This window comes from Veillonella rodentium, assembly GCF_900187285.1.
GTDB lineage: Bacteria > Bacillota > Negativicutes > Veillonellales > Veillonellaceae > Veillonella > Veillonella rodentium.
Genome location: NZ_LT906470.1, coordinates 697,501 through 812,843, shown reverse-complemented (window position 1 = coordinate 812,843; position 115,343 = coordinate 697,501). Strand labels below are relative to the sequence as shown.

Annotated in this window: 107 protein-coding genes, 1 tRNA gene and 2 rRNA genes (2 of these 110 only partly in view); 10 read left to right on the top strand and 100 right to left on the bottom strand. The window is 42.6% G+C overall.

Going from position 1 to position 115,343, the window contains the following annotated elements; all coding sequences use genetic code 11:
- The 18 genes from uvrB to CKV62_RS03515 all read right to left on the bottom strand — a co-directional run.
- Positions 1-231, bottom strand: the 5' end (the start) of a protein-coding gene (uvrB, locus tag CKV62_RS03600; protein WP_095065728.1) for an excinuclease ABC subunit UvrB. It extends 1,941 nt beyond the left edge of the window; only the first 231 of its 2,172 coding nucleotides appear in the window; its start codon is at positions 229-231; the stop codon falls past the left edge of the window.
- A complete protein-coding gene (locus CKV62_RS03595) occupies positions 231-527 on the bottom strand; it encodes a hypothetical protein (protein ID WP_231968366.1) in 297 nt (98 codons plus the stop codon). The genes uvrB and CKV62_RS03595 overlap by 1 nt, the downstream gene beginning before the upstream one ends.
- 76 nt (positions 528-603) lie before the next feature.
- Positions 604-1,539 (bottom strand): signal recognition particle-docking protein FtsY, encoded by a 936-nt coding sequence (gene ftsY, locus CKV62_RS03590; protein ID WP_038114599.1) that lies wholly within the window; start codon positions 1,537-1,539, stop codon positions 604-606.
- Positions 1,539-5,093 (bottom strand): chromosome segregation protein SMC, encoded by a 3,555-nt coding sequence (gene smc, locus CKV62_RS03585; RefSeq protein ID WP_095065726.1) that lies wholly within the window; start codon positions 5,091-5,093, stop codon positions 1,539-1,541. Before smc ends, ftsY begins: the two co-directional genes overlap by 1 nt.
- A 45-nt stretch (positions 5,094-5,138) precedes the next feature.
- Positions 5,139-6,173: an elongator complex protein 3 gene (locus tag CKV62_RS03580; protein WP_095065725.1), complete on the bottom strand. Its 1,035-nt coding sequence runs from the start codon at positions 6,171-6,173 to the stop codon at positions 5,139-5,141.
- A gap of 130 nt (positions 6,174-6,303) precedes the next feature.
- Positions 6,304-7,041: a ribonuclease III gene (gene rnc / locus CKV62_RS03575; RefSeq protein WP_095065724.1), complete on the bottom strand. Its 738-nt coding sequence runs from the start codon at positions 7,039-7,041 to the stop codon at positions 6,304-6,306.
- On the bottom strand, positions 7,041-8,285 hold the full coding sequence (gene fabF / locus CKV62_RS03570; protein WP_038114592.1) for a beta-ketoacyl-ACP synthase II: 1,245 nt from the start codon (positions 8,283-8,285) through the stop codon (positions 7,041-7,043). The genes rnc and fabF overlap by 1 nt, the downstream gene beginning before the upstream one ends.
- A 36-nt stretch (positions 8,286-8,321) precedes the next feature.
- Positions 8,322-9,278, bottom strand: a complete 957-nt coding sequence (locus CKV62_RS03565) for an NAD(P)H-dependent flavin oxidoreductase (protein WP_054673151.1) — start codon at positions 9,276-9,278, stop codon at positions 8,322-8,324.
- Positions 9,279-9,355: 77 nt separating this feature from the next.
- Positions 9,356-9,586: an acyl carrier protein gene (locus CKV62_RS03560; RefSeq protein ID WP_005376767.1), complete on the bottom strand. Its 231-nt coding sequence runs from the start codon at positions 9,584-9,586 to the stop codon at positions 9,356-9,358.
- 51 nt (positions 9,587-9,637) lie between these two features.
- A complete protein-coding gene (gene fabG / locus CKV62_RS03555; protein WP_095065723.1) occupies positions 9,638-10,381 on the bottom strand; it encodes a 3-oxoacyl-[acyl-carrier-protein] reductase in 744 nt (247 codons plus the stop codon).
- A 1-nt stretch (position 10,382) separates the two neighbouring features.
- A complete protein-coding gene (gene fabD, locus CKV62_RS03550; RefSeq protein ID WP_095065722.1) occupies positions 10,383-11,324 on the bottom strand; it encodes an ACP S-malonyltransferase in 942 nt (313 codons plus the stop codon).
- 10 nt (positions 11,325-11,334) lie between these two features.
- Positions 11,335-12,279 carry an enoyl-[acyl-carrier-protein] reductase FabK gene (gene fabK, locus CKV62_RS03545; RefSeq protein WP_095065721.1) on the bottom strand — a complete coding sequence of 315 codons (945 nt, stop codon included), beginning with the start codon at positions 12,277-12,279 and terminating at the stop codon, positions 11,335-11,337.
- Positions 12,280-12,294: 15 nt separating this feature from the next.
- Positions 12,295-13,290: a beta-ketoacyl-ACP synthase III gene (locus tag CKV62_RS03540; RefSeq protein WP_095065720.1), complete on the bottom strand. Its 996-nt coding sequence runs from the start codon at positions 13,288-13,290 to the stop codon at positions 12,295-12,297.
- Positions 13,274-14,302, bottom strand: a complete 1,029-nt coding sequence (gene plsX, locus CKV62_RS03535; protein ID WP_095065719.1) for a phosphate acyltransferase PlsX — start codon at positions 14,300-14,302, stop codon at positions 13,274-13,276. Before plsX ends, CKV62_RS03540 begins: the two co-directional genes overlap by 17 nt.
- A 3-nt stretch (positions 14,303-14,305) precedes the next feature.
- Entirely contained in the window at positions 14,306-14,869 is a 564-nt protein-coding gene (fapR, locus tag CKV62_RS03530; protein ID WP_095065718.1) for a transcription factor FapR, read from the bottom strand.
- A gap of 228 nt (positions 14,870-15,097) precedes the next feature.
- Positions 15,098-15,274 carry a 50S ribosomal protein L32 gene (gene rpmF / locus CKV62_RS03525; RefSeq protein ID WP_038114566.1) on the bottom strand — a complete coding sequence of 59 codons (177 nt, stop codon included), beginning with the start codon at positions 15,272-15,274 and terminating at the stop codon, positions 15,098-15,100.
- Positions 15,275-15,299: 25 nt separating this feature from the next.
- On the bottom strand, positions 15,300-15,812 hold the full coding sequence (locus tag CKV62_RS03520) for a YceD family protein (RefSeq protein WP_095065717.1): 513 nt from the start codon (positions 15,810-15,812) through the stop codon (positions 15,300-15,302).
- A gap of 101 nt (positions 15,813-15,913) precedes the next feature.
- Positions 15,914-16,048 carry a rubredoxin gene (locus CKV62_RS03515; RefSeq protein WP_004693422.1) on the bottom strand — a complete coding sequence of 45 codons (135 nt, stop codon included), beginning with the start codon at positions 16,046-16,048 and terminating at the stop codon, positions 15,914-15,916.
- 386 nt (positions 16,049-16,434) lie between these two features.
- Here CKV62_RS03515 and CKV62_RS03510 point away from each other — a divergent pair, with 386 nt between their 5' ends.
- Both CKV62_RS03510 and CKV62_RS03505 read left to right on the top strand, forming a co-directional pair.
- Positions 16,435-17,388, top strand: coding sequence for a nitronate monooxygenase (locus CKV62_RS03510; RefSeq protein WP_095065716.1), 954 nt, complete (start codon positions 16,435-16,437; stop codon positions 17,386-17,388).
- A gap of 21 nt (positions 17,389-17,409) precedes the next feature.
- Complete coding sequence (locus tag CKV62_RS03505; protein WP_095065715.1) at positions 17,410-17,958, top strand: gamma carbonic anhydrase family protein; 549 nt, start codon at positions 17,410-17,412, stop codon at positions 17,956-17,958.
- Positions 17,959-18,124: 166 nt separating this feature from the next.
- Here the strand turns inward: CKV62_RS03505 and CKV62_RS03500 are convergent, their stop codons facing one another.
- From CKV62_RS03500 to CKV62_RS03215, 58 genes are all read right to left on the bottom strand, one after another.
- Positions 18,125-19,360 (bottom strand): chloride channel protein, encoded by a 1,236-nt coding sequence (locus CKV62_RS03500; RefSeq protein WP_095065714.1) that lies wholly within the window; start codon positions 19,358-19,360, stop codon positions 18,125-18,127.
- A 2-nt stretch (positions 19,361-19,362) separates the two neighbouring features.
- Positions 19,363-19,860 (bottom strand): anaerobic ribonucleoside-triphosphate reductase activating protein, encoded by a 498-nt coding sequence (nrdG, locus tag CKV62_RS03495; protein WP_095065713.1) that lies wholly within the window; start codon positions 19,858-19,860, stop codon positions 19,363-19,365.
- A 293-nt stretch (positions 19,861-20,153) separates the two neighbouring features.
- Entirely contained in the window at positions 20,154-22,304 is a 2,151-nt protein-coding gene (nrdD, locus tag CKV62_RS03490) for an anaerobic ribonucleoside-triphosphate reductase (RefSeq protein WP_095065712.1), read from the bottom strand.
- A 228-nt stretch (positions 22,305-22,532) separates the two neighbouring features.
- On the bottom strand, positions 22,533-23,345 hold the full coding sequence (locus CKV62_RS03485; RefSeq protein ID WP_231968363.1) for a CpsB/CapC family capsule biosynthesis tyrosine phosphatase: 813 nt from the start codon (positions 23,343-23,345) through the stop codon (positions 22,533-22,535).
- A gap of 203 nt (positions 23,346-23,548) precedes the next feature.
- On the bottom strand, positions 23,549-24,001 hold the full coding sequence (locus tag CKV62_RS03480) for a VanZ family protein (protein WP_095065710.1): 453 nt from the start codon (positions 23,999-24,001) through the stop codon (positions 23,549-23,551).
- A 36-nt stretch (positions 24,002-24,037) separates the two neighbouring features.
- Entirely contained in the window at positions 24,038-25,204 is a 1,167-nt protein-coding gene (locus tag CKV62_RS03475) for a nucleotide sugar dehydrogenase (RefSeq protein WP_095065709.1), read from the bottom strand.
- Entirely contained in the window at positions 25,205-26,302 is a 1,098-nt protein-coding gene (locus CKV62_RS03470; RefSeq protein WP_095065708.1) for an NAD-dependent epimerase/dehydratase family protein, read from the bottom strand.
- A gap of 27 nt (positions 26,303-26,329) precedes the next feature.
- Positions 26,330-27,781 (bottom strand): lipopolysaccharide biosynthesis protein, encoded by a 1,452-nt coding sequence (locus CKV62_RS03465; protein ID WP_095065707.1) that lies wholly within the window; start codon positions 27,779-27,781, stop codon positions 26,330-26,332.
- Positions 27,781-28,920 (bottom strand): CapA family protein, encoded by a 1,140-nt coding sequence (locus tag CKV62_RS03460; RefSeq protein ID WP_095065706.1) that lies wholly within the window; start codon positions 28,918-28,920, stop codon positions 27,781-27,783. Before CKV62_RS03460 ends, CKV62_RS03465 begins: the two co-directional genes overlap by 1 nt.
- Positions 28,898-29,830 carry an ATP-grasp fold amidoligase family protein gene (locus CKV62_RS03455; RefSeq protein WP_095065705.1) on the bottom strand — a complete coding sequence of 311 codons (933 nt, stop codon included), beginning with the start codon at positions 29,828-29,830 and terminating at the stop codon, positions 28,898-28,900. The genes CKV62_RS03460 and CKV62_RS03455 overlap by 23 nt, the downstream gene beginning before the upstream one ends.
- A complete protein-coding gene (locus tag CKV62_RS03450) occupies positions 29,817-31,049 on the bottom strand; it encodes an O-antigen ligase family protein (RefSeq protein WP_095065704.1) in 1,233 nt (410 codons plus the stop codon). The genes CKV62_RS03455 and CKV62_RS03450 overlap by 14 nt, the downstream gene beginning before the upstream one ends.
- 19 nt (positions 31,050-31,068) lie before the next feature.
- On the bottom strand, positions 31,069-32,136 hold the full coding sequence (locus CKV62_RS03445) for a glycosyltransferase (protein ID WP_095065703.1): 1,068 nt from the start codon (positions 32,134-32,136) through the stop codon (positions 31,069-31,071).
- Complete coding sequence (locus CKV62_RS03440) at positions 32,133-33,182, bottom strand: NAD-dependent epimerase/dehydratase family protein (RefSeq protein WP_095065702.1); 1,050 nt, start codon at positions 33,180-33,182, stop codon at positions 32,133-32,135. The genes CKV62_RS03445 and CKV62_RS03440 overlap by 4 nt, the downstream gene beginning before the upstream one ends.
- Positions 33,175-33,900: an IspD/TarI family cytidylyltransferase gene (locus CKV62_RS03435; RefSeq protein WP_095065701.1), complete on the bottom strand. Its 726-nt coding sequence runs from the start codon at positions 33,898-33,900 to the stop codon at positions 33,175-33,177. Before CKV62_RS03435 ends, CKV62_RS03440 begins: the two co-directional genes overlap by 8 nt.
- 9 nt (positions 33,901-33,909) lie before the next feature.
- Positions 33,910-34,776, bottom strand: a complete 867-nt coding sequence (locus CKV62_RS03430; protein ID WP_095065700.1) for a LicD family protein — start codon at positions 34,774-34,776, stop codon at positions 33,910-33,912.
- Positions 34,777-34,787: 11 nt separating this feature from the next.
- Complete coding sequence (locus CKV62_RS03425; RefSeq protein WP_095065699.1) at positions 34,788-35,474, bottom strand: sugar transferase; 687 nt, start codon at positions 35,472-35,474, stop codon at positions 34,788-34,790.
- Positions 35,468-36,667, bottom strand: a complete 1,200-nt coding sequence (locus CKV62_RS03420) for a DegT/DnrJ/EryC1/StrS family aminotransferase (protein ID WP_095065698.1) — start codon at positions 36,665-36,667, stop codon at positions 35,468-35,470. Before CKV62_RS03420 ends, CKV62_RS03425 begins: the two co-directional genes overlap by 7 nt.
- Before the next feature lie 38 nt (positions 36,668-36,705).
- Positions 36,706-37,317, bottom strand: a complete 612-nt coding sequence (locus tag CKV62_RS03415) for a CpsD/CapB family tyrosine-protein kinase (RefSeq protein WP_095065697.1) — start codon at positions 37,315-37,317, stop codon at positions 36,706-36,708.
- A 1-nt stretch (position 37,318) separates the two neighbouring features.
- A complete protein-coding gene (locus CKV62_RS03410) occupies positions 37,319-38,773 on the bottom strand; it encodes a GumC family protein (protein ID WP_095065696.1) in 1,455 nt (484 codons plus the stop codon).
- Positions 38,774-38,926: 153 nt separating this feature from the next.
- Complete coding sequence (locus tag CKV62_RS03405; protein WP_095065695.1) at positions 38,927-40,753, bottom strand: polysaccharide biosynthesis protein; 1,827 nt, start codon at positions 40,751-40,753, stop codon at positions 38,927-38,929.
- 40 nt (positions 40,754-40,793) lie between these two features.
- Positions 40,794-41,543, bottom strand: a complete 750-nt coding sequence (locus CKV62_RS03400; RefSeq protein WP_095065694.1) for a polysaccharide biosynthesis/export family protein — start codon at positions 41,541-41,543, stop codon at positions 40,794-40,796.
- 414 nt (positions 41,544-41,957) lie between these two features.
- Entirely contained in the window at positions 41,958-42,668 is a 711-nt protein-coding gene (locus CKV62_RS03395; RefSeq protein ID WP_095065693.1) for an ABC transporter ATP-binding protein, read from the bottom strand.
- Between the two features lies 1 nt (position 42,669).
- The gene (locus CKV62_RS03390) at positions 42,670-43,428 is read right to left on the bottom strand and encodes an ABC transporter ATP-binding protein (protein WP_095065692.1); all 759 of its coding nucleotides are present in this window, start codon (positions 43,426-43,428) and stop codon (positions 42,670-42,672) included.
- 11 nt (positions 43,429-43,439) lie between these two features.
- Positions 43,440-44,450, bottom strand: a complete 1,011-nt coding sequence (locus tag CKV62_RS03385) for a branched-chain amino acid ABC transporter permease (RefSeq protein WP_095065691.1) — start codon at positions 44,448-44,450, stop codon at positions 43,440-43,442.
- Positions 44,450-45,331 (bottom strand): branched-chain amino acid ABC transporter permease, encoded by an 882-nt coding sequence (locus CKV62_RS03380; RefSeq protein WP_095065690.1) that lies wholly within the window; start codon positions 45,329-45,331, stop codon positions 44,450-44,452. The genes CKV62_RS03385 and CKV62_RS03380 overlap by 1 nt, the downstream gene beginning before the upstream one ends.
- Before the next feature lie 14 nt (positions 45,332-45,345).
- Positions 45,346-46,494, bottom strand: coding sequence for an ABC transporter substrate-binding protein (locus tag CKV62_RS03375; RefSeq protein WP_095065689.1), 1,149 nt, complete (start codon positions 46,492-46,494; stop codon positions 45,346-45,348).
- A gap of 122 nt (positions 46,495-46,616) precedes the next feature.
- Complete coding sequence (locus CKV62_RS03370) at positions 46,617-48,527, bottom strand: ABC-F family ATP-binding cassette domain-containing protein (RefSeq protein ID WP_095065688.1); 1,911 nt, start codon at positions 48,525-48,527, stop codon at positions 46,617-46,619.
- Between the two features lie 27 nt (positions 48,528-48,554).
- On the bottom strand, positions 48,555-49,736 hold the full coding sequence (locus CKV62_RS03365) for a type II secretion system protein GspD (RefSeq protein WP_095066698.1): 1,182 nt from the start codon (positions 49,734-49,736) through the stop codon (positions 48,555-48,557).
- A 77-nt stretch (positions 49,737-49,813) separates the two neighbouring features.
- A complete protein-coding gene (locus CKV62_RS03360; RefSeq protein ID WP_095065687.1) occupies positions 49,814-50,629 on the bottom strand; it encodes a hypothetical protein in 816 nt (271 codons plus the stop codon).
- 121 nt (positions 50,630-50,750) lie between these two features.
- Entirely contained in the window at positions 50,751-51,740 is a 990-nt protein-coding gene (gene galE, locus CKV62_RS03355) for a UDP-glucose 4-epimerase GalE (RefSeq protein ID WP_095065686.1), read from the bottom strand.
- A 12-nt stretch (positions 51,741-51,752) separates the two neighbouring features.
- Positions 51,753-53,186: a glucose-6-phosphate isomerase gene (locus CKV62_RS03350; protein ID WP_095065685.1), complete on the bottom strand. Its 1,434-nt coding sequence runs from the start codon at positions 53,184-53,186 to the stop codon at positions 51,753-51,755.
- A gap of 83 nt (positions 53,187-53,269) precedes the next feature.
- Positions 53,270-53,548: a DUF1294 domain-containing protein gene (locus CKV62_RS03345; RefSeq protein ID WP_095065684.1), complete on the bottom strand. Its 279-nt coding sequence runs from the start codon at positions 53,546-53,548 to the stop codon at positions 53,270-53,272.
- Between the two features lie 19 nt (positions 53,549-53,567).
- On the bottom strand, positions 53,568-54,497 hold the full coding sequence (locus CKV62_RS03340; protein ID WP_095065683.1) for an NAD-dependent epimerase/dehydratase family protein: 930 nt from the start codon (positions 54,495-54,497) through the stop codon (positions 53,568-53,570).
- Between the two features lie 22 nt (positions 54,498-54,519).
- Positions 54,520-55,119, bottom strand: a complete 600-nt coding sequence (locus CKV62_RS03335; protein ID WP_095065682.1) for a ribonuclease H1 domain-containing protein — start codon at positions 55,117-55,119, stop codon at positions 54,520-54,522.
- Positions 55,120-55,128: 9 nt separating this feature from the next.
- Entirely contained in the window at positions 55,129-55,620 is a 492-nt protein-coding gene (gene ybaK, locus CKV62_RS03330; RefSeq protein WP_095065681.1) for a Cys-tRNA(Pro) deacylase, read from the bottom strand.
- A 50-nt stretch (positions 55,621-55,670) separates the two neighbouring features.
- Complete coding sequence (locus CKV62_RS03325; protein WP_095065680.1) at positions 55,671-56,669, bottom strand: nucleoid-associated protein; 999 nt, start codon at positions 56,667-56,669, stop codon at positions 55,671-55,673.
- A gap of 16 nt (positions 56,670-56,685) precedes the next feature.
- Positions 56,686-57,975, bottom strand: a complete 1,290-nt coding sequence (locus CKV62_RS03320; protein WP_095065679.1) for an AMP-binding protein — start codon at positions 57,973-57,975, stop codon at positions 56,686-56,688.
- A 1-nt stretch (position 57,976) separates the two neighbouring features.
- On the bottom strand, positions 57,977-59,083 hold the full coding sequence (locus CKV62_RS03315; RefSeq protein WP_095065678.1) for an acetyl-CoA C-acyltransferase: 1,107 nt from the start codon (positions 59,081-59,083) through the stop codon (positions 57,977-57,979).
- 90 nt (positions 59,084-59,173) lie between these two features.
- On the bottom strand, positions 59,174-59,686 hold the full coding sequence (locus tag CKV62_RS03310) for a biotin transporter BioY (protein ID WP_095065677.1): 513 nt from the start codon (positions 59,684-59,686) through the stop codon (positions 59,174-59,176).
- A gap of 10 nt (positions 59,687-59,696) precedes the next feature.
- Positions 59,697-60,206: a hypothetical protein gene (locus CKV62_RS03305; protein WP_157728913.1), complete on the bottom strand. Its 510-nt coding sequence runs from the start codon at positions 60,204-60,206 to the stop codon at positions 59,697-59,699.
- Positions 60,207-60,428: 222 nt separating this feature from the next.
- Positions 60,429-61,289 carry a UTP--glucose-1-phosphate uridylyltransferase GalU gene (galU, locus tag CKV62_RS03300; RefSeq protein WP_095065675.1) on the bottom strand — a complete coding sequence of 287 codons (861 nt, stop codon included), beginning with the start codon at positions 61,287-61,289 and terminating at the stop codon, positions 60,429-60,431.
- A gap of 13 nt (positions 61,290-61,302) precedes the next feature.
- Positions 61,303-62,856, bottom strand: coding sequence for an LptA/OstA family protein (locus CKV62_RS03295; RefSeq protein ID WP_095065674.1), 1,554 nt, complete (start codon positions 62,854-62,856; stop codon positions 61,303-61,305).
- 29 nt (positions 62,857-62,885) lie between these two features.
- A complete protein-coding gene (locus CKV62_RS03290; RefSeq protein WP_095065673.1) occupies positions 62,886-64,013 on the bottom strand; it encodes a hypothetical protein in 1,128 nt (375 codons plus the stop codon).
- A gap of 110 nt (positions 64,014-64,123) precedes the next feature.
- Positions 64,124-64,570 carry a hypothetical protein gene (locus CKV62_RS03285; protein ID WP_038114468.1) on the bottom strand — a complete coding sequence of 149 codons (447 nt, stop codon included), beginning with the start codon at positions 64,568-64,570 and terminating at the stop codon, positions 64,124-64,126.
- A 237-nt stretch (positions 64,571-64,807) separates the two neighbouring features.
- Positions 64,808-65,815, bottom strand: a complete 1,008-nt coding sequence (hypE, locus tag CKV62_RS03280) for a hydrogenase expression/formation protein HypE (RefSeq protein WP_095065672.1) — start codon at positions 65,813-65,815, stop codon at positions 64,808-64,810.
- Between the two features lies 1 nt (position 65,816).
- A complete protein-coding gene (hypD, locus tag CKV62_RS03275; RefSeq protein WP_095065671.1) occupies positions 65,817-66,935 on the bottom strand; it encodes a hydrogenase formation protein HypD in 1,119 nt (372 codons plus the stop codon).
- Entirely contained in the window at positions 66,895-67,146 is a 252-nt protein-coding gene (locus CKV62_RS03270; protein ID WP_038114462.1) for a HypC/HybG/HupF family hydrogenase formation chaperone, read from the bottom strand. The genes hypD and CKV62_RS03270 overlap by 41 nt, the downstream gene beginning before the upstream one ends.
- Before the next feature lie 109 nt (positions 67,147-67,255).
- Complete coding sequence (gene hypF / locus CKV62_RS03265; protein WP_095065670.1) at positions 67,256-69,547, bottom strand: carbamoyltransferase HypF; 2,292 nt, start codon at positions 69,545-69,547, stop codon at positions 67,256-67,258.
- A gap of 46 nt (positions 69,548-69,593) precedes the next feature.
- Positions 69,594-71,003, bottom strand: coding sequence for a thioether cross-link-forming SCIFF peptide maturase (scfB, locus tag CKV62_RS03260; RefSeq protein WP_095065669.1), 1,410 nt, complete (start codon positions 71,001-71,003; stop codon positions 69,594-69,596).
- 221 nt (positions 71,004-71,224) lie between these two features.
- Entirely contained in the window at positions 71,225-71,368 is a 144-nt protein-coding gene (gene scfA / locus CKV62_RS03255; protein ID WP_009353042.1) for a six-cysteine ranthipeptide SCIFF, read from the bottom strand.
- Positions 71,369-71,435: 67 nt separating this feature from the next.
- Positions 71,436-72,173: an ECF transporter S component gene (locus tag CKV62_RS03250; protein ID WP_095065668.1), complete on the bottom strand. Its 738-nt coding sequence runs from the start codon at positions 72,171-72,173 to the stop codon at positions 71,436-71,438.
- 49 nt (positions 72,174-72,222) lie between these two features.
- A complete protein-coding gene (locus CKV62_RS03245) occupies positions 72,223-73,065 on the bottom strand; it encodes a hypothetical protein (protein ID WP_095065667.1) in 843 nt (280 codons plus the stop codon).
- Positions 73,058-73,462 (bottom strand): hypothetical protein, encoded by a 405-nt coding sequence (locus CKV62_RS03240; protein WP_095065666.1) that lies wholly within the window; start codon positions 73,460-73,462, stop codon positions 73,058-73,060. Before CKV62_RS03240 ends, CKV62_RS03245 begins: the two co-directional genes overlap by 8 nt.
- 120 nt (positions 73,463-73,582) lie before the next feature.
- Complete coding sequence (locus tag CKV62_RS03235) at positions 73,583-75,721, bottom strand: heavy metal translocating P-type ATPase (RefSeq protein ID WP_095065665.1); 2,139 nt, start codon at positions 75,719-75,721, stop codon at positions 73,583-73,585.
- Between the two features lie 16 nt (positions 75,722-75,737).
- A complete protein-coding gene (locus tag CKV62_RS03230; RefSeq protein WP_038114449.1) occupies positions 75,738-76,001 on the bottom strand; it encodes a DUF6110 family protein in 264 nt (87 codons plus the stop codon).
- 109 nt (positions 76,002-76,110) lie between these two features.
- Positions 76,111-76,305, bottom strand: coding sequence for a FeoB-associated Cys-rich membrane protein (locus tag CKV62_RS03225; protein ID WP_095065664.1), 195 nt, complete (start codon positions 76,303-76,305; stop codon positions 76,111-76,113).
- A 230-nt stretch (positions 76,306-76,535) separates the two neighbouring features.
- Positions 76,536-78,905 carry a ferrous iron transport protein B gene (gene feoB, locus CKV62_RS03220; protein ID WP_095065663.1) on the bottom strand — a complete coding sequence of 790 codons (2,370 nt, stop codon included), beginning with the start codon at positions 78,903-78,905 and terminating at the stop codon, positions 76,536-76,538.
- Between the two features lie 9 nt (positions 78,906-78,914).
- Positions 78,915-79,148, bottom strand: a complete 234-nt coding sequence (locus CKV62_RS03215) for a FeoA family protein (protein WP_038114441.1) — start codon at positions 79,146-79,148, stop codon at positions 78,915-78,917.
- A gap of 436 nt (positions 79,149-79,584) precedes the next feature.
- Here CKV62_RS03215 and CKV62_RS03210 point away from each other — a divergent pair, with 436 nt between their 5' ends.
- Positions 79,585-80,883, top strand: coding sequence for a DEAD/DEAH box helicase (locus CKV62_RS03210; RefSeq protein WP_095065662.1), 1,299 nt, complete (start codon positions 79,585-79,587; stop codon positions 80,881-80,883).
- Positions 80,884-81,044: 161 nt separating this feature from the next.
- Here the strand turns inward: CKV62_RS03210 and CKV62_RS03205 are convergent, their stop codons facing one another.
- Positions 81,045-83,357: a DNA topoisomerase 3 gene (locus CKV62_RS03205; protein WP_095065661.1), complete on the bottom strand. Its 2,313-nt coding sequence runs from the start codon at positions 83,355-83,357 to the stop codon at positions 81,045-81,047.
- Between the two features lie 177 nt (positions 83,358-83,534).
- Between CKV62_RS03205 and CKV62_RS03200 the strand changes: the two genes are divergently transcribed.
- The gene (locus CKV62_RS03200) at positions 83,535-85,130 is read left to right on the top strand and encodes a peptide chain release factor 3 (protein WP_095065660.1); all 1,596 of its coding nucleotides are present in this window, start codon (positions 83,535-83,537) and stop codon (positions 85,128-85,130) included.
- A 381-nt stretch (positions 85,131-85,511) separates the two neighbouring features.
- A complete protein-coding gene (locus CKV62_RS03195) occupies positions 85,512-86,759 on the top strand; it encodes a sodium/glutamate symporter (RefSeq protein WP_095065659.1) in 1,248 nt (415 codons plus the stop codon).
- A gap of 177 nt (positions 86,760-86,936) precedes the next feature.
- Here CKV62_RS03195 and rsmA read toward each other — a convergent pair whose 3' ends face one another.
- Both rsmA and rnmV read right to left on the bottom strand, forming a co-directional pair.
- Positions 86,937-87,785 (bottom strand): 16S rRNA (adenine(1518)-N(6)/adenine(1519)-N(6))-dimethyltransferase RsmA, encoded by an 849-nt coding sequence (gene rsmA, locus CKV62_RS03190; protein ID WP_095065658.1) that lies wholly within the window; start codon positions 87,783-87,785, stop codon positions 86,937-86,939.
- Positions 87,786-87,796: 11 nt separating this feature from the next.
- Positions 87,797-88,327 (bottom strand): ribonuclease M5, encoded by a 531-nt coding sequence (gene rnmV, locus CKV62_RS03185; protein WP_095065657.1) that lies wholly within the window; start codon positions 88,325-88,327, stop codon positions 87,797-87,799.
- A gap of 105 nt (positions 88,328-88,432) precedes the next feature.
- On the opposite strand from rnmV, the gene CKV62_RS03180 reads away from it, so the two are divergent.
- From CKV62_RS03180 to msrB, 3 genes are all read left to right on the top strand, one after another.
- Positions 88,433-89,374 carry a LysR family transcriptional regulator gene (locus tag CKV62_RS03180; protein ID WP_095065656.1) on the top strand — a complete coding sequence of 314 codons (942 nt, stop codon included), beginning with the start codon at positions 88,433-88,435 and terminating at the stop codon, positions 89,372-89,374.
- A gap of 119 nt (positions 89,375-89,493) precedes the next feature.
- Entirely contained in the window at positions 89,494-90,615 is a 1,122-nt protein-coding gene (locus CKV62_RS03175; protein ID WP_095065655.1) for a 5-methyltetrahydropteroyltriglutamate--homocysteine S-methyltransferase, read from the top strand.
- A 1-nt stretch (position 90,616) separates the two neighbouring features.
- Positions 90,617-91,549, top strand: a complete 933-nt coding sequence (msrB, locus tag CKV62_RS03170) for a peptide-methionine (R)-S-oxide reductase MsrB (protein ID WP_095065654.1) — start codon at positions 90,617-90,619, stop codon at positions 91,547-91,549.
- 59 nt (positions 91,550-91,608) lie between these two features.
- Here msrB and CKV62_RS03165 read toward each other — a convergent pair whose 3' ends face one another.
- The 19 genes from CKV62_RS03165 to nhaA (CKV62_RS03075) all read right to left on the bottom strand — a co-directional run bounded on the left by CKV62_RS03165 (position 91,609) and on the right by nhaA (CKV62_RS03075) (position 114,335).
- Entirely contained in the window at positions 91,609-92,586 is a 978-nt protein-coding gene (locus CKV62_RS03165; protein ID WP_095065653.1) for a 3D domain-containing protein, read from the bottom strand.
- A gap of 427 nt (positions 92,587-93,013) precedes the next feature.
- On the bottom strand, positions 93,014-95,131 hold the full coding sequence (gene ppk1, locus CKV62_RS03160; RefSeq protein ID WP_095065652.1) for a polyphosphate kinase 1: 2,118 nt from the start codon (positions 95,129-95,131) through the stop codon (positions 93,014-93,016).
- Positions 95,121-96,686 (bottom strand): Ppx/GppA phosphatase family protein, encoded by a 1,566-nt coding sequence (locus tag CKV62_RS03155; protein WP_095065651.1) that lies wholly within the window; start codon positions 96,684-96,686, stop codon positions 95,121-95,123. The genes ppk1 and CKV62_RS03155 overlap by 11 nt, the downstream gene beginning before the upstream one ends.
- Positions 96,687-96,694: 8 nt before the next feature.
- On the bottom strand, positions 96,695-98,233 hold the full coding sequence (locus CKV62_RS03150; RefSeq protein WP_095065650.1) for a Ppx/GppA phosphatase family protein: 1,539 nt from the start codon (positions 98,231-98,233) through the stop codon (positions 96,695-96,697).
- 182 nt (positions 98,234-98,415) lie between these two features.
- Positions 98,416-99,186, bottom strand: coding sequence for a TatD family hydrolase (locus CKV62_RS03145; RefSeq protein ID WP_095065649.1), 771 nt, complete (start codon positions 99,184-99,186; stop codon positions 98,416-98,418).
- Complete coding sequence (gene metG, locus CKV62_RS03140; protein WP_095065648.1) at positions 99,186-101,132, bottom strand: methionine--tRNA ligase; 1,947 nt, start codon at positions 101,130-101,132, stop codon at positions 99,186-99,188. The genes CKV62_RS03145 and metG overlap by 1 nt, the downstream gene beginning before the upstream one ends.
- A gap of 35 nt (positions 101,133-101,167) precedes the next feature.
- Complete coding sequence (gene rsmI / locus CKV62_RS03135; RefSeq protein ID WP_095065647.1) at positions 101,168-102,016, bottom strand: 16S rRNA (cytidine(1402)-2'-O)-methyltransferase; 849 nt, start codon at positions 102,014-102,016, stop codon at positions 101,168-101,170.
- Positions 102,006-102,731: a tRNA1(Val) (adenine(37)-N6)-methyltransferase gene (locus tag CKV62_RS03130; protein ID WP_095065646.1), complete on the bottom strand. Its 726-nt coding sequence runs from the start codon at positions 102,729-102,731 to the stop codon at positions 102,006-102,008. The genes rsmI and CKV62_RS03130 overlap by 11 nt, the downstream gene beginning before the upstream one ends.
- Positions 102,724-103,569, bottom strand: a complete 846-nt coding sequence (locus CKV62_RS03125; RefSeq protein ID WP_095065645.1) for a PSP1 domain-containing protein — start codon at positions 103,567-103,569, stop codon at positions 102,724-102,726. Before CKV62_RS03125 ends, CKV62_RS03130 begins: the two co-directional genes overlap by 8 nt.
- Positions 103,570-104,610, bottom strand: coding sequence for a hypothetical protein (locus tag CKV62_RS03120; RefSeq protein ID WP_095065644.1), 1,041 nt, complete (start codon positions 104,608-104,610; stop codon positions 103,570-103,572).
- A 133-nt stretch (positions 104,611-104,743) separates the two neighbouring features.
- Positions 104,744-105,451 (bottom strand): dTMP kinase, encoded by a 708-nt coding sequence (locus CKV62_RS03115; RefSeq protein WP_095065643.1) that lies wholly within the window; start codon positions 105,449-105,451, stop codon positions 104,744-104,746.
- A 5-nt stretch (positions 105,452-105,456) separates the two neighbouring features.
- A complete protein-coding gene (locus tag CKV62_RS03110) occupies positions 105,457-106,914 on the bottom strand; it encodes an aminotransferase class I/II-fold pyridoxal phosphate-dependent enzyme (protein WP_095065642.1) in 1,458 nt (485 codons plus the stop codon).
- 59 nt (positions 106,915-106,973) lie between these two features.
- Positions 106,974-107,552 (bottom strand): aminoacyl-tRNA hydrolase, encoded by a 579-nt coding sequence (gene pth / locus CKV62_RS03105; protein ID WP_095065641.1) that lies wholly within the window; start codon positions 107,550-107,552, stop codon positions 106,974-106,976.
- A 10-nt stretch (positions 107,553-107,562) separates the two neighbouring features.
- A complete protein-coding gene (locus CKV62_RS03100) occupies positions 107,563-108,516 on the bottom strand; it encodes a ribose-phosphate diphosphokinase (protein WP_038114378.1) in 954 nt (317 codons plus the stop codon).
- A 132-nt stretch (positions 108,517-108,648) separates the two neighbouring features.
- Complete coding sequence (glmU, locus tag CKV62_RS03095; RefSeq protein WP_095065639.1) at positions 108,649-110,022, bottom strand: bifunctional UDP-N-acetylglucosamine diphosphorylase/glucosamine-1-phosphate N-acetyltransferase GlmU; 1,374 nt, start codon at positions 110,020-110,022, stop codon at positions 108,649-108,651.
- Positions 110,023-110,153: 131 nt separating this feature from the next.
- Complete coding sequence (gene purR, locus CKV62_RS03090; RefSeq protein WP_095065637.1) at positions 110,154-110,972, bottom strand: pur operon repressor; 819 nt, start codon at positions 110,970-110,972, stop codon at positions 110,154-110,156.
- A gap of 242 nt (positions 110,973-111,214) precedes the next feature.
- On the bottom strand, positions 111,215-111,823 hold the full coding sequence (locus CKV62_RS03085; protein ID WP_095065635.1) for a 3D domain-containing protein: 609 nt from the start codon (positions 111,821-111,823) through the stop codon (positions 111,215-111,217).
- A 146-nt stretch (positions 111,824-111,969) separates the two neighbouring features.
- Positions 111,970-113,142: a Na+/H+ antiporter NhaA gene (nhaA, locus tag CKV62_RS03080; RefSeq protein ID WP_095065633.1), complete on the bottom strand. Its 1,173-nt coding sequence runs from the start codon at positions 113,140-113,142 to the stop codon at positions 111,970-111,972.
- A gap of 35 nt (positions 113,143-113,177) precedes the next feature.
- A complete protein-coding gene (gene nhaA / locus CKV62_RS03075) occupies positions 113,178-114,335 on the bottom strand; it encodes a Na+/H+ antiporter NhaA (RefSeq protein WP_095065631.1) in 1,158 nt (385 codons plus the stop codon).
- A 203-nt stretch (positions 114,336-114,538) separates the two neighbouring features.
- On the opposite strand from nhaA (CKV62_RS03075), the gene CKV62_RS03070 reads away from it, so the two are divergent.
- Together CKV62_RS03070 and CKV62_RS09640 are read left to right on the top strand one after the other, a co-directional pair.
- Positions 114,539-114,612, top strand: a tRNA-Gly gene (locus CKV62_RS03070).
- A 101-nt stretch (positions 114,613-114,713) separates the two neighbouring features.
- Complete coding sequence (locus CKV62_RS09640) at positions 114,714-114,917, top strand: TOBE domain-containing protein (protein WP_157728931.1); 204 nt, start codon at positions 114,714-114,716, stop codon at positions 114,915-114,917.
- Positions 114,918-115,132: 215 nt separating this feature from the next.
- Here CKV62_RS09640 and rrf read toward each other — a convergent pair.
- Positions 115,133-115,249, bottom strand: a 5S ribosomal RNA gene (gene rrf, locus CKV62_RS03060).
- A gap of 84 nt (positions 115,250-115,333) precedes the next feature.
- Positions 115,334-115,343 (bottom strand): 23S ribosomal RNA (locus tag CKV62_RS03055) (it continues 2,925 nt past the right edge of the window).

Genomic DNA, 115,343 nt, shown 5'->3' with positions numbered 1-115,343 from the left:
CGTCTTATTATGCGCGATGATAAGCGTCGGTTTCTGCACCGCTTCAATGACCTTGGCCATGGTAAATGTTTTACCGGTACCCGTTGCGCCTAATAACACCTGCGCCCATTCACCACGTTCAATTCCTTCCGTAAGAGATGCAATAGCACCCGGCTGATCCCCCGTAGGTATAAAGGGCGCCTCTACCTTAAACGGCTGGCCCCCTTCATGGTTATATGTATTGTGTTTCATTACTGTTCATCCTGATGCTTACGGATGGCGCGTAATTCTTCGTCACTTAAGCGCCGCCCCGCATTCTCACTTTGACTTAAGGTATCTTCCCCCTCCAATACTTCGATGAGCATGGCAATGGAAAATCGATCTAATGATGGGGTCGATGTCTGAATTGACTCCGCCATCTTCCATTCTTCAGGCGTATAGTTATTAATACGCTCCGTAATTTCATTCCAATTTGATAACAGTAAACGCGTAATAGGACGATATAACTCTATGCCGAAATATTCAATTAAATCGATGATCTTGTTCATATTATCCAAGCTTACATTATATTCATTTGACTTATTTTCCGATTCTACATATTCAAGTAAGAATTCCCGGTTAAATTTATTTGTCACCTTGAATCATTCCTTTATTAAATAATGCGTTAGCGAATTCCTTCGCATTAAACGGACGTAAATCATCCATGCCTTCACCAACGCCAATCCAACGAACCGGTACGCCCAACTCTTCTTTAATGGAAATAACGACACCGCCTTTGGCTGTACCGTCAAGTTTTGTTACGACGATACCGTTCACGGGAACTGCTTGTCCGAATAATTTTGCCTGACTGACAGCATTTTGACCTGTCGTACCGTCAAGGACAAGCAACGTCTGATGCGGAGCCCCTTCCACATGATTATTAGCTACGCGTCCCATCTTTTTAAGTTCTTCCATAAGGTTAACCTTCGTATGTAAACGCCCCGCCGTATCGACGATGACAAGGTCCGCATTCCGGGCCTTTGCCGCCTCCATTGCATCATATACAACAGCTGCAGGATCGGCCCCTTCCTTATGCTTGACAATTGGTACACCTACGCGATCCGCCCAAATGGACAGTTGATCTGCCGCAGCGGCTCTGAACGTATCCCCCGCCGCGATGATGACCTTCTTTCCTTCCTTCGTATAGTAGTTTGCCAATTTTGCGATGGTCGTCGTCTTCCCGACGCCGTTAACACCTACGACGAGGATCACCTCCGGATGATGTAATGTAATTTCATCCTCCTGATCGACGAGCATTTCCGTGATACGGTCCTCCATAAAAGGCATAACATCACCTGTATTGTTGATGATGCCTTCCGTTACGCCGCGACGGATTTCTTTCATCAGGTATTCCGTCGTTTTCGGACCGAGATCACCCGTAAGCATAACCGCCTCTAAATCATCAAGAAAGTCATCATCGATTTGAGCATAACCGATGATAATGCTTTCAACATTTTTGACAAAGGACTTACGAGTTTTCTCCAAGCCGTCCTTAATTTTATCAAAGAATCCAAATGCCATTATGCCAGATCCTCCTTCACATCTTCAAATGAAACCGTCAATAATCGCGATACCCCGCGTTCCACCATGGTCACGCCCTGTAATACTTCGGCGGCTTCCATTGTTTTCTTGCGATGAGTTACGACAATAAACTGCGTTTCTTTATTTATACGATTCAGATACGAACTGAATCGATCTACATTTGCTTCATCCAATGCGGCATCAACTTCGTCAAGTACACAGAACGGTGCCGGACGATAGTTGAGGAATGAGAACAATAATGCGATAACGGTAAGAGCCCGTTCACCACCCGATAACAACGTCAATTGCTGGCGCTTCTTCCCAGGCGGTTGTATATAAAAATCAATGCCGCCCGTCAAAATATTTTCCGGATCGGTTAATACAATTTGAGCCGTCCCGCCACCGAATAATTGACTGAATACATCCTGAAATCCCTTGCCGACCACATCCAATACATCATACAGCTGTGTACTCATGGCTTTATCCATTTCAGCGATAACAGCTTGCAGCTGAGCCTTCGCCGTCTCCAGATCAGACAGCTGATTCGTTAAAAAGTCGTATCGAGTCTTTGTTTCTTCATACTCTTCAACCGCATTCGGATTCACAGGACCCAATTCGGCGATTTCCGCCATCAAACGAGCCTGTTCATCCTTCCAGTCCGACACGGAACCTTCCAATCGGATACCTTGGGCATCTTCCAAGGTGAAGCCTAACTCTTGCAGTTCCTCTACATATCGCTCACAATCCATGCGATGACGAGTAATTTTACCTTCCATATCGACAAGACGGGACTGAACAACTTTGTACCGTTGATTCAATCGATCCTGTTCACTTAAGATAGATTCCAATTCCTCTCGACCTGTAGAGGTTTTATCATACGCTTCATCGCGCAATATACGCAAACGCTCTACCTCTTCGATAACAGCCTGCAATTCCGACTGTATCAACTCTTGAGTCTTCGGCAACTCCTCTTCACAGCGAATAAGCGTGCTCGCCAGTAATTCCTTTAACGGTACCAATCGGGCAGCGATACTTTCAATAGACTGAGTCCGTTGTTCGCGCTGGCTTTGTCGCTCCTTAATGTTCTGTCTCAGTGTATCACATGTAAGTCGTACTTCCGTGAAAGCTTCATAAGCTTCCTGCTGCACCTTTTGCAAACTCGTTAATCGATCCATTAAGGCACCTTGATTGCCATCTACACCGTGAGATGCCTGCAGGCTTTCCAAGGTCTGTTCCTGTTGTTTCAAATTTGCTTGTGTCGTAGCCGAATCGATATCGATTTGTACCAACCGCTCTTGTTCGGCATTAAGGACACGTCGCTTACGGTCCACTTGATTCTGTATATTCTGAACCTTTGTTTCTCCCGCCACATAAAGTAAATTCGTATGTTGGTACCGTTCATCAAGACCAATTCGTTCCTTTTCCATCTCTTCGACGGAGGACTCAAGACGCTCTAAATTCGATGTCAAGCTCCGGATCCGCTCTCTGATATGCTCTAATTCACGTTCTAAAGTAGCTGCTTCTTCCTTACGGCTCATAACGGATGCACGTTTCCGCTTTGTAACCCCGCCCGTTAAAGAGCCGCCCGGTTGAAACTGTTCACCGGTTAACGTAACGATACGCAACTGGTGGTGGTATTTTTTCTGCAACCCAATGGCATCATCCATGGATGTAACCACCAATGTTCGTCCCAATAAATATTGAAAGATATGAGCATATTGATTATCAAAGGAAATACAGTCAACAGCCGTTCCCAGTACACAGGATTCAGTGAGAGCCGGTGTATCATAAGGCTTTCCTTTTACGGAATCCATAGGCAAAAAGGTAACACGACCGCCTTGCATGGATTTTAAATAATTAACCCCATCCGATGCAGCCCGCGCAGTAGTCGTAACCACATGATTCACGCTGCCGCCTAAAGCCGTCTCGATAGCCGTCGTAAACTTATCCTCTACGGTAAAAAGATCACCGACGGCGCCTGTTATTTGACTTCGCCATGAACCTTTTCCGTTCAGAATATTCTTGGTCCCTTCCAAATAACCTTCATGCTGCTCTTCCCATTGAGCCAACAGTTCCAATCGGCCTTTCGTGCGCTGCTCCTGCGTGCGCAGCTTCTGTAATTCTTTTTGACCTTCTCGTATCTGTACAGATGCATTTTTCGCACGTTCTATGAGCGCTTCACGTTGAGCCGATAAGGTTTTGAAATCCTGACCTAATTGTTCATACTCGGCACGAGCGACATGGAGCTCTTTTTCTACCTGACCGATTTCAGTCTCCAGCACGCTGCATTGAGCAACACATTCTGCCTTACGAGCTTCCAGGCTGCGCAATCCGGCCTTAGCCGTTTCAATCGCACTGACCACTTCTAACTGACGTTTCTCAAAGGTATCACGATCAGACTGCAAGGATTGAAACCTCTCCTGTTCTGTAGATACAGCTTCAACAGCAGAATTATAGGCGGCTTCCAATTTCTCTAACTGTTCTTCCTTTTCAGACAGTTGATCTCCTTCATCTTGTAAAAGTTGATCTAAAATGCGTAATTGTTGCTCCTCGCCCTTTTGCGTTGCTTCCAATTCATTAATACGCATAGTCATTTCGTCCAACTCGCGATGCGCCGTCTTTAACTGTTCCTCCAGAAGACGCAACTGTCCGGACAAGCGTTCTTCATCACGTTGCTTTTCCGTGTACTGAGTTTCCCACAGTTTTAACTGTTCCTGCTCCTTTGAGGATGAAGACTGTAACATATGACGGCGTGCTTCTAATTTAGCCAGCTCCGTTTGTAGTTCAATCTCCTCGTCCTTAAAGGATATATTATCATTTTCAAATCTCGTGAGCAGACGGTCCGAAGTTTTATAATTATGAAAGCCCAAAGCGCCATCATAATCTCGTTTTGTACGACTGAGAGCCATATACGTTTTAGTCTTTTCGGCCTTCTCCGCCAATGGATCCATCTGCTCCTCGATTGTCGCCATCACATCGCGCACACGTTCCATATTACGGTCTGTGCTTGCAATACGGCGAAGTGCATCTTCCTTATTAATTTTAAAACGGGAAATCCCGGCCACATCTTCAAAAATAATACGACGCTCTTCCGGCTTACTGTTCAGAATCGCATCGATACGATTTTGACCGATGATGGCCATCGAATCCTTTCCGAGGCCCGTATCAGCTAATAAAAGATGGATATCCTTTAAACGACAAGATCGTTTATTGATGAGAAACTCGCTTTCACCGGTACGATAAATACGGCGTGTAATCGCCACCTCGGCCATGTCGAGATCGAGCTGATGATCACTGTTATCAAAAACGAGCGTAACCTCAGCGGAACTCATCGGTTTACGTTTTTCCGTACCGGAGAAAATGATATCCTCCGCTTTTTGACCGCGCAAATTACGGACATTGGATTCTCCCAATACCCATTTCATAGCATCCGTAATATTACTTTTACCACTTCCGTTAGGACCAATAACGGCAGTCATTCCTGGTGAGAATTTTACAATCGTTTTATCCGCAAACGATTTAAAGCCCTTTAATTCCAACCGAAGTAATTGCATGACTGCCTCCTTTCTGCTAACAATCCCGAATAATCATATCTTTAATTATAACATATATTGTAGGCCATCAATACAGCAACACACTGTATTTCTCGTGCTATCTTCGCACCATTCAAATGCATACTGCGGATACTGATTCTGAAAGTATTTAACGTTTCGATTGTTAAGGCCTCGCACCTTAGATGTCAAGCGGCGAGGGTATGTAATTCGAACTGTCAGAATCGGTAGCATATGTTCATCAATACAGTGCTCTATACGTTGCTTGAATTGTTCATTCACCACCAGTTCACCCATAGCGGGCTCATACGGTCCGGCCACTAAGCTTTCACCGGAATCAAGTTCATCAGTACTCTGCAATCCGGTACGAATGACATCGATATGATGACGCTCAAACCATTCCTTGAGAAATGCACAGTATTCTATGGCCTGTTCCGTGCTGAGAGGCGTATAGTCACCTGCGCGATATTGATCTGCCAATTCCGTATTATCAATGACCAGTACGGGATAAATCCGTACAAAATCCGGTTGTAACTGCACTACCTTAACGGCGGTTTCCAACAAAGTCCCCCACGTTTCTCCTTTGAGACCCGGCAATAGCTGTACACCAATGATCATATCGTATCGTTTCAGACGTTGTACTGCACTGATTACTTCTTCTGCCGTATGTCCACGCTTAGCATCTGTTAAAATCTTTTCATTCATGGACTGAACGCCAATCTCTACGGTCCGTACACCATAAGACTGCAATAAAGCAATGGATTCCATCCCTACCGCATCAGGCCTTGTAGAGCAGCGTATCCCATCGATCAATCCCTCTCGTAATGCCTCATAAGCCGGATTCAGCAACTGTTTCTGCATTTTTTCGGGAACAGCTGTGAAGGAGCCGCCGTAAAATGCGACCTCCCAGAACTTGTCGCGGCGTTTATCGCCTACGTAATCCTCTATTGTTTTTCTGATATAGTCCGCTGTAAGATGACTGATTTCCGATTGTCCCGTAATGCGTGACTGATTACAGAATGTACATATATAGGGACATCCTAAATGAGGTATAAAAAAAGGAATCATACCGTACGGTTTCATAGGCACCTCCTTTCTGATTTATTGCTTCCTGATTTATAAAATCTAATATAGTTATAGTAATCTAAATATCTCTTTTTATAGTAATCCAGGTATCTCTATTTTAATACAGAAAAAGCGCCATACGGCGCTTTTATTTATTCATCAACCGTTCCAGGGTCAATTGAGCGGCATGCTGTTCTGCAATTTTTTTACTTTTACCTGAGCCGGCCTCATAGGTAACACCATCGATCTGAACCTCCATATGAAAGGTTTTGGCATGATCGGGCCCACTTTCACTGAGTAGACGATATACGATATGTTTATCCCCATCTCGCTGTACATACTCTTGCAATAATGTTTTATAATCTTTGCCCCGCTTACCTTCCAAGGCTTGATCTATATAAGCGGTCAAATGCTTCAACACAAAAGCCATAGCCGTTTGGTAATCTGTAGAAATATAAATGGCTCCGATAAGAGACTCAAATGTATCAGCTAAGATAGAGTTTCGATCATTACCGCCGGAAGCATATTCCCCATGTCCAAGCAATAAATATTTACCTAAATCCAATGTGCGACTCACGGAAGCCAAAGAGTCTTCACAAACCGTAGCCGCCTTGATTTTGGTCAAGCTACCTTCCGCCATATCCGGATAGGTTCTGAACAAATATTCACCGATGATAAGATCCAATACGGCATCACCGAGAAACTCCAAGCGCTGATTGTGATGAATATGCTTTGATTTATGTTCGTTCGCATAAGAGGTATGTGTAAATGCACAATCTATAATGGATATATCTGAAACAGGTATGTCTAAACGACTAACAAGCCCCTGAAGAGATTCTTCACGAGCTTGTGTCATCTTACTCTTATGCGCTTCAACTGCCCCCATTAAGCTTCATAACGGCGCACACAAATTGTACCGTTATGACCACCGAAGCCGAAAGAGTTGGAAAGAGCACATTTAACTTGTAAATCACGCGCGCCTTCACGAACGTAATCCAAATCCAAACCTTCATCAGGATTATCGCAGTTAATTGTAGGGTGAACCTTACCGGTTTCAATAGCCATTGCAACAACGATAGTTTCAATAGCTCCGGCAGCCCCCAACAAGTGTCCCGTCATGGATTTTGTAGAATTGACAGCGATATTCTTCGCATGGTCACCGAATAATTCCTTAATAGCTAATGTCTCATTTTTGTCATTAAGACCTGTGGATGTACCATGCGCATTGATGTAGTTAACCTCATTCGGATCAATACCTGCATCTTTAATAGCCAATTCCATACATTTACGAGCCTGTACACCACCAGGAGCCGGTGCTGTAATATGATAGGCATCACCGTTTGTGCCATAACCTACAACTTCAGCATAGATATGAGCACCACGAGCTTTTGCATGTTCTAATTCTTCAAGGACAACGATACCGGAACCTTCGCCCATAACGAAGCCGTCGCGGTCTTTATCGAATGGACGAGATGCTTTTGTAGGTTCATCATTACGTGTGGACATAGCTTTCATAGCTGCAAAACCGGCCACAGCAGCTGGAGATACGGCGGCCTCTGTACCGCCTGCAAACATGATATCAGCATCACCACGCTGAATGATACGGAAAGCATCGCCGATTGCATTAGTACCGGAAGTACAAGCTGTTACATCTGTAATAACAGGGCCTTTAAGACCTAAGCGGATAGATACGCGTGCAGATGTCATATTAGCAATCATCATAGGCACCGCAAATGGGCTCACACGACCAGGACCTTTATCGAATAGTGTTTCGTATACTTCATGGATAGAGTCGATACCGCCGATACCGGTACCAACAACAGTACCGCAACGATCCAAATCTTCTTTATCCAAGTCGAGTTTGGAGTCTTCACAAGCAAGAACTGCTGCACCGATAGCCAATTCTACGGAACGGTCCATGCGACGAGCTTCTTTCTTATCTACTCCATAGTTTGTAATGTCAAAGTCTTTTACTTCACCCGCAATGCGTGTTGCATAGTCAGATGCATCAAAGCGTGTAATCGGCCCAATACCAGATTGACCTGCTAATAACGCATTGTAAAAGTTTTCTTTACCGATACCTACAGGAGTCACTGCTCCTAAGCCAGTAATTACTACACGTTTTTCCAATTATTCCACCTCTTATAGACATACAGCCCTTTTAAATTAATCAATCTCTGCTACCTGCTGTTTCAATTGAGCAAAGATATCTTTAACTGGCATAATCTTGTCGACTTTTCTCATATTATTGCCAGAGAATACCAATCCCGTTTCCACATCGCCCTGTTGTGCTCGTGAAAGTGCACGAATAATGCAGAATTTATGTGAGCAATGCTTCAAACAGTTATCACACACCGTCGGTGGTGCTACTGTGCCGTCCAATACGGATTCGGCAAACTTATTTTTAATGGCTTGTCCGGGTAAACCTACGGGACTTTGAATTAATACAATATCCTCAGGTTTTGTAGCCCGCACATACATTTTTTTCAATTCATCGGATGCGTTACATTCATCAGAAGCAGCAAAACGGCTGCCCATCTGAACACCACTGGCACCGAGCTTTAACATATCCACAATGTCGCGACCATCTAAAACACCACCGGCAGCAATCACCGGTATTTTTTTTACGGCTGCTACAACCTCAGGAACGATATCCCGAGCTGAACGATTTGTACCCAGATGGCCACCCGCCTCGCTACCTTCAACGATAACGGCAGAGGCGCCCAATCCTTCGGAAATGCGTGCTAACTTTGCGGATGAAACGATCGGTACGATAGGCGTACCGGATTCTTTACCCATAGCGAACATATCTCTTGAAAAACCAGCACCTGCTACTACAAGATCTATGCCCTCTTCAATGGCAGTCTTAACAAGGCCGGCAAATTGTGTGGCCGCTACCATCGCATTTATACCAATAATACCCGTAGGTGATAATTTTCTAGCTAATTGTATTTCATATCTTAATTCATCAAAAGGCAAACCGGATGCCGCAATAAGACCTATACCGCCTTCATTTGCAACGGCTGCTGCCAAGCGAGCTGTAGACAATCTAATCGCCATACCACCTTGAATAATAGGTACTTTGGCCACTAGATTCCCAATGCGAAGTTCAGGGAGCTTCACTATCAAATCCTCCTGTAAATAAAACCGGTGGGGAGGCCACTCGGCCCCCCTCTCGGCTGAATTGTCAGCTTTACAGCTTATTTAGCAGAATCAATATATTCTACTGTATCCTTAACGGTTTTGATTTTTTCTGCAACGTCGTCAGGGATTTCAACATTGAATTCTTCTTCGAATGCCATGATCAATTCAACGATATCCAAGGAGTCTGCGCCTAAATCGTCGATGAATGTAGAATCAATGGTAACTTCAGCTTCATCAACGCCTAATTGTTCCACAACGATTGCTTTAACTTTATCGAAAGTACTCATTAGTGGTTCACCTCCTTTCAATGTAGGTTTATATATAGTCAAATTTTACAACTACATTACCATGCCGCCATCAACATTGATGACTTGTCCCGTAATATAATTAGCAAAATCACTCGCAAGGAATGTTGCTACCGATGCCACTTCTTCAGCTTCAGCCATACGGCCTAACGGAATTTCAGCAACCATAGCTTCTTTAACTTTTTCCGGTAATACATCGGTCATATCAGTATTGATAAAGCCCGGTGCAATAGCATTAACCGTAATACCACGACTTGCCAATTCCTTAGCACAAGACTTGGTAAATCCGATAACGCCCGCTTTAGATGCGGCATAATTGGTTTGCCCCGTATTACCGATAACACCTACAACGGATGTCATATTGATAATACGTCCGGAACGTTGCTTCATCATGATTTTTGCAACTACTTTCGTTACTAGATACACACCTTTGAGGTTAATATCGATAACAGCATCAAAATCATCATCTTTCATACGCATTAATAAGCCGTCACGTGTAATTCCGGCATTATTAACGAGGATATCAATGTGTCCGAATTCTTTATGAGCTTCTTCCACCATGGAAGCCACCTCTTCAGCATCGGCCACATTAGCTTTAATTTTTATGGCTTTACGGCCAAGCGCTTGTACAGCTTCAACGGTTTCTTGAGCTGCACCTTCACTACCGCTGTAATTAACTACGACATCTGCACCGGATTGTGCTAATTGAATCGCTACAGCGCGACCGATACCACGGGATGCGCCTGTTACAATGGCTACTTTACCCTCTAAGTGCATTTTATCGAACCCCTTTCAAAAATTCAAGCGTTTTATCTAAGGATGCAACGTCTTCCACATTAGCTAATTCCATGTCTTTGTTGATTTTTTTAGTGAAGCCGGTAAGCACTTTACCAGGGCCCACTTCTACGAAGCGAGTTACACCGAAGTTAATCATTTCCGCTACGCAGTCTTCCCATAATACAGGATTAGCAGCTTGAGTAACCAAAGATTCTTTAATGTCATTAGCATTAGTCAAAATCTTACCGGTAACATTCGCAACTACAGGAATTTGTGCATCACTCACCTGAATCTTATCCAATTCCTCTTTTAAGCGGATTGCCGCAGGTTCCATCAAACGACTGTGAAATGGAGCACTAACAGGTAGCATAACTGCGCGTTTTGCACCGGCTGCCTTCATTTTTTCCGCCGCCGCTTCCACCGCTGCCGTTTCCCCGGCGATAACGATTTGTCCAGGACAATTGAAGTTTACTGCCTGTACGGAGCCAACAGATGCATCGATATCCTTACAGATAGCCACAACCTCTTCACGAGGCAATGCCAAAATAGCCGCCATGGCACCTTTCCCCAAAGGTACAGCCTCCTGCATATATTCACCGCGTTTGTGAACTACATATACGGCATCTTTAAATTTTAATACGCCGGCAGCCACAAGAGCACTGTATTCACCGAGGCTATGCCCGCCTACAATGTCAGGCGCGAAACCTTTCTCTTTTAAGATTTCATAGCATGCTACAGATGCCGTCAAAATAGCCGGTTGTGTATTTGCCGTCTTTACAAGCTCTGTATCAGGACCTTCGAAGCATAATTTAGTAATAGAATACCCAAGTGCTTCGTCAGCTTCTTCAAAACGTTGTTTCACAATAGGATATTCATTATACAAATCTTGTAACATACCTACTTTTTGTGAACCTTGACCGGGAAAAACAAATGCCGTTTTCATAGGGGCCTCCTTATTTACTAAGACCTTGAAGGTTTTTAATTACTGTTTCAGCTTCAGTCATAATATCCTGAATAATCGTTGCACATGGTTTAACATCCGTCAACATACCGGAAATTTGACCGATCATTACGGAACCTTCTTTTACATCACCGTCGATAGCAGCTTTACGAAGTGTACCTGCACCCAAACTTTCCAATTCTTCCTTAGAAGCGCCGCTAAATTCAAGCGCTTTATACTTATGCGCTAACGCATTATCGATAATACGTACCGGATGACCTGTCGTAAGACCGGTCATAACCGTAGCGCGATCTTTTGCTTTCAACACGGCATTCTTATAATTCTCGTGAGCAATACATTCTTCGGATAATACAAAACGAGTCCCCATTTGCACCGCTTTAGCGCCCAATGCAAATGCAGCGGCCATGCCGCGACCATCTGCAATCCCGCCGGCTGCAATAACCGGTACATCAACGGCATCTACAACTTGCGGAATCAACGCCATCGTCGTAATATCACCTACGTGACCGCCGGATTCAGTACCTTCCGCGATAATCGCATCAATACCGCCGCGCAACAGACGTTTAGCAAGCAACACGGATGCCACTACAGGAATGACCTTCGTACCGATCTCTTTCAACGCCGGAATATAAACCCCTGGATTACCTGCACCGGTTGTGATGACAGGAACGTGTTCTTCCAGAACAACTTCCATTACTTCTTTTACAAACGGAGACATTAACATGATGTTACAGCCAAAAGGTTTACTTGTCCGTTCTTTTAATTTATGAATTTCATTGCGGAACACATCAGGAGGCATATGACCTGCACCGATGATGCCGAGACCGCCGGCCTCAGAAACAGCTGCCGCAAGTTCTGCAGTACCGAGCCAAGCCATACCGCCCTGAAAGATCGGATACTCAATCTGCAACAAATCACAAATATCAGTCTTAATCATCTCGATGTTTCCTCCTTAATACCATTTCAAGACTAGGCTCGCCCATGTAAGACCAGCTCCAAATCCTGCAAACGCAACATTATCACCGCGTTTGAAACGTCCTTCACGCCAGGCTTCATCAAGAGCAATCGCTACGGACGCGGCAGATGTGTTACCATACTTATGTAAATTAACAAATACTTTTTCCTTCGGCATATGTAAACGTTTTGCAGCCGAATCAATAATCCGAATATTCGCCTGATGAGGAATAAAGAAATCCAAATCCTCTAAATCCATATGAGCACATTCTAAAGATTTTAAAACGGTGCGTCCCATTGTTTTAACTGCAAACTTATATACTTCAGGCCCATCCATATGGATGAAAGTCAACCCTTCCTCTACACGCTGATCATTAGCAATAACAGCTGTACCGCCGGCAGGTATACAAAGAGATGAACCACCGGTACCGTCGGCGCCCATATCGATGCCTTTGATACCATATCCTTCAGGAACTTCAGAAACAACGGCCGCTCCTGCACCATCGCCGAAGAGAATACATGTACCGCGATCATTCCAGTTAACTCGACGTGATAGAATTTCAGCGCCCACGACAAGTACCTTTTTATAAATTCCAGAATTAATATAACTTGCTGCCGTAATCAATCCATAGACAAAGCCGGAGCAAGCCGCCTGCAAATCATAAGCCGCTGCATTTTTTGCTCCTAAATTTGCTTGCAACACACAAGCAGCAGAAGGAATAATCATATCCGGTGTCAAAGTGGCGAAGATAATCATATCGAGGTCTTCTGCATTAACTTTAGCCATCTGCATGGCTTTTTTTGCTGCCTCAGCCGCCATATAAGATGTGTTCATGCCTTCCGGTGCAATGCGGCGTTCTTCAATACCTGTACGTTCTCTGATCCACTGGTCATTAGTATCGACCATTTTTTCAAGATCAAAATTTGTTACCACATTGTCAGGAAGGAAGCTGCCTGTACCAATAATTCCTACAGGTTTACTCATCATACTCATATTTTAAAGCTCCTTCAATTTCTATCGTTTGTTGAATGTGTTCAATAATTTTACGATCCACCAAATCTCCGGCAATAGTAATAGCCGTCTTGATTTCCTTAGCCTTGGAGCTGCCATGGGCAATCATAAACACACCATTAACCCCTAAAAGCGGAGCACCGCCATTTTCTGTGTGATCTATCTTCTTCGCGATATGCTTCAAAGCCGGTTTTACAAGCATAGCACCAAGCTTTGCGAAAATACCGCTCGCCATAATGCTTTCTTTTATAAGTTGTGTTAAGCCCGTAACCAGACCTTCAGCAAACTTTAAAATTACATTACCTACAAAACCGTCACATACGACAACATCTACGGTCCCTTTCGGTATATCGCGGCCTTCTACATTCCCTTTAAAGTTGATGGTTTTCATTTTCTCTAAAATAGGATATGTAGCCAAAACGACTTCGTTTCCCTTTGTAGCTTCTTCGCCGATATTTAATAATCCTACTGTAGGGTTATCTTTGCCTAATAACAGCTTTGCATATTCCGACCCCATCAAAGCCCCCTGTACAAGATGTTTAGGTTTGCTATTGGAGTTAGCACCGGAGTCCAGCATTACCGTAATACCGTTCACCGTGGGCATCGGTGTTGCAATAACCGGTCTATCAATGCCCTTGATTCGACCTAAGCCGAAAAGAGCCGCGGCCACAGCAGCACCGGTACTTCCGGGAGCGATGACGGCATCACAGGCTTTATCTCTCACTAATGAAGTTGCAACGACAACGGACGCATCTTTCTTCTTACGTAATGCCTGGCCCGGATGTTCATCCATGCCGATAACTTGACTGGCATGATGCACGGAAATACGCGAATTATTCGCTTCATTATTAGCTTCTAATATATCAAAAATTTGCTGCTCATCACCTACGAGAACCACTTCGATGTGACTATTTTCTCGTACGGCTTCAATGGAGCCCAGAACGGTTTCCAAAGGAGCAAAATCGCCTCCCATGACGTCTACTGCGATTTTCATAATTTACACCCTATTCTCTATGGATTCCATGATAAATTTTGCTCGAAATACTTCTTTTATTTTATCTCTTATGATGACCCAAATAAAGAACTTATTTCCACGGCGACGAACAATTTCTGCTTTTGCCACCAGATTGGTACCGGCTCTTACAGGGCTTTTATACTTTATATTTCCAACTTCCGCCGAACAAACGGTCGTCCCCATGACGACTTTTGCTAGGGAATTTGCTTGCGCATATAAATACTGAGGCTCTATATAACCGAACTGATCCTCCATATCCACAGTTGTGCGCAACATGGATAACGCCTGTTGCCCTGCGGTAACATCAATCAGTTCTCCCACTACTTCATACGGCAAATGTTCCGCTGTTTCCGGCGTATAACCGCCTGTAGCCATCACGCGAATACGCTCACGTAATTCAGGAATACCCAATTCCAGTCGATCCAAACGAATAGTCGGCACACTCACACTGAAGTGAGAGGCCAAATCTTCATCAGTTAGAAATGGCGTGATATTCAGTTTTTCTTGCAACTGCTTTTGGCGCTCTTGTTTCTTCAACCGACTCATGGGACCACCTTTTATGACCTAGTACTAATATTACATACTAAGTATATACAATATTTCCCTCATTGGCAAGACTTTTCATATATATGGTAAGAATTTTAAACCCATCTACCAAATATGGTAATAATTTTATATTTTTGTTGTATTTATTTTATCCGAAATATAAAAGCCGACTATAAAACGCAAAAAAAGAACGCCTGTTAAACAGACGTTCTTTTCTCGGCTTACTTATTAAGCATTAGTTACTACTTGTTCACCTTTATAGTGACCACATGTAGGGCAAACACGATGAGGCATCTTAGGTTCGTGACATTGTGGACATGCTACATAACCAGGAGCTTCCAATTTCCAATTAGCACGGCGACGATCGCGACGGCATTTAGACAATCTACGCTTAGGTACTGCCATTATCTGCACCTCCTTAATACAATCATTAGGACAATCTATCATCTTTCTCATCAAGCAAAGCACGTAACTCTGCAAATCGAGGATCCACCACAAAGGATTCACAAGAACAAGGTGAAACATTTAAATTTGCTCCGCAATGAACGCACAATCCTTTGCAATCATCCTGACATAACACTTGAGAGGGTTCATTGATGATTAATGTATCCCTAATCAGTTCGGTCAAGTCAATTTCCTCTCCATCGAAAGGAATCACATCATCCTCTGTAACCCGACCATCACTAAAGACTTCTTCGAAGAAATCATTACGATTATGTTCCGTTATGTTTAAACACCTAGAACACTCATAATCACCTTTAGATGTGATCGAACCGTGGACAATGTAGTTTTGACCATCATACCAAAACTCACCACTAATGGTTATATCATGACGGCTCCAAGGAAAAGCAGTTACGTCGCCAAGTATAGAGGCTGGCATCGTATAGCTATAAGGAAATTTCTTTCCTATATGTTCTTTTGCTTGCTCTACTTGCAGTTTCATAATCTTACCTCGACTTATAATATTATAAACACGACATTGTGCTTTGTCAAATAAAAAAGGCTATCTCAAGTCCGCTTAAGATAGCCTTTTCGGTAAATCAATTACATTTTTTCGAATTGGTCTTTACCAACACCACAGATTGGGCAAACATAATCAGCCGGTTGATCTTCGAATTTTACACCTTCTACAGCTTCATCATAAACCCAACCGCATACTACGCATACATATTTTTCCATGTGTATTTCCTCCTTCACTTGAAAATTATGATTAACATTTTATCTTTCAATAGTTCAGATACTTCATCTGAATGTAGTATATCAAAGATATCGAAACTTTTCAATACTCATTTTCTTATTTTTTTAGTTTTCACAATATTTAAAAAGCATAAATAATATGCGGTTTTATTCTGCCTGTCTTTACTGAAATATATTATCAATTATCTTCTGTATTATATCAAACGAGAAAAGTCTATATACAGAATTTCACTATTATACTATTATATGTTATATAAGTAAGATATGATTTTATATCGATACTTATCATATGAGTTATATAAGTATGTACTTATAAATATCGCCGTTTTATATGCGAAAACCATAAATTAGTTATTCTAGGAGGATGTATGAGAACAAAATTAACACAACTTTTACAAATAGAATACCCTATCATTCAGGGTGCCATGGCTTGGGTATCGGAACACGAACTCGTGGCCGCCGTCGCTAACGCCGGAGCCACCGGCGTCATCGCTCTAGGCGGGCGGGATGCGGACTGGACACGCAATGAAATTCGGGCCTGCAAAAAATTAACGGATAAACCTTTTGGCGTAAACCTCATGCTGATGGCCCCTAACAAGGATGAACTCGTAGATATAATCATCGCCGAAAAACCTGCATTTGTTACACTCGGTGCAGGTAATCCCGTACCGTATATCAAACCGTTTCAAGATGCGGGAATTAAAGTCATCCCCGTCGTACCGTCCTTAAAGCTGGCTAAACGTATCGCGGATGCCGGTGCAGATGCGATTATCGTGGAGGGCATGGAGGCAGGCGGACATATCGGCACGCAAACAACTATGTCTTTAATGGAAAATATTCTGCCGGAAATCTCTATTCCCGTTGTAGTAGCAGGTGCTATCGTTGATGGGCGAGGCCTTGCAGCCGCTTTATTAATGGGTGCAGAAGGTGTTCAGATGGGGTCCCGTTTCTTGTTAGCTGAAGAATGTCATGCCCATCCAAATATGAAAGAAGCCATCATCAAAGCAACCGATACGGACTCGGTTGTAACGGGGCTTCTCTCCGGCCACGGTGGTGTTCGCAGCTTAAAAAATGAATTCACTACGCGCTATCTTGCAGCGGAAACCGATGGCGTAACCACACCGGAAGAACGCACCAAAATGTCTCAAGGCACAAATAAATTAGCTGCTATCGACGGTGATGTTGTAAACGGTGCCGTTCAGGTCGGACAAGGCTTAAATCGACTCAACAAGATTGAACCGGCACGCGTCATCGTTCAAACGGTTATGAATGAAGCAATCATGTCCATTCGTAAGGCACAACGTTTCATCGATGTCATTTAATATTTAAGCTAGGAGTAATACATGTTACCATTTCACGGAAAATATCCCAAATTAGACCCTAAAAGCTGCGTTATGCCCGGTGCTGAACTAGCGGGCGACGTAGAATTAAAAGAATATGCATCCATTTGGCAAAACTGTGCGCTTCGCGGCGATGTCAATAAAATCATCGTTGGTCGTTATTCCAATGTTCAAGATAATTCTGTTTTACATGTAGATGATGATAAAGCATGTATTCTGGGCGATTATGTAACAGTAGGCCATGGTGCTATCGTTCATGCTACAACTGTAGAGGATAATGTACTCATCGGTATGGGGGCTATCGTTTTAAGCGGTTGCCATATAGGCTCGGGCTCTATCATTGCTGCCGGTGCAGTAGTAAAGGAAAACACGGTTATCCCTCCAAACTCATTAGTAGTCGGAATCCCGGCACGCATAGTACGCACAGATGCCACCCAAATCGAACGCATTCACAACCAGGCATTGAAATACAAACATCTGTGGACCATAGAGTACGGTATGCTTCCCAATGCAGGCGGTGAAGAATACGACAAAAATGCCAAGATTGTTTAGCATATAGCAATAATTCAACCACATAAAAAGAGGACAGTCGAGCTTGGACCGAACACCAAAATTCAAACATTTTTGGAAATGCAGGTTATTCAAGTAATCAACTGTCCTTTTTATAATTTAGGAAATTATAAATCAACTTCAGTAAAACATATCTGATCGGATGCACTTACGATCGCGCCAATCTGCTTTGTATTATTTGTTCCACCATCAATGCGGTACCCATGGTCAATGCAATCGGGAATAGCATCTCAACGGAAAAACGCGATAGTTCTAACATAAACACACATGATGCGAGGGGCATCTTCTGCGCTAAGCCTAGAAATGCAACAGCCCCTATGAAAGCAGCCATTCCAAGAGAAATCGGAGTCACAGCTATGGACCAAAATGTACCGAATACAATGGCCAAGGTACTACCTAACATCATAGACGGCGTAATGCGACCACCGTAAGCCCCCGCGGCTAATGCTAAAAGAACAGCTATCCATTTTGAACCGAAGAGCCCTAACGCATATGTCCAAGTTATATCGTTAGCAAATGTTAATTCGTTACCGGCCTTGCCATTGCCAAGAATTTCAGGATAATACATGGATAATGCACCGATTAAGGTAAATGCAATAATAGAAACAACGATCATAACAGGGCTATTGCGATGAAATGCGGGCAACTTACTTTGCGTTATATTAAATACGACAACACCGATAGCGATAACTGCACCTAACGCAATGGAAAACTCTTCATAATGACTGCCTAGGCTCGGCTGTGCCATTGTATATTGAATGACATCTCCCACGCCGGCGAGTCTCGTAACCAACGTTGCTAAACCGCAGCATAATAGAGCGGCACTCATAGAACGCACGTTCCATGTAAGTAACAATGTCTCCAGCGTAAAAATAGCCGCTGATAAAGGTGAATTATAAACGGCTGCCAGCCCCGCCCCGGCGGCACAGGCAATCAATAACTGTCGATCTTCCCGCGTTATATCAAAATGATCTACTAAAAAGGTCGTAATTCCTGCACTCGCCTCCCGAGGCGCCACTTCCCTGCCCAATGGAGAACCTATGCCTACGGTAATAATTTGTAATGTCGCATGTAATACCGTTGTAATAGGATGCATATCCATTTTACCGGCAACTGCTGCCTTTATATCTACAATCCCGGGACCATATCGATGAATCAGGAACCACCCTATCCCGCCGACAACGCCACAAACCATGAGAGCAAACAATCGTTCCAACGGTGCTACGCGAGCTACGGCGGCACCAAAACTCAGATGTTCCGCTGCAGAATAATGATATACGAAATGTTGAACAGCATGTAAAAGATGGGTATACGAAGCACCCACAAGACCAGCAATGAACCCTACTATAATAATAAGGCCTATTAATCGTTTATCAAATGTCATATTTACTCCATTGCCAATACAACTTCACAAGCTTCTAAGGTTTTTTTAACATCAATGATACGTTGATTAGAGGAACCGCGAAATCGCAATCCCGGATCTTTTAATTCATCCACAAAACGACCATCCACAAGGATGTCGATTTCCTTTAACAAAGCGCTCCTCAACTCATCCTCAAGTATATCATCTAATTCATAGCCTGAATAAGCCCAAATTTTCTTTTCCGGCGCCGCTGCACGTACGGCTCGAACAACAGGCAATAACCCTTGTACATTTTGGAACGGCTCCCCCCCAAGCAAGGTAAGACCTGCGCAATTAGAATCTTTAACATAGGATACGACCAAATCCGTTTCCGCCTGTGTCCACAGCTTGCCCGCATTGAAATCCTGATATTCCTCATTAAAGCAGTTATAACAGCAATGCGTACATCCGGTCACAAAGATGGAGGTTCTTATGCCTTCTCCGTTAGCTATATCATATTGTCTAATTTGTCCGTATCTCATAGTAACAGCCCCCATACAATAACCCAAATCAACTTTGATTTCTATATAGTTTTGTTCTATCCATACAACATATAGATATATTTCAATTTATTTTTCATATAGTAAAAGCTGTGCCTATTAGCACAGCTTTTACAAATTATATTCGTTAAATTTACACCTTTACAATTCATGCTTTACTGATATGTAACTCTATATGTAACTTCTCAAATGTTATTCTTTATGTAACTTCTCAATAATATTTGTTATAAACTACGAAAGTTACAATCAAACGCACCTAGGGCTCATAAAACTAATTAAATATGCATTACACGATCTTTAATTTCCTTAGTCCGACCTTCATTCCAGAAGTTTTCCCCTAAGTAGCCGCAAGTACGTCGAATAACCGTCAATTTATCACGGTTCGTATTATGGCAACGCGGACATTCCCATTCGTTATTGTCATTGACTTTAATTTCTCCATCAAAGCCGCATTCATGGCAATAATCCGATTTTGTATTAAACTCTGCATAAGAAATATGATCATAAATATATTGTATCATCGTCAATACAGCAGGAATATTATTTGTCATATTCGGGATTTCTGCATACGAAATACAACCGCCGGTAGACTTCTTCTGGAATTCCGATTCAAAAGAGAATTTATCAAATACATTAATCTCTTCTCGTACGCTTACATGATAACTGTTAGTATAATAACCTTTATCCGTAATATCCTCAATAATACCGAAGCGAGCGCGATCCAAAGAGGAGAATCGATGCGTTAGACTTTCAGCGGGAGTTCCGTATAAAGCAAAGCCCATATTATGTTTAGCGCGCCATTCATCAACAGCCGCATTTAAGCGGTCCATGATCTTCATCGCAAAAACGCGCCCCTTCTCACCCGTATTCGATTCACCTGTAATCAAACGGGTCGCTTCATAAATGCCGATATATCCCAAGGAGATAGTCGCATAACCGCCGGTCAAGAATTTAGCAATCTTCTCGCCTTTTTTAAGTCGTGCAATAGCACCGTGTTGCCAATGGATTGGCGACACATCGCTCACCACATCCTTAAGTAATTCATAGCGAAGCATCAACGCTTTTTCCGCCAGTTCAAGACGTTTATCTAAAATTTCAAAATATCGTTCTTCACTGCCGCGGGCCAAAATGCCGATCTGAGGCAGGTTCAAGCTCACTACACCGATGTTAAAACGCCCGTCAAACTTATACTCACCATTTTCATCCTTCCATGGAGATAAGAAGGAGCGGCATCCCATAGGGCTGAATACATTACCTGAGTAATTTTCCTTCATTTTTTTCGCGGAAATATAATCAGGGTACATGCGCTTAGCCGTACATTGTGCAGCAAGTTCCGTTAAATAGTAATATGGACTGTCTGGTTTTATATTATGCTCATCCAGCACATATATAAGCTTAGGGAATGCCGGTGTAATATATACATCGGCTTCATTTTTTACGCCCTTAATACGTTGACGTAAAATCTCCTCTGTAATAAGAGCCGCCTCTTTGGCATATTCGTAATCCGGTTGAAAATACATAAATAATGTAACGAATGGGGATTGTCCGTTCGTCGTCATCAATGTATTGATTTGGTATTGAATGGTCTGAATGCCGTCCTTTACCTCTTTACGCGTACGTTTCCACGCAATTTCACGAGCCTTTTCCATATTTGGCTCCATACCGTAAATCTCAACTTGTTCTTCGATGACATTGTTGAGGATTTTTTCATAGGACTTACGTACAAACGGCGCCAGAATACGATCAATACCATTGATGCTTTGACCACCATACTGACCGGATGCCACTTGTGCAATAATTTGTGTCGTTACCGTACAGGCCACCTGGAAAGACTTCGGTGTATCAATTTTCTTACCATTGATAACAGTGCCGTTAGTCAACATATCCTCTAAATTAATCAAACAGCAATTGAACATAGGCTGAATGATATAGTCCATATCATGGAAATGAATAGCACCGCTGTCGTGCGCCTCCAAGATATCCGTAGGAATCAACTTACGACGTGCGATATCCTTTGATACTTCACCGGCGATAAGATCGCGTTGCGTAGATACGATAGCCGCATCCTTATTGGAGTTTTCATCCAATACATTTACATTACTGCGATCCAACAAACCGATTACATCTTCATCAGTTGTATTTTGACGGCGCTTGAACGCCTGCACAGCTTTATAACCTTCATAGGCACGTGCCGTTGCAGGATTATGATACTCAATTAACTTATAGTACACTTGATCTTCAATGGCGTAAATCGTCATATCTTTATGAAGTTTATTAGCGTATTCTTCGATTTCATCGGCGATTCGTTGTGCCAGTCCCTCTTCGTACAACCCTGTACTACTATGCTCAGCCTTTTCAATAGCTGTGGCAATCTTGAGTTTATCAAATGGCACCCGCGTACCATCCCGTTTAATAACCTGCAACATTTTGGCAACCTCCCCAGTTTGTTACCTAAAAACTATATATTTAAAGACCAAAATATGGTAACCCATATTTATCATACGAAAAAATTCCAGAAATCATCGTGAACTCCTTAATTTTTACCGCCCCCTAAGTATACTATATATAGTGGCTAATTTCAATAATAAATACTATATAAAGTGGAAAAGGGTTCCTGTATCCATATCACTAGAATACAGGAACCCTGTTATAACTTATAGAGTAAACCCGAATAAACGAGTCCAGAAATTTCCTTTTCCCCCTACCCAACGGGACGGTACATGCGGATAAAACACACGATTAGCAAGCAGATCGCGCTCATTTAGCTGTACATCAGATAACAAATCCTGTTTATACGTACTATCGAGTCGAGATATGGACTCCATATACTCTCTATATGCCAACACATTGTCACAGCTGCCGGATCCGAAGAAATGAATAAGTCCGTTTCTATACAGTTCACCCGCTCTACGATAATTAGGCGAACTCATATCAAACGATGCCATACTGCATTGAATCAGAATTCCTTTATCCACCCATTCCAATAATTGCTCAGGCTGCGCGAATAAATTACGATGTGCTTCCAAATCGCTGATAATAGGTATAATTCCTAAATTTAACAATGCCAACAGCCATGCATTAATATGATGAGTCTTGCTGTTTTCAGGAACAGTTACAAGCATAAAATGGCTCTGCCCCAATAAATATTGAGTTCGGTGTGTTTTGATATAGGATATCATATCATCGCTGAGCATAACACGAGCACCATCATGAATAGTAACATTTACATGTTCTTTATTTAGAGCGAGGCGCAGATCCTTTAATAAAGATTCCATATATGTCCACTCATCAATTCCCATATCTGTCGTCACAGTAGGTGCACTAAAAATATCTGTAATTCCCTGTGCAACTAAAGATTTAATCATCTGTACGGATTCCGCCAACGTTTGAGGCTTCTCTGCGCCCGATACGCCCGGCAAAATACAACCGTGTAAGTCCACCACCCGATGCATGACCTTTCCTTCCATTCTATATATTATGTAACAAAAAAATATCTTAAAACCATTAATTCATCTTTTATTCATAATTATAACAAGAGAAAAGTTGATTGTACAGCGTTATTTCTATAAAAATACATAAACTCAATCAGACTTACTTAACAAAAAATTTATTTTTTCATCATTTACTCATATAAAAATCCCCATGTTCAATCCGGAACATGAGGAAATTTTTATTTATAATGTTTTGCAGAGGACTCAGATTGACCTATATATGAGATTACTTTCACCACGATAATCCCTATGATAACCCCTAACGTATCGATGAGTACATCCGACACCTGAGAACTGCGGCCGGGGCTAAAGCGCTGTAAGAATTCATCTAATGCAGCGACAGCAATACCGATACCGACTGTCTTCAGCACGGTACCATACGTGATATATCGTTTTAATATTATATATAAGACCCCACCAAGAAAGGCAAACTCAGTTACATGGGCCAACTTGCGCACCACCCGATTCAGGCTCCATATATTGGCATGAAATCCAAGTTTATGAACGAATGGCAGTAGCCATTTCGCAAAAACGAGACTGAATCCATCAGAGGTGCCTCCGTTTTGTAGAGAGTTATCCCATATAAAAAATATGATTAAGCCAAGCACGATATATAATCCGAAACGTTTCATCAATCTCTCCTATGTTACCGTACATACAGCTTTGTATTAATCACGGTCAAAAATGTCTCTCGTATATACTTTATCCACAACATCCTCCAAAGCGGCATCCCAACGATTGGCCACGATGACATCACTAACTCGTTTAAAATCTTCAAGATTTCGAATGATAGGTGAATGAAAGAACTCCTCCGCTTCCAGCGTAGGTTCATAAACGACAACGGCAATCCCTTTCGCCTTAATACGTTTCATTACCCCTTGAATAGCGGATGCTCTGAAGTTATCAGAATTCATCTTCATTGTCAACCGATAAATTCCCACTATCTTCGGATCTTTACCAATAATCACATCCGCAATATGATCTTTACGCGTCCGATTAGCATCGACAATAGCGGAAATCAGGTTTTGCGGCACATCATTATAATTAGCTAACAGCTGTTTTGTATCCTTCGGCAAACAATATCCGCCATAGCCGAAAGATGGATTGTTATAAAAATCTCCGATACGCGGATCCAGACATACGCCGTTGATAATCTGACTCGTATTGAGCCCACGTACCTCCGCGTATGAATCAAGTTCATTAAAGTATGCCACGCGAAGTGCCAAATACGTATTGGCAAATAACTTAATCGCCTCAGCCTCAGTAGAATCCGTATATAATTGTGGCACATTTTCCTTAATCGCTCCGTCCGCAAGAAGTTGTCCAAAACGACGAGCCCGTTCTGAATCTTCCCCTACCACGATTCTCGACGGATGAAGATTATCATAGAGTGCCTTTCCTTCTCGTAAGAACTCAGGTGAAAAGATGATTTTATCGGTGTTAAAACGCTCTCTCATCTGCATCGTGTAGCCTACAGGAACAGTGGATTTGATAATCATCACTGCATCCGGATTAATTTCTAACACATTTTCGATAACTTGTTCTACAGAAGACGTATCAAAAAAATTTTTTTGCGGATCGTAGTTAGTCGGGGTGGAAATGATGACATAACCAGCATCTTTATAAGCTTCTACAGGATCCAAAGTCGCTTTAAAATTTAAATCCTTATGCTGTAAATATTCATTCAGTTCCGTATCTACGATTGGGGATTCACCGCGATTCAGCATATCCACCTTTTCCGCTACGATATCCAGCGCTATCACTTCATTATGTTGAGCTAATAATACACCATTCGATAAGCCCACATAACCTGTACCGGCAATTGCAATTTTCATTTATTCGCCCTCCATCATATAAAACGATTTATACCAGGTGGCAAACTGTCTCAAGCCATCCCGTAGTGATGTATTCGGCTTAAATCCGAAATCCCTTTCCAGGTCGCTCGTATCAGCGTAGGTAACAGGTACATCACCGGGTTGCATAGGAACCAATTCCTTATGTGCCTCGAAATCATAATTTGATGATAAAACGCCGGCGGCCACAAGTTCTTCCGATAAAATCCGCACAAAATCCAATAGATTTTCCGGACGACTGTTGCCGATGTTGTAGATTGCATATGGAGGTTCCGGCAATCCATCAGCACCATTACGCCGTTCAGGGGCAACAGTGATTACCTTCTGAACACCTTGTACGATATCATCGATATAGGTAAAGTCACGTTTGCAGTTACCGTAATTAAATATCTTAATTGTTCCTCCGCTACGCAATGTATTAGTAAATCCGAAATACGCCATATCAGGACGTCCCGCCGGTCCATATACAGTAAAGAATCGAAGGCCAGTGCTCGGAATATTGTACAGCTTTGCATAGGAATACGCTAACAGCTCATTTGATTTTTTTGTCGCCGCATAGAGCGATACCGGATTATCCACCTTATGTTCCGTCGAATAGGGAATGCGTTTATTCGCCCCGTATACGGAGGATGACGATGCATATACCAAGTGTTCAACACCGCTGCCATCATTGTCATACGAATGACGACAGGCTTCTAAAATATTATAAAAGCCTATAATGTTCGACTCTATATACGCATCCGGATTTGTAATAGAATACCGCACACCGGCCTGAGCCGCCAGATTCACTACAATACGGGGATGATACGTATTAAAAATAGTATCGATAAAATCCTTATCCGCAATATTTCCCTTCTTAAAAATCCACGTATTACCCTTACGATTAGCCAATTTCTGAATTTGTTCCAATCGGTAATCCTTCAATGCTACATCATAATAATCATTAACAGAGTCTATGCCGATAATGTGTGTGTCTTCCGCTTCTTTCAGCAAGGACATAACCAGATTGGCCCCTATGAATCCGGCTGCTCCCGTTACAAGGATAACTGTATTATTTAATTCTACATTTTGTGAAAGCATATATACTCCTTTCATGTTTTCTATTGATTATGAACGCCTTAGCTTACCGAGAACCATACGATATCCGGAGGTGATGATCATTCGCTCCGATGGAATCGCATATAAAATTGCCACATACAATATGACACATAGCAACATGCATAGGATGGTCCATCCATAAGAATTACTCAATGTTAATGCTTCATAGGCTAAAGCTCCCACTACAACCGATATGAGCAGATATATTTTAATATTTGATATGATGCGCCATGCGCTCATGTGAACAAATACCGCCAACAATAACATCGCTGCCGCCATCATTTCCAAACGAACCAATGATCGAGCATATACAAAGGTGGTGAAATCATATTGAATACATATATAGATAACGGGTACCAATACTATAAGATGCAGAATTTGACATAAAAAGGATAAATTCGGAACACCTTTAGACCGGAATATCTCGGAAATAAGATTCGCCGTTACCGTCATAATAGCTGAGCTGAGCGCCCATGAACCGAGTACGATTCCCGCCAGTCCCCATTGAGGGCCCAAGAGAATCTGCACCACAAAATCCTGAAAAACAAAGAGCCCTACACCGAGAGGCACTAAAAATAACGCCATATATCGCTGAAAGGTAAAAAAAGTTTCAGAAAAGGCCTTTTCATCATGTTGTACACGACTCAGTGCCGCAAACAGCACGGGTGCTAATGACGATGTCGCTATAGACATCACAGTCGTGACGATGGCCATCGGCATTTTATAAATGCCTAAATAATATGCATTTAGAAAATGTCCTATGATAAACGTATCTACCCAAGCGGTCAACCATATGGAAAATGCTTCGGCCAAAGACCATGCGCTGTAGCTGAACATCCCCATAAAAATACGCCTGTCAAAAAACAGATGTATCTGATTTTTTCGACTGTAAAATAATGCAATGAACGTCAGTAATTGAGCGACTAACATGCCGCCGATCAGTGACCAGTAATCGAATCCCATGAGCGCCATGGGAATAGAAACGGCTATAGGTGTTATGATTGTAATAAACCGAATCTTTAAGAGAAAACGGAAATTAAAATCCCTTCTGTACAAGGCCATCTGTACGCTACTGAAAGCGGACAAAGGAATCATGGATCCCATAACGGCCAGAGGTATACCTAGGCCTTCATTACCGACCAATGTAGCCAGTTCATCACGACCGACGATGATACATCCCCATAATATAAGAGATAGGACCAGATTGGCCACAAAGGCCACATCCGTAGCCTTTTGTTTATCCTCTTCAGAATCAAACTCATGTTGGACCAAAAACTTTTGAAAACCCGCATCAGCCAACATTTCCGCGAAGGATATGACCATCATAATCGTCGCCAATATACCGAACGCCGTCGGCGCCAGCATATGAGCCAATATTATATTTGTCAGTGGTGTTATGAGCTTCGCCAAGACCTCTGTAATAATAGACCATTTGGCGGCAACTACGATTTTTGTATCCATTACTTCTTATTTATATTCTTTATCCCGCGTAAAAACAGCTCATGATGTGCTTCACATTCCAAATAATTCTGTATTGCCAGATAGCTGGTTTTCCCCAAAATAAGATTCACTAACTTGCGTAAAAACAACGCATTAAGAGCCCGTACAACAAAGGAACGCCCTAGAAACTCCCGCAAATACCGATTCACATGAGTATCGGCGAACGCCTTATACGCCTGCAACACAAAATGAGGATCCTTGATCTGCTCATTTCGCGCTTCATAGGCGGCCAATATTTCGTTCGCCTCACTTGATGTCGCTAAACGAATGCCTATGTCAGTCTTTTGTATCGGGATTTCATTAACTATAAAATGATCCTTTGTAACATCTACGGCTAAAAGTAATGACTCTCTTATGAACTCTCCATAATTCGTGAAGAAATTGGAATCAAAGATAAAATTGCCTTGCCCGTAAATGATACTGCCATCCTTATAGTTTTCACGCGAGCCGATACAGTGACTGTGTTGGCACACTACAAGATTCGCCCCTTTATCGACAAATTTACGGCAATATTTCTGCAGCATAGGCGACGGATATCGATAAAACTCCTTACCGCCATGATAGAGAACGATGACATAATCACATTGCGCTTTTAGCTCAGCTACATCGTCAAAGCTTTCCAACACATCAAACGGATTAGCCCCCGCCTTATGAGCGGATGCGATGGTGAACTCTCGTTCCGAGCACATATAAAAGCCTACGCGAATGCCATCTTTCTCAAAGATAAAAGGCTTTTTCGCCTCCTCTTGATCATTGCCGACACCGCCATAAAGAATATTATGTTCTTCCAAGAGCTTTGTCGTTGCCTTTAACCCCTGTACCCCCTGATCCAAACTATGGTTGTTTGCCAATGTCAGAAATAAAGGCTGTAATCGTGCGTATCCATGAATTGTTTTCGATGGAGACTCTAAATTATTACCGAATTTCTCTATCGGTGTTAACACATCCGCTAAGGGAACCTCCAGATTAAATATATTCAAATCAGATGCATGCAGCATCTCATACAGTTCTTTGCCTACTAACGATTCTATATCGCCAGACTCAAAATAACTTTTATTCACATCCGTAGGTACAAAATCAGCTCCGATGTACAGTTTCAAGATCTAGCCACCCTCCTACCTCATAATCCATATCTATGGATCTAAAAGGTTCAAATCCTGCACCGGGGAACAGCGTTAACTCCCCGACATATAAATGACCATTTATTTCATAAAAATCGATACGTATGAACGGACAGTCCTTACTTAATATGCGGGCCACACGCAACATATCATCAAACGTCTGAGGCCGCGGAAATTCAGGTACCGCCAACTCATGAAGACGGAATCCGACTTTCATAGGTTTCCAATCCAGGTCATAAAAATTCATCTTCGTACCGTTTTTGGAAAAGCGATCCGAACAGACAATCGTCAACTTCGGCTGACCGTTAAATACGAACATTTTATAATCCAGTAAGTTCTTCTCTCCGAGTTCCGCCATATACGGTTCTGCGATGATACGCCGAGGCACATCATGATAGGCCCATTCTCTGGCGATGCGGTAGTAATCACGACTCAATGATTTCTGCAACGTTTTTTTTGCCGCTTCTATATCAAAAGTCTTACGGTCCTTACAGATGACAAGACCCCCGCTATCATGAGTACATTTGAGAACGAATTGTGGCGGTAAGGAATCAAAATCAATATCATCCACCGAATCCCATACACCTATAGTCGGTATTACATAATCCGCACCTACAGCTTCTGTGATAAAAGATTTCGCTTCGTATTTATCCACCATCTTTGTATGAATAGGTTTACGATTATGAATTTTAAGCCATTGTAACTTTTCACTAAAACTCTTCGGATTCTCAAGATCTAATGGATAGTCCATATACTTGGGAAATACAGTTTTCAGAAAATCACTGTCAGATAATTTATCGTAATAACCTAATTTCGTTAATACCCGTGTGCGATAATGTATATCCCCCAGAAAGGACAATCCCTGTTTCCACAATTTACTTAGCTGCATTTTTCCGTCCTTTCCTTAAAATCTGTACTTCCAAGAAAAATAACATCATGTAAAAATAGGTACTCTTACTTTCATAAGATACCATCCCCATATCCATCACGAGCTGCGATAATAAGAGGATTAAAACCATCACATATTCATTGCTGTGAAAGTCATGATATCGAATCATGTTATAAGCTAAATACACATACATGGAATAATACGTGACAAGACCTATAACGCCGGTTCCCGCCAAAAGCTCAATATAGTTATTGTGCAAATAATAATTATCTCTGCCAAAGATAAAATATGTAAATACAGACGGATTATTGACACCTACACCGGTTATAGGAGATTGGTAAAACAAATCCCATCCGATATCTACAAGAGACATGCGTATCATCGTGGATGAATCCCCGCCTGTTCCGGAAAATGCCGCCACCATATCTTCCATTCTTGTCAACACTTCTTCAAACATCGGTAATTGTAGAACCATTATGCCGATAACAATTAATCCTGCCAAAGAACCGACCAGTTTCAGAATAGAATGTAACGCATTGGAACTGCGGAAACTTTTACAGACAAAGAGCAGAACAATACCGACCACGACAAAAACAAGAGCCTTACGGCTGCCCGTAGCGGCCAAAATACCCAGAGTCGGTAAAGCGATTACATTCCACCAACGAGGCTTGTCATACATCATATAATAAATAGTCATAACAATGGCATTAGCCCCCAAAAGTCCTACCGTATTAGCATTTAACGCATCATTAGCGATACGTGCCGAGGAAGACAAAACCGTAATGAAATAATCCAATCCATAGAAATATACCGTGTAAAAGCAGACTATATAGCCTGTCCACATGCCGATTTTCAAAAGGGAATCCACCGTCGGCTTATCCTGATAGCACATATATAAAACGATGAGCATACAGAATATTTTTACGATATCAAAGCTACGACTCATGGCCACTGCCGGGTCCATCGCATTAATAGCGCTGAGATAACAGGCTCCGATAAAAAGCAGCATATAAGCGTGCATCCAGGTAAATCTGAACTTGATAATCCCCCGCTCACGAATCAGATAAAACAATATGAGGCCAAACAAACATACAAACAATACATAAGCACCATAATCCGCATCACCGAGGGCAAAGGAAATGGTCAATGACAACACCAAAAACAGTAGAGTAATGAACCATATCATGCGATCAGCAAGAGCCGTTATATTTAACTTCAATGGTTCTCCTCCTTACAACTCATAAAACTTCCAACCAGCGTTTTGCAATTTTCCATAACGGGAACTCATCGCGAACCTTGATAGCCTCCCGCGATAATCGCGCTGCTAACTCAGGATCACATAACACACTGCGCATCGCTTTATACATAGCCTCCGTATCCCTTACAGGTACTAACAGCCCGTTTTCACCGTTATGGATAACCATCCGCGCACCGCCTACCGGGCAATCCGTCACTACGGAAGGTAAACCCATACCGAGCGCCTCCAGCATGGAGTTTGATATACCTTCAAAGTCGGAAGACGACACATACATAGCGCAGGGGGCTACCTTCTCTAAAATATTATCGGCAAAACCCGGTAACAGAATACGATCTTCCAAGTTAAGCGATTTAATCTGCGCCCGTAATTCATCCTCCAGCACGCCTTGTCCGTAAATAATCAGTTTGTAATCCGGAAATTCATCGGCTAACATGCTGAAAGCATCGATCATCATAGGTAAGTTCTTCTGCGGATGTAAACGACATGCGGTAACGATGACTTTCTCCCGTTCTCCCTCTATAGGAGGCGGTAATTTTCCGTTGATAGGATTCGGAATGATAACGCCCCTTTTTTGAACGGATTGCGGGAAATAAGATTTTGCATCCGCCGTCTGAAAGACTACGGCATCCGCAAAAAGAAATGCAAAATTGCGCAATGCCTGCTGATGCCAACCGACAGGAACCTTGCGAGGATTATTGCGTTCGGAAAAAACGATTCGATTTTTTACAAACCAGGAACTGATAGCCAAAATAAAGCTGGATGCGGATAAAAAGGATAGGCATGTCGCATCGGGTCTCGTTTTGAGGATTTTAATCAGCTCTTTTATCTCCTGCATAAAGCGAATCACCTTATTAGAACTGGTCGTATGAATCTGAATCGATTCGATGCCCTCCGCTAATGCGTATTCGTTACCGTATCGATTGGGACTCGTCTGAATGACTGTAATATGATGACCCTCTTGTACCCATTGACGAGAAAGCTCCGTCAAAATTCGTTCCGCCCCGTCATTTCCCAGAGAGATGGTAACGATAATAATTTCTTTCTTCATGAACATTCCTCTCTGATGTATTCGGCTAATCTTATATAAGCTTCTTCCATCGATATTTTCGGTTCCCATCCCAAAGACTTCAATTTCTTTGAGCTTAAAAACATATGAACCGTCGGTGCATAACCGAGCCCGTTAACATCGTCCGGAATATCAAATATAACCTGACTTCGATCTTGGCTCACATGGTGAGCTACCAAATTGGCAATGCTGGCGATGGATCTAGTTTCTTCATCATTACATACATTATATGCCTCACCGGCCTGTCCCTTATGCATAAGCACAAGAATCGCCGACAATGCATCCGTTATATAACAATAGTTTGACATAGTATCGCCTTTCGTATGAAGCACAATATCCTCATTGGCGATAGCGCTCTTTGTAAACTGCATGAAGACACGATTGTCTGAAACAGGCACTCCGGGACCGAAGGTCTGAGCCAATCGCGCTATCACAGCAGGCACATTATACTCTACAGCATATGATTTGCAGTAACACTCACAAAGTCTTTTGCTTTCAGAATAAGAACTGCGCACATTAAGATGATCCAAATAGCCTGACTGATCCTCGGTCATAACTTGACCTGACTCATTCGGCACACCATATTGTTCCATACTCGACAAATAAATTAATTTCTTGACCTTATTGCGATGTCCTAATTCCAACATCGCCTCAGTACCCGAAACGGATGTATGTATCGTTTCTACGGGATGTTCCACAAAGAATTTGGATTGTGTCGGTGCCGCACTATGCAGAATATAATCACAGGATACATCCACTGCATCGAGAGAGGTATCAATCAACTCAATACCTTCACGATTGAGGAAATCTCCAAATATGGACTTTGCTTTATCCTTGCTGCGCACATGACCTATGATATGCAAATCAAGCTTGTGCACCTCATCGGCAATCAGCAACAACTTGATAAACATGGAGCCTATAAGGCCCGTCGCGCCCGTAACAAGAATGCGTTGATTACGAAACGGAACAAAGAGTGATTTCGCTTGAACTAAGGAGGTTAACTCACGTTGTATAACGGAATTATTCATCTTGAATGCCTCCCAATTCGCGATTTTTTATAATCCCCGTGAACATATAGTAATCCGAAGGGGTTGTAATCTTTATATTTTCTGATGTTCCCATCACCGGATACAGTTCATATCCATAATGCATCATCATCGAGGCGGAATCTATAAAATCATGTATGCCGTCCCGCTTCGCCTGTTCGTGAACATGCAATATATCGTCCAGGCGAAAACTTTGTGGTGCTTTAGCCATCAAGCATTCATCACGGTTTAAAATACGATGAATAGCCTTACCTTGAGTAACCATTACAGTCTCAATAGCCGGAGTTACCGTAATTGCCGACCCGTTTTTCTCAACGGACTCAATATTCCGCTCAATAGTCATGCTATCAACAAGCGGACGCACGCCGTCATGGATGAGTACCGTCACCATATCTTCGTCGGGATATAAACGTTTTGTTTCGAGTAATCCGTTAAATTGCGATTCCAATGCTGTAGCGCCGCCTGCTACGACGGAAACCACCTTTGAAATTTTTGCATCCCCGATTAACCGTTTCGTATGATCGATCCATTCTTCTTTACAGGCCAATACAATAGCGTCTATAGACTCGGTGCGTTCAAAGACTTCCAGAGTCTGTATCAAAATAGGCTTACCGTTCCATTGTAAGAACTGCTTCGGTGTCTTACTGTTCTTCATTCGAGCACCTACGCCGCCCGCAAAAATTACTGCAATTCGTTTCATAGGCCCTCCTTATGTCTGTGAAGAATCCTTCGCATAATGAATACCTTTATAGGCTTTATAGCCCGTATGCAAATCTGCAAAAACCGCATCATGTTTTGCCACGCGTTGTTCCTCCGGAGGCAATTGCATATAATCCCCCCAGATAAGGCGCAAATATCGTTCATAGCCTTTCATGACCGGAATTTGATGCCCTTCGAAGTTTTTATATACAACAGAACTGAAATCTTCTTGAGGATGACGTAATTTCATCCCTTTCAAACTGCCGATCAGTTCGGTACATTCAGCACTGGTGTTAAAATCGTATTGACTCATCTTCTTCTCTGCAAATCGCCAGATGTGATACCGCACAGAAGGTCCGGAGATAATCTTATAAATTCCCCCCGCCAAAGCGCGATATACGGGACCTTTATTATCTGGTAACCGTTGCGCATTGAACAGCGCGAACATCATGGCCCACATCAACTGCAACATTCGGCTGATTTTACCCGGTGCACATCCGTCAATGGGCATAATTTCTAAGGCCAATCCATGACATATATCCTCGTTCATGCTATGACGATTAATAAACGTCGTGTTATTATCCCGTATGGAGGCCCCTGCATCATGATAAATATGATTGCGGTCTGTCCTGCAGTAAGTGAAACGCTCCGTATCAGCATATTTTGGCCATAATATCGCTAATTTTTCATAATCCGGCCGAGGCATAAAAATATCTAAATCATCATCCCAAGGAATGAAACCTTCATGTCTGATAGCCCCGATGAGACCACCGCCACAGAGATAGAATCGCAAATTATGTGCCTCACAAAACTCTTTAAAGTACAGCAACATTGCAAGTTCTTTCTCTTGTATTTCCTTTGTCATAGATGTACTCATAGGGACCTCTTTCATCGCAATACGGCAACAACCGTATCTATCATCGTTTTTATGTCACTCCAAAAGGAGAATTCTTTAATACTTTTCAGATTCCACGCCATCTTCCCCGGCAATACCTGTTCAATGTAAACCTGATCCACATTGTGCGCATCTTGTAAAAGCTGATCTTCATCCTTATAGGCGATACTGGCCACACTGGTTACACCTGCCGGCAATAATAATGTAGCTTTCATTTCATCCGTATAAGCATCCACATAGCGAGGTACTTCCGGACGCGTACCGACAAAGCTCATATCCCCTAAAAAAATATTGATCAGCTGCGGCAATTCATCAAGCCGACATTTGCGAAGCATATGACCTACCTTGGTGACGCGCATATCGCTTTTAGATGTCACTTGAGCCCCTAAAGACTCCGCATTTTTCACCATCGTACGGAACTTATAGATTCCAAAGGTGCGTCCATATTGAGTCACGCGCGTTTGACGAAAAAATACTTCCCCTTCGCTGCCACACTTAATCATAATACTCAGAACTAAAAATACAGGACTGAGACAGACGAGCATAACAGCTGAAACAATGCGATCAAAAATACTTTTACAGAGCAAACTGCCGCGCTTCTTATTCAGTATGTCAAAGTAGGGACGCACCGCCTCGCACTGAAGTTCAGCAGGCAGGTCGTGAAAGTGTCTTACTAACATTCGTCAAGAATCCTTTTGAAATTATCAATTATATACTGCACTTCCTCATCGGTAAGTCGCGTATGAAGCGGCAATGTAATTTCATTGGCGAACTGATGATACGCATTTGGATAATCATCAATGGTAAAGCCTAAATTTTTATATGCCGTATGCATCGGAATCGGCTTATAATGCACATTCGTTGCAATCCCCACATCCGCCATAGCCTCTATAAATTTATTCCGATATTCACTATCGCGACCGTCAAGGCGTACCAAATAGAGATGACCGCTACTTTTATGGTCTTTTGTGTAGTGATCCAATACGGTTACAGGCAAATTTTTAAAGGCGTTGTCGTAAGTTTTGATAATTTCCTTACGTCTAGCCAACAGTTGCGGGTATCGCTCAAGTTGAGCAAGTCCGATAGCGGCCATAATATCCGTCATATTACATTTGTAATATGTACCCTTGATATCGTATTCCCAAGCACCAACTTTTGTTTTCGCCAGAGCATCTTTATCTTGACCATGAAGTGATAAGAGCTGAAATTGCTTGTACATCTGTTCATCATCGACACCGTCGATATGACGCCACGTAGCACAACCTCCTTCCGCTGTAGTGAAATTTTTTACCGCATGAAAGGAGAAACTGCTGAAATCCGCCACATTCCCTGTAGGAGTCCCCCTATAAGACGCTCCGAATGAATGTGCGCAATCCGCCACCACAGGAATGCGGCCCAAAGCCTGTTGCAGATCATTGGCCGGTTTAAATAGCGATTTTTTACCTTCCACAATACGGAATATGCGTTCATAGTCACATGGAACACCCGCTATATCAACCGGTATAATCGCCTTCGTCTTAGATGTAATGGCCGCCTCCACAGCATCATAGTCCATTTCATAAGAATTCGGCTGTGTATCGACAAGCACTAAGGTTGCACCCACATGAATGACAGGGCTGGCACTGGCTGTATAAGAATACGCCGTAGTAATCACTTCATCACCGGGTCCGATTCCCAGCACATGTAATATGAGCTCTAAAGCTGCCGTAGCGGAATTCAAGCACACCGCTTTAGGCGTACCCAATTGATGGGCGATACGTTTTTCCAGTTCTTTTGTACGAGGCCCGGTTGTAATCCATCCGCTTTGTAGGGCTGCAACAACCTCATTTATCTCTAGCTCTGTAATATCAGGAGGGGAAAAATTAATTTTCATAGTAATCACCTCAATGCTTTCTATATTATGTAAAAAACTTATGCGTCTATTACAATAGAGCCCAATAATGGAACGCCTACTTGAGTAAGTCGTTTTTTAGCTTCTTTCAAATCATCGGGACTTACCCCGCCATTGCGGGCAACAATAATAACGCCATCGGATTTTTCTGCCAGTACCACTGCATCGGTTACCGCTAATACAGGCGGCGTATCGACAATAATAACATCGTATTCATCGCGTACATAATTCAAAATTGTAGGTAACTTACTGGAGTCAACTACATCAGACGGTCGCTCAACAGAATCCCCAGCGGCAAGTATATCCAGATGAGGTTCCACATTGCGATGGATCGTCAAATCTTCATCCATGAGAACCGCATTTGTAAGTCCTTGATTCTGCACATCAAAAGCGACGTGCTGAATGGGATTGCGCAAATTACCGTCCACTAACAGTACTTTATCGTTATTTTTCGACAATGATAACGCTACATTGGCCGCTACCTCAGATGTACCTTCACCACTGGTAGCCGCTGTGATACAAATAAGCTTTCCATGCTTACGATTGCATACGTACTGTAGATTACTGCGCAATGTACGATATGCTTCAACAAACGGTGTATCACCGTGTTCTTTTGAAATTAATCTGATCATACTATCCTCTCAGTTTTCTCCACCATACAGCCATACGACTACCGGATTCTTCATTGGCTTTATAGTCCTTACGTTGATAATTAGGAATCACACCTAAATTTTGAACGCCCAAGATAGAGTCCACCTCTTGAACGGATTGAATTTTTCGATTCCACAAGGATTGTCCCAATACATAGAGGCACCCCAAGATTAAGCCGATAATAGCGGACCCCACCAAAATAAGGATACTGCGCGGAGCAACTGTTTTTTCCGGTAATGTAGGCGCATCGACTATCTGTACTTCATTCGGAACCATTACTTCCGCCACTTTCGCTTCTTCTAACCGTTTTGAAAGCATGGAATAAATATCTTGAGCTACATCTACATCACGTTTTGCTTTAATATAGCCCCGTTCTTTTTCCGGCAGGCTTTTCATAGCCTCTTCGTTCGTCTTGTCGAGATTTGCCAACGCCGCCTCTTTACCTTGTGCGACCGCAAGAGCCGCCTCGTTTTTAAACTTATCCGCCAGTAGTCCCTGCTGTGCGGAGTTGCTGGAAGGAGCTTGTTGTGTAGCGATAGCATTGATCTCTGTGTTAAGACCGTTCTTAGCTTCAGCGATTTGCTGATTCAACTCTTTCATAACCGGATGTTCATCCGTATATTTGCCTACATAAGAAGCCTTACGAGATTCAAGTTCCGCCAATTGCGTCTTATAGGCCTGTACGGTAGAGCTGTCCGCAATGCTTCGACCGGCGGAACCCAGTTGCTCATTAATACTGCCCAATGCGGCTTGTGCCGTTTCCAAGTCCAGTTTATTCTGCGCTTTTTCCTTATCGATGAGCGTGATGGTATCCGTCAAGCCCCTCATCTGATCACTGGTAGAATACACGTTGTTATCTACCTGAAACTGTTGCAGTCTCTTCTCGGCTTCATCCAGTTCAGCCTTTGCGGACACCACCCGTTTTTGTAAAAACTCACGAGTCGCCCGTTGTTCAACATGAGATAACTCGGCTAAGCGTTTTAAAAAGGTATCGATTAAAAATTGATTCGCATTTTGTGCCTGTTCCGGAGTACGACCGGTAACATTTACCTGTAACAATTCCGTTTCTTTAAACGGTTTTGTTTCGATTCGATTTTTTACGAATTCTTCATAGGTCGGAACACTGCCTTCCCCATCTTGTTCTTCAATAGAGGCCATAAGCGGTTCCACCACATTACGGCTCTTTAAAATTTCCGCATCCGTATTCATCAACTGACGCGCCATCGTGTCCGTAAATCCGCTTGGACTCGACAATACCGAATTTCCTAAATCCTGCGCCTGTTTAATACGCAGCATGGATGTCGATTGATATGTAGCAGGCGCGAGCAGCACATAAGTGCCCCCCAGCAAAATACAAACAGCGGTTATATTTAAAATCTTGCGGCGTTTCCGTACAAGTAGCTTAGCTACCTCTTGTAAATCAATAATTTGTTCCACCCATATACCCCTTTCTATGAAAGTATGCAAACAACGAAATCTCTCCCTTATTTTCATTCATAGCTATATATGAGCTAATATAAAAATAACGATATGATTTCCGATGGATAGCAATTGCATCACGACTATCGTTACAATTTATACAACAATACATCATACATTATGATTCGGATGATACGTAGGGATGATATCCTTCAACACATTGATGACATCCATATCCGTCTTGCAATTTTGAAAGCGATCAATTTCACGACTGAGCCAATCTTGATCCACTTCTTCCAAAGCGGCCTCAAAAATCTTCTTATGCTTCGTCTTATTGATGCCTTCTCCAGCAGTTAATAATTCTTCGTATTTCTTTTCACCGGGTCTAAGTCCTGTAAATTCAATACGAATATCCTTATCAGGTTCAAATCCCGATAAGCTAATCATATTTTTCGCCAAGTCCACAATTTTAACAGGTTCACCCATATCGAGAAGAAATACTTCTCCTCCTTGCCCCATGGCGCCTGCTTGTAATACGAGCTGACTCGCCTCAGGAATCGTCATAAAGTATCGTGTCATTTCCGGATCGGTAACAGTTACCGGACCACCGGCTTCAATTTGTTTTCTAAATAGCGGAATAACGGATCCGCGACTGCCCAGTACATTACCGAATCTGACGGTAATATACTTTGTTTCGTACTTGTGATTCATGCCGAGAACCACCTTTTCCGCAACGCGTTTCGTAGCCCCCATGACACTCGTCGGATTTACGGCCTTATCCGTGGAAATCATAACGAATCGTTCCACCCCATGAGCACCGGCTACATCCGCTACATTGCGTGTCCCGTAGATATTATTGAACACGGCCGCAATCGGTTGTACTTCCATGAGCGGAACATGCTTATGAGCCGCCGCATGAAATACGACATCAGGTTTGTAATGGGTAAAAATCTGTTCCAATTGAAACTTATCACGAATATCCGCAATAATAGGAACCACAGTCCCTTCCGGAACTAATCCTTTAAGCTCCTGATGGATCAAATAAATACTATTCTCACCATGTCCCAACAATAATAACTGTTTAGGTTTAACCCGTAAAACCTGACGACAGATCTCGGAACCGATAGAACCACCTGCACCGGTAACCAATACCACCTTATCCTGCAGATAAGGTGCCACCTGTGATGTATCGAGGTGAATCTCATCCCGCTCCAACAGATCCTCAATGGATACGGGGTGTAAATGCGAAACGAGAACTTCATCATCAAGCAGTTGATACATCCCCGGCAATGTATTGACTTTACATTTCAACGGAGAACAGATCTCCATGATTTTTCGTATTACCTCCCGCTTAACGGACGGCATGGCAATAATAATTTCTTCAATTTTATATTTCGATACGATTTCAGGAATATCCTGACGTTTTCCTAAAATACGCAAACCGCTCATGAGACGGTTGTACTTAACTTCATCATCATCGATAAAGCCGATTACTTTACGGGACCGTTTATGATAGCGCTCAATTTCACGAGCTATAGTAGCCCCTGCATCGCCAGCACCGATAATCAAAGTATTAACCTGTTTACTTTCATCATCATCGTTTCCGCCGTAGTAAAGCGCTAAATAGTGTAATAGCATACGCCCCATACCAACAACACCGGTTGTAAGGAACCAGATGATAAAGTACACGGACCTTGGTAGGGATTTACCAAAGAAGAACATAGATGAGTAAAATATAGCCGTACCTAATGTAGTTGCCACAAATACGGCAAGTAATTCACGCATGCCTGCATATCGCCAGATACGGGTATACAAATGCATCACTAAAAACATTAAGATATATGCAACTATTAAGAGTGGTAACGCCCCCACCATTTGTTTGATATATTGAGGCTCAATATAACCGTCAAATCGTATAAACAGGCCGATAAACGCCACAACGACAACGGTAATAATATCAGCAAACAATAAAATCCCAGGTAGTAAATATGAACGCAAATAAATCCCCCCCTTATGCGGTGAATAAGATTGCTATCTTCTAATCTTTCCCGATTCGAGATACCATATACGCCCCCGTCAAAATCGGCGCAATATCACGAGCAAAGTTGATCCGACTATTTTTAGTTAAGTATAGAATGTCGCCTTCTCGCATCACATAGTTTTCCGACATATCGCCGGTTTGTAACATTTTATTAAGGTTAATAGCAATCGGTTTTTCCGGATCATTCTGGTGAATCAGATAAATTTTCTTCTTTGCCGTATCCCAGTTAAAGCTACCGGCCGCACCAATAGCATCGATAACCGTACTGGACTTCGTCAATGTATAAGCACCAGGCTTATTAATTTCTCCAAATACATAAACACGAACGCCGCCGAGTTTTGTTACATTCACGGATATGTCGGGATTAACGATATATCTGGACAGGCCCTGCTGTAATTGTGCCGTAAATTCATCAACGGTAAGTCCGTCTGCTTTCACAGGTCCTACCATAGGGAATGTTACATATCCGTCAGGCCGAACCGCATACACGATATCCTGACCGTTACGCGTACCTAAATCGGCCTGCTGCACGACCTGAATCGACAATTCATCGCCCTGACGCAGTCGATATTCCTTATCCGAACTCACAGCTGTAGCACTTGATTCCAATGGAGTATTAACTTGATTCGCCGCTATTTTATTCGTTTTGCTGTAATCATGTTGTTGCGATACATTTACTGGTGCAGCCATTGCCGTACCGGTAACACAAATAAAAGCCGCCATAATCATACATTGTTTTCTGTTCATACTATGCCTCTTTTACCTTTATTACATATCATGAAATACGTTCTAAATCTAAATTTTTAACTATAAAAAAAGATTAAAGCAATTTTATCATTAATTTATATAAAAATCTATGAAAATGAATATGCCTATCCAAGATTCATAAAATATTTAACATTGAATCCCATCGTTATCATATTTACTTCATCATATATACATGTATTTTTTATCGTAATAAATCATGAATCTATAATGTAAACACCCAAAGTATAAATATTTTATAAACCAACTATATTCTAAACTCATGAGTGCCACATGATATCATCAATTTTACTTATTAACGAACAAAAAAGGTGTATATACTAAACCAGTAGTATATACACCTTTTGGGTATTACATAAGCCAAATTAAATAGCTATCTGACTAATCATTATTCTGTTATTCTACACGACCGCCGAGATAAGCCTCCATAACGCGAGGGTTATGACGAATTTCTTCTGCAGGTCCGTTCAAAACCATTTTGCCGGTTTCCAGTACATAAGCGTAATCGGCAATCTTCAATGCTTGTCGTACATTCTGTTCCACCAGAAGAACCGTAGTACCATCCGCACTAATTTCCTTGATGGTCTCAAAGATTTCATTGACTACAAGCGGCGCCAGACCCATGGACGGTTCATCCAGCAACAACAATTTAGGACGGGCCATCAATGCGCGACCGATTGCCAACATCTGTTGCTGTCCGCCAGATAATGTGCCGCCTAATTGGTAACTGCGTTCGTCAAGAATAGGAAACCGTTTAAATACCTTTTTTATATCCGCTTCAATTTCATCGTCATTGCGAATATACGCACCCATTTCAAGATTTTCATAAACACTCATATCCTGTAAAATTTGGCGTCCTTCCGGAACAAGGGATATACCATTTTTTACAATATGATGTGTTTTATGACCTGTAATATCCTGACCTTCAAATATTACGTGTCCCGATGTCGGTTTCACAAGGCCCATAATCGTCTTCATGGTCGTAGACTTACCGGCACCGTTCGCACCGATTAAAGATACGATGGCACCTTGAGGAACCTCCAAGCTTATATCTTTCAAAGCCGTAATATGTCCGTAACCGGCCACGATATTTTCCAGTTTTAACATATTACACCTCCTTACCTAAATAAGCTTCAATAACGGCATCATTATTCTGAATTTCTTGCGGAGTTCCTTCTGCAATTTTCTTGCCGAAATTAAATACCACCAAACGATCGCAGATATTCATCATCAAAGCCATATCATGTTCAATGACGACAACGGTAATGCCGAGATCGCGAATTTTACCGATGAGTTGTCTCAAAGCTTCGGTTTCACTATCATTCATCCCCGCCGCCGGTTCATCCAGCAAAATTAATTGTGGATGCGTCGCTAATGCACGTGCGATTTCAAGGCGCCGCTGTTTACCATATGGCAAGGATGTGGCCACTTCTTCCGCATCAGCTTCAAGACCTACCAGTTTCAAAAACTCATAGGCAATACCACGACAACGCTCTTCTTCAATGCGTTGGCGTTTTGTTCTAAAGAAGCTGGATATAATGCCGGATCCGGTTCGACAATGCATGCCGGTCAATACTGTTTCCAATGCCGTCATATTACCGAAAAGCCGGATGTTTTGAAATGTACGGGCAATGCCCATTTCCACTGTTCTGTGTGGTTTAATACCCATAACGGACATGCCGTCGAATACAATTTCTCCGGATGTAACCGGAAAGACACCGGTAATCAAATTGAATAGAGTTGTCTTACCCGCTCCATTCGGACCGATAACACCGAATACTTCCCCCTGCTTAACACCAAAGGAGATACCTGTGAGAGCTGCTACGCCACCAAAGCTTTTACTTACATCATTTAATTCTAATAGCATTCAGTTCCCTCCTATTCCTTCGATTCAGCCTGTTTTCGTTTATACGCTTCAAAACGCTCCGTTAACACTTGCGTTTCCGGAATATAAGGGGCTTTTTTAAATCCTAATTTACGACTGATACGGTCCACCATAGATTCTGTTAAAATACCGTCCGGTCGAACAGCCATTAAGATGACAAGTAAAGCACCGTAAATAATGTCTCGGTAATCGGACAAGAAGCGTAATACTTCCGGCAATAATGTGAGGATAAAGGAACCTAATACGGATCCCCATACTACATTTGACCCGCCAAACACAGGGAATAACAAGATTTGTACTACCTTATGGTAGCTGAAATCTGTAGGATTGATAAAATTTGTAACATGTGCATACAAGCCGCCGCCGATACCGGCAATAAAAGCACCGATGATAAAAGCCATCATCTTATAGTACACTACATTAATTCCCATCAATTCAGCCGCATGATCATCCGCTTTGATAGCAGCAAAGGCTCTACCGACACGACTATTATTGATGCGCACACAAAAGGCAATGGTAATGGCCAATATGATAAATAAAATGATGATAGCCATTAAATTTCCCCATGTAACGGCATCGATGCCCATAAGGCCATCCAAGTCAAATTCATAGGCATAATTTGTAAGTTCCTGAGGAATAGAGGGAATACCGGATAAACCTAATGCGCCATTCGTAACATCAAGATTCAAAAATACAACGCGCATAACTTCGCCAAATCCCAATGTGGCAATAGCCAAATATAAGCCGCGAAGACGTGTCGTAGGTAAACCGATAACTACAGCCACAAGGCTCGCCACCAATCCTCCGACGATAATACCTACAACGATAGGTAAGTCAGCTTTCAAGGAAAGCAATGCCCCCACATACGCACCGACGCTCATGAATCCGGCTGCACCGAGGGAAAGCTGTCCGCTGGACAATGTAAAGTAGATGGAAATCCCCATAATGGCGTTGATGATAAAGAACATCACAATTTGAAGATAATAAGGGTTTAACAAATCCATTATGGTCTACCCCCTTTATCTTTAGAACCGAATAAACCTTGCGGACGCCAGAATAATAATAAAATGATGAGACCGAATGCCACGGCATCGCGGAATGTAGATGCCCCGTATGCAACAGAAAAGACCTCCGCCACACCGAGAATAAAGCCGCCCACCATAGCGCCTGTAATATTACCGAGTCCACCTAAAATTAGCACGGCAAGTCCTTTAAAACCGATAATAACCCCCATAGTAGGCTCAATAGCGTTAAACGATAACCCTACAAGCACACCTGCTGCAGCCCCTAATGCAGACGCAATCATAACCGTTAAGGAAATGATCAGGGTCGGATTAATACCGAGCAATGCAGCCGTTTCTGTACTTAACGATACGGCACGAATCGCTTTACCGATTTTAGTCTTTTTAATAACTATATTTAAGATAAGCATCAGCAAGACGGACACACCTAAGCCGATGATTTGTACCATGGAAATTTTAAACGCCCCGAAATCGATGAGCCCGCCGATATAATCGGTCGGGAAGGATCTCGTTTGAGGCCCCCAAAGCAATAATGCCAAACTTTCAAGGAAGATAGAGACACCGATGGTACTGATAAGCGGTGCCAAGTGAGACACCTTTTTCTTGCGTAGCGGACGAAGCGCCACAAATTCTAATAGGTAACCGAGGATAGCTCCTACAGCCATAGCAACGATAAGGGCTACAAAAATGTTGACATTGAAAATTGTCACCATAAAAAGACCAACGAAGGCACCTACCATGAAGATGCCTCCGTGAGCCATGTTGATAATATTCAAAACACCGAACACTAGTGTTAAGCCGATAGCGAGTACAGCATATAAGCTACCGAGGGTTAACCCGTTAACTAATTGTTGTAAAAACACTATACTACCTCAACTTATTTTGTTAATGCGTCAAATTGACCGTTTCTGATTTGTAACACTTGAACTTCCATGGACGGATCACGTTTTTCGTTAAATTTGAATTGACCCGTTACACCGACAAAGTCAGCGATATTTTTCAACGCTTCACGGAATTTTTCACGATCTGTCGTAGAGCCCGCTTTTTTCAAAGCCGCTTCGTAAAGATATACCGCATCATATGCTTGCGCCGCGAACTGGTCAGGTTCCTTGTTATATTTAGCAACATAAGCTTTGCGGAAATCTTTTACCTTTTGGTCATCCTTATTAGGGAACCAAGGCGTACCTACAATAACACCGTCCGCTGCAGAACCTGCAATTTTAATAAACTCAGGACTGTTAAAGCCGTTAGAACCGATTACAGGTTGATTCATGCCCATTTCACGCATTTTTTTCATGATGAGTGCACCTTCTTGATAAAGAGATGCCACTACGATTACATCCGGTTTAGCTTGTTGAATCTTCGTCAACTGAGCGGAGAAGTCTGTGTCTTTATCGGCAAAGGTTTCCGTATCGATAATTTGAACACCGGCTGCTTCCAATGCCTTACGGGCCGTATTATTTACGGATACCATCTGGTCATTGTTGTTGGAGTACATAATGGCCGCCGTTTTAAAACCAAGTACTTTGTGTGCTTCTTTAATGGCCGTATCCACAGCCAAGGATTCCGGTACGGCATTACGGAAAATATAATCGCCGATATCAGTAATACCTTCAGCTGTAGTAGATGTTCCGAGAGCAACCACCTTGCTCTTGTTCGCTACAGGACCTGCCGCCATCATTTCACCGGATAGCATAGGCCCTATAACCCCGACCACTTTATCCTTTGAGATTACCTTATTCATAGCGTTAATCGCTTCATTTTTATCACCTTTGGTATCTTCTACCAACAGATTGATTTTCACAGAATTTGCATCTGCATTAATTTCACTCACCGCCAGTTCGGCACCGGATTTAATGGATTCACCATATGCGGCCGCACCGCCCGTTGTCGTCGTTAACAATGCGATTTTAGCTTCATTACTATTTGCATTACCTGCATCCTTATTGCTGCCACAACCCGCAGCAATCGCCATCACTCCGGCAAGACCGAAGATGACCGCTTTTTTCAACATGGATTTATTCATGTTACACCCTTCCTTTAAAATATTAATCATTTTAAATCTATACTTATATTATGAAGTTTTTAACACTTTTGTCAATTAAAAGGATACAATTTACAATGCTGTATTTATATCCCATTTATATGTTATTCACATAGATGTGCCCATCGTTCATATAGCTCATCCAGTTGCACCTGTGTCGCTGTAATCTGACTTGAAATAGAAGCCATTTCTTCAAAGTCCTGTTGTACATCGGGATTCGCCAGCTGCACCTCATACATCTTCATGGTCGCCTCCAAACGGGCAATTTCCGATTCCACTTCAGCCAACTGTTTTTCCACCATGTATGCATTAGGTTTCCTAGGTGCTTCCGTAGATTCCGTCTGTGAAAGCTCACCTTGTTCTTGTATTTTTACTTTGGCATTCGACGATTCTATGTACTCATTATTTTCTAAAGACAGCCGTTCTTCTTGTTCCTTCAACTTTTCTTTATAGTACGAATAATTGCCAAGATATTCCGTAATATGCCCCTTATTAAGGACGACCGTTTTCGTAGCAACCTGATCTAAAAAATACCGATCATGAGAAATGATAAAACAAGTACCTTCAAATTGCTGTAACGCCCGCTCTACAACTTCTCGGGTGGGAATATCCAAATGATTCGTCGGTTCATCGAGAATAAGAAAATTATCCCCTTGCAGGAATAATTTTAATAGTGCTAAACGGGCACGCTCACCACCCGATAAATCGCTGACAAGTTTGAATACATCATCCCCTTTAAATAAGAATGATCCCAATACATTACGCGCCTTTTCTTCGGTAAAGTTAAAGTGATTCATAATTTCTTCTACAACTTGCCAGGACTCATGTAATTCCTCATGCTCCTGCGAGAAATAGCCTACTTGCACGCGATTGCCGATATCTACATGCCCGTCCTCAGGAAAAATTTCGCCTACAATGGTCTTTACCAATGTCGATTTACCGGCACCATTAGGACCTATCAGAGCCACAGACTCTCCGCGACGCACGACAAAGGATATATCATCAATAATTCGATTATCGCCATATCCAGCAGAGAGATGATCTAATACCAAAACCTTGTCGGCACTCATCCCCGCAGGCGGAAACAAAAAATCTAAATGCGGAGACATAACCGGTGCATCCAACCGCTCCAGTCGATTCAACTGGGACTGACGGCCCCGAGCCATCTTGGATTTAATTCCGGCCCTGTATTTATCAATATAAGCTTCCGTCTTCCTTATATGTTCTTGCTGCTTCTCATAGGCAATCATATCCGCTTTAAGCCGCTCGTCCCGCTGCTGAACATAACGGCTGTAATTACCGCGATATGCGGTCGCCTTATGATTATCAAGTTCCACAACCCCTGTCACGATACGGTCCATAAAATACCGGTCATGACTGACGATTAAAATCCCGCCCCGATAGGATGATAAATAGCCCTCCAACCATTCAAGCATATCCATGTCTAAATGGTTTGTAGGTTCATCCAGAAATAAAAAGTCCGGACTGCGAACCAAAGCCTTTGCCAGATTAATGCGCGTTTTCTGACCGCCCGAAAAGGCGTTAGCCGGTTTATGTAAATCTTCATCGGAAAAGCCCAGTCCGTAAACAATGCGCTTTGACTTCTGTTCATAATCATATCCACCAAGCCATTCGATGCGATTTTGTAAATAATCGAGACGTTGTAAATCCGCTTCTTCGGCTTCATGACTTTCCAGGTAAACAGTTAAATCACGTAGCTGTTCTTCTAGAGCATGCACATCAGCCCAAGCCTTTTCAATCTCATCGGCAAGGCTGTCATCACCCAGATTCACATCCTGTTGTAAATAACCTATACTCGCCACAGGCGACTTAACGACATGACCCTCGTCCAGTTCTTCATATCCTAATATACATTTTAACAATGTCGACTTACCGGCTCCGTTAGGACCTACTAAGGCAAGTCGATCACCTTCTTTTAATTCAAAGGACACATTGGAAAATACTTGGCGCACCCCAAATGATTTTCCAAGGCCTATCATTCGAATGCGTTCCATTCATAACCTCCCAATCATTTCCTTTCATTATATCACAGTAGCCCTTACAAACATCATCATTTCTACGGAATCCTTTGTTTTTCGGCTATGCCGAAACAGCTTTCCCAATAGAGGAATATCTCCCAAGATGGGAATTTTCTGCAACTGATGTTGATCTCGATTATCCATGAGGCCGCCTATGACCAGTACTTCGCCGGGGCGTAATCGGACACGGGTATGAGCTTGTCGCGTGCTGATTTTATAAGCCTTGATTTCCGACACCATAACAGGGGTACTCACCTCAGCATGAATTTTGGCATCTACCGATCCGTCTTCGGTAACGATAGGTGTGTAATTCAGTTTGATGCCCACCTCTTCATAGCGCACCGAAGTTTTCCGCTCACCATTCACCTGCGATTCCTCCACCACGGGAATTCTCTCGCCGATTAAAATATGCGCCGTTTCACCATTCAATGCCATAATAGACGGCCGTGCAATGAGGACCGCCTTCCCGGAATTCTCCATCAAGCTCAACTCAGGTTTCACAAAAAACTTGTATGCATCTCCGGCCGGAGTCTTTCCAAACGATACGGCCCCATAAGAGTGCGTCTTATCCTCTCCGTGTCCGGTAAGACTCAACCAGGACCAACGGACTCCCGTTTCTTTTACATACGACCTTTCCATAGCGATGATGGTCGCCTCCAGTTGCACCTGTTTCGGTTCATTATCAACCGCTTTCACCAACGTTTCTACACGTCGTTTTTCTCCATTAGTGATATGTAATACTACTTCATTTCCTTCTGAAAGTACGGCCATCTTATCTGCATGCACAACAGTGCCCAGTACTCCTTTTAAAGACTGCGCCGTCAAATGTTGAGGCGTTAACACATATAATTCTCTTTGCTCCAACTCTTTGCCATCCCCTTCTATAACAAGGGTCTTATGTTGCTTTGTGACGGAAAAATGATAAAGCGATCCCAGCTGAGCAATCAGTTCCTCCGGCGTATCCGCCTTAACGGAGGCCGTAATGTTTCCGGACAAAGACTCCACCCCGATGGCGGATAATCCATAACTTCTACATATGCCGAGAACGGTTTCCTTCAAGGATGCATCATGTACAGATAAAGAAATAGCATTTTTAGTTTCTGAATACTCTACTCCGTTCTTTTCATTGCTAATTTCACGATTGATCGGAATCGATGTCGATGTAGACTCAACAGCTTGTGCCATGCCCACACCTGAAAAAAGTAAATCAAAAGTCACAGAAATCAGAAATATTTTGGTAATAAAGCCTATATATCTTCGATTCAATCCATCGTAAGCCACCGTGACCGACCTCCTTCTACAATTTCCACACCTGCACGTCCTATAGATTTAACCGTAATCCCTTTCCACTTCGACCCGGTCGTAACGGAACATTCCTCTACACCGCTTCGCAAAACGGCTACAAATGTTTCACCCTCTATGATGCCCACTAATTGTACCGTTGATCTCACCGGTTCCGAATGGTTACTCCTATCCGTTTTATTGCGACTATTGCTTACTTCCTCAGTACTCTCATAATTATTTTCATGATGCCTACTTACATTTTTCTGAGATATATTACGTCGGTTCTTAGGTGATTGATGCGTCTCACGCCCCATAGATTCATCCTTTACATCATTTATATCCATATCTATATCCATATCTGCTTTATCAACATTGCCGCTCAGAGTTAACTCTTTAAATGCTTCACGCCACGGATATACTCTCTCCACAGAGCTGACATCATACAGTAACCGCCCTTTTGCTGATTTAGAGTCACTACCGCTCTGCTCAGCAGTATCGCTATAACGGCTCCGTTTATCAGTATGTCCACTATGATGCATTCTATTACTTCCCTGATTATCAGAATTACCGCTCTGATTACCACTTGTCCGACCATGTTCAAGTTCAGATTTGCTTTCACTTTGAACAGAAGACAAGTGAACCGACTCCTCCTCGTAAGGATACATCAACCCTATTCCAAGTACGATACATGTTACTGCCGTAAAACTAATAACTGCAATTTTATAATGACTGACTACAATGCGTTGTTTATAAATCCATTGCCGCATCCGCTCCTTATATGTGTTCAGACTCATAGTCCACCTCCTACTCACATATTCTAGGCACTCCTTTCCAAATCCTACAAAAAAATGACTCTACCGGTCACATAGGTGACCAATAGAGTCATTAAATTTATTGACAAAATAGATTTTATGACTATTTAGTTGTAAAGCCTTCCGGATGAGAAGTATGCCATTTCCATGCATCCTTAATGACATCGGATACATTGCTGAATTGAGGATTCCATCCCAATAAATCCTTAATCTTTTCCGATGATGCAATAAGAGTTCCCGGATCTCCGGCACGACGTTCTCCATACTGAACCGGAATATCTATTCCCGTCACGGCTTTGGCAGTTTCAATAATTTCTTTCACAGAAAATCCATTACCGCTACCTAAATTAAATACTTGAGACTGTCCGCCATTACGCAAATAATTCATTGCCAATACATGAGCGGATGCCAAGTCATTAACGTGAATGTAATCGCGTACGCATGTGCCGTCCGGCGTATCATAATCCGTTCCAAACACAGTAATATATTCGCGTTTGCCCCGTGCCGCATCAAGAACAAGTGGAATTAAATGCGTTTCCGGATGATGATCCTCACCGATTGTCCCAGACGGATCGGCTCCGGCAGCATTGAAATAACGCAGTGCCACATAGGTGGAACCATAAATAGAACTGTAATCGGACAGCATATCTTCAATCATCAGTTTTGTGCGGCCGTATACATTAGTTGGGTGTAATTGAGCATCCTCTCGAATCGGTACTACCTCCGGCTCCCCGTAAACTGCGGCAGTACTGGAAAACACAAAATGCTTAATCCCCGCTTGACGGGCGGATTCGATGAGGTGATATGAACCGACTACATTATTTTCATAATAAATAGCAGGGTTCTGCATTGATTCACCGACCTGAGAATGAGCTGCAAAATGCATTATACCGATAATTTGATGCTTCTTCATCACCTCTACCAATTTTGGATCGGCAATATCCATGTTATAAAAATCAATGCCCTCAGGAATCGATTCCACATGACCTCGAGACAAATTATCTACGATAACAGGTGTATACCCGGCGCGTTGCAATGCACGTACTGTATGACTTCCAATATAACCGGCACCTCCGGTAACTAAAATATTCATAACGTCCCCCTACTAATTATGCGAATTCTTTACTTCTGCCAGTTTTGGTCCGATCAACCGTTTATAAACCTCTACCCCGGGCTGATCAAAAGCATCTACACCGGCCAAAATAGATTCAAAATATACGGCCCAACAATGCATAAACATGATTTCTCCTAAATGAAACGCATTCAATGTGGGCACCGTAATTGTCATATTAAAACGATTATCGGTGGATAAAGCCTCACTATTGGCATCCAGAGCGATATTTAAAATATCACAAATATTTACATTATTTAATGAGCGCAACCGTTCATACTGGCTATATGTATCCGGTACAACAAGATCATTATGCCAGTCTTTCACCTTAATAAATTGAACGACCTTATTTAAGCGTCCCTCCTGATGTTCCTGCACCTGTGCATGCATATCCATTGTTCCCACTGCGGCTACAGGTGTGCGTCCATACGGCAGACACGTGTTACTCATCTTGCCTAACGATTCGGATAAAAGTTGTACATACCAATCCGACAGGGAATGTAATGCTTCCCCATAAGGCATAAACACCTCTATAATGCGTCCATACCGTTCTGATGCAATATATTTCAACAAAGCGCTCAACAAAGCCGGATTTTTGAAAGTATCCTCATCCTGGCATGCCGTATCCATAGATGCGGCCCCCGCCAAGAATCCTTCGATATCAAAACCCACTAAAGCCGCCGTTACAAAGCCGACCTCCGTAAATACGGAAAAACGTCCGCCTACACCGTAGGGAATAGAATACGTTTTCCAATTATTTTCAAGAGCCATGGATCGCAAGACGGTGGGGTGCTCATCATCAGATGTGTCCGTAACAGCCACCACTTCATAATTAATATGATTCTCCTGTAAGAATTTTTCAAGAATCATAAAATTTGCCATCGGTTCGATTGTGGATCCCGACTTGGAGGTAATAACAAGCATCACCTTATAATCGGATCCCTTTTCTTGCGCTTGATATTTCAAGGTGCGCATGAGACCATCTAAATAAACGCCGTCCACGTTAAACCCCGCAAAATACATGCGAGGATATCCGTCGCGTTCTTCAACGCTGCAGTTGTTCCAAAATGATCCGCATTGAACATCAAAGATAACCTTGCTCCCCAAATAGGATCCTCCGATACCCACAGATACGACCGTATCAATATGATTACGTGCATAATCACGCAATGCATATAAACGTTCTAACATATGCGGCGTATTAATGCCTTCCGCTGAAATATAAGGTAACTGATAAAACAGAACAGGCTCCGGAAGGCCATCTTTTGACACATGACCTTCCTCAAACCCGGTGGACCGTAAAATATTCGTGTGATGCCATATATTTTGTATAGCCCGTTCAAAATTATTTACATCCCGCTCTTGTATGCAGCTTTCATTATAGATATTGGAATAATCTAATTCAAACCCCGAACCTAACCTCAACATCAAATAACTCCTTCACTACTATTTTTATATACTAATTGTTTTATTATAACACAATTAGATGAATAAAATATCAGTTTATACAATCAATACACCCATAGCGCATAAGCAAAGCCTATGGAGTATACAGACCATAGTAAGGCTATAGGAATAACAATTCTAAACTTCAGCTTCGCTGTTTTATGATGCCACAAGACCATTCCTAATAATGCACCTAGTCCGGCAAAAGCAAAGGCTAAAAATAGCAATGTAAATTCAGAAATACGATCATATCCCTTGATTGCACATAATTTATCATGTCCGTAGATTCCGCATACAATAAGATTCCACAGGCCGATTGTCACCCAAAATTGTAAATCACTCATGTCCCCAAACCACTTACACTCATTTATTTCGAATCTGATTAATAAAATAATCCATTGTCTTTTTCAACCCTTCATCTAAGGAAGTATGTGCGACAAAACCAAAATCCTCCATGGCTTTTACATTACTCAAACGAGAATGCTTTATATCTCCGACCCGCTCAGCCTCATACCGAACGATAAAAGTCCTTTCGCTGATAGCGCGGAATCTGGCAATGAGTTCATTCACAGAAACGCCTGTATTAGTGGATATATTATAAATCCCGGTGCAATTCGGTTTTCCCATAGCTTTAATATTGGCATCCACTACATCATCAACATAAATAAAATCACGAGTCTGTTCGCCATCTCCAAAAACGGTCAACTCCTGCCCCTCTACGATAAGACGATTAAAAATGCTCACAACGCCACCTTCACCGCCATCACCTTGACGAGGGCCGTATACATTGGCATATCTGAAACATACCGTATTGAGTCCGAAGGCCTCATGATAAATCCGCAAATATCCTTCTGCGGTAAGCTTTGTTAATCCGTAAAAGGAGGATGGTTTCCCGCTCAAATCCTCCGTAAGCGGCAAAATAGCCAAATCCCCATATACGGCGGCTGACGAAGGCATTAACACCTGCTCCACCTTTACCTTACGACACGCTTCAAGAACATTGATGAGACCTAATAAATTCACATCACAGTCGTAACTTGGATTCTCCATCGATGAAGGCACCATCGTTTGCGCCGCTTCATGAAAGACAACAGAAGGTTTAAAGTCTTCAAATACGGCAGTCAGATTCGCATCTCGAACATCCATTTCTATAAACTGTGCCCGTTCATGTACAAACGAACGCATCCCTGTAGATAGATTATCGATAACCAGGACATTATGCCCTAAATCAATCAATCGATCTACCAGATGAGAACCAATAAATCCGGCCCCACCGGTTACACAAATATTCATAACGTCCTCCTTTCTACGATAATCAATTTATACCGGCACCTTTTTTTGCCAATACATCCGCCATTTCATTATACGTATCGCCCGTATGAGCTGCCACCTTGTGAAAGTGTACATTGACAGCCCCTTTGACGGAATCATAGAACTCCGCATACTGCTGTGTAAGGGAATTATTACGTTTCCACTTCTTGGTAGCCCACATTTCAATGCCCATGTAATCATAATAAAGAGAACACTCCTCTATCCCATGATCTACCGCATATTGCATAACATGCATGGCCGCCAATAATTCACCGGCTACATTCCAAAATGCTGTATGCCGTTCATCGGCAGAAGAAAATGAGAAGGTTTCCTTCTGTCCGTTTAAGAATATGATACCACCGGCACCAACAGTATTCGTATCTTTATTATAACTGCCATCAATGTAAGCGACAACATGATCGGATGCGGTAACAGTAGGTTTATTCACATCCTCATCAGCTATAAATGCACGAGCTTCAGCTTCGGTAGGAAAGGATTTATAGACAGCGCCGCCAAAGCCCTTTACCTGCCGTTCACAATCAGCCCAAGCCGTATAGATTCCCGAAGTGCGACCGCGCCGCACAGCATAATATTTCTTAGCCATAAGCACCTCTTAATGATTCATCGTCAACGCTGCAAACTCGGCATTGACAACAGCCGCCAATTCCACCGGGTTAACCTGCATCTGCATTCCTCTGAGACCGGCGCTTACATAAACGGAATCTTGCATCTCCATGGTTGCATCAAAATACGTAGGAAAAGACTTTTTCATGCCTACCGGTGAACAGCCGCCTCGCCAGTAACCTGTAATCCCCAATAAATCTTTTACGTGAATAAGTTCAACAGACTTGTTATGACTGACCCGAGCAGCCTGCTTCATATCGAGCTCAGCGGCAACGGGAATACAAAAGACGACATAACCCGTCTTATCCCCCTTACCGACGAGCGTTTTAAATACTTTCTTTTCATCAAGGCCTAAAACTTCCGCGACATGAAGCCCGGCGGCCCGCCCCTCGGACCATTCATATTCACTAATGTTATAAGGCACCTTATGCGTATCTAATATGCGCAATGCATTTGTTTTCTTGTGTTTTTCTTTACTCATTGTATCCCGCCTTATATATCAGTGTAAGATAAACTCTAATTATTATAAAACTATTTATTAACGATTTTATTAATATTCTTTAATTCGATACGCAATGTGCCGTCATCATTCGCCACGATTTCGATAAACTCACGATTTTTCATATATTCAACAGGAAAAGAAATTTCTATGCCCGTGTCGGTCTTTATTTTATGATGTTCCCCCACCTTGACGGCGAATTCCCGATTTACAGGTAGCGGACGCATCATATCCTGATCCGCCAATTCCTTTTTCGCCGCCTCTTGTTGAATCGGACTGGTCTTAAATACTTCCTCTACGATACGCACAGGATCTACCGTATCAGATACCTCGGCATTCTTTGCAATCATGGACTTTGCCATCGTCATTTCCGCAACGCCGTCAGACTCGTGGGCCTGGGCCACCTTGTTTACAATATTTTTTACCTTTTTTACCGTATCCCGCGACGATTGATTCGTACCTAACTGCAGAACCTTATCCGCCAAAATATAAGATACCTCGCCATCAAACTCCCCTTTCGGCTCGAAGATACGCACCGATAAATCATTTGTATTAATCGCTGCAAAGGCGCGCAATTTCTGAGATGGCATAGGTAAAACAGCCTTGTGAGGTACTAACTCTGTTGTCAGTGTCCCATCATCTTCACTAAATAACTGATGAGTGAAAGCATCATGGGCCTGACATAGGAGTATACAGATATATGATGTATCCGTGACAGCTTCACAGATAATAGTATCAATAACGATTCCATCTGTAGCCTGTTTCATGTAGTTAAATAGACTTTCACCTAACTCTTTACTGAGCGTAACAAAATCGAAGGTTCCCTGTTTATAAGCATCTAATTGTTTTCCTACGGGACTTGCAGAATGTAAGGTGCCCGTACGCGCTCCGGGATCCTTAAAAGCCTTTGAGACGTGAGCGCCGATATACTCCTGCACAGACTGGTCACCGACCTTCAGTTCATGTTCAGAATATACCGCCAGAGACGATGTAAAATCAAAAATTTCCAGCACCGCTTTATTTACCTGCATAAGGCCTCCTCAATCATTACGAACATACAAGATTATTATACCATTCTTTTAACTTTCGTTTATCAACTTTTGAGCACTCTGTTAAAGGTAACATAGGAACATCCAAAATTTCCTTCGGCCATTCTACGGAGGGTAAACTTTCACGAATACGATTAAATACATCCGCTCGCGAGCCACCTTCAGCTAAGACCATAAATGCCGCAAAATCCTCACCACGCATATCGTCGTCAATGACAATGACAGCTACCTCATCAACACCGCTCAACGATTGTAAATACTCTTCCATGGATGAAACGGCTATCTTATAACCGCCTTTATTCACCACATCCCCTTGACGCCCTGTAAAAATAATATATCCTTCACTGTCGATGTATCCGCAATCATTAACCGTATATGTATCGGGAATTCCTTCGATATGATAAGCGGTTGTAATATATAACAGACCATCCTGCTCTTCAACTCGTACAGAAGGAAACGGTTTTCCCACCGTATGTTCCCGCTCTAGCCATTCCGAACCGCTACAATACGATATATAATTTAATTCCGATGCTCCATAATACAGGATAAACTGCATGCGAGGGCATATAAGTTCCAATCGTTCCATCAAATCACGATCTAACACTTGAGATCCTGCGATAATATAATCAACCGATGATAATGTACAGTTACAATGTCGCACCAATAAACGTAGTTTCGTAGGCAACGTATATATGTGATCCGCCCTATGCACCTCAATCAGCTGTATCCATTTTGTAGGTTTCAAAGATTGAGATGTTAGAACGGTTCCTCCGTCCCAAAGAACGGCAACGGTCATATTGCTGACTCCGGTAAAGCTGAAACTGCCTTGTAAAAATAAGATAGTCTGACTATTGATATGAAATACTTCATTTTGCACATCAAAAAAATCACGCCATGACGATTCATTGCGCCATAAAGGTTTTGGATTTCCCGTAGTCCCCGATGTAAGTACGCCGAAGTCCGCACGAGGCGGTATTCCTTCCGCTTCAATAACACCTTTTATTTTATCTATAAAATCATCATTCATTTCATTATGACATACCATAGGGATATAACCTCTATATAAGGCACCGAACCATAGTACACATTGATTATAAAAAGATGTATCACGAATAAGAATAATCTTTCGTCCATCCTGCGCTTCCGTCATCACACATGATACATCAAATTGTATATCGGTAATATCCGCCCAAAGGTCTTCATATGTATATTGTCGTTCATCAACAATCAAAGCTATGCGCTTCGGTTTTAATTGTCGATGTGATTTCAATCGTTCAATAATATTCATACTACATCCGCTCTATAATTAATGCTGCCCCTGTACCTCCGGCACCTGCAATAGCACACAAACCATATCGTCCGTTGCACTGCTCCAGAGCCGCCATACAATGCAATACTAATATGGCTCCCGAACATCCATAAGGATGTCCATATGCCAATGCGCCTCCAAAATAATTATATTTTTCCATATGATTCGGATAGACCTTCTGAAAGAGCACATCAATAATAGCAAAGGCTTCATTCCATTCCACCGCATCTATATCATCCATGGATAATCCCGTGCGTTCCAAAATGGCTTTTGTGCTCTCCAAAGCTCCTTCCGGGCTATACTGGGGATCTCCGGCCCAAGGTAGCATACTATGAATCCTAAACGGGCCTTTTCTTTTGCTGAGATATACAAATGCACCGCCATCATGTGTCAGGCAGGCATTTCCGGCATTTGTTATGGAGTCCGATCCCAATAAAGGTTTCATACGTCCTAATAATTTCTCATTCATGGTAGGACGAATACATTCGTCTCTACAAATCTTACCATTGATTTCTAAAGGCATAATGTACTGACTTAACATTTGATTGGAATGAGCCGCACCAGCTTTTTGATGGCTCTCAATAATGTACGGGTATAAAGCTTCCTTCGCGATATTATATTTTCTTATCGTTCGCTCCGCCCCCTCCAACATAGTCCGCGGAGATTGATCATTGGGAGAAAATTGCGCCACCATATAACTACCTGCACGATCATCCCCATCCGCATACGTACGCCGTGGTTGCAAGGAAGAGCTTTCAACACCTCCGGCAATAGCGGAACACATAACCCCCGCTTTAATATGAGTATATGCCATTTCAATACTCATTAATGCAGATGCACATTGCATATCTACGGTAACGGCCGGCACGGATTCAGGTAAATTAGTCATAAGCCCCATCAAACGGCCTAAATTTCCACCTGTGCCTACCGCATTACCACAGAATATACCATCTACTGAAGTAATAGTATTACGGGCCGACAACTCATTAATTAAACGTGCACCCAGCACCTCAGGTCGTAAGGTTTTATATTGACCATGTACGACACCGATAGGACTGCGCAGGCCTCCGTGAATATATACATCCATAATATGACTCCCTATATACAAATAAGTATGCTATATCTCACCAAGTATATAGCATAAAAGAGGCATCCTAAAGGATGCCCCTTATATACTTTAAATTTTAACCTTTGTCGCCAACCATGACGCAACCAGACATTTGAAGATATCCCCAGGAATAAACGGGAACATTACGGCTACCAATGCTGCCCATAAATCGGTATTCGTTACTAGCATATAACCGGTAACACCGAAAAGATAGACGATGGGAATTGTTATAACAATTGAGCGCCATGCATAAGAAGTAAAGCTTCTTTTATTACCTTTATATACACTCAATAATGTATATGCTACAGGCCAAGAGAATATAAATCCTCCGGTGGGGCCAAATAATTTTCCTAATCCTGCCGTACCCCCTACAAATACCGGCAAGCCTACAGTTCCCAGAAGTACATAAACAATAAATACTATAAGTGCATCTTTAGGTTGTAACAGTAAACCGATTAATGTGGCCACTAAGGTCAATGCCGTCACCATAGCCGGACTAAATGGTAGTGGAAATGAAATATATGCTGAAATGCATAATAAGGCCGTTAATAAAGCCATTTTTGTCAAACGTCTTGTTTCCATTTAAAATACCTCAATCTATACATACACTATTATGTTCATGATGAACACGAAATTTAAAAAGTACAATATCATCTACGAGCCCTTCCGAATAGCCATTAGGTTGAACAACTATATGAGCTCTGTCATCAGCAATCATGGGCGAACGATATTTTACTTCCAGTCCGGTTACACTCTTATTTTCTTTATAATGATTCCAAAGAGATTCCAATATGAGCAATCCCGGAACAATAAAAGGAAACTCTCGATGTATTTTATTAACATCTCGTACCTCCGTTACAAATTGGATGATATCTTCTTTCGAAAAGGACACCGTGAAAGAACCGTCATCGATTCTTGATTGCTGACGAATTGTTAAAGGACGCGTCAACTGTAACAATTCTACTTGTAAACGCCCCACATAATTTGACAGGCATACGGTTATATATTTTCCGTCTAAGTTAACAATGTCACAATGAACTTCTTCACTACCGTTTAAATCAAAATAAACCTTTGTAATCACACAGTTAGTAGGAAGTTTCATTGTATTATCATATGTCAGAAGCGATAATAATGATCTCATATAATCACAGTCCTTTATTAATCCAATAAATTGATTATAATCAACATCATTTTATTAGTCAACTTCTCTTTATTAGATTTTGTTTACAATAAAAGAACCTATGAAGATGCACTGCACCTTCATAGGTTCTTTTATGCTTATAGTATACACGACAGTGAACGGTCCTACAACTATAACAGAGAACTAAAATTTTAATTCTTTCAGATACGCCTTGAATGCATCTCCCAACTCTTCGTTGCGCAATGCATATTCAACAGTTGCTTTCAGGTATCCTAATTTATCACCCGTATCATAGCGGATTCCTTCATATGCAAGAGCATATGTATCCGTCTTTGATGCGGCTAATGCATCAGTTAACTGAACTTCATTACCCACGCCGGGTTTAGTATTTTCCAAGATGGAGAAAATATCCGGTGTTAAAATATAACGGCCCAGTACCGCCAATGTAGACGGAGCCTTTTCGCGACTAGGCTTTTCTACCAAAGTATCCACGCGATATAAGTTATCCGCTAACGGTTCACCGTCTACGATACCATAAGCGCTGACCTTATCTTCCGGCACAAATTGAGCCCCTAAGATAATACCGGGATGCTCATCATAACAATCAATAAGTTGCTTTAAACATGGATTTTCAGGATTATACACGATATCATCGCCTAGAAGCACCGCAAAAGGTTCATCTCCGATAAATGCTTTCGCACATAAAACGGCATCCCCCAATCCACGTGGTGATTTTTGACGGATAAAATGGACTTTAATATCCGCTAAATCCTTAATCATTGCAAGTTGTTTATTCTTTCCCTGCATCTGAAGCAAATACTCTAATTCAACACTGCTATCGAAGTGATCTTCAATAGCACGCTTATTGCGCCCCGTGATAATTAAAATCTCTTCGATACCGGAATCTAAAGCTTCTTTCACGATATACTGGATAGCCGGAGTATCTACAATCGGTAACATTTCCTTCGGTTGAGCCTTCGTAGCCGGCAAGAACCGCGTACCGAACCCTGCGGCGGGGATAACAGCCTTTCTAATGCGTTGCATAATTCTCTCCTAATTAAAAATCCTTACCTACAAATTTAATCTTCCATTGGTTATTATTACTCTTCTGAGCATCTTTATATGTTAAATATAAATCAAAGGAATGCAAATCATGATGCCATGTATAATATATGGAATCGACTTCACCGCTCATGATATTGTTTTTCACACTGACGGAAACATCATCAAGCCGCGTTAACTTATAACTTGCACCATAGATTAATTCCTTAGGCAACTCCGTCGTATCAAAGCGATATGGAGAGTTATTATAAGTAATATTTCGCTGGTTATAAGATACCCATGCCTGCATACGATTCCCAATCTTGGTATTGAATCGGGCACCCCAGTACGGCATGCTGCGAATAGATTTATCATAACCGTAGTAATCTCGTTGATACCCGCCAAGGAATCGAAGATCCGCACCGGACCACAACTTAATCGGATCATGTGACACCTCCGCATAATACTCTTTATGAGAGCCTTTCACAGAACCTTCCTTCCAATAACCGGCGTTAGCACCGCCTCGAACGGTAATAGGAGATTTGCCAATATGATAACTATGAGTATCGACACGAGCCTCACCGATTTTTTCAACCCATACGGTTTCATCATTATATTCATTGGATTCCTTGCTATATCCTATGGATGCAGTTCCCCAAGGCAAGTAATGACGATACCCGACCTGCGGTTTAAAGCCCGCCTTTGTATACCACCGGTAATCAATGTATACCTCGCCGTTTTTACCGATTGGATAATCGGTATTACCATGAAGACCAAAACCGTCATCACTGTTGTAAGTAGGTTTCGGAACCAAAGAGAATATACTGAATTTACCTTCTTTATCATGACGTAAAGACTTTGTATACGATGGCAAGGAAAAAACCTTAAAGTTTTTAATATAAAAGGTCGGATTTTTAATGACTACTTTATCACCGGGGTAAACCTTAATGTCTTCCCCCTCTACGCGATAATCCGGTGCATGTTTAAATGCCATCGCATGTTTCGTCGTAACCATACCTTTTTCCATATGACCTTCTTGACCATCAAATGTGGCATTTGAACCCTTCACATAATATGGATCATTCCAGCCCATCGCCTGGTCCGCCGTAAAATGGCGATCCTTGGTGCGATATGTCATATTTTCTCCCGTAATATCCTTAGTCTTACCGTTATCCTCTAAATATCGATAACCACCTACGGTACGATATTCCGTAGTCTTCGTATTTCCTTCAATACGTGGAGATAACAATGTTTGATTACCTTGAGTCACCACTACGTCACCTTCGGCATAAACATCACCGGTCGATCCGGTATAAGCCATTTTATTGGCATCGATACGAGTCGGCAACTGCTCACTAGGCTCAGTAGATTTTGCTTTTTCACCACGACGTACAACACGGATATTACTATTTTCAGGTGTGGATGCCTTTGCTAGCTCACCGGAGTAAGACTGACCCTCACTATCCAATGTATCTTGATAGAGCGGGGTCGAATCCGTAGCGGCCCATACAGGCTGTGCCAAACACACTAAGCATGCCGCAGCCAGCCACTGTACTTTACTTTTCCTCATGGTTACTAGAACTCCTCTTATACAAGTAATTACTGATTACGTTTAACTACAACAATCGGTTGAGACACATTTTCTGCGCCATCATCGGACTCTTCAACATCTGCCGGTTCTGTAGCTGTTGTATCAACCGTATCTGTCGATACCGCTTCATCATTCGTATTATCTACGGAATCATTGCTTTCATCAGTCGTATTAGACACAGTTACAGCATCGGCCAATTCATTATCGCTATGAGCCAGTCCGTCCCCACCGATAACTAAGCCTTGAATTGTAACAGAATCCTGTGGTTGTACATATATGGTCGATCCCGCAGGATAGTCAATATTTTTACCTTTAATGAAAGCACCGCCCACAAGGCCTACAGGCCCCAACAAAACGGCACCGGCCACGGAAGCACCGGCTGCTTTGATTTCACTACGGGTTTTCTTCTTCGCTTCCTCACCTTGTACCGCGGTAAATTCTGTACCATCAATAGCAGGAACTGTATCGAATGTAATATCAAGATCCCCATTGCGACCGAAGGAACGCGCCTTCTTCAACGATGTAATCGTACCTGTCCCAACAGTCCCGGCCGGAACGAGTAATACATTTCCGTCCATTACATTTTCCGCAACTGTGAAGGAAACGGTATCTCCTTGCTGACTTGTTTTAGATGAAACCGCATCATTTAAAGTAACTTTGAATACATGATTGCTTGCTAATGTACCGACTTGATTAGTCAACGCCACATTGCTGCCATAAACCTTTGTCTTCAAAGAGATAATGCGTTTTTGAAGTGCGCCACTACCGATACGGCCGTTAACACTGCGCTCCATTTTTTCTACACGATCTACGAGAGAACCTGCAGTAATGCCATTTTGATATGTATACTCCAAAGCATCCATTTCTTCGCGCAACGAAATATTTCTACCGCTACCTTCAACGGAATCATATAGGGAATCGACGCGCTTGCTCAATGTTGCAGAGTTACCGTTAGAACCAGTACCATACACGGTTTCATCAAGTTGATTGATACGATCTACTACGGCACCCTCCTGAACAGAACCATACACAGTCGTTTCCAATACATTAGTCTTTTCCGTTACCGTACCTGGAGCAGCAAAGGCAGTTCCTGAAATCAAGGATGCCATTAAAAGTGTAAGTACTTGCTTCTTCATATAATCCTCCACAATTTTCCAAACAGTTATGCTTGTTATACAACAGAATAAGCACGGGCCTAAGACCGTGCTTATCCCCTGAGTCTAATTAATAATGAGCTCAGCCACCATTAAATTTTCAAATCAATAATTGCCGATACACCTACACCTTGAACACGAGATGCGCCAACAGGGTTTGTGCTGTCAACAGGTACTAAGCCTTTTACACGAACCATACCGTTAAAGCTGCCTTCAACTTGTGCAACAGCTTTAACCTGTTCAACGCTAGATGCAGGACCTGTAACTTGAGCACCACCGATATACCCTTTTGTACCGATACTGATAATCGGTACAACCTTAGTTGTATATTCAGTACTCAAATTATTCTGTTTCAATAATTTATTTAAGAAAGAGTCAATTTGTGGACCGAACTTGTTAATAACAATACCGATACCACCAATTTTAGCAGCGCCACCAAGAATACTGCTAAGGCCACCGGCCTGAGTCGTCAAGATACCCCCAAATGCGGTTGTAGTTAAACAAATCCCTAGAACGGCAGTGATAATTTTCTTTTTCATAATAAGCCTCCTAATAGATACTTATATTTTAACAAATTCTATACATAGATTCTAGTGAAAGTATATAACTTACACTTAAAGATAATCAAAATATATAAAATTTGGATGAACGCATTGTGAATTTTACGCAATTGAATTTTATGACAGTTTCAATAAATATATGAAACTATAGCGCTTATATGGTCAATCAGCTCTGAACAAAATGTATTTACCGAGTGATTAAGCGGAACGACAAAACTAGCAGATGCGAGGCACTTGATCTTCTCCAAGAAGATCCACTAGGCGCACACCGCCGATAGAGGTCTGCAAGCCTACTTTTCCGATATTTTTGTCCAATGTTTTACCGATGAGTACCGCCTCTTTTCCCTCTTCAAATGTATGAAGAATATCAAGAACTCGCTCTGTCACCACCGATTCAACCACAAAAACAGCTTTACCTTCATTGGCCAAATATAACGGATCATATCCTAAAATATCGCATACGGACCGGACTTCATCGTGAATCGGTAACGCAGATTCATCAATCTTAATACCTACACCGCTTTGATCCGCAATTTCTTTCAAAACCGTACCGAGACCGCCCCGTGTAGGGTCCCGAAGCAATGCCACCGAAGGCCCCACTTCCTTCAGTACGGCATGTACCATATGATTGAGAGGTGCGCAGTCCGTTTTCAACGATTCGGATAACTCCAGACCGAATCGTTGCCCCATAACGGCAATTGAGTGGTCTCCAATAGATCCGGATAAAATAATATCCATATTCGGTTGAACTCGATGAGGACCGATATCGACATGCTCGGGAATCATACCGATACCTGCCGTATTAATATAAATTTTATCTACCTCGCCCTTTTTAACGACCTTTGTATCCCCTGTTACGATTTGCACGTTAGCAAGGTCCGCCATCTCTTCCATGGTCCGCAGAATCTCATTTAATTCATCGAAAGGCAGTCCTTCCTCCAGAATAAGACCACAGCTTAAATATTGAGGAACAGCACCGTTCATGGCAAGGTCGTTAACAGTACCGCATACGGCTAATTTTCCGATATTACCGCCCGGAAAAAATGGGGGCTGTACAACATAGGAGTCCGTCGAAAAAGCCATCCGCCCCGCTGAGACAGGAAATTGTGCCCCATCATGTAAAGGTGCCAACAGATTGCTTTTAAAGTATTTTAAGATAAATCGTTCCGTCAATTCGTGACTGAATCGCCCGCCATTACCGTGGACTAAACGTACCCGTTCCATACTAATCCTCCCAAGTTAATCCGCCGCTGGAAAATCCATATTTATACCAGGCGGCACAACTACCTTCCACAGATACCATACACGCCCCCACCGGATGATCGGCAGTACAGCTTTTACCGAACAAAGGACACTCACTCGGCTTAATCAAACCTTGTAAAACGCGTCCACATTGACAACCTTTCGGATCAAGCGACGGTTTTTCCAACACTATCGGCATAGCTAATTCCGCATCATATGCAACATACTCACCCTTTAAAACTAAACCGGAATGTGAAATTACTCCTATACCGCGCCATGTATCATCACAAACATCATATACTTCACGCATCATAGCCTGTGCTACGGGGTTCCCCTGCTGCATCACAACCGAAGGATATATATTACCCACTATGAACTTTCCTGATCTGCGTTGTTCCAGGATATTGACTATTGCCGAGAGAATTTCTACTCCATCAAAACCGGCGATACATGATGGGATATGGTATTCTTCAGGCAAAAATCGATACGGTTCCTCTCCGATAATAACGCTTACATGCCCCGGCAAAATAAAGCCGTCAATGCGGCCTTCCTGTCGATCCAGTAAAGCCCGTAACGCCGGCGGAACTAATTTATGAGATACGAGAAAAAATACATTTTTAATCCCTGCCGTATGAACCGCTTTCACGGTCGCTCCGATAACGGCAATAGTCGTTTCGAATCCGATCGCTAAAAACACGATTTTCTTATCCGGATAGTGCTTACTCAACTCCAACACCTCTAAAGGCGTATAGATAACATGAATATGAGCGCCTTTTGTTTGAGCCTCGCTAAGATTGCTATAGCTGCCGGGCACCTTCAGCATATCCCCGAAGGTAGCGATGATGATATCATCCCGCTCCGCATAAGCTAACGCCTTATCCATATAAATCTGGTCGGTCACACATACTGGACATCCGGGGCCGCTCACAAGTTCAATACCTTCGGGCAACAACTGACGAAGGCCTTCTCGGAAAATCGATACCGTATGTGTCCCGCACACCTCCATGAGTCTGACGACTTCGCCCGGCTCATGAAGTGCATTAATGCGTTTCAATAATACATCAGCTGTGTGCTTCTTTTCCTGCAAAGTAAGCTTCTTCAAGTTCCTCTAACTCCTTAAAGGCATCTAATGTAGCTTGTGCCTCTTCTTCATCAACAATCTGTACAGCAAATCCCGCATGTACCAAAAGCCAGTCCCCTACCTTCGCATCAGGTACGAGCAGCAGGCTGCAATCGCGTGTAGCCCCCGTTAATTCGACGGTACCGATGGTATCATTTACGGCAACAAGCTGTGCCGGTACGGCTAAGCACATATTACCTCCTCATTATATCATTTATCATCACTTATTATTATAAATATTCAAACACTTATAAAACATGTTATATACAACAGCTAAGGCTATTGTATCACATATAAAATCATTATTTCTTCAATACGTGTGCCCCGATCCATAACTGTCCCACAGCCAGTCCGCCATCATTTGCAGGTATTGATTTATTCATATATAAATTACCTACATGCCAGACACGATGCATTTCCTGCATGAGTCGACGATTTTGAAAGACTCCTCCGGCAATCGCCGTATTATACACACCATAACGCTCCATTATATCAGCCGCCACTTCACAGATACCGATAGCTACGGTTTTGTGAAAGGATGCAGCTAAATGGGGACGACGTTCACCACGCACTACACCGTCCATAACAGCCTGTACAGTCGGAGTAAAGTCCAGGGCCTCTCCATCGTAAGCGAAATCAAGAACAGACCCTTTTTCATCACCGCAAAGTGATTCCAAAGCAATAGCGATCTGCGCATCATACGTATGTACCAAACCCAATCCTAACAGAGCCCCTACCGCATCAAAAAGTCGTCCGCAGCTGGAGGTCTGTATCATGGGCATAGAATGCATAGCCTTGTCAAGAATCAGCCATCCTGTTGGCAACTGCTCTATCCATTCAGCATAAACTGAAGGCACATTGTCACCGTAATACCGACGTATATACCATAAGGCTTGACGCCACGGTTCAGATACAGCCTTTTCGCCGCCGGGCAAAGGCACGGTGTTAATGTGAGCCAACCGTTGATAATCCGCGCCGTTACAGAGGAGAAATTCCCCGCCCCAAACGGTCCCGTCCGGACCGTAACCTGTCCCGTCCATGGCAATTCCCAAGACTACATCGGTTAAATTATGCTCCGCCATAACAGAAGCTATATGACTATGGTGATGCTGTACGGAAATAACAGGAATATGACAGCTTTCACCAATATGACGCCCTAATTGAGATGAAAAAAACTGTGGATGAGAGTCAACAATTACCGCTTCCGGCCGTGTAGAGAACAAATTTTCATATCGCTCAATCGTCCATTCCAGGGTTTCATAAGTCGAAGCCCGTTCCAAATCACCTATATGAGGCCCCAAAAGAATACTTTCACCCTTATTTACAGCGAACGCATTTTTAAGATCACTGCCCATAGCCAGCAAATTGGAACCGCCTAAACTTTCACAATAAACAGGTTCAGGTACATAACCCCGACTGCGACGGATAAACTGAAGCTTCTCGTCGACGACAGATACGACGGAATCATCCAAAGGAGCATAAATTTGACGATTGTGAACCAGAAAATAATCCGCTACATTTTGAAGTTCTCTAAAAGCAGCCTGATCTTCATATAAAACGGAATCTCCGCTTCGATTTCCACTGGTCATCACCCATACAGCATCGGATGGTACCAGCACCTCATGAACAGGTGCATAAGGCAGCATAACTCCCAACAGGTGATTTTGCGGCGCTACCTGTTTACTCAGATGTATGTCGCTACTAGATTTACGATTCAATAACACGATGGGACGTTCCATTCCGGTCAGGACAGATTTCTCCATTTCATTCATGTGAACCAGCTTCATAGCCGTTTCTATGGAGCCAACCATTACGGCCAAAGGCTTATGGAGACGTTGTTTACGCATACGCAAACGTTGCACCGCCTCATCATTCGTCGCATCACATACTAGATGATACCCGCCGACCCCCTTCAACGCTATAATCTTTCCAGACGCAATAAGAGCACGCACATCATCCCATATATGAGCAGTATCCACCTCAATATGATTCGGAGTATATAGAGTATAGGCAGGTCCGCATTTTATACATGCATTAGGCTCAGCATGATAGCGACGCCCCTCAATATCCTTATATTCAGCCGAACAATCCGGGCACATAGGAAACTCGTTCATCGTAGTTCTTTCCCTATCATACGGTAAAGACTTGATAATAGAATATCGCGGTCCGCAATCAGTACAATTAATAAAAGGATAACGTATGCGTCGAGGATCACTATGCAGTTCTCTGAGACAGTTCTCGCAGGGTGAAGTATCGGCACTGATAAAGGTTGTGCCCGCATCACCTAATGGTGATTGACGTACCTCAAACTCCATAGCTTCGTATATAAGAGGTAATTTTGTAATAACAAAATTAGTAATCCGGCATAATCGCGGTTTATGTTGATCAATGGAATCCACAAAAGACTGCAAATCTGCCGTTGTCCCCTGAATTTCCACATATACACCGTGGCTGTCATTATATACAAAGCCGCTCAACTGTAAGGAATGGGCCCACATAGAAACAAGGGGCCGGAATCCGACCCCTTGGACAATACCGGTATAGCGAATCCCCCAACGCTCCATAGTTTGACTATGATTAGTATCTTCTTTCATACAAACACCTCTACTATGGATAGAAAATCCCCAATCATATGTAAGACTAACCTAGTGCAACGGGAATACTGCCATCAATTCCCGCCTGTTCTAATTCAGCTTGAATCATGATAGCACACTCAATACGTTTTTTCTGCAATCGGCAACCAAATTCATAAGGGGTTTCCAAATCTCCGCCTAATGTAATATTATTCGCATGGCATCCGCCGGAGCAGAAGAATTTAGCCCAGCATTCCGCACATGTAGGTTTAGAAAATACATGCGTATTGCGGAAGGCCTTAGGAATCTCCGTATTTTTCAATCCATCAAATACATTGCCCAATACATAACCATCCTTACCTACAAATTGATGACATGGATAAATATCTCCATTCGGTACAACAGCCATATATTCGTGACCGGCACCACAACCTCGTAAACGTTTCGCCATGCATGGACCACGGTACAGATCCATACGGAAATGGAAGAAATTAAACTTTTCGCCCCAACCGTCCAGTTGACGCTGCAAGTAAAGATCCGCTAACTTCTCATATTCCGCCTCGAGAGCCGGCCAGTCCTCTTCACGCAATACATAATCCCCGTCCTCTCCGACTACAGGCTCCATAGATAAATGTTCAAATCCTAAATCGGACATGGCCATTACATCCTTGGTAAAGTCGAGATTTTTATGCGTATATGTACCACGTACATAATACTCAAGGCCATGACGTTGTTTTACGGCGTTGACGAGATTCTTCGCGATAAACTTGTAAGACTCCGCACCGCTGCCGGCTACAGGGCGCATTGCATTATGTACGGACTCACGACCGTCCAACGATAAGACGAGACTCATCTTATGTTCATTCACATAGTCAATTTTATCCTGTGTTAAAAGCATCCCGTTTGTCGTCAATGTAAGCTTGAAAATCTTATTGTGCTGTTTTTGAACGGACTCAATGTATTCAACGGTTTGTTTCACTACATCCCAATTCAACAAAGGTTCACCGCCAAAGAAGTCGATTTCACAATGTTGACGAGACCCGCTCATTTTAATGAGAAAGTCAACGGCGCGCTTTGCCACATCAAAACTCATTAACTCACGTTTTACACCACCGTAATCGCCTTGACTGGCAAAACAATATTTACATGCCAAGTTGCAATCGTGCGCAATATTGAGACATAAGGCCTTTACAATAGGCTTTTCACCTACTACAAGTTTAAATTCCTTGCTCATAGGCGCAAATAATTGTTCGTTGGCAATCAGTTCATCTAACTCGTCCATAATTTCGTCGAGCTCTGTTGCATCCTCTTGGCTATCCATCACCGCATGCACCGCATTCCGGTTAGTGCCATCATATATGTCAAGAACTCGATCGATGAGTTCGTCGATAACGTGAATAATACCGCTGTTTACATCTAAACAGTAATAATTCCCCTTCATCCGAAACTTATGGATCATTGGTTGTAATTCTAACATGGTACCTCCAAATTTTATGTATGGGAAAGTGCTGATCTATATAGAACTTTCTAGATAATTGTATCATATTTCTTCGGTAAAGCTATAAAAATAGTCATAAAGATATACCATAGCAGCTATGTATTTCAAACATAAGAAAAAGAAAAAGGCCCGCTATTGATATGTACCCCCTTTACTGGACAACCAGTAAAGGGGGTACATATCAATAGCGGGCCTTTTCATTATTTTTGTTTGCAAACTTGGTTACCTACCGTGCAGCTTGTTTTGCAAGCGGATTGGCAGGATGTTTGACATTCTCCACAACCGCCGGTTTTAGCAGTTTTCTGTAAAGATTCAGTGTTGATTGTACGAATACGTTTAGACATGATTCTCCTCCTCAGTACTTATCAGATGATATTTATTCTACCATATTTATAAAAAGCCTGTAAAATACTATTTTGTTATGTTTTCTTGTACAACGGCCTCAGTATTCACATGATCAGCTTTTACCTTTTTAGGTGTATCCTTGCGCAACATCTTACGTAGCGCCAATGCAACAGGTGTTACAATAACACCCGCAAAGATTGCCTCCGGAATACCATGCGTAACTGATAAAACTACAATGGTTTCGAGTACTTGATCCGAACTAAGATTCATCTTGAACGCAAACATATCCGCATATAGCAGAAAAATCAAGCCCATTACCATAATCGTATGGAACACGGTTCCCATAAATGCAGCGACGATGATACGCGGACCTTGAGGGGCTTTCCATAATAAAAGATATACCAAGTATGCCAATACGGGGAAAATAGCACGGGGCAAGACGGAAACAATAGGATTAAAAAATAAAGGAGATAAGATATTCGGAGCCGTAATATTCTGCCACAAACTATAGCAGCCGAAAATAAAGCCCACAAAAGCACCGACCTTCGGTCCTTCCACGATTGCCCCAATCAAAGTTGGAACATGTAATGTTGTCACATTAAGAGGTCCCAATGGAATAATTCCATAACCGGAAAGGCCTAATGCTATTGTGATACCCGCTAACAGACCGATAATGGTCAATTCACGAATAGTGATCCCCTTCTTTTTCGGTTTGCCTTGCTTTGTCTCCTCATCAGACAGTTTCGGATTGTCCGAGATTGATACAGTTGAGTTATCATCTACTGGACGTTCATTGTTGTTCATACATCCTCCTTCGCTCTCATTCCTGACGGATATAAGTCGAAACTAGAAATTAAATACGCTCACGACGACGTGAAATAATACCTCGTTCCACCAACGCACCTATTATTACGGATACCGCTATGATTCCGGCTTCCAGAAGGGCCGGAGTTATGAATACGAGCGGATTTCCCTGATATGTTGGAAAAACGGCAGGAACTATGGATAGAATAAATGGCGGAACATATCCACCATACAAAATATGTCCGTTCATCGCCAACCATAAGGCAGCGGTGATAACAATGCGTAACAGGCGAACACTTTTATAATCAATATGTCTCGGATATAAGTAAAATACGAATACCAACATGGTCATCAACAGCAATACTAACTCAGCAAAAACAATATTGATATTCATGGATGGTGCATACAGGTAATACACCATAGGATCCTGTAAGTCGATATATAGAATGGAACCTATATACAAGAATGGAATAGGAATGATGTATAACACAATATCGATTACATCATCTATCATCCCCAAGCGACGAGGACGGGCAAAAATTTTTGTCAATAATAAACCTATTAACTCAATGAGCACCTGTATAATAAAATATACGATGAACAGTACGACTACTTTCACCAATCCGTTTTCAATTTGAAAGCCAAGCGGTGTATGCAGCAGAGAAAATACAGACCACCACGCCCAACTGTATGTATGATATCCCATGTGAAGAGGGAAATCATCATTAAACTTGGCATTCTTGAGCCGTCTCATCAACAGCGGTATCACTAAAGACAGAACGGGAAATACCAGGATCGGAGCCGCTAATACCTTACTCGATGTCAGTACAACAGTAACAGCACTGACAAAAAGCGCCGCAATACACGTAAATATCCAAAAGTTCTTATTCATGACGGCCTCCTATAATACGCGATAATCCGTAAGCAATACATAGACTTACCGTAACACCTGCATACATGACTATCAGAAAAGCCACGTCACGCCCCGCAGTCGGCCATCCCCAGAGCATGGATAAATCGACATTCAGAAAAATCCCTTTATAGATTACGGTATGCACGACAATCCAGCTCACCACATAAGCGATGCGATTGATATACCGTCCATCACCAAATGTACTCGTTTTATAGGATAAATAAGCCCACGGTATAACAAGTGATAATAATAAGTACCATACAAGTGCCACCGTAGCACTGGATCCATTATGAATCATATACGCAATTAGGGGCAGCACTACGATGAACAAATTCATATAGACTGATCGTTTGCAAATATCTAACAATGTATTCATATAGTTCTCCTACCAGAAGTAATCTTCTGCTATTGTACAATAATCGGACCCAAATGTCATCATAAAAGAAGAACTCCCGCATGAGACGGACCCCATATCCGCCCCGTACAGGAGTTAATATTACGCTACCACCGTATCAGCCGTAACATCAATTGTTTCGGTATCTGACTGTGATTCTTCTTTTTTCAACAATGGTGTCATGCTTTCAAGGCCTACACCTAAAGTAAACAAATTATGTAACCATGCCGCTTGTCCCGGTGGCAATGCACCAACTACACCGCCTAGAACAAGAGCACCGTTAAAACCTACAATGCCGTTATAATTGGCTTTAATACGTTTCATTAGCGCTAAGGAAATGCGGCGTAAGTCAACCAGCGCCTGTAAATGATCGGAAGAAATTGTAACATTCGCAATTTTTTGAGCAATTGGAGCCCCTTCATTCATCGCAATGCCAACATGAGCTTCTGAAATCGCAGGAGAGTCGTTGATACCGTCCCCTACCATCATTACAGTGTAGCCTTCCTCTTTGGCCTGTCTTACATAGGTCGCCTTATCTTCAGGCAAGACTTCCGCATGGACTTCGTCGATGCCGATTTCTGCAGCTACGCGTTTAGCGTTGCGTTTTGAATCACCCGTCATCATAACGACCTTCTTAACGCCGAGCTTATGTAAATCCGCTACAACCTGTTTAGCTTCTTCACGCACAGGATCCTTGATACAGATAACCGCCGCTAATGTACCGCCTATCGCTAAGTACAAATGCGATGATGTATCCGGTAAATTATCAAATTTTTCCTGTTCATCTGCAGGGATCTTTGTTTTTTCATCATCAAAGATATAATGAGCGCTGCCGATGCGTACGCGGTAACGACCGACTTTGGAGGCGATACCGTGAGCAACGACGTATTCTACATCGGAATGCATTTCCTTATGAGGCAATGCATGATCTTTTGCGGCACGTACAACCGCTTTTGCCATGGAATGAGGGAAATGTTCCTCAATACATGCCGCCAATTTCAACATTTCATCCGGATCTTGTCCATTGAACGGGATGATTTGTTCAAATTCAGGTTCCGCTTTTGTAAGAGTACCTGTTTTGTCGAATACAATCATATCCGCTTGTGCGATCTGTTCTAAGAATTTACCGCCTTTTACGGTAATCCCGAGTTTTGCCGCTTCCTGCATCGCTGAAAGCACAGCCAACGGGATGGAAAGCTTCAACGCACAGGAGAAGTCAACCATGACAAAGGATAAGGCCTTCATCACATTACGAGTCAACAAATATGTCAAGCCTGCACCGATAAAGCTGATAGGAACTAATTTATCCGCCATGCGATAAGCCTGTTGTTCCATACCGGATTTCATCTGTTCGGATTCTTCGATGAGACTTACGATTTTTTCATATCGGGATGATTTAGATGTGCTGCGCACTTCAATAACGGCTTTACCTTCCTCTACAACGGTACCCGCATATACCGAGGTTTCCTCATCACGACGAACAGCCTCAGGCTCACCGGTCATGGAGCTTTCATTAACAAGAATAACACCGTCCACAACGACGCCATCCAAAGGAATGACTTCACCTTGACGAACGATAATTTTATCGCCCGCAACGATGTCGTTAACGCTCTTGCTAACTTCGACACCATCTGTCAAAACCCATACCTTATCTACATTCAAAGACATACTTTGAGCCAGATTCAATACAGATTTACGATGTGTCCACTCTTCTAAAATATCACCGATTCCTAGCAAGTACATGACCATACTTGCGGTAGGATAATCTTTTTGTAACAGTGCCGCACCGATAGCAACACCGTCAAGAACCTCTACGGTCAACTTGCGTTGCCATAATGTTTTAATCGCTTTTCCGATAAATTTAAGACCGTCAAACCACGCCCATGCCGCTGCAATAGGAGCCGGTAAAACAGCTTTTTTACCTAAGTATAGAGCCGTTTTATTCAGCATCATCTCACGGTATTTTTTATTCACCAATCGTGGCGAATACTCGCTCAAGGCAGGTGCTTCGGACAAATCCAAATCGCGTAGACCTAGTACTGCCTCACGAACGGCCGATTCATCACCATTATGTTTAATGGCAACTTGACTGCTTCGTGTATAGAACGTTACATCTATAACTGCATCATTCAATAACAGAGTATCCTCTATATAAGCCGCTTCAGTTTCCGTAAAGCGATGACCCGTTATCTTCACATGCAAGCGATTTCTGAGTTTTCGTACTACAGAAAATTGTAACATATGCGTCATCCTTTAATTATTTTTCATCTTCTTCAAAAATTTCTTCGTTGCGAGCTTCATTGATTTCTTGAGCTTCAGCCAATACATCGGATGCGGATGCTTGAACTTTTTCAGCAGTTTCCAATACGGATTCTTTAGCGCGAAGACCGGCTGCTACGATACCGGCATATACCTTTTTAGCGTCTTTAGAAGTTAATACTTTTAAACCCACAGTACCCAATGCAAGGCCTGCTGCAAACAAATTAGCGTTTCTTAAATTATTTCTTCTGAATCTGAACATGATTATGATCCTTTCCTATTAACTTTGTTAAAATATAAAAATTATATATGAAAAGAGGAGTCTGTTATAGAGACCCCTCTTTCATTACAATGAAAATCGTTGTAGAAGCTTACTTATCAGCACGTTTGATTCCCAAGTTCTGATTGCTATCACAACCGCAACAGCCCCCACAGCTTGAGGATTCACTAGAGCCGGAATCAGAACCGCAACCGCAGCCGCCTTTTCCGCTCATTTGTTTATAAAACTTAAAACCGATATAAGCTAGTGCTAATACAACTATGAGTCCTATAATCAGAGAATCCATAATAACGCCTTCTTTCTCAATATCAATAAAATTTTCAATATCTGTTCATTGATAAATAAGATAAAAGCTATATTTTAGATATTTCTCTTTTCTCATTATCATTTAACCACGAATATTGATAATTATCAAGTATTATTTTTAAAATACCTACATCTAAATCACATGACTTTAATGCAAAATATTAAGGATATCTAAGATGTGGTTATACTTAAATTAATCAACACCTTAGATTAATATCCTAAAGCGCGTCCTACATTGTAGAATACAAAACATGCAATCCATGCAAAGGCATTTTCATAGAAGAACATGAATAATACCCACTTCCAGGATCCAGTTTCACGTCTAACAACCGCAAGAGTCGCAAGACATGGCGGGTAAACCAAGACAAACAGCATCATGGTTAACGCAATCAACGGTGTAAAGTGAGGATCATTTTGCATATACTCTGTCAACGGTGCCGGATTCTTATCATCGCCACCAACTGCATAGATAGTACCTAATGTAGAAATAACAACTTCTTTAGCTGCCAAACCTGCTACAAGAGCTACGCCGATTTTCCAGTCAAATCCCAATGGTTCGAGTACAGGATTGAGAGCTTTACCAAATGTAGCAGCATAGGATTGTTCCAGTTTTTCACCGGCTTGTTCTTCGTCGATTTTTTGATTTTCTTCATCCAAGTTGGCACTGTTTTTGTACATAGCCCAAGCAGCCGGGAACAATTCCTTATTATCATCTTTAATACTATTAAATAGCTCAGGAGCTTCAGAATCATCTTCAACGGCAATTTCAGGTGCATCTTCTTCTGCTTCTTCAGCCGCACTGTTAGCTTCTTCTACTGTAGATTTCATTTCTTCTACAATTTTATCAACTGAGTCTTTTTGATCATCTGTTGTAATGCCAAACTGTTGTAATGTTTCTGCATCTTTTACTTCATAAGTCTGGTTGACTTGTTCATGCATTCCATCGTAATCTTTAGAGTACTCTACATCCATCGGATAGGAAGTGATGAACCAGATCAGGATAGATGCAGCCATGATGAATGTACCGGCTTTCTTAAGGTACAAGATACCGCGTTCATACATATGCATAAGCGTAGCTTTCAACGTTGGCAAGTGATATGGAGGTAATTCCATTACAAATGGTTCTGCTTCACCAGAGAACAAGAATTTACGGAAGATTTTTGCAAAGATAATACCGAAGATAATACCTAAGAAATAAACACAGAACAATACAGTACCTCTCCATTCTTCAGGGAAGAATGCGGCAGCAAATAATGTATAAACCGGTAAACGGGCGGAGCAACTCATGAATGGAGTAATCAAAATCGTTACCATTCGATCCTTGTAGTTATCAAGGATACGTGCACCCATAACGGAAGGTACGGAACAGCCGAAGCCTAACAATAACGGAATAAACGATTTACCATGTAAACCGCAAGCGCGCATGACACGGTCGATAACGAATGCTGCACGTGCCATATAACCGGTATCTTCCAAGAAGGAAATACCTAGGAACAACAATAGAATCAAAGGTACGAAGGATAATACGGCACCTACACCGGCGATAATACCGTCGGAAACAAGCGATTGTAACTGACCTTCCGGTATAACCGTAACAACCCACTGTTGTAATGCGGTGAATCCATCCTCAATCCATCCCTGAGGGATAGCGCCTACAGTGTTGACGATATTAAATAACAACCACATTACCAATAAGAAAATAGGTAACCCGAGCACGCGATGTGTCAAAATTTTGTCGTATCGGTCGGAACGTGTTTCCAGTTGTGTTGGAGCTTGCGTCAACGATTTATTATATACATCTACAGCAAAACGATGTCGATATTCCTGGAATACGACATCAAGATCAACTTGGTCCTTGATTTCTTCGCGAATGGCTTTTGCCTTTTCAATAACTGATTCCGTGTTATCGAAGCGCATTACCTTGCCAATAACGTCAGCATCCTTTTCCAATAATTTGATAGCAATCCAACGTAATGGATATGTAACAGTACCCGTTTTTTTAAGTTCTGCTACAAGCTCAGCAATTTTAGATTCTAACAGTTCACCATAATCAATCTGTACACCCGGTGCAGTACGGGTAGCTGCAACATCGATAGTAGCCTGCAATAACTCTTTTGTACCGACGTTTGTACGCCCTACAGTACTAACGATGGTTGCCCCTGTCAATTCGGACATTTTCTTAATATCGTATTTAATGCCCATATCTTCCGCAACGTCAGCCATATTTAGAGCGATAACCATCGGTTTTTCAAGTTCCAACAATTGCGCCGCCAAATATAGATTACGTTCCAAATTAGATGCATCAAGGACATTGACGATTACATCGGGGTCATCATTGACGATAACATTTCGAGCAACCAACTCATCCATGGAACGGGCAGTCAAACTATACGTCCCCGGCAAGTCAACAAACATCAATTCCTGACCATTAAAACTCGTATGGCCTTCTTTTTTTTCTACTGTAACACCCGGATAGTTACCCACGTGTTGTTTCGCCCCTGTGATATTGTTAAAGATTGTAGTCTTACCACAGTTCGGATTACCCGCTAAGGCAATGCGAATTCTCCCATTATCTGCCATTTGGACCTCCTATTGAACCTCTACATCAATCATACCCGCTTCACTCGTGCGAAGTGCTAGTTCAAAGTTTTTCACTTTGATTTCTACCGGATCGCCCAATGGGGCAAATTTCATAACATGAATCTTTGTACCATGTACAAGACCCATATCGATGAGACGATGTTTTACATTACCGCTGCCATGTAGTGCAGAAATAACGCCAGATTCACCGACCTTCATGTCCTTCAGCTTTTTGATAGCCATACGACACCTCCTAATTATTGTACCTAACAACCTCATATTAATCACATATGATAATAAATGCGTATTAATATCCTAAATAATTATATCATTCTAAAGATTAATTTCAACAATTATTATCAATTTTATAATTAATCTCTAATATACATTGATAACAATTTATCATAAATAGTATGATATTAATTTTAATTTCATACTATTAAGCACATGTGAAATAAATAAATTTATAGTATTTATGAGACTAATAAACAATCAACTAATTGAGTTTTACTGTTATAATTTATAAACAAAAACTTTTGTAAATTCTCATTTATTTGTTTATAATTATTTTAACTATTGATTTTTACTAGATTTATATTCTCAATATGATGCGTAATTTGCTCCTGCTTATGATAATAAGGTATAATTACTATAATATTTATGATAGAAAGGATGATATATGAAATCTTTCAAATCCCTAGGTGTCTGTGATGAACTCATCACGGCACTACAGAAACAAGGTATAAAAGAACCTACTCCCATCCAAGAACAATCGATTCCTATCGTCTTCAAAGGCAATGACATTATTGCAAAAGCTCAAACAGGTACAGGTAAAACATTAGCGTTTCTATTACCGATTTTACAACGTGTCCACACAGACATACATCAGGAGCAAGTTCTCATTATTGCACCGACACGAGAACTGGTAAAGCAACTCTCCGATGAGGCTAAATTAATAGGTTCTGTATTAAACGTGGATATTCTCCCACTTATCGGCGGCAAAACCATCGAGAGTCAATTACAACAGCTCGGCAGACGTCCACAAGTTATCTTAGGTACACCTGGTCGTCTATTGGACCACGCTAATCGAGGATCTCTCCATCTAAACTCCATCCGTCGTATCGTATTGGATGAAGCGGATCAAATGTTACACATGGGGTTCTTACCGGATATAGAAAAACTGATCGGAGAAACCGACGCAAACCGTCAACTGCTGCTCTTCTCCGCTACCATTCCGGATAAAATCAGAAACTTAGCTAAAGCATACATGTCAAAACCCGTATCGGTAACGGCAGAAGGTAAACATATTACATTAGATGCCATCGACCAGCGAGTGTACATGATGAATCCTGAAGAGAAAACAAACCGGCTCATTCAGATGATTGAACAGGATAATCCTTTTCTAGCGATTGTCTTCTGTAATAAACGGGAAGGTGCTGTTCGACTTTCATATGAATTAACCGCCGCTGGTCTTAATATTGCTGAAATGCATGGTGATTTAACACAAGGACGGCGCACTCAGATTTTGAGAGACTTCGCAAAAGCAAAAACACAAATTCTGGTCGCAACGGATATCGCCGCACGCGGCATCGATATCGAAGGGATTACCCATGTATACAATTACGATGTACCTCATGATGTGGACTATTATATCCACCGTATCGGCCGTACCGGACGCGCCGGGAATTCCGGCATAGCCGTTACCTTTGCTACACCACAAGATGAACCTTGGTTACGCCGTATTGAACGGGCTATTCAGGCAACCCTTACCAAATATACTAAAGACGGGCAGATAAAAACTAAAGGAAATGCCGGAGTCGCACCTAAACGAGGTAAAACTGTAGCAAAACCTAAAATTACCAGCACCTACCAGTCTACAAAAGCAAAAGCACACAAAGCTAGAGGTCACAAGGGTTCTAACACGCGGCAACGACGTACATCTAGCAGTCAAACAGGACGTCGCGGCAAACGAAGATAAAACTTTTTATATAACACAAAAGCGCGTACAGCTCAGCTGCACGCGCTTTGTTTATTATTCTATTTTAAGTAAAACTAATAACAAGAACATGTAATGTTAAACATCTTTTATATAAAAAGATGCCAACTAAATGTAGACAATTAAGATATTAAGTATTGATGTTATTTATCAGCATATACACTGGGCACTCCATGCACATCAGAACACTGTGTCCTACATTCCGACCGATTGCTGCATACCCAATTTATGCGACCACCGTTTTCCTGCTTTACAAAGTATCCTTTCTGACAACGAGGACATTTATATACCCGGCTCTCCTCAGGTACATCAATATTCATATCTTGTTCGGCCTGACTGCCTCCCACCGGTTGCGTGTAACGACATTCCGGATAGTTGGTGCATCCCAGGAATGCACCGAATTTACCGTTCTTTCGTTGTAAATGACCCGTTTTGCACGAAGGACAGATCGGCAATTTAGATATATCCGTTGAGCTGTTATCCAAAGGCCTCTTTCGATTTTGATTCGATATGGTCCGCACCACATTAGGCATCATTTGTCCAGAAGAAACCTGTTTATCAAATCCCAGCTTATCAATCAAATGTTGTAAAAATTTAATTTGATCCGCAAGAAAAGAGTCTAATGTATCTTCACCATCACTCATGAGGGATAAACGCTCTTCCCACACGGCTGTTTCGTCAGGGTAAAGCAATTCATCAGGCAGCGCATCCACCAAGAGATACCCCGTTTCCGTCGGGGACAGAACCTGTTTTTTCCCCGATGTTTTCATAAAGCCGCGACTGATGAGCTCATCGATAATATTCGCCCTCGTCGCTTCTGTACCGATACCGGACACAGCCTTTAACTGCTTCTTTAAATCTTCATTCTTAACAAATTTATGGATCTCTTTCATCGCCTGTAACAGCGTAGACGGTGTAAAGCGAGATGGCGGTTTCGTTTGCTTCGCATCAATGGTCGAATCCGTGTATTGAACCGCATCATTCTTCTTTACAGCCGGCAAATGATCCGCCTCTTCAACAGCATCCTTTTTCGGTGAAGCCTCTGCGCCGCTTTCATCAGTCAGATCCGGCTCATCGCTATTATCTGAGGATAATTTTGATTTTTGCCGTTTATAAAGAGCCTTCCATCCTTCTTCAATGACAACGCGACCATTGGCAACAAACTCTTCCTTGCATTGCTCCACCGTAATTTTTGTCTGCTCATACACATGTTCTCCATAGAACTGCGCTAAATAAGCTTGACTGATAAGAAAATAAATATTTCGTTCTTCCTCGGATAGAGTCGTTACATTACACACCACCGTCGTAGGAATAATCGCATGATGGGCTGTAATCTTTTTTTCATTCCATGCACGGCTCCTGATATTACAATCCGCGCCACTCGCCCATTTCGATAGTTTCTCATCTCCCGAGCTTTCTAAATTTTTGAGGATTGCTATGCGATCTCCATATTGATTGGGCGGTAAATATTCACAATCCGACCGGGGATACGTGGTCAATTTCTTTTCGTACAGCTTCTGCGCCGTATCGAGTACCGTCTGCGGATCATAAGAAAAAGCCTTTCCCGCCAATACCTGCAATGATGATAAGGACAGGGGCAACCGTTGTACATCTTTCTTCTTCGACTTTATAACGGACTTGATGACACCTTCCGAACCGGCCTGAAGGCGATTAACCAGTTCATCCGCTACAGCCTTATTGATAAGGCGCCCATCGGGATCAAGCCCCTTCTGTTCATCCGTCGGTTGCCATGTCGCCCAAAATGTACCGTTCGGATGGGTATATAAAATTTTAACCGTAAAATAGTCAATCGGCTTAAATGCGGCCAATTCCCGTTCCCGTCGAACCACAAGAGCCAATGTAGGCGTTTTGACACGACCGATAGGCAAGGTTACTTTATGCCCCTTATACCGCTCCGACAAGGTATACGCACGAGATAAATTCATACCGATCAGCCAGTCCGCACGGGCACGGGCAAGAGCCGACTGATATAGATTGTGAAAGTCCTTATTATCACGCAAATCATTCAATGCGGCTTTGACTGATTTTTCATCCAGCGCATTTAATAAGATACGCTGTACCGGCTTTGTATTTCCTACAAAATACAGGACCTCATCAACGAGCAGCTGACCTTCTCGATCCGGGTCACCTGCATTGACAATGATATCGGCTTTTCCGATCAATTCTTTTACCGTCTCGAACTGTTGCCGACTGCTGTCGGTGATTAGCAGTTTCCATTCCTTCGGCACGATGGGTAAATCCTGAGGGCGCCAGCGAATATATTTATCATCATAATCACCCGGTTCGGCCTGATGCAATACATGTCCCACAACCCACGTAACCACATCGTCACCTTGGATGAAATAACCGTTGCGTTTCTGTATATTTTTATTTTCCGGCAGGCATTTACTGATTTCCCGTGCCATTGACGGCTTTTCCGCAATAAATAACCGCATGGGCCCCTCCTTAACATCAATTTACGGCATAGTTTGATACCGTTCTAGGAAACTTAATTATACTACAATTTAATAGTCATAACTACCAAAATCATGTATAATTTTAAAGATGTGAAAGATATGAATATCCTCATTTAAAAGAAAAAAGCTTTCACGAACATATAATAGAGGTGAATCATGACATTTTTAGAAGAAGTGCAACGACGTCGCACGTTTGCTATCATATCTCACCCGGATGCGGGTAAAACTACACTGACAGAAAAATTACTGCTATACGGCGGTGCTATTCATCTAGCCGGTTCCGTAAAATCCAGAAAGACCGCAAAGCATGCCGTGTCCGACTGGATGGAAATCGAAAAGCAGCGCGGTATCTCCGTAACAAGTTCCGTATTACAATTCGACTACGACGGCTGTCGTGTCAACATCCTCGATACACCCGGTCACCAGGACTTTTCGGAGGATACGTATCGCACATTAATGGCAGCGGACAGTGCAGTCATGCTCATCGACGTGGCAAAAGGCGTCGAAACGCAGACAAAGAAACTATTTGCCGTATCTAAAGAACGCGGTATTCCAATCTTTACATTCGTCAATAAGATTGACCATTTCGGACGCAACCCGTTTGACCTGATGGAGGAGATTGAAAACGTTCTCGGCATTCGCACCTGTCCTATGAACTGGCCCATCGGCATCAACGGTGAATACAAGGGCGTATACGACAGAGAACATGAAACGATCGAGCTCTTTGCCAAAGACGAAACACATGGACAGGAGAAATTAGCCTCTGAAAAAGGCGCCCTCGATGATCCGCGTATGAAAGAATTGTTGGGCACTGAGGTATACCAGGCCCTCCTCGATGATATTGAACTGCTCGATGTGGCCGGCGATCCGTTTGATTTTGATAAAGTTCGCGCCGGCGAACTGACGCCGATGTTCTTCGGATCCGCCATGACAAATTTCGGGGTCAAACCGTTCTTGGAAAAATTCTTGGAACTCGCCCCATCCCCGGCTCCACGTGAAGCCATTGAAGAAACGGTACAGCCAACGAGCGAAGACTTCTCCGCCTTGGTATTCAAAATTCAGGCCAACATGGATCCAAATCATCATGACCGCATCGTATTTATGCGTATCTGCTCCGGCCAATTTGAAAAAGGCATGTCCGTATTACATCGTCAATCTAACAAAACCATTCGCCTATCGCAACCGCAGCAATTCCTCGCTACTGAGCGAACCATCGTGGAGAATGCGTATCCGGGCGATATCATCGGTGTATTTGATGCGGGAACCATGGGGGTCGGTGATACCCTATGTGCACCGAAGCACAAGGTAACCTTTGGTGACTTTCCCGTATTCCCACCGGAATTCTTTGCCCGTGTATCTCCGAAAGATACGATGAAACGTAAACAGTTCCAAAAAGGGATGACACAACTTGCTCAAGAAGGTGCCGTTCAAATCTTCGAACAGCCGGGTGCTCTTGACTCCTTCGTTGTCGGTGCCGTAGGTATGCTTCAATTTGAAGTATTGGAATACCGACTCAAAAATGAATACGGTGTAGATCTTTTAAATCATACATTACCGTACAGCGTAGCTCGATGGATTGACGGCGATGTAGATATCGCCACCTTAAAAGGTGTGGATAATGCGATGATTGTGAAAGACAATCGCGACCGTACCGTAGTGCTCATCTCCAACGAATGGCAGATGGGCTGGGTTCAGGAACGTAATCCGGATGTAGTATTTTTAACGACACCCAAATTACATAATGAGGTATAACGCCTTACTCAGAATACACGAGGATATGCAATTCTAAATACTACCTCTATCATGAAAGCTATAATCACGGAATACGTATGCGTTTATAACAGAACGTATAATATATTCCGTGATTTTTTATTTTTCTAGCAGGAAAATCTATTTATAATGTCGAATAATTATGGTATGATTTATGTTAATAAGTCATCTATATTATGAGTTATTATCATTTAATTGCTTCATTTCCGGTAAGCCGCTTTCAAAAAATAAAATTCTATTTGATCTTTATTATGATAAATGTATATTTAATATACAAAATTTGTATACTATATAAATTCTATAGTATTTTCGTATTTATTCATGATAAAATAAAAATATATTATTATTAAAAGGAGTGATTTTATGCCACTGATTGACCTAAAGTTAGTTAATGACGTATGGACCCTCAACTTGTCCATGTATCAGACTGTAGGCCTTGCCATTATTACATTATTTATAGGTACTTGGATTAACAAACATTCCAGAATTTTACAACGTATGTGTATGCCTGCACCTGCCGTAGGGGCCTTACCATTTGCATTTTTAACTGCTATTCTTTCATATTATAAAATTTTAAACATCACCTTTGAAAGTTCTCTACAAACCTTTTTAATGTTAGCCTTCTTTACGACCATCGGTTTGATGGCTTCATTAAAGGTCTTAAAAAAGGGCGGTATTTTCATTATCTTCTTCTTCATTGCTTGTGCCGTCTGGATCGTCGTTCAGAATACAACGGGTATCCTTATTGCTAAAGCACTCGGCGTTGAGCCTATCATCGGTATCATGGCCGGCTCCGTATCCATGATGGGCGGTCTCGGTACAGCCGGTGCCTTCGGTCCATACTTTGAAGAATTACTCGGTATTCCGGGCACCGCTTCAGCCGCTGTGGCTGCTGCAACATTCGGTATGGTGGCCGGAACCATTCTCGGTGCCCCTGTCGGAGAACGTATTATCAAGACACACCATGTGAAAACACCTTATGAAAGCCCTGAGTCTATGGATGATGAAGGTATCGATTATATCGAAGATCACGTCGAAGGTGGCGGAAAACAATTCAGTGCACAGGATTTGTTGACCATCTGTATGTGGATCGGTCTTGCCTTAGGCATCGGCACCATCATCAGTGCAGGATTATCAATCCTCACTCCATTACCGGCATATATCGGCGCTATGATTTGTGCCGCGATCATTCGTAACTTCGGTGATTTCACAAAATCATACAAAATCAATGATACCGCTCTTGATGCAGTATCCAATGTAGCTTTATCCTTATTCGTAACGATGGCTATCAACAGCTTGAAGCTCGTGCAGTTAATTAACCTCGCATTGCCGCTCATTTCCATCCTATTGGCGCAAATGGCTCTTATCATAATTTTTGCGTACCTTATTTACCTTTTATTCGGTCGCAACTACGATTCCGTTATGCTCGGCGCCGGTGCCATCGGCTTCGGTCTGGGTGCGACGCCGAACGCATTGGTTAACATGTTGTCCTTGGCAAGTAAACATGGTCCATCCCCTCGTGCATGGCTCGTAGTTTCCCTGGTGGGTGCCTTCTTGATTGACTTCGCAAACGCCATCATCATTACCTCAATGGCAGGTATTCTATACTAAAAAAGCCCTCCGGGGCTTTTTTAATTCATAAGATTGAATTTGCAACACGTTTTCGTTTTATTCTATAACTCTTTTATCCTATAATCCCTGATTGACAACTAATCACTCTGTCATAATAATAAACCCTCCTGATGTTAGAATTTAATTAATCTAACATCAGGAGGGCTTATTCATTTCTTATAGCTCAGCCCATGCATTAGCCACATCGGCAAATTCTTGAAGGCTGAAGGTCTCTCCTCTTCTCCGACCGTCAATACCGGCCTTTGATAAGATTTCCTCAATCTGTTCCTTTGAAAGTCCCGTGGTACGCATCGTATTTGCAAAGGTTTTTCGACGTTGTGCAAAACCGGCTTTCACAACGCGGAAAAACAAACGTTCATCAGCCACATTCACAGGCGGTTTATCGCGCAGTACGCAACGGATAACAGAACTGGTAACCGCCGGAACCGGCAAGAAGGATTTCGGCGGCACATCGAGAACAATATCCGGTTCCGTATAATATTGAACCGCTACAGACAGCGCCCCGTAATCCTTTGTACCCGGTTTTGCCACCATCCGCAAAGCCACCTCTTTTTGAACCATTACAACAAGGCGTTCGATCGGCAGTTTGCTTTCTAGTAAAGACATGATAATCGGAGTTGTAATATAATACGGTAAATTAGCGACCACCTTAAAAGGCTTATGATTCATAATGGCGGCAACATCGAGTTTTAATACATCGCCGTGTACGATGCGTACATTATTATAAGGCGCTAACGTGGTATCGAGGACTTCTAATAAACGGCGATCAAGTTCAATAGCCGTCACGTCGGCTCCACTTTGAGCCAAACCTTGAGTCAATGTACCTATACCGGGACCGACCTCTAAAACAGGCTCACCGGGTGTTAAGTCAGCAGCATGAACGATTTCATCAACAATACCGCGTTTGATAAGAAAGTTTTGCCCCAACTTTTTACTCATCTTGATATCAAAACGCTTACATATATAGTGCACGACTTCCGGGCTTGCAATTACTGATTCTAACATTCTGTCTCCTGTCATAAACTATTCACGGCCTCTTCATAGGCCTCACGAGATATACCATAATGATTAAGACGGTATATAAATTGCTTCGCATTACCATAACCGATACCGAGTTTCGCTCCTACCGCCGCACGTTGTGAAGCACTGTCCGGAGCGCCGGCTAACCCATGTCGCACTAAATCAGCCATACAAAATTCATCAGATGACTCCAATGATTCCACATGCAGTGTAGATAAGGCCTTTCTAATGGATTCGGGTGAAGCCTGTTCTATACCGATATCATCATTTGCAAAAGCCTCATCTCGTGGTACAAAAGCGTGTTGAGCGCGAGGAAATTTCTTCGTCAATACACGACGGATACGCTCCCCCGCCGTATCCGGATCGGTTAATATAATAATGCCCCGCTTTTCATAAGCGATGCGAATCATATCGATTACACCTTTTCGCAATGTAAATCCTTCCGTAGCGATACAATCGGCCTCTACAGCCTGTGCAATGCGCTGTATATCAGATTTTCCTTCTACAACGATGACTTGTTTCAGCATAGTCCCTCCTCATTCTGTTAGTCCATTGTAACATATATAGAACATTGCTTAAATACATGGAATCGTTTACTATTAATAATATAATAGAATAAAAGGAGAACTGCTTTGACTCTACAACAATTAAAATACGTAACTACAATCGCAAATATCGGCAGCATCAGCGAAGCTGCCAAACGACTATTCGTTTCTCAACCGAGCTTGACAAAGGCTATTAAGGAACTGGAACGGGAAATGGGGATTACCATCTTCGATCGAACCAACAAAGGTATTACCGTTTCCAAGGAAGGTGAACGTTTCTTAGGCTATGCGCGCCAGGTTTTGGAACAGGCCGCACTGCTGGAGGAACAATATAAAAGTCAGGGAGGCGGCAAAAAACAATTTTCCGTTTCCACACAACATTACTCGTTTGCGGTCAGTGCGTTTATAGAACTATTAAAAGGTGCCGGTATCGACCAATACGATGTATCACTACGAGAAACACAAACCTATGAAATCATCGACGACGTGGCTCATATGAAAAGTGAAATAGGATTGCTTTTCTACAATGATTTTAACCGTCCTGTACTGGAAAAGCTCATCCATACGAATGAGTTGACCTTTACGGAACTATTCAGAGCGCATCCTCATATTTTTATCAGCAAGAACCATCCATTAGCGCATAAACCGAGCGTATCCATGGATGAATTAGAAGATTATCCCTATCTTTCATTCGAACAAGGCGATCATAATTCCTTCTATTTTTCAGAGGAGATTTTCAGCACCGTAGTTCGCCCGAAACACATCCGCGTGCGCGATAGAGCCTCCCTATTCAGCCTTCTTATCGGACTCGACGGCTATACGGTATCTAGCGGTGTTATCGATGAAGAAATTAACGGTGAAAACATCATCTCCGTCCCTCTCTCAGAAGAAGGTATTATGCATATCGGTTACATTACGAATAACAAAATGCAACGCAGCCGATTAGGTCAAGAGTACATTCAGGCCTTGGAGCAATATGTACGCAACTACGGAAAACATATTCAACTACCGACAACGGAAGAATCCTGATGCTATAGTTTGAAGTTATATTGAACCTCACTATATTTATATTTTTATATATCGATAACCTTCATTATAATAAACCTATCGAAATTATCGGTTATACCGTTTATATAAGGAGGTCAATTATGACCAAACAACTAGCACCATTTCATTTTGATATCGTAGGATCGTTTCTACGTCCTGCAGAATTAAAAGAAGCACGTGAAGCTTTCACAAAGGGTTCTATCACCCATGATGAATTAACAGAGGTTGAAAATCGACTCATTACAGATCTTATCAAAAAACAAAAAGCCGCAGGTTTGCCTGTCATTACGGATGGCGAATTCCGCCGCGCTTATTGGCATCTTGATTTTATGTGGGGTTTTAACGGTGTCAAGGAAATCGAATTGGCGCACGGATATAAATTCCACGGGCAGGAAACCGCACCGGGATCACTCGCGCTGACCGGCAAAATTACAGGAACCAATCATCCATTTGTAGAGCATTTCAAATTTGTCAAACAATTCGAAGATGAACATACCACGGCACGCCAGACGATTCCGGCACCGTCTCAATTTTTAGCGGAGTTATTCCGCGAAGATAACGGTATCACAACCCGTTCCTTCTATCCTGATTTAGAAGAGTTAATTCAAGATATCGCTGCCGCATATCGACAAGTAATTAAAGATCTATACGATACAGGCTGTCGCAACATCCAGTTCGATGATTGTACATGGGGTATGTGTTGCGATCATGCCTACTGGACAGGTCGCCAAAAGGATAAAAACGTTACAATCGAGGGAGAAACAGCAAAATACTTGCGCCTTAACAATCTCGCCTTGGAAGGACGTCCTGAGGATTTAGCATTCACCACGCATGTATGCCGCGGTAATTACAATTCCACATGGGCTGCAAGCGGCGGATACGAACCGATTGCGCCGATTCTTTTCGGCAAAGAAAATGTGGACGCATATTATTTAGAATTCGATGACGACCGATCCGGCGGCTTTGAACCGTTACAGGAAGTATCAAACCACAAAAAAGTAGTCCTCGGTCTTATCACAACAAAACGTCCTCAACTGGAAGATAAAGAAGTTATTAAAAAACGCATTCAGGAAGCGACAAAATATATTCCATTAGAACGTTTATGCCTCTCCCCTCAATGCGGTTTTGCATCCTGTGAAATCGGCAACCAATTAACAGAGGATGAACAATGGGCTAAACTTGCCTTAGTAAAGGAAATAGCCCATGAAGTCTGGGGTGACTGATATGAAAGAACATACAATCTATTTGGGTGGCGGCTGCTTTTGGGGCCTTCAGGCCTATATTCGTAAAATAAAAGGTGTTATTTCTACCGAAGTCGGCTATGCCAACGGCCCCACCCCCACCTATGAAGAGGTATGCCACGATAGCGGTCACGTTGAAGCCCTTAAAGTCGTCTTCGACGAGGACACCTTATCCTTGGACCATTTACTTCAATATTTCTTGCGTGCCGTCGATCCATTCAGCGTTAACAAACAAGGCGGCGATGAAGGTATTCAATATCGTACAGGCATTTATTACACCGCTATGGAGGACAGAGACATTATCTATGCCACCTTGGCCCGCGCACAGTCCTTTGAAAGTAAACCATTTGCTATCGAGGTATTACCGCTAGAAAACTATTACTCCGCCGAAGAATACCATCAGGATTATTTGGATAAGAATCCAACAGGATATTGCCATATTCCACTCGACTTATCACTAGAACCTCTTATCGACGATACGTCTTATACGAAACCGACTCAGAATGAGTTGAAAGCACTAAGTTCTCAGGAATACGAGGTTACGCAGAATGCGGCCACAGATCCACCTTTCAGCCATGAATTGACCGATGAGTTTAAATCCGGTATCTATGTGGATATTACAACAGGTGAGCCTCTCTTCGTATCATCTCATAAATTTAATTCTCACTGCGGTTGGCCAAACTTTACAAAACCGATTGCAAAAGATGTCATACGTTATTACCAGGATCCCTCTCATGGTATGAACCGTATCGAAGTACGTAGCCGCATCGGCAATGCTCATTTAGGCCATGTTTTTGAAGACGGGCCAAACGGCTCTTTGCGCTATTGTATCAACGGATCAGCATTGCGTTTTATACCGAAAGAAGATTTAAAAGGATCAAAATATGAATATCTATTCCCCTATGTAGAGGATTAATAGAATACAAAAACGGATATATCCTTAAGGATATATCCGTTTTACTATGCATATTTTATTTAATCTAATACGTATACTGTAACGTCTTGGCGACCAAAGTCCATCGCTTCTCCGTAGGAGTCCATAACAAGGTCTATACGATTACCTACAATGGCACCGCCTGTATCGGCAGCAACGGCTTCACCGTAACCAGGTATAAACAAACGCGTTCCTAATGGAATTACATCAGGGTCTACGGCCGCAATACCACGTACCGCAGGTACGCCTGTTGCAGTAATACCGTAACCGTCACCATCACCGGCTAAGTAAGCGGATGCTTCCATAACAATAGCACGAGATGCACGACCGGCTATATTACGAGATGTTGTAACTTCACGAGTACCTTCTTTAATGATGGTCGGAACCATTTCCCGTTGTATAGATGTAGATACATCATTAGTTTTAATGACGGATCCGTTACTATATAAAGTTTCGCGTTGTACACGTTCCAACCCAGGTTGACCTACTTGTACAACTTCTTCTTCGCCTAATGCCATCGTGTCATCTTTTTGACGAACAACCTGTACCTCAATCTCTTTATCTACATTAGAAACTGAGCGACTGGTAACCGGTGCAATAGAAATATGACTACCGCTCGTGATAGCACCGTCGCTATCACCTAGAACTGCATAATTAGGTGTTTTGAAGCCTAATTCATCAGCCAAAGCTTGCGCCGTATTCTGTGTAGTCATGACTGCACGTGTCCTGCCATTTACGGTAACATAAACCGGAACAGCTCTTACGACTGTTAATGTTGTACCATTTTGAATTGATGTAGAATCAGAAATAACTTTATCTTTTGGATTCAATTTAACCCCAGCATCGCGAACGATACCTTCGTTAGAATTTAAATGCGTTCTAACAGTGTGTGCTGCCCCATCAACCATTACGGTTACGGTTTTATCATTATAGTTAAAACCGACCATGGTAACAGCCGTTACAATCAATCCAGCAACAACAGACGATACATATCGTTTGTTTGTCTTTTGAATTCTCATATTGTAATCCCTCCTGTATCGAATTAATTCTACTACAGATAGATACAACCTGTCAAACCGCAAAGGTTAACAATAGCGGATAAGTGCAGTAAATTACTTTATTTTTAAAATATCATACTTATGTTTTTCACCAAAAAGTCCATTCCACGCATACATATCGATATTTTTCGACGATATACAATATATTCTGAATTGTGCACATATATTAGATACTACCACCATATATTGTATGCATAGATTTTTTATTATCTAAAATGAATTTTTATGAGTTTTTAGATTGTTACCACATAAAGTTCAACTTTTCAAAAACTTCATTTTTTGTTCATTAAACATGATAAGAGGCCGTCAAAATCACTTATTTTCCTAGCTTTTTAAGGATATATATATGCATTAAAATTCATGTACTACTACGTTATGTATATTTTCATCATTTATTTATCTTCAGCATCGGCTGTAAACGTTCAATAACGGTCATTGATTCTCTATTTTCCCCTGCAATAGCAGCCTTCATCAGTTCCTCTTGGGCAGATATAGGATTATTTTCATCGATAATTTTTCCATAAGAACCATCAGCACGCATGATGTGAGCTTTTAAGGAGTCCTCTAAATAAAGATCCAAAATGCCCTTTATCCGTTCCTTATGACGTTTATCCTCAATAGGTACCATCAATTCAACCCGCTCATTCAGATTTCTCGGCATCCAGTCGGCGCTGGAAATATATATACTTTCATTGCCCCCATTTCGGAAATAGAACATGCGATGATGCTCAAGATACCGTCCAACGATAGATCGCACCGTAATATTATCACTGACACCGGCAATACCGGGACGCAAGGTACAGATGCCGCGTACGATAAGATCGATACGAACACCTGCCGTCGATGCTTCATATAGTTTTGCAATAACGTTTTTATCGAGAAGCGAGTTCATCTTGGCGATGATATAAGCCGCTTCACCTTTTTCGGCAAATTCAATCTCCCGATTGATCAGCTCCATAATGCGCTCACGCAAATTAAGAGGCGCCACGATAAATTTATTCCAAATCGGAGGATCCGAATAACCTGAGATAAGATTGAAGAATCGCGATGCATCATCACCGTATTCATCATTACACGTAAAAATTCCGCAGTCCGTATACATACGGGCGGTTTTACCGTTATAGTTTCCCGTCGCCAGATGCACATATCGGCGTATACCGTCATCTTCGCGACGTACGACCATAGTTATTTTTGAATGTGTCTTCAATCCTTTTAATCCGTAGATAACGTGACAGCCGGCCTTTTCAAGACGTCGTGCCATATGAATGTTATTTTCCTCATCGAATCGCGCCTTTACTTCCATGAGGACCGTTACCTGTTTGCCATTATCCGCAGCCTTGATAAGGGATGCAATAATAGGCGAATCACCGCTGACGCGGTACAAGGTCTGCTTGATCGCCAATACATCAGGATCGGTAGAGGCCTGTGCTATAAACTGTTCTACGACACCAAACGATTCAAAAGGATGATGTACGAATATATCACGCTTACCGATAATAGAAAATAAATTTTCTCCTTCATCCCCTACAAGTTCACCGGGAATCTTAGGCTCAAAGGGCTCATAACGCAATGCATCAAGGCCCGGATAATTACAGAAATTAAAGTACATACGACAGTCCAAAGGTCCTTCAATGCGATATACATCCTTCGGCTCCAGTTCCACACTGGTCAGAACGAAATCAAGCAGCCCTTCTTTTACGGCGCCGCTTACCTCAAGGCGTACCGCATCACCACGGCGTCTCCGACGCAAAGAGGCTTCAACCTCGGAGAGCAGATCCGTCGCATCCTCTTCATCAATTTCGAGATCCGCATCACGCGTGATTCGAAACACCATGTATTCTTCGATACCGTAACCTTGAAAGAACTGATTCGCATAATAGGTTATAACATCTTCCAGGTAGACGAATCGGTGTTCCTTACCGTTGCGATTCGGCAATTCAATAATACGATCAAGTACCGACGGAATCGGTAAAATCGCAATTTTATAATCCTTTGTACCATCCTCCTGAACCTGAAATATACGAACAATGGCATTAATCGTATGATTCGTCAGAAATGGAAACGGATGTCCCGAGTCTACCGCCAAGGGTGTAACCACCGGATAGATATGCTCTTCAAAGTAATGACGCAACCACGTTTTCGTCTTCACATCCAATGCATCGGGTTTCGTAAAATAAAAGCCATATGATTCAAGGGCCTCCAGCACATTATGTAGATAAGCGCTCTGCATGGAGACAAGACGTTGTACGGACTCATCGATCGCTTTCAGCTGCGCCTTAGCATCCATATGAGCCGCATCATATTTAACGATTCCGTTTCTTACCTGATGACGCAGACCGGCGACGCGAATCATAAAAAATTCGTCTAAATTCGATCCGGCGATGGCGATAAATCTCAACCGTTCCAGGAGAGGATTGCTCGTATCAATAGATTCTAATAATACGCGCTGATTAAATTTAAGCCATGACAATTCGCGGTTAAAATAATACTTTGCATTATTGAACATGACGTACACCTCCCTTTACGAGCATGACCTCCATGCCGAAAATTTCCGTAAAATACTCCGAATCGCGATTAAACGTCCACCACTCCAAGGATATATCTTCATCGGTACGGCAAAATACGTACAACACATTATCCCGTTCCTCCAAAGATACTTCTGTAATCTTCTGATTACTGCCCGCATCAAGTGCACAGGCAACACGAATAATCGCCACCAATTTTGTAACCTGAATCTTTTGCAGCTCCGTCAATTCCTTGAAATACGGATCATCATCGCACGGGGTCCCCTTGTAATGATAATATACTACATTGGCTACCACTTGTTTTTCAGCCTCTGAAAGCCCGAAAATATCCGTTCCCATAACGATATGGTATGCGTGTTCCCCATGATTTCTAAGGCTTACAAACTTACCGACGGAGCATAAAATCGTAGCGATTCTACATAAGTACCCCCAGCGTTCAGGTAAGCCTTTATGGCGTAGCGCATTACAAAACAGTAGACTAAATCTCTCAACCTCACGATCATGAACCGCATCCGTATGATACCGGGCCGCCACGGCGCGAGCCAATTGGGCATTCTGCTCACGTAATTGATACATGAACGGATTATTCTCAGCCTCCACACCATAAAACCAGCTGATCCCCTGTGAAAAGGAGAAACTGCTGAATATCAATGTTCTCGGTTCAATGGCGGTGATGATTTCGTTGAAGAGAATCATGGTGGGCATCAAGATATTCGCTTTATATTCCGCCAGCTTATAACGATTCATCAGTTTCGTCGCCGTCACGCCGTCAAAGGATTGAATGAGTCCTTTAAATCGTTCCGGTTCACAGGTAATCATTTCCGCCTGATGTGTTTCATACCCCATAAGGCGTGCCATATATTGCGCTTCATCGCCGGACAAAATGACACTATTGATATTAAACGTCTGTAATTCCTCTCTGAGCGGTCCGATCATGCGATGTAGATATTCTGTAATCGCCATGGGAAATGACGTGGATGACCGCTGATTGCGATTGAATGATTCCATAACCCGCAATGATCCGCTATGCATATTACGCTGGAATAGCAGGCTTTCACCGCGCCAGACCGTAAGGCCTACACCGCCGGATGTAATATCGAGGAACAATGTCGCCTTCGATGGATCCGCCAGTTTATAATGACGAGTCATCTCATAATATAAGAGAGCGTATTTATAGTACACCTCTTTCGGCATATCGATAACCTCGACGCGCATGCCCGTCTGTATAAAAATCTGATCCAGAATGCTGCGGCGATTCACCGCCTCACGAATTACGGTCGTACCATATAAACGCGAACGACTTACTCCGTAATCCGCCATCAGTTGTTTATAGCCTTTAAGAATGTGACAGATTTCCTCAATGGTTTTAAAGCTCAGCCGGGATGTCTGGAACAGTTCCTCCCCAAACGTAACCTCCCGCGCCGCATAATCAATGAGGCGCACATCATCGATTCCCTTATACTCCAATATGGTAATGCTCATGCTGCTGGATCCTACATGCAGTACCGCATATCTCAGTACCTTCGGTAATGTCATAATACCTCCTAACGAGCTTCGATCCACTCAATATATAACTGATGTTTATATTCCTTTTTAAAAGCTTTCACCAGTTTCTCTACAGCCGACTTGGTAACACTGATATTCTTGCCCTTTGCATATGTAATAAGCAATTGGACGGAGTTTTTATCAATCGTTACGTCCAAGGATTTGATAAATTGTTCATGGCTTTCATCAAGAGCCTCGGCCAATGCCAAAATAATGGATAATTTCTGTCCTAATAAACGTTGCTCCTGGTCGAGCAGCTTACCATACAGAAAATTTTTATACTCCTTCGGCGTCAGTCCGTGGGAATTCATCACCAGAAAGGCACTAAAAGCTTGTTCAATATGCGTAATTCCGTATAAATTACTATTCACCAGCATATAACAACCGTGGCGTGCATGGCTGTAATAGTTGACCCGCTTTCCTATATCATGTAGCAGGCTGGCCACCATCAGACAACGACGGACATTGCGGTCAGCCCGATGTAGTGGTTGCAGCATATCATATAACTTCATGGCAAGTCCACAAATATAATTGGCATGAACAAACTCATGCTTGGTCATCCCTAACAGCACATTCTCCGCGGAGTGCACGAGAATATCTTCGATAATGGGATTCCCCCCTAAATAATGCTGACCGTAATAATCGTAAAACAGACCTTCCCGAAGTCCGCAGCCGCCTACAACGAGAATTTTCGTATTTACATAATTAAAAAGCTCATCAACGATAGTCATTCCTGCGATAATGATATCCGCACGATCCGTGGAGAGGCCGTTGATTTTCTTGCGTTCCGCCAACGGTTTGGAAACGACCTCCTGTAATATCTCATAAAATCGATGATACGGGATTTCGTAATTATGAAGTTTTGTTATCGGATACGACAGCTTGCGCTGATCCATTTTTGCGATATTCCGTGCCGTTCCGCCGATACCGAGGAGAGGTAGTTTTATATTTCTCAGCCATGCATGTTCCTTTATGGTCTTTTTTATGGCTTTCGACATTTTATCCAGCTCTTTAGAGGTATATTCATTCCCCTTCTGATACGTACCCGTCAATGTGAGCGCTCCGATAGGCAGGCTCACAGCCTTTACGATACGGCGATTACGCACCAATGTAATTTCCGTACTGGCTCCGCCCAAATCAAAAACGATGAAATCTTTCAGTCCGATGGTATTGATAACACCAAGGAAGCCCAGCCGCGCCTCTTCTTCGCCGGCAATACATTCCAACTCTAGACCGGTCTCGTCTTTTACAATGTTTATAAAAGTATCGCCGTTTTTCGCCAAACGCACCGCCGCCGTTGCAACCGCCCTGATCGTATCGACCTCCATGGCCTCCGCCATATGTACAAAAGCCTTTAAGGATTCCAGTGATCGTTCCATGGCAGCCGTTGTAAGTTCGTGAGTTCCCCACATATTCTCACTCAACCGAACGCTTTCTTTTTCCTGATAAATCAAGCGATAACTGCCTGTATCGGAGATTTCATATATGACGAAGCGCACCGAATTGGAGCCCAAATCTATAAATGCAATACGTTTCATGCTACTAACCTCATCCTGTCTCATCCTATAATATGTTTAGTATGAATTTATTTTAGTATACCATAGAAAAACGCGATTCTCATCGCTATGGGAGAATCGCGTTGTATTCTATATGATATTATTCTGGTTTTTCTTATTCCGTCATTACAAAATGCGGCATGTACCGTGAAAGCAGTGCAGTATCATTCAATATCGAACACGCGTTTAGCATTATTAAAGGTGATGTCACAGAACTCATCTACGTCCATCCCTTTAAGATTCGCAATCTCCTCCGCCACAAATTGAGTCTTGCTCGGATCGTTACGACGGCCTCTAAATGGAGGCGGCGTCAAATACGGCGAATCCGTTTCAATGAGGATTCGATCTAACGGAATCTGTCTTGCCACGTCCTTTAAATTAGTGGACTTAGGGAATACAACGGGACCGGCAAAGGAAATATAAAAGCCCATCTTGATGGCTTCCTTCGCCATTTCCCAACTGCCCGAATAGCAGTGAAATATCCCCCAGTTATCCTTGCCCTCATTACGCAAAATATCCATGATATCACCATGTGCATCACGGTCATGAATAATAATCGGCAAATCGACGTCTCGAGCCAGTTCCAGATGTCGGATGAATACACGCTTTTGCGTATCCCTATCGGAAAAATCATAATAGTAATCGAGACCGATTTCACCGATAGCGCGAACCTTATCATTATGCAAGGCCTGCTCCTTATAAAACTCATAATCCTCATCCGTAAAATCTTTAGATTCATGAGGATGAGTCCCTACTGCCGCATACAGCTGTTTATATTGTTCCGCTAACGCAACACCGGATTCAACGGTCTCCCTGTCAACACCGGGAATCAGGATATATTCAACCCCTGCATCAAAACAAGCTTGTAACATATCTGCCCGGTCATTATCGAAACGGCCGTCATTAACATGAGCATGACTATCGAAGAGTTTCATTATTTAACCACACTCCCTGCCGGTAACGACTCGATATTGGTGACCTCCAAATGTTCTTCCCAGTCGGAAGCGGACAAAATCATACCATTTGATTCGATGCCCATCATCTTTTTCGGTGCAAGGTTCACCAGGTAAATCACCTTTTTACCGACCATCATTTCCGGTTCATAATACTGGGAAATACCGCTTAGTACGGTGCGCTGCTCTAAACCGATATCCAATACGAACTTCAACAGTTTCTTGGATTTCGGAACCTTTTCACAACTGACAACTTTAGCTACGCGAAGGTCTAATTTTTCAAAATCGTCATATGTAATATTGTCTTTTAATGGTGGAATGTCGGATGTATCAACTGTTTCCGCGTCGGCTTCAACCGGTGCCGTCTCAATCATTTCAGGTACTTCAAAGCGAGGGTAAATCGGCTCGCCTTTCACAACCTTAGTCCCCGTCGGCAACGCACCCCATACCTTTGCATCATCAAGGGTAGCATCACTGAATCCCGCAAGGCCCAACTGATCCCAGATTTTAGGTGCCCCTACAGGGATAACAGGGCTTACCAAAATAGCGATGATACGCAATGCCTCTGCCAAATGATACATAACGGACTGCAAACGTGCCTTATCATGAGCATCCTCGGATTTAGCCAATACCCAAGGCATCGTTTCATCAATGTATTTATTCATGCGGCCGATGAAAGCCCACACGGATTTAATCGCTTTATTGAGCTCCATCGCTTCCATAGCGCTTTCAAAATCATTTACGGTCTGAATAGCCATGGCGGATACATCACGATCCAAATCATCCATATCATCGATTTTTGTAATCACACCGCCATGATATTTTTCAATCATCGCAATGGTACGGTTCAAGAGGTTGCCTAAATCATTGGATAAATCCGCATTGATTTTTGTAATGAAATTAGGCAATGTGAAATTACCGTCGTTCCCCAGCTGAATTTCACTCAACAGATAGTATCGCAGTGAATCGGCACCGTATGTATCGATCAACGGAATCGGATCGATTACGTTGCCCAGGGATTTACTCATCTTTGTACCGTCGACGATCATCCAGCCGTGACCAAATACCTTTTTAGGTAATGGCAATTCAAGACTCATGAGCATCATAGGCCAGATAATCGTATGGAAACGAACGATTTCTTTCCCCACCAAGTGGAGATCTGCGGGCCAATATTTTTTGTACAGCTCGCCGTCCCCATCAAAAGGAGAAAGCGCGCTGATATAGTTTACAAGCGCATCAAACCATACATACACTACATGTTTAGGGTCAAAAGGCACCTTGATCCCCCAATCAAAGGATGTACGGGATACAGCGAGATCTTCTAACCCCTGCTTTACGAACTGAATCATTTCGTTACGACGTGATTCAGGTTGAATAAAATCTGGATTTTCTTCAATAAACTTAAGCCATTGATCCGTATATTTACCGAGTTTGAAAAAATAACTTTCCTCTTTAACGCGCTCTACAGGACGACCGCAATCCGGACAGGTATGATTAGGGCCTAGCTTCTGCTCTGTCCAAAATGTTTCGTCCGGCGTACAATACCAGCCTTCATATTCGGCTTTGTAAATGTCGCCCTTCTCATAAGCTTTTGTGAACAGCTCCTGCACGACCTTTTCATGGCGTTTATCCGTGGTGCGGATAAAATCATTATTGGAAATATGCATCTTTTCCCACAGTGCCTTAAAACTGTTTACGATATTTGTCGTATATTCAAGAGGTGTGATACCTTCCGCCTCCGCCGCACGCTGGATTTTTTGACCATGCTCATCAGAACCCGTTAAAAATCGCACATCATAACCGGCCAATCGCTTAAAACGTGCAATCGTATCCGCCACGGACGTACAGTATGTATGCCCGATGTGCAGTTTAGCGCTCGGATAATAAATCGGTGTCGTAATATAATACGTTTTTCTTGTGTCTCCCATAATGTGTCTCCTTCCGACCTTCGAATGAGAAGGTCTTAACGTTCTACAATATTATATACATCTCGGCGGGAAACGTTAAAATGCTTTGCCACCTGTCGAATTGCTTCTTTTTTAGGTACGCCTTCACCTATGAGCTCTTTAACCGCATCTGCGTAAGACGCAGACGCATCTGATATATCGGCAGCCTCTGTTTCCACCATGTCAGCACCGCTCACGACGAGAACGAACTCCCCTTTATAGGTTAATTGTTCCAGATTTTCCACGAGAGATTGTAAATCGGTGCGTACAAAGGTTTCAAACTTCTTCGTCAATTCCCGTGCCACCGTTATAGACCGGTTGCCGAAGGCATCATGCATATCCTGCAGAACCTCTTGTAATCGGTGAGGTGCCTCATAAAACAGCAGGGTTCCTTTAACCTGTGAAAGTTCCCGTAAAACCTCGCCTCGATGTTTTCCCCGTTTCGGTAAAAATCCTACAAAGGTAAATTGCCTTGTATCAAGACCGGATGCAATTAGCGCCGTCAACGCCGCATTCGGTCCCGGTAAAGGAACTACTGTAATTCCTTCCGATATGGCCTTAACCGCTAAATCAGCCCCCGGATCGGATATGGCGGGCATACCCGCATCACTGACACAGGCAACCGACCGCCCTTCCGACAACATCTCTATAATATAATTTCCTTTTTCCTCCTTGTTATGTTCATGATAGGAGATAAGGGGTTTTCTGATATCAAAATGTTTCAGTAATATGCCTGTGTGCCGCGTGTCTTCCGCCGCAATGGCATCGACCTCACCGAGGATGCGTACCGCCCGATAGGTCATATCCTCCAGATTGCCGATCGGCGTAGATACCAAATATAAAGTGCCCTGTCTGTTATCGCTCATACCAAGAGGACACCTCCTTTGTGTACACATTCGGCTTGTCATAAACGATAAGCGGCGGCTCCAATATAAGTCCTGCGTTGCCCTGATAAATGGCTTCAATCAGTACAAGCTTCGCCGGTTTATCAATCATACCGTGAATAAAGCGCAATCGTTTAACCTGAAAACGAGCCCTCTCCAACTGAGATAAAACATATTGCAGTCGACCGGCACTGTAGATCATCCAAAGCCTCCCTTTATACTTGATAAAGGATTGTACCGCTTGAAGAACATCTGCAAGGGTCGTATGACTGTCATGTAAAGCGATCGCGCGCTCTTTCGACGTCGGCAGTGCACCGCTTTCACAATCATAAAAAGGAGGATTCACAATAACCCCGTCAAATGGTTTGTCTTGTAAATCCCTATACGACAGTTCCCGATAATCACCGCATACCATTGCTACCACATTCGATTTATCATTATGTGCGACGCTGCGTCGTGCCAGATCAATCAATGTATCATTAATATCGATTCCCGTTATCTGACCGGCGCCAAGTGAAGTTCCGATAAGCGGTATAACCCCCGTTCCGGTGCCCAGTTCCACATAGGAATGATTGATATTAAATTGACAAAAGTGAACCAATGCAATGGCATCAAAAGAAAACCGGAACATATCACGTCGCTGATAAATTTGTAGTCCGTCGATAACCAAGTCATCTAGACGTTCCTGCTCAGTCATCAGGCAATGCCACCTCGGCCCATTTCAAATCGATCGTTCGCCCCGCCTCCAGCTGCACCTTAACGGTATGTTTATGGTGATTTACCTTGAGAACTTTACCGATGCCTTCATCGGTAACCACTTCTTTACCAATCCCGGGCGGCTCAATATCCTGTGCAGCGGCAGGACGTTCCTTTTTCACATACAGGTCGCCGCCCTTTTTATACATATCATCTTCATAGTTGAGACAACACATCAGGCGCCCGCATACACCGGAAATCTTTGTCGGATTCAGGCTCAAATTCTGATCCTTAGCCATGCGAATCGATACAGGTGTGAAATCACCTAGAAAATTGGAGCAGCACAACGGTCTGCCGCAGGCACCGATACCGTTCAGGACCTTCGCCTCATCGCGAACACCGACCTGACGTAATTCAATACGCGTTCTAAAAACCGTAGCCAAATCTTTTACCAGCTCGCGGAAATCGATACGTCCGTCAGCGGTGAAAAAGAAAACGATTTTATTCATATCAAATGTATATTCCACATTGATCAGCTTCATCGGTAATTTACGCTTTGCTATCTTCTCGAGGCAAATACCGAACGCTTTCTCTTCCCTCTCTCCGTTTTTTTCTATTTGTTTAAGATCCTTCGCTGTAGCCTTACGAATCACCGGCTTCAACGGGGATACAAGAGTATTTTTTTTGACGTCTTTCGGTCCGATGACAACCGTACCGTATTCAACACCGCGTGCGGTTTCCACAATGACACCGTCACCTACGGATATCTCTAACTGTTCAGGTAAAAAATAATAAATTTTGCCCGCTTTTTTAAAACGTACACCAACGATGGTTACCATCTAATCCTCCTCACGAGCATCATGAAGGGCGATACTGAGACCGTCCATCACGAGAGCATTTTTTATATGTAAGCGCAAAGCCCGTTCTGCCTGTAACGTCTCTCCGATAACTGCGGAGAGAGCCTGCATAGACCAGCGCGGTAATAATCGTAATAATTGAGCCTTGTACATAGGCACCTGTAATTGTGCCTCTGCAGCACCCATTTTGAGAGCCATCATATCGCGGCTCACCAAACGCAACCAATGCATTAATTCACCGAGGGATTCTCGAGGTAAACTTTCACAGGATAAGGAAATCATGGAGAACCACCGTTCTTCAAAGGCCAGTATATCCATGATTTTTACTGCCAATTCCAGCATCTCGATACGGCCCTGTGTGACCAGCCGCTCCACCAACTGCGGATTGCCATGACCGGCCAATAATGCCTGTTCTATATCACCGGTAATCCCCTTCGCCTCCATTGCGGCACGAATTGTATCCGCATCGACACTATGAAAGCTGACACCCATACATCGGGACATGATGGTCGGTAATACAGTATTGATTTTGTTTGTAATGATGATGAAGTATACCTGTTGCGGCGGCTCTTCGATGGTTTTCAACATCGCATTGGCCATGATCGCATTAGCCGTGTGAAAGTCCTCCACAATGACGACGCGATTTCCATTGCCCGCCACCGATAAATGGTCCTGCAATAAGTTATACCACTGTTCCACCTTTAAGGTCGTCTTCATGGGACGAATCCAGAAGGCATCCCCTTTATCGATATAAATCGGCAATCCTTCGGCTTCGATGCGCTTTTCGCTTTCACCATTGGCTAAGCGAGCCGCAGTCACATCCGCCAAATAAGATTCACCTCGTGGCTGCGAAAACACGGGACGTCCCAACAAAAGAGATGCCAAGCCTATTGCCATATCCAATTTGCCGAGGCCTGCTTCACCATAAAAGAGCAAACTATGAGGCAGTGCATTGCGCCCTACCAGTTCAGATAGATGTGACTTAATCGAATCTTGACCGATTACGGTATCAAAATATGTCATAGCGCCTCCTATCAATATCTGCTCAATATTAATATTATATAGGAAAAAGGCGACTTTTAAAAGAGTCGCCTTTGTTATTATCCGGAAATTACCAGGCTATATCAGCCTTAAATAGCAGGTAGTTCATATCGATTTATCTTAACTTATATCTATCGAGCTTCAATAGGCTATGAACAGCGGAATACACATCCTTATGAATAGCTTCAACGGTACGCAACCGATACGACTCGACATCATCCCTATCAACACAAGAAATGCGATGCCATTTATATCGCTTTACCAACTCTTCATAAGCGTTATGAACAGCCGCTAAATATGCATGATTACCTTCGTGAATATCACCCGTAGCACCGCCCGTTTTACCGGTCCGCTCCGCCATCAACGTTTCACTCACTTCTAACGGCATATCGAGAAGGCACACCGCATCCGGCTTTGGAAGCCCGAATTTAATAAATTCATAATCTTCAAGCCAGTCCAGAAAATTCTTACGCTCTACCGGATCGTCGTATTTAACCATCTGATGCACCATATTCGACGTCGTATACCGATCGGCAACGATGATGCCGCCGCTATTATAAAAATCCTCCCAGTCGGTTCTGAAGGATGCAAATCGATCTATGGCGTACATGGAGCTTGCAATATACGGATTAACATCGTTCACATCACGACCGAACTCCCCGGCCAGATACATCTTGATAGGCATGGATGCATCGCTGTCATAATTGGGAAAGCTCACGGACCTCACCGCATGACCTTCATCGGCAAGACGTTTTACAAGTAATGCCGTCTGCGTCGCTTTTCCGCTGCCGTCGCCACCTTCTAAAATGATTAAAGTCCCCATAATAACTACTCCTGTAAAACCCATATCGTTTCTAACGTCATATCCTCCGCTCCGTTCGGCATATAGCCGAGGGCCTTTCGATTCTCTATATATTGTAACACAGCCGGTGTAATCTCTTCACCTACCGCAACGCACGGAATCCCCGGAGGATAGTATGCGATAGTTTCACCCGAAATACGATTCAAAGCCTTATCTATCGCTATACGCTCACGCTTGGCATACATGGCATTACGCGGTGTCATGCGAGCTACAGGTTGAGGTAAAGCCGAAGACTCTATAATATGCATCTTAGCAGCCTCGGCCTGTTTATCAATCGCTTCGTCACGGACAGCTTGTACGGCCTGAATCAAAGCATTCACCGATGATTCCGTATCACCGATGGTGATCAGCACCAGTACATGATTCGCCTGCACCAGCTCCACCTCGATATGATGAGACCGCAACAGCCGTTCAAACTCTATACCGGTCAATCCCAAGTTCCCCGCATCAATAAGCACCTTAGTGCAGTCATAATTGATCACCTTGTCCGCAATATCGGGGTATTCCATCACGGATATGCCGTCAATGGATCGTAACGCATTTCGCAGATATATACTCAACTCTACAGCTCGATTTACGAGTACAACGCCTTCCGTAGCCAATTGATGGCGAGCCATATCTAAGGACGCTAAGAAAATATAATTTGGACTCGTGCTCTGCAGCATCTGATGCATCTGTGTAATCCGTCTAAGCGCAATACGAGACCCCTGGCCGAGGAGCCAGGACGTCTGTGTTAAGGAGCCGACCGATTTATGCGTACTTTGCGCCACCAAATCCGCACCTGCGGTAATCGCCTCGACAGGTAGAGACTCTGAGAACGGCAGATGAGGTCCATGCGCCTCATCGACGAGAACGATCATATTCCGTTTATGGGCCTCGTCGACAATACGTTTGATGTCAACGCCTATACCATAATAATTGGGATACACCACAAGGATAGCCTTTGCCTCCGGATGCGCCTCCATAGTTGCTATTGCATCATCAACAGTAACACCTAACGGAACGCCCCACCGCTCCTCAAAACGCCCTTCCATGTAGACCGGTCTCGCGCCCGATAAAACGAGTCCGCTAATAACGGACCTATGTGCTTCACGAGGTATAATGATCGTATCGTCCGAACCGACTGTTCCCATAATCATCGTTTCTATGAGGGCCGTCGTCCCGTTAATGGAAAACCAGCAATAATCGGCTCCATACAGATGGGCCGTCAAATCCTGGGCATCCTTTAAAGCGCCTTCCGGCTCATGAAGGTCATCCAAAGCGTACATAACCCCTAAATCATAGGGTAATGCCGCGCCCATCCACTCGCGTAACAGTTGTGGTGCACCGCCCCCGATTTTATGTCCCGGTGTATGAAAGGGCACAAAATGTTCCTCTTTATATGCACTTAAGGCCTCTACAAAAGGCATGCGATTTTGATCCATATTTATACCTCATAAAAAAGGCATGAATCTCAAAGAGACTCATGCCCTTATGCATGTAATTACCGATGTGGACGACGTTTAGGATTGAATTGATTCATTCCCTTGTCGAGTCCTACCTCCAACGTACCAAGCACAGCTTTCACAGTGTCCTTAATACCTTTATCAACCTTATCCTGTACCTCATCGCTGAATGGAGATAATACATGGTCAATCACGGTCCACTGCGGCAACGGACGACCTATACCGACACGAAATCGCGGAAATTCCTCGGTTCCTATATGAGAAATCAAAGATTTTATTCCGTTATGACCGCCGGAACTGCCATTAGGACGTATGCGCAACTTGCCTACGGGCAAATCCATATCATCGTAGATGCAATACACATCGGAAGGACTAATTTTATAATACCGCATCAAAGGTCCTACCGATTCACCGCTGGCATTCATAAATGTTTGCGGTTTTACAAGCAATACTTTCTCTCCATCTACAGTGATACTGCATACATCGGCATTCTGTTCCTCTTTCCACGGTGTATGAGGCACGCTGTCGGCAATGGCATCAACAACCATAAATCCTATATTATGTTTTGTCATTGCATATTGCTTGCCGGGATTACCAAGACCTACTACTAATTTCAATGATCACCTATTATTTATCAAACAAATTACTTACCGATACTTCATGGAAAATACGCATAATCGCTTCGCCCAGCAATGGAGCAACGGACAATTGTGTAATATTCGGTAACTTGCAGTTTTCCGGCAATGGAATGGTATTCGTAACGATAAGTTCCTTAATGTTGGAATTTGCAATACGTTCACTGGCAGGATCTGTCAAGACTGCATGAGTAACAGCGGCGGTAACGGATTTAGCACCGAATTCCTCCAATGCTTTGGCACCTTCAACCAAGGAGCCTGCTGTATCCACGATATCATCGATAATAATACAGTTTTTACCTGCCACATCACCGATGAGATTCATAACTTTTGCTACACCCGGTTCAGGACGTTTTTTCTCAATGATTGCAATCGGTGCACCGATGCGGTCAGCCAAATCACGAGCTCTTGTAACACCGCCAAGATCAGGGGATACGACGATAACATCTTCCATATTCTTTTCATTGATATATTTAGCCAAGATGGATGCGCCGAACAAATGGTCTACAGGCACATCAAAAAAGCCTTGAATTTGACCTGCATGCAAATCGATAGTTACAAGACGGGTAATACCAGCTGTTTGCATCAAATTCGCTACTAATTTAGCCGTAATCGGTTCACGTCCGCGAGTCTTGCGATCTTGACGTGCATAACCGTAATACGGTACTACAGCCGTAATATGACGAGCCGAAGCGCGTTTTAAAGCATCGGCCATAACCATTAATTCCATTAAATTATCATTTACAGGATAGCTGGTCGGTTGAATGATAAATACATCTTTGCCACGTACGCTTTCATCAATCATTATTTGCACTTCGCCATTGTTAAAGCGCCCTACAAATGCTTCACCTAAAGGCAAACCTAAATAATCACAAATTTCCTTTGCCAACGCCGGATTCGCATTACCTGTGAAAATTTTAAGTTTCTTGCCGTCTTCAAATGCCATTTTGTTACCCTTTCATCTGTTCGTACTATCGGTTACTTATTCGTAATCTGTCCTGGAATTACAGATACACACTCTTGCCCTATTATTGTATACTATTTTGTCACAGTTGTGTAAAAATTTTTGCCTGATTTTCTATTTCTTTTTAAAAGTATCATCTGTAACCCAGTTTTCTTTGACGATTTGTTTGCTGCGCCCTACGGCTAACGCCTTATCGGGTACATCTTTCGTAATCGTAGAACCCGCCCCTACATAGCTGTAGTTACCTATCGTTACAGGGGCCACCAGATTGCTGTTACAACCTATAAAAGCCCCTTCACCGATGGTTGTACGATGCTTAACTTTGCCGTCGTAATTAACGGTAATCGTACCGCAACCGATATTAACACCGGAACCTACATCGCTATCACCGATGTACGACAAATGAGGGAACTTTGTACCGTCTCCGACGTTGCTATTCTTAACCTCCACAAAGTTACCGATATGAACCTTATTGCCGATAACGGTATCCGGACGCAAATGAACATACGGTCCAATGTCTGCACCATCTTTAACCTCACAATCATGCCCGTAGGTAAAATGAATGACTGTATCATTACCAACCACTACATTCGACAACCGTGTATGAGGGCCTATTTCACAACCGCTACCGATAACCGTGCTCCCCTCCAAAATCGTTCCGGGATGTAAAATCGTATCGGGACCGACTACGACTTCAGGTGCCACATAGGTTGTATCAGGATCGATAATAGTCACGCCGTCATTCATGAGTTCATGATTTTTACGACGTTTTAAAATCTCTTCAGCTTGTGCTAGTTGATGGCGAGAGTTTACCCCGAGGGATTCTTCGAAGTCCTCGGTCATATACGCACTGACACGTTCTCCACCATTCACGAGAATGCCGACTACATCCGTAATATAAAGTTCACCTTGTGCATTATCATCGGATAACTGATCGAGACAAGGCCATAATTTTTTGCTGTCAAATGCATACATACCCGTATTGATTTCTTGTACGGCCAACTCCTCAGGTTTACCGTCCTTCTGTTCCACGATTCGCACCACGGAGCCCGCTTCATTACGGATAATACGACCATAACCCGTAGGATCAGGCATACGCGCAGTCAAAATCGTCGCCGCCGCTCCCGATTTCACATGTTCTTGTAACAGTGCTTCCAGACTTTCCTTAGTTACCAGTGGCGTATCTCCGCAAAGTAAGATAATAGTTCCATCATAGTCGCCCAAAACGGGTTGTGCCTGTTTTACCGCATGACCTGTGCCGTTTTGTTCCTCTTGGCGTACAAATTCAGCACGATCTCCCAAATAATTCTGCACCGCATCTCCACCGAAGCCGACAACGACCACATCTCGATTTGTACCCATGGATTGAACGGTATCCAATACTCGTTCCACCATGGCCTTGCCCCCCACCTTATGAAGGACCTTAGGCAATTTGGATTTCATTCGAGTACCCTTACCGGCTGCTAAAATGAGGCTCGCAATATTCATAGTAATCTCCTATCTGTTCACCATATGTCATCAATTCATCACAACCACTACTTGGAATAAATTTCATCATAATAGATTCCGCCGTATATTTCATAACAAATCGATACGTCAACTATATCAATTAACTGAACCTATATTGCATCAAATACAGGCTCAATATTTATCTTTTTCGTAGTTTCATCAATGCCGTAGAAAGTAAACAACGATTCATAGTCATCAATCAATTTAGGATTCGGTTCCGCTGTAGCGACCAAAACACCTGTTCCCACAACGACACCGCTCATTTCAAGGACTAACTCTTTAAGCCCTTTTGCGGTACCGCCGGCTTTCATAAAATCATCGATAATGAGAACCCGTGCATTGGGCGGTATAGCGCGTTTAGTTAAGGTCATCGTCTGGATACGCCCCGACGATCCCGTTACATAATTAATACTGATAGCGGACCCCTCCGTTACCTTACTGTCACGCCGTGCAATCACAAGAGGTTTATTGAAAGCTCGTGCTACCATAACAGCAAGAGGAATTCCCTTTGTTTCCACTGTTAAAATATAATCCGGCTCACGATCCATAAAACGAGTCATGATAATTTCGCCCAGACGCGTCATCACATGCCAGTCGTACAAAATATCGGACATATAAATAAAGCCGCCAGGAATAATACGATCCGGTTCCATCAACCGGGTCTGTACATCCTTTAAAATACCATTTGCCTGAGAACCTCTGCGATTCGGAATAAAGCGAACCCCTCCGGCCACACCGGCCACGGTCTCCAGTGTTCCTAACTGAAAGTGCTCCATAGACTGTCTCACACAGGTCAAATCTTCACTGACTGTGGATTTTGCCATACCGAAAAAATCACAGAAATAATTTAAAGGAATCAATTTTTGAGGTGAGTCAACCAACAATTTTGTCATTGCCACCATTCTTTCGACACGCCGTACTTTATCCATAGAAAATCCTTTTCTCACATATCATACAACTAGAGGTCATTTAGCACAGCCTATACACGGCCATGTAAACCAAATCTGTTCACTGCTTATTATATCATATTTTCCGAATATTCGAGTTCTCTTTTACACCATAATTCGGTATCTTATCAGACCTTCTCATCTATCTAATATGGATCTCAACTCAAAACAGCATATCTAAATTAAAAGATAAAAAACTCTCCGGCACAACCGGAGAGTCTCAATTATAATACGTAAACCTTAACGGTCTGGCGTCCGAACTGTAATGCTTCAGCCCTAGTGTCATAGGCTAAGTCTATACGATGTCCACGAATCGCTCCGCCCGTATCATCAGCAACGGCATACCCGTAACCTTCAATATACAATTTAGTCCCCAACGGAATCACCTTAGGATCTACAGAGACGAGACCTTTACGAAGGCGGCTGCCTGTAGCCGTATACTTTCCATTTCCCGGATCCTGAGATGAGTAGGCGCTGGCCTCCATCGTTAAGACCCGCGTATATTTGTTAGGTACTCCGTTATGACCACGCTGTGTTCCATGCCCACCATATTGGAGTTCTATTTTTTCCAATTCTTTCATCGTATTCGAGTCTACGCGACCATTGGCAGTCAAGCCTTTTGATTTTTGAAAGTTTCGCACTGCTTGTTCCGTATTACGACCATAAATGCCGTCTACAGAATCATGTAAAAATCCATGGTGTTTCAGAATTGTCTGTACTTTTGTTACATGCTTACCGCGAGCACCGCGATCTATGGTTTTCGCCAGAATCACAGATGACATCATAGCGGTCATGCACACCAATGTACATGCGATGATTATCTTTTTTATCATACATACCCCCACTTTATAAGGTTCAGTATACTATATATCTTTAAAGAATCTATAAACCATTAATAAGGCAAACTGTAACTATTTATATCATATAAAAATAAGCCACCCATGAAGGATGGCTTACTAAAAAGCTATAAACTATAGGATCAACAATTATGATACAATCCGATATGGCATTCCTTGCGATTTGCACCTACAATTCGTAAGAATATATAACCCAGCAAGGCTGAGATAATTGAACCTAAAATAACACCGCCCTTTGCCATTTCTTGTGCATGACCCGGATCAAATGCCAGAATAGATACAAAAATACTCATTGTAAAGCCGATACCGCATACAATAGCTGTACCATATACATGTTTCCAGTTGGAATCTGTCGGCATCGATACCAAACCTAACTTAACCATACCGAATACGGCGCCAAAAATACCAATCTGCTTACCTAAGATAAGACCTAACGCAACACCTAACACAACGGGATGCGTTAAATCGCCTAACGAAACATCGCGTAAGTCCACACCTGCATTAAAGAATGCAAACACAGGAACGATAAGAAAACTAACCCAGTTGGACAACACGTGCTCCCAATGCTGCATAGGACGTACTACCATGTGACCGACCTTACCATGTGCGGGAATCGTCATAGCTAAAATAACACCCGCCATTGTCGCATGTAGTCCTGATTTTAATACACAATACCATAGGATAAATCCTAAAATAATATACGGTAGCGGTCGCACATATCCCGCTTTATTACAATAGATCAATGCCGCCACTATAACAGCTGCAGCAAGCAAATACATGGCATGAATGCTTGAAGCATAGAAAATGGCAATAACGATAATCGCTATGAGATCATCAATAACAGCCAATGCCGTTAAGAATACTTTCATCGCATTTGGTACACGTGAACCTAACGCAGTGATGATTCCTATAGAAAACGCGATATCTGTTGCAGTCGGAATAGCCCAACCATGAATATATTCGTCACTATGACCGGCGATCAAAAAATATATCAACGCCGGTGTAAGTACACCAAATAAAGCCGCAATACCGGGCATAACTCGTTTTGCATTAGTATTAAGCTCGCCAGCTATAAGCTCCCGCTTAACTTCTAATCCGACAAAGAGAAAAAAGATTGCCATCAATGCATCATTAACCCACTCCATGATCGATAAAGGGCCCAGATGATGATTAACAATACCAAAATATTGTTCAGACGATGGTGAATTAGCTAAAATTAGAGCAATCACCGTTGCCCCTAACAGTACGGAAGTAGCTGCTGCTGGAGAACGTAAAAAAATAAAAACTCGTTCCATTTCAGACCTTTCTATACTTTCAAAACATAATCCTATTATAGTTTACCACGCATCTTGCGTATTTGATAGGCAGTAAGCAGTACTATAGCCCCTAACAAACCGGATAGGATAGAGCCTAGGAAAATACCAATTTTAGCCATTTCCTGATTAAATCCGGGAGGAAATGCCAATGTAGCCACGAATAAACTCATTGTAAAGCCGATACCGCATAATATTGCGGTACCATAAATTTCAGGCCATGTCGTCTTACTCGGCATTTTAATGACCTTGGATTCCACGAGAATATATACAGCGGAGAAAATCCCCAACTGTTTCCCCAAAATTAAGCCCAAGGATACCCCCATTACAACAGGATGCCACAAATTATCCATAGAGAATTCCGCAAACGATACGCCGGCATTTAAAAAGCTGAACAATGGAATGATTAAAAAATTAACCCAATGCTTTAATCGTTCCGCCCAAGCATCCATAGGATATACTGTGTGTATATCTACTTTGCCTTCATAAGGAATGGTCATCGCTAATATGACACCCGCAATGGTTGCATGAACACCGGACTCTAATACTAAATACCATAGTGCAATACCTAATACGATATAAAGAAGCGGTCGTACATACCCTTGTTTATTCGTATAGACTAACAGTGCAGTGACTACACCGGCCCCGAGCAAATAAGTAAAATGAACACCTGCACCATAAAATAGTGCAATAACCACTATGGCGATAAGATCATCTATGACTGCTAAAGCAGCCAAAAAAGCCCGCATCGCTTGCGATACTTTTTTCCCCAGCATAGTGATAACACCGATTGCAAAGGCAATATCCGTCGCGGTAGGTATCCCCCAGCCATGTGAATACTGCGGCTGATAACCGGCGATAAAATAGAATACGATGGCCGGTGTAACCACACCGGCAAATGCTGCAATAACAGGTAATAACCGTTTTGCAGACGTATTTAATTCACCGGAAATCATTTCCTTTTTAATTTCAATACCGACATATAAAAAAAACAGAGCCATTAAGGCATCATTTACCCATTCTAAAACATCCATAGGGCCTAATTGTACTGTCATAAAAGCAAAGTACTGTGCCGAAATCGGTGAGTTGGCAATAATAACCCCTAAGATAGCGGCCACTAAAAGTGATATACCGCCCGCAGAATCAGACTGGAAAAATGCTTTTACATAATTCATCAAGCACCCCTCTTTATTGATATAATATATACGTAATAATTTCCTCTATCAATATTAATGATACCATATTAGTTCGAAAATAATCAATAAAGGTGGTTATGTATACAAGATTATATCATTATAACGATAACTGACCAGCAACTTAAAACATACAAGATAAACCTATTCATATTATTAATAATATGATACAATATGTACATCTTGCGGGCGTAGTTCATCGGTAGAATGCGAGCTTCCCAAGCTTGAGAGGAGGGTTCGATTCCCTTCGCCCGCTCCATGAATAACCATGATGTAACAAGCATCATGGCTTTTTTATATAATATAAATATAATAATATGATATAATATTTATATATTTTTATAAGGAGTAGTAAATGAAATTAAGTGCAAGAAATCAATTAAAGGTACTATCGTTGAGATTCAAGAAGGCGCTGTAAACGCAATCGTAAAAATCAATGTAGGTAACAATAACATTGTTACTGCTGATATTACAGTTCAATCCGTTAAAGAATTGGGCTTAGCAGTTGGCAAAGAAGTTGTTGCTGTTATCAAGGCTACTAATGTAATGGTTGGTGTTGAATAAGTTATTAAGAGCTGCTTAGGCAGCTCTTTTTATATGGTTATAGGTTTTCCTCCACCGCTTCGCAGTTTGGTAAATCTTACGTTCGGAAGAAAGTGATGCAGTGAATCTGTCGTCGTTTCACTCCTCCATCTTCTACTGCCCTGCTCACCGGATACCCCGGGAGGATAGGAAGTCGTACACAAAAAAAGACACACCCTCAGGTGTGCCTTTACTTCAATCAGCGACTTCCTATCCTCCCGGGCCGTCTCCAGCCAAGTACTTTCGGCGTTTATGAGCTTAACTACTGTGTTCGGGATGGGAACAGGTGGATCCTCATAGCTATCGCCACTGAATCTGTCAGAGTTTGTACTCTGAAAACCACATAGAAGTCATATATATTTGTTGCACATTTCTGCTTAATTGTGTTTTACGCTGCTTAAGTAAAGC

What these genes read in the sequence shown, in the direction of transcription:
- CKV62_RS03595 (WP_231968366.1), bottom strand. Translation starts at nt 527, where the DNA reads ATGAACAAGATCATCGATTTAATTGAATATTTCGGCATAGAGTTATAT.
- ftsY (WP_038114599.1), bottom strand. Translation starts at nt 1,539, where the DNA reads ATGGCATTTGGATTCTTTGATAAAATTAAGGACGGCTTGGAGAAAACT.
- smc (WP_095065726.1), bottom strand. Translation starts at nt 5,093, where the DNA reads ATGCAATTACTTCGGTTGGAATTAAAGGGCTTTAAATCGTTTGCGGAT.
- CKV62_RS03580 (WP_095065725.1), bottom strand. Translation starts at nt 6,173, where the DNA reads ATGAAACCGTACGGTATGATTCCTTTTTTTATACCTCATTTAGGATGT.
- rnc (WP_095065724.1), bottom strand. Translation starts at nt 7,041, where the DNA reads ATGGGGGCAGTTGAAGCGCATAAGAGTAAGATGACACAAGCTCGTGAA.
- CKV62_RS03560 (WP_005376767.1), bottom strand. Translation starts at nt 9,586, where the DNA reads ATGAGTACTTTCGATAAAGTTAAAGCAATCGTTGTGGAACAATTAGGC.
- fabG (WP_095065723.1), bottom strand. Translation starts at nt 10,381, where the DNA reads ATGCACTTAGAGGGTAAAGTAGCCATTGTAACAGGCGCATCCCGTGGT.
- fabD (WP_095065722.1), bottom strand. Translation starts at nt 11,324, where the DNA reads ATGAAAACGGCATTTGTTTTTCCCGGTCAAGGTTCACAAAAAGTAGGT.
- fabK (WP_095065721.1), bottom strand. Translation starts at nt 12,279, where the DNA reads ATGATTAAGACTGATATTTGTGATTTGTTGCAGATTGAGTATCCGATC.
- CKV62_RS03540 (WP_095065720.1), bottom strand. Translation starts at nt 13,290, where the DNA reads ATGAGTATGATGAGTAAACCTGTAGGAATTATTGGTACAGGCAGCTTC.
- plsX (WP_095065719.1), bottom strand. Translation starts at nt 14,302, where the DNA reads ATGAAAATCGCAGTAGACGTCATGGGAGGCGATTTTGCTCCTTTGGAA.
- fapR (WP_095065718.1), bottom strand. Translation starts at nt 14,869, where the DNA reads ATGAGTCGGTTGAAGAAACAAGAGCGCCAAAAGCAGTTGCAAGAAAAA.
- rpmF (WP_038114566.1), bottom strand. Translation starts at nt 15,274, where the DNA reads ATGGCAGTACCTAAGCGTAGATTGTCTAAATGCCGTCGCGATCGTCGC.
- CKV62_RS03520 (WP_095065717.1), bottom strand. Translation starts at nt 15,812, where the DNA reads ATGAAACTGCAAGTAGAGCAAGCAAAAGAACATATAGGAAAGAAATTT.
- CKV62_RS03515 (WP_004693422.1), bottom strand. Translation starts at nt 16,048, where the DNA reads ATGGAAAAATATGTATGCGTAGTATGCGGTTGGGTTTATGATGAAGCT.
- CKV62_RS03510 (WP_095065716.1), top strand. Translation starts at nt 16,435, where the DNA reads ATGAGAACAAAATTAACACAACTTTTACAAATAGAATACCCTATCATT.
- CKV62_RS03505 (WP_095065715.1), top strand. Translation starts at nt 17,410, where the DNA reads ATGTTACCATTTCACGGAAAATATCCCAAATTAGACCCTAAAAGCTGC.
- CKV62_RS03500 (WP_095065714.1), bottom strand. Translation starts at nt 19,360, where the DNA reads ATGACATTTGATAAACGATTAATAGGCCTTATTATTATAGTAGGGTTC.
- nrdG (WP_095065713.1), bottom strand. Translation starts at nt 19,860, where the DNA reads ATGAGATACGGACAAATTAGACAATATGATATAGCTAACGGAGAAGGC.
- nrdD (WP_095065712.1), bottom strand. Translation starts at nt 22,304, where the DNA reads ATGTTGCAGGTTATTAAACGGGATGGTACGCGGGTGCCATTTGATAAA.
- CKV62_RS03485 (WP_231968363.1), bottom strand. Translation starts at nt 23,345, where the DNA reads ATGGAAGGAAAGGTCATGCATCGGGTGGTGGACTTACACGGTTGTATT.
- CKV62_RS03480 (WP_095065710.1), bottom strand. Translation starts at nt 24,001, where the DNA reads ATGAAACGTTTCGGATTATATATCGTGCTTGGCTTAATCATATTTTTT.
- CKV62_RS03475 (WP_095065709.1), bottom strand. Translation starts at nt 25,204, where the DNA reads ATGAAAATTGCAATTGCCGGTACAGGTTATGTGGGCTTATCGAATGGT.
- CKV62_RS03470 (WP_095065708.1), bottom strand. Translation starts at nt 26,302, where the DNA reads ATGCTTTCACAAAATGTAGAATTAAATAATACAGTTATCCTTGTAACG.
- CKV62_RS03465 (WP_095065707.1), bottom strand. Translation starts at nt 27,781, where the DNA reads ATGGATACAAAAATCGTAGTTGCCGCCAAATGGTCTATTATTACAGAG.
- CKV62_RS03455 (WP_095065705.1), bottom strand. Translation starts at nt 29,830, where the DNA reads ATGCAGCTAAGTAAATTGTGGAAACAGGGATTGTCCTTTCTGGGGGAT.
- CKV62_RS03445 (WP_095065703.1), bottom strand. Translation starts at nt 32,136, where the DNA reads ATGAAGAAAGAAATTATTATCGTTACCATCTCTCTGGGAAATGACGGG.
- CKV62_RS03440 (WP_095065702.1), bottom strand. Translation starts at nt 33,182, where the DNA reads ATGAATAATTCCGTTATACAACGTGAGTTAACCTCCTTAGTTCAAGCG.
- CKV62_RS03435 (WP_095065701.1), bottom strand. Translation starts at nt 33,900, where the DNA reads ATGAAACGAATTGCAGTAATTTTTGCGGGCGGCGTAGGTGCTCGAATG.
- CKV62_RS03430 (WP_095065700.1), bottom strand. Translation starts at nt 34,776, where the DNA reads ATGAGTACATCTATGACAAAGGAAATACAAGAGAAAGAACTTGCAATG.
- CKV62_RS03425 (WP_095065699.1), bottom strand. Translation starts at nt 35,474, where the DNA reads ATGTTAGTAAGACACTTTCACGACCTGCCTGCTGAACTTCAGTGCGAG.
- CKV62_RS03420 (WP_095065698.1), bottom strand. Translation starts at nt 36,667, where the DNA reads ATGAAAATTAATTTTTCCCCTCCTGATATTACAGAGCTAGAGATAAAT.
- CKV62_RS03415 (WP_095065697.1), bottom strand. Translation starts at nt 37,317, where the DNA reads ATGATCAGATTAATTTCAAAAGAACACGGTGATACACCGTTTGTTGAA.
- CKV62_RS03400 (WP_095065694.1), bottom strand. Translation starts at nt 41,543, where the DNA reads ATGAACAGAAAACAATGTATGATTATGGCGGCTTTTATTTGTGTTACC.
- CKV62_RS03395 (WP_095065693.1), bottom strand. Translation starts at nt 42,668, where the DNA reads ATGTTAAAACTGGAAAATATCGTGGCCGGTTACGGACATATTACGGCT.
- CKV62_RS03390 (WP_095065692.1), bottom strand. Translation starts at nt 43,428, where the DNA reads ATGCTATTAGAATTAAATGATGTAAGTAAAAGCTTTGGTGGCGTAGCA.
- CKV62_RS03385 (WP_095065691.1), bottom strand. Translation starts at nt 44,450, where the DNA reads ATGGATTTGTTAAACCCTTATTATCTTCAAATTGTGATGTTCTTTATC.
- CKV62_RS03375 (WP_095065689.1), bottom strand. Translation starts at nt 46,494, where the DNA reads ATGAATAAATCCATGTTGAAAAAAGCGGTCATCTTCGGTCTTGCCGGA.
- CKV62_RS03370 (WP_095065688.1), bottom strand. Translation starts at nt 48,527, where the DNA reads ATGGAACGCATTCGAATGATAGGCCTTGGAAAATCATTTGGGGTGCGC.
- CKV62_RS03365 (WP_095066698.1), bottom strand. Translation starts at nt 49,736, where the DNA reads ATGGCACAAGCTGTTGAGTCTACATCGACATCGATTCCGATCAATCGT.
- CKV62_RS03360 (WP_095065687.1), bottom strand. Translation starts at nt 50,629, where the DNA reads ATGAGTCTGAACACATATAAGGAGCGGATGCGGCAATGGATTTATAAA.
- galE (WP_095065686.1), bottom strand. Translation starts at nt 51,740, where the DNA reads ATGAATATTTTAGTTACCGGAGGTGCCGGTTATATTGGAAGTCATACA.
- CKV62_RS03350 (WP_095065685.1), bottom strand. Translation starts at nt 53,186, where the DNA reads ATGTTGAGGTTAGGTTCGGGGTTTGAATTAGATTATTCCAATATCTAT.
- CKV62_RS03345 (WP_095065684.1), bottom strand. Translation starts at nt 53,548, where the DNA reads ATGAGTGATTTACAATTTTGGGTGACAATCGGCCTGTGGAATCTTATT.
- CKV62_RS03340 (WP_095065683.1), bottom strand. Translation starts at nt 54,497, where the DNA reads ATGAATATTTGTGTAACCGGTGGGGCCGGATTTATTGGTTCTCATCTG.
- CKV62_RS03335 (WP_095065682.1), bottom strand. Translation starts at nt 55,119, where the DNA reads ATGGCTAAGAAATATTATGCTGTGCGGCGCGGTCGCACTTCGGGAATC.
- ybaK (WP_095065681.1), bottom strand. Translation starts at nt 55,620, where the DNA reads ATGAGTAAAGAAAAACACAAGAAAACAAATGCATTGCGCATATTAGAT.
- CKV62_RS03325 (WP_095065680.1), bottom strand. Translation starts at nt 56,669, where the DNA reads ATGCAGGTAAATAAAGCGGTGCTGGAAATTTTTGATTTTACATCGTCT.
- CKV62_RS03320 (WP_095065679.1), bottom strand. Translation starts at nt 57,975, where the DNA reads ATGAATATTATTGAACGATTGAAATCACATCGACAATTAAAACCGAAG.
- CKV62_RS03315 (WP_095065678.1), bottom strand. Translation starts at nt 59,083, where the DNA reads ATGGATGTATATATTCACGGAGGCCTGCGCAGTCCTATCGGTGTCGTA.
- CKV62_RS03310 (WP_095065677.1), bottom strand. Translation starts at nt 59,686, where the DNA reads ATGGAAACAAGACGTTTGACAAAAATGGCTTTATTAACGGCCTTATTA.
- CKV62_RS03305 (WP_157728913.1), bottom strand. Translation starts at nt 60,206, where the DNA reads ATGAAACTTCCTACTAACTGTGTGATTACAAAGGTTTATTTTGATTTA.
- galU (WP_095065675.1), bottom strand. Translation starts at nt 61,289, where the DNA reads ATGCAACGCATTAGAAAGGCTGTTATCCCCGCCGCAGGGTTCGGTACG.
- CKV62_RS03295 (WP_095065674.1), bottom strand. Translation starts at nt 62,856, where the DNA reads ATGAGGAAAAGTAAAGTACAGTGGCTGGCTGCGGCATGCTTAGTGTGT.
- CKV62_RS03290 (WP_095065673.1), bottom strand. Translation starts at nt 64,013, where the DNA reads ATGAAGAAGCAAGTACTTACACTTTTAATGGCATCCTTGATTTCAGGA.
- CKV62_RS03285 (WP_038114468.1), bottom strand. Translation starts at nt 64,570, where the DNA reads ATGAAAAAGAAAATTATCACTGCCGTTCTAGGGATTTGTTTAACTACA.
- hypE (WP_095065672.1), bottom strand. Translation starts at nt 65,815, where the DNA reads ATGGAACGGGTACGTTTAGTCCACGGTAATGGCGGGCGATTCAGTCAC.
- CKV62_RS03270 (WP_038114462.1), bottom strand. Translation starts at nt 67,146, where the DNA reads ATGTGCTTAGCCGTACCGGCACAGCTTGTTGCCGTAAATGATACCATC.
- hypF (WP_095065670.1), bottom strand. Translation starts at nt 69,547, where the DNA reads ATGAAAGAAGATACTAATCATAGTCAAACTATGGAGCGTTGGGGGATT.
- scfB (WP_095065669.1), bottom strand. Translation starts at nt 71,003, where the DNA reads ATGTTAGAATTACAACCAATGATCCATAAGTTTCGGATGAAGGGGAAT.
- scfA (WP_009353042.1), bottom strand. Translation starts at nt 71,368, where the DNA reads ATGTCTAAACGTATTCGTACAATCAACACTGAATCTTTACAGAAAACT.
- CKV62_RS03250 (WP_095065668.1), bottom strand. Translation starts at nt 72,173, where the DNA reads ATGAACAACAATGAACGTCCAGTAGATGATAACTCAACTGTATCAATC.
- CKV62_RS03245 (WP_095065667.1), bottom strand. Translation starts at nt 73,065, where the DNA reads ATGAATAAGAACTTTTGGATATTTACGTGTATTGCGGCGCTTTTTGTC.
- CKV62_RS03240 (WP_095065666.1), bottom strand. Translation starts at nt 73,462, where the DNA reads ATGAATACATTGTTAGATATTTGCAAACGATCAGTCTATATGAATTTG.
- CKV62_RS03235 (WP_095065665.1), bottom strand. Translation starts at nt 75,721, where the DNA reads ATGTTACAATTTTCTGTAGTACGAAAACTCAGAAATCGCTTGCATGTG.
- CKV62_RS03230 (WP_038114449.1), bottom strand. Translation starts at nt 76,001, where the DNA reads ATGTTCAGATTCAGAAGAAATAATTTAAGAAACGCTAATTTGTTTGCA.
- CKV62_RS03225 (WP_095065664.1), bottom strand. Translation starts at nt 76,305, where the DNA reads ATGGATTCTCTGATTATAGGACTCATAGTTGTATTAGCACTAGCTTAT.
- feoB (WP_095065663.1), bottom strand. Translation starts at nt 78,905, where the DNA reads ATGGCAGATAATGGGAGAATTCGCATTGCCTTAGCGGGTAATCCGAAC.
- CKV62_RS03215 (WP_038114441.1), bottom strand. Translation starts at nt 79,148, where the DNA reads ATGGCTATCAAAAAGCTGAAGGACATGAAGGTCGGTGAATCTGGCGTT.
- CKV62_RS03210 (WP_095065662.1), top strand. Translation starts at nt 79,585, where the DNA reads ATGAAATCTTTCAAATCCCTAGGTGTCTGTGATGAACTCATCACGGCA.
- CKV62_RS03205 (WP_095065661.1), bottom strand. Translation starts at nt 83,357, where the DNA reads ATGCGGTTATTTATTGCGGAAAAGCCGTCAATGGCACGGGAAATCAGT.
- CKV62_RS03200 (WP_095065660.1), top strand. Translation starts at nt 83,535, where the DNA reads ATGACATTTTTAGAAGAAGTGCAACGACGTCGCACGTTTGCTATCATA.
- CKV62_RS03195 (WP_095065659.1), top strand. Translation starts at nt 85,512, where the DNA reads ATGCCACTGATTGACCTAAAGTTAGTTAATGACGTATGGACCCTCAAC.
- rsmA (WP_095065658.1), bottom strand. Translation starts at nt 87,785, where the DNA reads ATGTTAGAATCAGTAATTGCAAGCCCGGAAGTCGTGCACTATATATGT.
- rnmV (WP_095065657.1), bottom strand. Translation starts at nt 88,327, where the DNA reads ATGCTGAAACAAGTCATCGTTGTAGAAGGAAAATCTGATATACAGCGC.
- CKV62_RS03175 (WP_095065655.1), top strand. Translation starts at nt 89,494, where the DNA reads ATGACCAAACAACTAGCACCATTTCATTTTGATATCGTAGGATCGTTT.
- msrB (WP_095065654.1), top strand. Translation starts at nt 90,617, where the DNA reads ATGAAAGAACATACAATCTATTTGGGTGGCGGCTGCTTTTGGGGCCTT.
- CKV62_RS03165 (WP_095065653.1), bottom strand. Translation starts at nt 92,586, where the DNA reads ATGAGAATTCAAAAGACAAACAAACGATATGTATCGTCTGTTGTTGCT.
- ppk1 (WP_095065652.1), bottom strand. Translation starts at nt 95,131, where the DNA reads ATGTTCAATAATGCAAAGTATTATTTTAACCGCGAATTGTCATGGCTT.
- CKV62_RS03155 (WP_095065651.1), bottom strand. Translation starts at nt 96,686, where the DNA reads ATGACATTACCGAAGGTACTGAGATATGCGGTACTGCATGTAGGATCC.
- CKV62_RS03150 (WP_095065650.1), bottom strand. Translation starts at nt 98,233, where the DNA reads ATGAAACGTATTGCATTTATAGATTTGGGCTCCAATTCGGTGCGCTTC.
- CKV62_RS03145 (WP_095065649.1), bottom strand. Translation starts at nt 99,186, where the DNA reads ATGAAACTCTTCGATAGTCATGCTCATGTTAATGACGGCCGTTTCGAT.
- metG (WP_095065648.1), bottom strand. Translation starts at nt 101,132, where the DNA reads ATGGGAGACACAAGAAAAACGTATTATATTACGACACCGATTTATTAT.
- rsmI (WP_095065647.1), bottom strand. Translation starts at nt 102,016, where the DNA reads ATGAGCGATAACAGACAGGGCACTTTATATTTGGTATCTACGCCGATC.
- CKV62_RS03130 (WP_095065646.1), bottom strand. Translation starts at nt 102,731, where the DNA reads ATGACTGAGCAGGAACGTCTAGATGACTTGGTTATCGACGGACTACAA.
- CKV62_RS03125 (WP_095065645.1), bottom strand. Translation starts at nt 103,569, where the DNA reads ATGGTAACCATCGTTGGTGTACGTTTTAAAAAAGCGGGCAAAATTTAT.
- CKV62_RS03120 (WP_095065644.1), bottom strand. Translation starts at nt 104,610, where the DNA reads ATGACATATTTTGATACCGTAATCGGTCAAGATTCGATTAAGTCACAT.
- CKV62_RS03115 (WP_095065643.1), bottom strand. Translation starts at nt 105,451, where the DNA reads ATGGGGACTTTAATCATTTTAGAAGGTGGCGACGGCAGCGGAAAAGCG.
- CKV62_RS03110 (WP_095065642.1), bottom strand. Translation starts at nt 106,914, where the DNA reads ATGGATCAAAATCGCATGCCTTTTGTAGAGGCCTTAAGTGCATATAAA.
- CKV62_RS03100 (WP_038114378.1), bottom strand. Translation starts at nt 108,516, where the DNA reads ATGGCATTTGAAGACGGCAAGAAACTTAAAATTTTCACAGGTAATGCG.
- glmU (WP_095065639.1), bottom strand. Translation starts at nt 110,022, where the DNA reads ATGAATATTGCGAGCCTCATTTTAGCAGCCGGTAAGGGTACTCGAATG.
- purR (WP_095065637.1), bottom strand. Translation starts at nt 110,972, where the DNA reads ATGGATAAAGTACGGCGTGTCGAAAGAATGGTGGCAATGACAAAATTG.
- CKV62_RS03085 (WP_095065635.1), bottom strand. Translation starts at nt 111,823, where the DNA reads ATGATAAAAAAGATAATCATCGCATGTACATTGGTGTGCATGACCGCT.
- nhaA (WP_095065633.1), bottom strand. Translation starts at nt 113,142, where the DNA reads ATGGAACGAGTTTTTATTTTTTTACGTTCTCCAGCAGCAGCTACTTCC.
- nhaA (WP_095065631.1), bottom strand. Translation starts at nt 114,335, where the DNA reads ATGAATTATGTAAAAGCATTTTTCCAGTCTGATTCTGCGGGCGGTATA.